Source organism: Mitsuaria sp. PDC51 (genome assembly GCF_900113225.1).
Taxonomy (GTDB): Bacteria; Pseudomonadota; Gammaproteobacteria; order Burkholderiales; family Burkholderiaceae_C; genus Roseateles.
Genome location: NZ_FOZE01000003.1, coordinates 456,521 through 571,863, shown reverse-complemented (window position 1 = coordinate 571,863; position 115,343 = coordinate 456,521). Strand labels below are relative to the sequence as shown.

The window sequence follows — 115,343 nt, the reverse complement described above, 5'->3', positions numbered from 1 at the left end:
GGCTTGCCGCTGGGCAGCAAGGCACCGCTCGGGGCGCAGCTCGCCGTGGCGTTGCCATTGAACGGATCGGGTTGCCCGTTGTAGACCTTGGTCGTGATGCGGCCCGGCTCGGCGACCTTGGTCTCCAGGCGCCAGTCCGGGTGCCATCGGGTGCTGATCCGGCGGGCACCCGCCGGCGGCGTGAAGAACGGGTACGGATAGCACGACGAGCCGGGCGGGACGCCCTCCTGGCGAAGCGTCTCCAGATAGATGCGGGTGGAGTCGTATCCATAGCAGGCCTGATTGCCTAGCCTGTCCGTCTTGCCATCGAGGAAGCCGTATCCCGAATAGGTCTGGGTGTACGTGAGGTTGTCGACAGAGTTCTTCTTCGTGCGAAGCACGAGTTCGCTGAAATAGGTTGCGTATGTCAGGGTCCACACGGTGCCAAGCGGATCCGTGACTGCGGTCGTGTAGCTGGACGGTGTGTAGGAGAAGGTGTGAACGTCCACGGGGTTGGCGCTGCCCGGGGCGCGCTTCGAAGATGCGACCCGGCCGGCGCTGTCGTAGGTCCACGCCACATAGGCGACGGCGTTCTCGTCGGTGATGCCAGTCAGGAGGGCGCCTCCGACATTGCCGTTGTTCGCAATGACTTGATAGCTGTAGAGACGAGCGCTGCCATCCGGATAGGTCACCTGGGTCAGCGCCCCATTGCTGTCGTACTGGTAGTTCGTCGAGTACCCGTGTCCGTCGGAGATCGAAGCGATCCGAGGAGAAGCGCCGACGTAGGAGATCGTCGACGTCCTTCCGAAGGGATCGGTCCACGTTGTCAGGCGATTGCTGCTGTCGTACTGATAGACGTTGCTTCGACCATTCCGGTCGACCTCGTCCAGCAGCAACCCAGCCGCGCTGTAACGCTCGACGCTGCCGTCCACCAGCGAGATGGCATAGCCCCCGTTGGCGCCATTGGCCACCTTGTAGCGCGTGACGGTGTCACCGCTCCAGACGCCACTGCTGAGCGTGAAGAGCTCACTTTCGCCGGTGCCGCGCTCGATGATCAATCGGTTATTGCCTCGGAATACGCGCCGCAGGAGCGGGCTGGACCATCCATAGCCGAAGCCGACGTCAACGTAGGCCGAATCGCTGCTGTATGTCCGGACGACTCTCTGCGCCGGTCCGGACCAATCCACCTCGGTCTGGGTCTTGTTACCCGTGAGCGCGTTGCAGGGGTTGCCGAACAGAACACTCTCGTCGCCGCTGGTAGCCGGGCAATAGCGTCGTGGATGCGCTTGACGCGCGTACAGGACGATGGGCTGCGCCGAGATGCTGTCTGGCGCGATATTGCATCCCGTGACGTTGATGAAATTGGCCGTGTAGAAGGTGTAGGCGCCTTCAGAGCTGAGGCCCACCGTACTAGGCCCGCCGGAGTGGGCCGCGTCCAAAGTATCAAGGACGTTGTAGAAGGCAGTCCCGCCGGTGGCGGGATCGCGGCCGAAAGTCTTTACATACGGCTGGACCCCGTTGGGTGGGTAGTAGTAGGTGCGGTCGATGTTATTGACCGTGCGATTGTCCGTACGGACGTAGACGCAATTGACTCCCTGATCGAGGACATACACATCGCACAGACTGCGCGCTTCCGCATGGCCGTGCAGGAGGACCGTCGTGTTGACCGGCACGACTTGTCCGCTCGTCAGCGTCTGCCCGGTCGACTGATCCACGATCCAAGCCGAGATGAGTTCCTTCGGCGTCTGGATTTGTGGCTGGTTCTGACAACTCTGCGCGTGTACTGTGATGCAACTGCTCGCAATCAACATCGCAACGGCCGATCGTCCCCATGCTCGTCGAAGGCGCGTCGCGGACGAAGAAGGCATGGATGATCTGTGCACAACTGTCCCCCTTCAAGTTGTCGTCAGCCCTTTCGGATTCTGAAAGGGACGCCCCAGCGAGAAATCATCAGTTCTGATGACGCCCCAGGCTTGCGGCAGCTTCCGCCCTTCGCCTGTATGCTGCGCGCCGACAACCACGCGACGCATGCCCTCTGGACGCCGCGCGCAAGGTGTGTCCAGAGGGCGAGCACGCCGCGGACCCCGCGTGTCAGGCCATCGCGCTTCAGGCCGTGCACTCGGACCTATGGCTGACCATGCGCGTGTACATGGCGGACTGGGCGAGCCCCGAGGACGCGCCGGACGACAGCGAGCTCCCCGGGCTCCCGAATGACGCGCGGCAGTTGCTCGACGCGCTCGATCGCCGCTCCGGCGCAGATCGCGCGCCTGGCCAAGTGCGACGGCCTGATGCAGGACTTCTGGTATCAGCTCGACCGCCTGGAGCGCGGCGACATCGGGCTGGCTCGCGAGCAGCTCGCGCGCGAAGCCCAGGAGCAGCGCAAGGCCGCCGCGAAGCGCCCGTCCGAGGCCTCAGGCACCAGCGCGCGGTCGCCCGCCGGTCGACGGCACCGCCTCGTCCCCCAGCGCCTGCAGCCCGGCCAGCACCGGCGTCAGCACGCGATCAACCGCCTCGGCCAGCGGCCCGAGCTCGGCCTCGTCCGCATCGCGCAGACACGCCTGCTCAAGCGCCTGCGCCGCGGCGTGGACCTCCTTCATGCCCAGCGCCGCCGCGGCGCTCTTGAGGTCATGCGCCATCCGCATCGCGGCCGCGTCGTGCGCGGCGCGCAGGGCCAGGAAGCGCGGCAGGAAATCGGTCTCTCGGTCCCTGAACAGGCGCAGCAGGCGCCGATACAGCGCGCGGTCGCCCATCATGCCGGCGAGCCCCACCTTCAGGTCGACGCCCGGCAGCTCCGGAAGCTCCGGCAGGTCCGGCGGACCGCTCCCCGCGGCAGCGTCATTCCCACCGGCACGCACCGCCCCGGCATCCCGACGGATCCAGCGAGCCAGCGTCGCGAACAGCTCCTCCATGTCGATCGGCTTGGCGACGTGGTCGTTCATGCCGGCCGCCAGGGCCTTCTCCCGGTCACCCACCATCGCATTGGCGGTCATCGCGATCACCGGCAGGTCGCGCCATTGCGGCTGGCGCCGCAGCGCCTGCGTCGCGGCATAGCCGTCCATCACCGGCATCTGGCAGTCCATCAGCACGCCGTCGAAGGGATGGCGGGCCAGCATCGCCAGCGCCTCCTGGCCATTGGCCGCCACCCGCGTCTCGATGCCGGCCCGCCCCAGCACGTCCAGTGCGAGCTCCTGGTTGAAGGCGTTGTCCTCGACCAGCAGGAGGCGCGCGCCCCGGAGCGCCGCCCGGTCCCCCTGCAGCGACTCCTCGCGCCGGGCGCGGCGCGTCGTCGGCGCCACCGCCAGTCCGAGCGCGGTGGCGCAGGCGTCGAACAAGGTCGACGGCGTCACCGGCTTGGTCAGCAGCGCCCCCACCGTCACGCCTTGATCGTCCAGCTGCTGCTGCACCTCGTGCCGGCTGAAGGCCGTCAGCATCAGCACCGGCGGCGTCGGATGGCGTGGACGCTCGCGCTCGGCCAGCAGCCGCGCGCACATGACGCCGTCCATGCCCGGCATCCGCCAGTCCAGCAGCAGCAGGTCGTAGGGCTCGTCGCGCGCGTCCGCGAGCGCCACCTGGCGCAGCGCCTCCATCCCGTCCGCGGCGGTGTCGACCTTCAGCCCGAGCGCGCGCGTCATCGCCGCCACGACCTCGCGCGCGCAGGCGTTGTCGTCGACGATCAGCGCGCGCGTGCCCTTCAGCCCGGTCCGGTCGGGCGCGGCACGGCCCGCCGCCGCGGCGCTCCGGTCGGCGGCCGCGTCGAGTTCCAGCCGCACGCTGAAACGGAACCGGCTGCCCTGCCCCGGCTGGCTCTCGACCTCGAGCTCGCCGCCCATCAGCCGCACCAAGTGGCGGCTGATCGCCAGGCCCAGGCCGGTGCCGCCATAACGCCGGCTGGTCGACGCGTCCGCCTGGGTGAAGGGCTCGAACAGACGGCCCTGCTGCTCCGCGCTCATGCCGATGCCGGTGTCGCTCACCTCGAAGCGCAAGCGCACCGAAGCTTCGTCGCGCGCCAGCACCGCCACGCCGATGACGACCTCGCCGCGCTCGGTGAACTTGACGGCGTTGTTGCCCAGGTTCAGCAGCACCTGCCCCAGCCGCGACGGGTCGCCGACCAGCGCCTCGGGCAACTCGGGCGGCTCGACGAACAGCAGCTCCAGCCCCTTCTCCTCCGCCTTCAGCCCGATCAGGTTGGCCAGGTTGTCCATCACGTCCGACAGGTTGAACGGGATCGCCTCCATGTCCAGCTTGCCGGCCTCGATCTTCGAGAAGTCCAGGATGTCATTGATGATCCCCAGCAGCGATTCCGCCGAGGCATGCACCTTCTGGATGTAGTTGTGCTGCTGCGGATTGAGCCCGCTCTGTAGCGCGAGGTAGGACATGCCCAGGATCGCGTTCATCGGCGTGCGGATCTCGTGGCTCATGTTGGCCAGGAACTCGCTCTTGGCGCTGCTCGCCGCCTCGGCCACGCGACGCGCATGCCGGTCGGCCTCGGCCTGGCGGCGCTCGCTGAGGTCGACGATGAAGGCCACGCCCTGCCGCGTCGAGTCGCTCAGCAGCGCGCCGCCGATCAGCACCGGCACCCGGTGCCCGTCCCGGTGGAGGTAGTGCTTCTCGTAGGACGCGCAGCGGCCGGTGGCGCGCAGCTGCTCGATCGCCCGCCGGTCGGCTTCGGCCTCCTCCGGCGGCGTGAGCGCCGTCCAGTCGATGCGCCCCGCCTCCAGGTCCTCGCGGGTGTAGCCGATGATCTCCAGGAAGGCGTCGTTGGTCTCGGTCACCGCGCCCGACACCTCCCAGAAGAAGATGCCGATCATGCTGGACTCGATCACGCGGCGCAGGCGCGCCTCGCTCGCGCTCAGGGCCTGTTGCGCCTCGTGCTGCGAGACGGTGCGTTCCTCGATGCGCCCGGCCATCGCGTTGATGCCGCGCTGCAGCTCGCCGATCTCGTCGTCGACGCCCGCCTGCGCCACCCGCGCCGTCAGGTCGCCGTGCTCGATGCGCTCGACGCAGTCCAGCGCCACGCGCACGCGCCGCATCAGCCAGCGGCCGAACAGGTGGACCACCACCCCGCCCAGGCACAAGGCGCCGAAGGTGATACCGCCGATCGCCTGCATGAACCGGACCATCGGCGCGTACATCTCCTGCTGCGACACCGCCACGCCGATCACCCATCCGACGGGCTCCAGCCCATGGAACACCGCCATGCGGCGGTCGCCCAGGTAGTCGTACTCCAGCGAGCCGGTCCCCTGCCGCACCATCTCCGCGACGAAGGCGTGCCGGGCGCGTTGTCCGATCGGCCCCTGCGGGTGATAGACGACGCGCAGGTCGTTGCGCTCGACGATGAAGAGCGTGGCCGAGGCGAAGCCCTCCTTCTGGCGCAGCTGACGCAGTTGCTCCTCGGCCTCGCGGGCGGCCGCGCGCACGCCGGAGCGGTACAGCTGCTGCCGGATCGCCTGGGTCGCGCCCTGCAGTTCCAGCTGCATCAGGCGCTCGCGTGACTGCCGCAGGTCGGACTGCAGGAACACCACCGCCGCGCCCAGCACCAGGGCCGTCATCGCCAGCACGATGAGCAGCGACAGCAGGTTGAGTCGCGTCGAGACCTTCACGGCCGGTCCTCGCCTCAGAACCTGAACTGGTCCACGTTGTCTTTCGTGAACACCATGACGGGCAACGCCACCTGCAGGCTGATCGCGTCCTTGCGCGGCGTGAAGCGGCCGAGCCGGCCGGCGTCGAAGGCCTGCCCCGCCTTCAGGCCGCCGGCGAGCAGCTGGCGCGCGCAGTAGACGGTGAGGTAGCCATGGTCCGGCGCGTTCCAGAGCAGCACCGTCCGGACCGTGCCGTCCTTGAGGAAGCTGCGCATCAGGTTGGGCGTCGAGTTGCCGATGACGGCCACCTGGCCGACGCGCCCCGCATCCCGGACCGCGCGCGCGACGCCGGGCAGGTTGGGCGCGCCCAGCGCGACGATGGCCTTCAGGCCGGGCATCGACTTCAGGTAGTCCTGCGCGATCCGGTAGGCCTCCTCGGTGCTCTCGCCCGCGGGGCGGATGTCGACGATGCGCAGCTCCGGATGCTTGCGGTAGATCGTCCGCTTCATCGCGTCGATCCAGCTGGTCTGGTTCGGCGCGGTGAAGCTGGTGGTGACGAGGGCGATGTCCCCCTTGGGGCCGATCTCGCGCACCACGGACTCGACCAGCCGCGCGCCGAATTCCTCGAAGTCCACCAGGTTGACGAAGAACTCGCGCTGCTGGCTGTCGCCGTCCCAGCTCATCACGCGGATGCCGGCGCGCTGCGCCTTGGCCAGCACCGGCGCGATCGCGACCGGGTCGTTCGACGCGACCGCGATCAGGTCCGGTTTCGTGGGGATGAGCCGCTCGATCATCTCGATCTGCTTCTCGACCTGGTCCTGCGTCGGCCCGGTCCAGGTCACCGACACATCGGGCAGTTCGCGGGCGGCGGCGTCGATGCCGGTCTTCACCGCGTCGTAGTACGCGATGCCCACCAGCTTGGGCATGATCACGATCCGGTGACGGGGCGGCGGCTCAGGCTGCGCGGACGCCGGCGCCGGGACCGACAGCAGCGCGGCGCCACAGGCCAATCCACACAGCACACGCAACGCACGCGGCGCACGCAGCACGCGGAGCAACGGGACCATGGTTCGCTCCTTGGTGAACGGCGCGACCGCCCGACAGGGGCGGCGCTCCCGCCGCAATGCTGCGCCGTTCCGCCGGGGGAGCGGGCCACCTGTTCAGGGGGCCCGGTGGGGTCTCAGCGCTTCCTGACGATCACGCTGCCCACCGAATACCCCGCGCCGAACGAGCAGATCACGCCCAGGTCGCCCTGCTTCAGGTTGGCGCGGTGCTCGTGGAAGGCGATCACCGAGCCGGCCGAGGCGGTGTTGGCATAGGTGTCCAGGATCAGCGGCGCGATCTCCGCGCCGGCCTCGCCGCCGACCAGCTTCTTGATCACCAGCTGGTTCATGCCCAGGTTGGCCTGGTGCAGCCAGTAGCGGCTGACGTCGGTGGGCTGGATGTGCAGCGCGGCGAGATGGTGCTCGATGTGCGCGGCGGCGATGGGCACCACTTCCTTGAACACCTTGCGGCCTTCCTGGCGGAAGGTCTTGTCGCGCGCGTCGGGATCGCTGTCCTCGGCCTTGTTCATGAAGCCGAAGTTGTTGCGGATGTTGTTGGAGAACTGCGTCGCCAGCTTGGTGCCCAGGATCTCCCACTGCTCCGGGGCGACCGCCAGGTCGGCGCGCTCGACAAGGATGGCCGTGCAGACGTCGCCGAAGATGAAGTGGCAGTCGCGGTCCTTCCACTCCAGGTGGGCCGAGGTGATCTCCGGATTCACGATCAGCACGCACTTGGATGCGCCCGAGCGCACCGCGTTGTAGGCCTGCTCCAGCGCGAAGGTCGCCGACGAGCAGGCCACGTTCATGTCGAAGCCGTAGCCGCCCGCGCCGAGCGCCTGCTGGATCTCCACCGCCATCGCCGGATAGGCGCGCTGCATGTTGGCGGCCGAGCAGAACACCGCGTCGACGTCTTCCGGCTGGCGCCCCGCCGCGGCCAGCGCCTTGCGGGCGGCGTCGACGGCGATCTCGGCCATCAGCGACAGCTGGTCGTCGGCGCGTTCCTGGAAGCGCGGGTACATGCGCGTCGGGTCCAGCACGCCTTCCTTCTCGATCACGTAGCGCTGCTTGATGCCAGAGGCCTTCTCGATGAACTCGACGCTCGAATGCACCAGCGGCTCGCGCGTGCCGGCAGCGATGGCCTGGGCGTGCTCGGCGTTCTGCAGGTCGACGTAGCGGTTGAAGGCCTCCACCAGCTCGGTGTTGGTGATGACGTGCGGCGGTTGGTACAGGCCGGTGCCGCTGATGACGACGGAGTGCATGGGGCTGGTCTTTTGAGGTCGCCCGGTGAGGGGCCAAGGGGGCGAAGTTTAGCGAACTGCGCTCAAAAGCCCCCGATCCGTGCATGCTGCACCGCAAGGTGGCGAGGCCCTCGCCGGGGCATGCGTAGAATGAGCCACCGGGCCCAAATTTTGGGACCCGGTTTTTTTTGGCCGGGTCCCAAGTCAAGCGCTCGCAGCCCAGGGCATGCACTGCATCAACGCAGCCCGACTTTGCGACTTTGGACCATGGAAATCTTTGACTACGACAACATCCTGCTGCTGCCGCGCAAGTGCCGCGTGACCAGCCGCAGCGAGTGCGACACCTCGATCGACTTCGGCCCCCGCCGCTTCAAGCTGCCGGTGGTGCCGGCCAACATGAAGACGGTCGTCGACGAGTCCATCACCGAATGGCTGGCCGCCAACGGCTACTTCTACGTGATGCACCGCTTCGACCTGGACGCGGTCGCCTTCGCCCGCACGATGCGGGACAAGGGCCTGCTGGTCTCCCTCAGCGCCGGCGTCAAGGAAGCCGACTACGCGCTCATCGACCGCCTCGCGGCCGAGGGCCTGGGCGCCGACTACATCACCATCGACATCGCCCACGGCCACGCCGACGCGGTGCAGCGGATGATCGCCCACATCAAGCAGAAGCTGCCGCAGACCTTCGTGATCGCGGGGAACGTCGGCACGCCGGAGGGCGTCATCGACCTGGAGAACTGGGGCGCGGACGCGACCAAGGTCGGCATCGGCCCGGGCAAGGTCTGCATCACGCGGCTCAAGACCGGCTTCGGCACGGGGGGCTGGCAGTTGTCGGCGCTCAAGTGGTGCGCGCGCGTGGCGACCAAACCGATCATTGCCGACGGCGGCATCCGCCATCACGGCGACATCGCCAAGAGCGTGCGCTTCGGCGCGGCGATGGTGATGATCGGCTCGCTGTTCGCGGGCCACGAGGAGTCGCCGGGCAACACCGTCGAGGTCGACGGCAAGCGCTACAAGGAGTACTACGGCTCGGCGTCCGACTTCAACAAGGGTGAATACAAACACGTCGAGGGCAAGCGCATCCTCGAGCCGGTGAAGGGGAAACTGGCCGACACCTTCCGTGAAATGGAAGAGGACCTGCAGAGCTCGATTTCCTACGCTGGCGGTCGCAGCTTGGCGGATCTGCGCAAGGTGAATTACGTGGTGCTAGGCGGTGAGAACGCCGGAGAACATTTGTTCATGTAACACATCGCTGCCCGCTGGTTGACGAGGAACCTGAAACGAGAAACCCGGCTCAAGCCGGGTTTTTCTTCAGCCGAAATCAATGACGACAGTGGAAATATTGGTGATGCCATCGTCCGGACGCGCCCCCGTGTCGAACTTCAAGGAAAGCCTCCGGAGCGCAGTTCTTCAACACGTCCGGCGTGCCCTGAAATGAGCGCCCGTCGCCCTTCCAGCCCCTCATCGAGGTGGGCCACCCCCACTGCGAAGTGGTCGTCCCCCGCGTCGTCGCTCAGCGGCCGAGCCCTTCGCCGCGCAGCGCCTTCGCCGCCTCCACCATGTGCCGCAGCGCCGCCTCGGTTTCCGGCCATCCCCGCGTCTTCAGGCCGCAGTCCGGATTGACCCACAGCTGATCCGCGGGAATCACCTCCGCCGCCTTGCGCAGCAGCCGCAGCATCTCGTCGCTGCCGGGCACCCGCGGCGAATGGATGTCGTAGACGCCGGGGCCGATTTCGTTGGGATAGCGGAAGCCGCCCCCCTCCCCGCCGAAGCCGCGCAGCAGCTCCATGTCGGAGCGGCTGGTCTCGATGGTGATGACGTCGGCATCCATCGCGGCGATGTCCGGGAGGATGTCGTTGAACTCCGAGTAGCACATGTGCGTGTGGATCTGCGTCGCGTCCCCGACCGGTGACGCGGCGACACGGAAGGCGCGCGTCGCCCAGGCGAGGTAGCTGGCCCGCTCCGCCTGGCGCAGCGGCAGTCCCTCGCGGATCGCCGGCTCGTCGATCTGGATGACGGCGATGCCGGCGGCCTCCAGGTCGGCGACCTCGTCCCGGATGGCCAGCGCGATCTGCAGCGCCGTGTCGGCGCGCGGCTGGTCGTCGCGCACGAAGGACCATTGCAGGATCGTGATCGGCCCGGTGAGCATGCCCTTCATCGGCCGCTCGGTGAGGCCTTGCGCGAAGCGCGTCCACTCGACCGTCATCGGCGCTGGCCGCGCGACGTCGCCGAACAGCACCGGCGGCTTCACGCAGCGCGAGCCGTAGGACTGCACCCAGCCGTTGGCGGTGAACGCGAAACCGTCCAGTTGCTCGCCGAAGTACTCGACCATGTCGTTGCGCTCGGCTTCGCCATGGACGAGCACATCCAGGCCGAGCGCCTCCTGGCGCCGCACCGCGTCCTCGATCTCGCCGCGCATCGCGGCACGGTAGGCCTGGGCATCGAGCTCGCCGCGCTTGAAGGCCGCGCGCGCCGCGCGGATCGCCGGCGTCTGCGGGAACGAGCCGATCGTCGTCGTCGGGAAGGCGGGCAGGCGCAGCCGCTCACGCTGCGCGGCCTGGCGCCGCGGGAACGGGGACGCGCGCCGGTCCGCATCCGCCGGCAGCGCCGCGACGCGCCGGGCGATGTCGAGCCGGCGCACGCGCGGACTCGCCAAGCGCGAGGCGCGCGCCTGACGCGCCTCGATCAGCGCATCGGCCACCGCCGCCTCGTCGCCCCACAACGCGCGCTTGAGCACTCGCAGCTCCTCCAGTTTCTCGACCGCGCCGGCCAGCCACGGCCGCACGTCGGCATCGACCACCGGGTCGTCGCGCAGGCTCATCGGCACATGCAGCAGCGAGCACGACGCCGCCAGCCACAGCCGCCCGCCGCGCAGCTCGCGCACCTCGCGCACGGTCTCGAGCGCCGCGTCCAGGTCGGCGCGCCAGACGTTTCGGCCATCGACGATGCCCACCGACAACTCCCGGTCCAGCGGCAGCGTCCGCGCGATGTCCCGCAGCTCACCGGCGGCGCGCACCGCGTCCACATGCAGCCCGGCCACCGGCAGCCCGCAGGCGAGCGCCAGGTTGCCCGCCAGCGGCGAGAAGTAGCTCGCCAGCAGCACCTGCTGGTCGACCTGGCCGAGCCGCTCGTAGGCGCGGCGCAGCGCGTCCTGCCAGGCCGGCGCCAGATCCAGGCCGAGGATGGGCTCGTCCAGCTGCACCCAGGTCACGCCGCGCGCCGCGAGCTTCACCAGCAGCTGCTCGTACACCGGCAGCAGGCGGTCCAGCAGCGCGAGGCGGTCGAAGCCCGCCTCCTTGCTCTTGCCCAGGAACAGGAAGCTCACCGGCCCGAGCAGTGCGGCCTTGGGACTCGCCGGGAGCGCGATCGCCTCGTCGACCTCGGCCAGCAGTCGGTCGGCATGGAGCGTGAAGGCGGTAGCGGCGTCGAACTCGGGGACGAGGTAGTGGTAGTTCGTGTCGAACCACTTGGTCATCTCCAGCGCCGCAGCGCCCTCGCCCGCCGAAGCGCCGCAACCGCAAGCCTCGCCGTGCTCATGCGCCGCCACGCCCCGCGCCATGGCGAAGTAGCGCCGCAGCGGCGACTCCTCGCCGGTGAAGCCGAAGCGTGCCGGCTCGCAGCCGAACAGCTGGATCAAGTCGGCCACCTGGTCGTAGAGCGCGAAGTCGCCCACGGTGACGTGGTCCAGCCCGGCGCCCGCTTGCAGACGCCAGTGCCGGGCCCGCAACTCGGCGGCGACGCCCTGGAGCGCCGCCTCGTCGATCTCGCCGCGCCAGTGGCGCTCCAGGGCGAACTTCAGCTCGCGGTTGGCACCAATGCGGGGGAAGCCCAGCACATGAGTCCGAATCATGTTGTTCTCGTCGAAATTGAATGGGATTCGGAATGTTCGCTGCCAGCGAACTATGATTCAAACGAAAGTTTTTTGCCTTCGTCATTAGGATCGCTCATGCAGACACCTCTGGAGCTGCGCCACCTGCGCACGCTGCTGGCCCTGCGCGAGGCCGGCAACCTGTCCCGCGCCGCCCAACTGCTGAACCTCACGCAGTCGGCGCTGTCGCACCAGCTCAAGGGGCTGGAGGACCATTACGGCACCGAGCTCTTCGAGCGCAAGTCCTCCCCGCTGAGCTTCGGCGTGGCGGGCCAGCGGCTGCTCAAGCTCGCCGAGCTGGTGCTGCCGCAGATCGACGAGGCGGACCGCGACATGCGCAAGCTGGTCGAGGGATCGGCCGGACAGCTGCGGATCGCCGTCGAGTGCCACACCTGCTTCGACTGGCTGATGCCGGCGATGGATGCCTTCCGCGAGCGCTGGCCGGAGGTCGAGCTCGACATCGTGTCGGGCTTCCAGGCCGATCCGGTGGGGCTGCTGCACCAGGACCGCGCCGAGTTGGCGATCGTCTCGGACGTGGACGCGGAGGAAGCGGGCGTCGCGGTGCATCCGCTGTTCAGCTTCGAGATCGTCGCGCTCCTGCCCAAGGGGCACCCGCTGCTGGCCAAGCCCTGGCTGGAGGCCGAGGACTTCGCCGCGCAGGCCTACATCCATTACCCGGTGCCCGACGAGATGCTGGACCTGGTGCGCAGCGTGCTCAAACCCGCCGGCGTGACGCCGCCACGCCGCACCAGCGAGCTCACGGTGGCGATGCTGCAGCTGGTCGCGAGCGGGCGCGGCTTCGCGGCGCTGCCGCTGTGGGCGGTCGAGGGCTACCTGGCGCGGGGCTACGTGGCGCGCCAGCGCATCGGGCCGTCGGGCCTGACCGGCCGGCTCTACGCGGTGAGCACCGGGCGGCTGGCGGCCAAGCCCTTCCTGGCCGATTTCGTGCGGATCATGCGCGAGACCTCGCTGGTGAACCTGGGCGGCGTGAGCCTGTTGTGAGCGCGCGCCGAACCGGTGAGGCCGGTGAGGCCGGCGGCGTGCCGAGCGCCCCGCCCCGTGGTCAGGCCCGGATGCGACATCGGCGCCACGGGGCCGCCGCTATGATGCCGCCCGTTGGTGCTCGCGCCCGGCCCTCCGCCGGCGCAGTTCAACGGGAATCAGGAAGGGTCGCCCGCCCGCGGCCACGGCCCCAACCTGAGCTGCCCCCGCAACGGTAAGCGGAAGGCGCGCCCGGCCGACGCCGTCGACCCTCGATGGCATCGGCCCCAGCGGCGCGCGACTCGTGGCTGGATCCACTGGACGGTCGTCCGGGAAGGCACCACGGGTTCGTTCTTCCGACAGCCCGGATACCGGCCAACAGGCGGACCCTTCGCCCCGCGATGGGTCCATTCCGCATGCGGCCGCGGGGAAGCGGCCGTCTGCCGCCGCTTTGTGATTCCGACATGCAAGCCTCCCGTCCCCGCGCCGCGCTGCGCGCCGTTGCCCGTGCCGCGCTGATCGCCGCCCCGGTCCTGTCCACCGTCCCCTCCGTCGCCGTCGCGCAGTCCTCGCTCGACCCGGTCATCGTCATCGGCACCCGTGAGGCGCAGCCGCTGAGCCGCAGCGTCGCGGACGTCGTGCTCATCGACGCCGACACCCTGCGCGACAGCGGCGCCGGCAGCGTCGCCGACGTGCTGCGCCGCTACGCCGGCCTGCAGCTGGCGGCCAACGGCGGTCCCGGCCAGACGGCGGGCTACTTTCTGCGCGGCGCCAACACCAGCGCCACGGTCGTGATGATCGACGGCGTGCGGGTCGGCTCGGCGACGCTGGGCCAGGTGTCCTTCGAGGCCATGAGCCTGGCCAACATCGAGCGCATCGAGGTCCTGCGCGGTCCTGCCTCCGGCCTGTACGGCGCCGATGCGGTCGGCGGCGTGATCCAGATCGTCACCCGGCAGGGCCAGGGCCCGCTGGACCTGCGTGCCGGTGCGGCCGTGGGCGAATACGGCTCGCGCCAGGGCGACGTCTCGGTCAGCGGCGCGCGGGCCGGTTTCGACTACGCAGCCAGCCTCAGCCGCGACACCAGTGACGGCACGACCGCGATCCGCGGCGACCGCGGCAACAGCTCCTACAACCCGGACAAGGACGGCTTCACCCGCACGGTGGCGTCGGCCCGGCTGGGCTTCACGCCGGCCGAGGGCCACCACATCGGCGTCAGCGCGACGCAGAGCCGCCTGAACGCGCAATACGACAGCGCCACCTTCGACGACCAGTTCGTCGCGCATCCGGAAGGCGACTTCCGCAACCGGCTCAAGACGCGCCAGGCGGCGCTCGACTACCGCGGCACGCTCTCGCCGATCTGGACGACGACGCTGCAGTTCGCGCGCGGCACCGACGACTCGGTCAGCGGCCTGACCGACGCGACGCGCTTCAAAACCACCCGCGACCAGGCGACCTGGCAGAACGCGCTGCGCCTGGCGCCGGACCAGCAACTGGTGCTGGCCTACGAGCGCCTCGAGGAAAAGGCGGACGGCGTCACCAGCGACACGCTCAAGCGCACCAACAACGCCTACATCGCGGGCTACAGCGGCCTGTTCGGCCCGGCCGCCCTGGAGGCCAACCTGCGCCGCGACGAGAACTCGGTCTACGGCGACAACACCACCGGCAGCCTGGGCGGCAGCATCGCGCTGAGTCCGACGCTGAAGCTGCGGGCGCTGGCGGGCAAGACCTTCCGCGCGCCGACCTTCAACGACACCGACTTCCCCTTCTACGGCCACCGCGACATCCGTCCCGAGCAGGGCCGCAGCGCGGAGATCGGCCTGAACTGGCGCTCCGGCGCGAGCAGCGCGTCGGCGACGGTCTATCGCAACAAGGTCAAGGACCTGATCATCTACAACCCCGATCCGGCCCTGTGCCCGCCGGCACCGGACTTCGCCTTCGGCTGCGCGGCCAACGTCGGCCGGGCCAAGCTCACCGGCGCGACGCTGACCGGCGCGCACCGCATCGGCAACTGGAACCTGGCCGCGAACGTGGACTTCCTCGATGCGAAGGACACCGACACCGGCGCGCGGCTGATCCGTCGCGCGGCGCACCAGGAAAGTGTCTCCGTCGATTACGACACCGGCGCCTGGAGCGCGGGGGCGACGCTGACCGACATCGGCAAGCGGCCGGACACCGGCGCCACGCTGGGCGGCTACGCGCTGCTCGACCTGCGCGCCAGCTGGCGCTTCCTGCCGCAATGGCGCCTGGAGGCCAAGGTCCTCAACGCGGCGGACCGCGATGTCGAGCCGGTCTACGCCTACCAGGGCCTCGGCCGCCAGGCCTGGGTCGGCGTGCGCTATGACATAAAGGGCTTCTGAGCCGGGCCCTCCATGCGGCATGGGCGCCAGCGGTGAGCTGGCTGTCCATGCGCGCTTCGGAGGCCCGACTGGCGGCGACACGTCGCCAAGTCTCACCGTCCTTGTTCATCAAGGCGCGGGACACGTACAGGAAGTCTTCGGCGCTCACGCTCATGGCAACGCTCCGGGACTGGATGCGGCCTGGCCGTTCAGGCCGCCGAGCGGCCGCAGAAGCTGACCATGAAGAAGCCCTTCAGCAGGTCCTGGTCGGCGAGGCGGGAGAGAAATCGCTCGTCCCAGGCCAGCGACCGCTTGGGACTCATGTCGAGGGGCACGACATACATCGCCCCGGCGGCGACATCCTCCACGCAGGTGATGTCCAACCAGGGGGGCCCGGCCAGGCGCAGCGAATGGCGCCGGACGAAGCGCGCGGCGCGCTTCAGTATCAGCCGCATGTAATCCACCGAAGCGCCGTGATGCGCCAGCACGCGCCTGAGTTCATTCGGCACCTCGTGCCAGTCCGCATCCTCGCATCGCGCTTCGAGGCCGTCGTCGGCCATCGCCCCGAAGATCGTGCTGGGGAACCGCAGCGCCCTCGACAGGTCCTCGATGCCCGTCCCCTCGTCGCTTGTCGTCCTCGTCATGAAACTGCTCCTTCTTGCCCAAGTCCTGATGGATGGCCTGCAGTCTCCACGTGGAGCCGGCGAACGTCATTCCTCCGAAATGTGGTCTTGAGGGGGGAAGTGATCGACGGTGGTCATTCCCCCCATCGATACTGACCAGAGCCATTGGCGACCAGCGCCCTCAGCTGTACCTCTTCTCCAATTCATCCCAGCCGGGCTTGCCCACCAGTCGCTGGCGCTCCGCGAAGGGGGCGACCAGCGCCGGGTCCTCATCGATCCGGCGCTGCGCCTTCAGCACGCCGAGCGCCTTCTGCATGCCCGCCACCGCGCCCTGCAGCGCCGCGTTGGCGTAGAGCACGACGCCGTAGCCGAGCGACTCCAACTCCTGCGCATCGGTGATCGGCGTCCTGCCGCCGATCACCATGTTCATCAGCTGCGGCACCGGCAGGCGCCCCGGCAGCGCGCGGATCTGATCCGGCGTCGTCACCGCCTCGACGAACAGCAGGTCCGCGCCGGCCTCGGCGAAGCGCAGCGCGCGTTCCACCGCGGCCTCGAAACCCAAGGTCGCGCAGGCGTCGGTGCGGGCCATGATCATCAGGTCCGGGTCGCGTCGCGCGTCGACCGCCGCCTTGATCTTGCCCACCGCCTCCTCGGTCGGGATCACCTCCTTGCCGCTGAAGTGACCGCAGCGCTTGGGCGCGACCTGGTCCTCGAGCTGGATGCAGTCGGCACCGGCCCGCTCCAGCGTGCGCACGGCATGCCGCACGTTGAGCGCGTTGCCGAAGCCGGTGTCGGCATCGACGATCAGCGGCAGCGCCACCGCGTCGCGGATGCGGGCCGTGTGGTCGGCGATCTCGGCCAGGCCCATGAAGCCCTGGTCCGGCAGCCCGAACCACATGTTGGTCACGCCGGCACCGGTGATGTAGAGAGCCTCGAAGCCGAGGTCCTCGATCACCTTCGCCGACAAGGCATTGAAGGCGCCGGGCACCAGCACGCCGCGGCGCGCCTCCACCAGCGCGCGCAGCGTCTTGCGGGTCGATGTCATGGGAGTTCTTTCGTGTCGATCAGGGACTCGGCGGGCACGCGCACGGCGCCCTCCATCAGGATGCGGGCGCTGCGGCTCATCACCGCGCGCGTGACGCGCCATTGGCCGCCGTCGAGCACGGCCTCCGCGCCCACGCGCAGCGTGCCGGACGGATGACCGAAACGCAGCGCCGCGCGCGGCGCGCCGCCAGCGGCTTCGCAGACCAGCGTGCCGGGAATGGCCGCCGCGGTGCCGATCGCCACGGCCGCGGTGCCCATCATCGCGTGGTGCAGTTTGCCCATCGAGAGCGCCCGCACCAGCAGGTCGATGTCGCCGGCCGCGACGGCCTTGCCGCTCGACGCGCGATAAGCCGCCGGCGGTGCGACGAAGGCCAGCTTCGGCGTGTGCTGGCGAGTCTTCGCCTCCTCGAGCGTCCGGATCAGGCCCATGCGCAGTGCCGCATGCGCGCGTATCGCCTCCAGCCGCGCAAGCGCCGCCGCATCGCCATTGATCGCGTCCTGGAGCTCGGTGCCCTCATAGCCCAGCGCCCTGGCTTCGACGAAGGCGGTCGGGATGCCCGCGTTGATCAGCGTCGCGCGCAGCCGGCCGCCCGGCACGAGCGCCTCGGGCAGCGTCAGATCGTCGGCCACCTGGCCGGTCGGGAACAGCGCTCCGCCCTCGCCCGTGTCGCCCGCGTCATCGCCCGGATTGAGAAAGGCCAGCTCGATCTCCGCCGCCGCGAAGGTCACGCCATCGAGCTCGAAGTCGCCGCTCTCCTGCACCTGTCCGTCGCGCATCGGCACCTGGGCCACGATGGTCTTGCCGATGTTGGCCTGCCAGATCCGGATCGTCGCGCGTCCGTCGCGCGGCAGCGCGGCGGCGTCGATCAGCCCCGAGTGAATCGCGAACGGCCCCACCGCGGCGGACAGGTTGCCGCAGTTGCCGGACCAGTCCACCAGCGCCCGGTCGATCGCGACCTGGCCGAAGAGATAGTCGACGTCATGCCCCTGGCGCTTGCTGCGCGACACGATCACGACCTTGCTGGTGCTGGACGTGGCGCCGCCCATGCCGTCGATCTGCTTGCCGTAGGGATCGGGGCTGCCGACCACGCGCAGCAGCAGCCGGTCGCGCGCGGCGCCCAGGCGCCGGCAATCGGCGGGCAGGTCCTCCAGCCGGAAGAACACGCCCTTGGAGGTGCCGCCCCGCAGGTAGACGGCGGGGATCTTCAAGGCAGGTGGAAAGCTCATGTCTTTGCGTGGCGCATTGGCGGCGTCGCGGCCGCGAGGAAATCCTGGGCGAAGCGCTGCAGCACCCCGCCCGCCTGGTGGATCGACAACTCCTCCGCGGTGTCGATCCGGCAGCGTACCGGCACTTCGGTGCGAACGCCGTCACGGCGATGCAGCACCAGCGTGATCACCGCGCGCGGCGCCGGCACGCCCAGCACGTCGAAGCGCTCCGAACCGTCGATCCCCAGCGTGCGCCGCGTCGTCCCGGGCAGGAACTCCAGCGGCAGCACGCCCATGCCGATGAGGTTGGTGCGGTGAATGCGCTCGAAGCCCTCGGCCACGATCGCCTCCACGCCGGCCAGCCGCACGCCCTTCGCGGCCCAGTCCCGCGACGAGCCCTGGCCGTAGTCCGCGCCGGCGATCACGATCAGCGGCTGGCGGCGCGCCAGGTAGGTCTCGATCGCCTCCCACATCCGCATCACGGTGCCGTCGGGCTCCAGCCGCGCCAGCGAGCCCGGGATGACCTCGCCCGACGCGTCGCGGACCATCTCGTTGCACAGCGTCGGGTTGGCGAAGGTGGCCCGCTGCGCCGTCAGGTGATCGCCGCGGTGGGTCGCGTAGGCATTGAAGTCCTCCACTGGCACGCCCATGCGCGCGAGGTATTCGCCAGCCGCCGAGTCGACCTCGATCGCATTGGACGGCGACAGGTGGTCGGTGGTGATGTTGTCGGGCAGCACCGCCAGCGCGCGCAGGCCGCGCAGCGTGCGCGCGCCCGCCAGCGCGCCCTCCCAGTACGGCGGCCGCCGGATGTAGGTCGAGCGCGGGCGCCAGTCGTAGAGCGGCGCTGTCGCCCCGGCCGCCCCGGCCACCTTGTTGGCTTCGGTCGCGACCGGCGCGATCGGGAACATCGGGTCGTAGACGCGCCGGAACTGCGCCGGCTTCACGCAGCGGCGCACCAGCGCGTCGATCTCCTCGTCGTCCGGCCACAGGTCCTGCAGGCGGATCTCGCGCCCGTCGACGACGCCGAGCACGTCGCGCTCGATGTCGAAGCGGATCGTGCCCGCCAGCGCGTAGGCCACCACCAGCGGCGGCGAGGCCAGGAAGGCCTGCCGCGCGCGCGGATGGATGCGGCCGTCGAAGTTGCGATTGCCGGACAGCACCGCGGTCGCATAGAGGTCGCGCTCGACGATCTCGCGCTCGATCGCCGGGTCCAGCGCGCCCGACATGCCGTTGCACGAGGTGCAGGCATAGGCGACGACGCCGAAGCCCAGCGCTTCGAGGTCCGCCAGCAGGCCCGCCTCCTCCAGGTAGAGCGTCACCGCGCGGGAGCCGGGCGCCAGCGAGGTCTTGACCCAGGGCTTGCGGACCAGCCCCAGCCGCCGCGCGTTGCGCGCGAGCAGGCCGGCGGCGATGACGTTGCGCGGATTGCTGGTGTTGGTGCAGCTGGTGATGGCCGCGATGATCACCGCCCCGTCGGGCAGTCGACCGGGCTCGTCCACCCAGGGCGCCGCGATGCCGCGCTCGCGCAGCATCGCGGTCGGCAGGCGGCGATGCGGGTTCGACGGGCCGGCCAGTGCGCGCTCGACCGCGCCGATGTCGAAGCGCAGCACGCGCCGGTAGGCCACGTCGTCCAGCGTGCCGCCCACGCCGGACCACAGGCCCGCCGCCTTGGCATAGGTCTCGACCAGGCGCACCTGGTCCTCGGCGCGGCCGGTCAGGCGCAGGTAGGCCAGCGTCTGCTCGTCGATCGCGAACAGCGCGGCGGTCGCGCCGTATTCGGGCGCCATGTTGGCGATCGTCGCGCGGTCGCCCAGCGTCAGCCCGGCGACGCCGTCGCCGAAGCATTCGAGGTAGGCGCCGACGACCTTCTCGCGACGCAGGAACTCGGTCAGTGCGAGCACCAGGTCGGTGGCGGTGATGCCGGGCCGGCGCCGCCCGGTGAGCTCGACGCCGATGATCTCCGGCAGGCGCATCCACGAGGCGCGGCCCAGCATCACGCTCTCCGCCTCGAGTCCGCCGACGCCGACGGCGATCACACCCAGCGCGTCGACATGCGGCGTGTGGCTGTCGGTGCCGACGCAGGTGTCGGGATAGGCGATGCCGCCGCGCGCGTCGCGCTCCACCTGCACGACCGGCGACATCCGCTCCAGGTTGATCTGATGCATGATCCCGTTCCCCGGCGGGATCACCTCGACATTGCGGAACGCGCGCCGGCACCAGTCGATGAAGTGGAAGCGGTCCTCGTTGCGGCGGTCCTCGATGGCGCGGTTCTTGTCGAAGGCGCCGGGATCGTCGCCCCCGCACTCGACGGCCAGCGAGTGGTCGACGACCAGCTGCACCGGCACCACCGGATTGACCCGCGACGGATCGCCGCCGCGCGCCGCGATCGCGTCGCGCAGGCCGGCCAGGTCCACCAGCGCGGTCTGCCCCAGGATGTCGTGGCAGACGACGCGCGCGGGATACCAGGGGAAGTCGCGCTCGCCCAGGCCGTCGGCCAGCTGCAGCAGACAGGCGTCGAGCAGCGCCGGATCGCATCGGCGCACCAGGTTCTCGGCATGCACGCGCGCCGTGTAGGGCATGCGGGTCCAGGCGCCGGGGCGCAGCGCCTCGATGGCCGCGCGGGCATCGAACCAGTCCAGGTCGGTGCCGGGCAGCGGTCGACGCCAGGCGGCATTGACGGGCGCGGCGGCGGTGATCGTGGCAGCGGGTGCGAGGCTCATTGACGCGCCGCCAGCGGCACGAAGGCCTGGTCCTCGGGGCCGGTGTAGACGGCGCTGGGGCGGATGATCTTGTTGTCCTGCCGCTGCTCGATCACATGGGCGGCCCAACCGCTGGTGCGCGCGATCACGAACAGCGGCGTGAACATCGCCGTCGGCACGCCCATCAGGTGATAGCTCACCGCGCTGAACCAGTCGAGGTTGGGGAACATGCGCTTGACCTCCCACATCACGCGCTCGAGGCGCTCGGCGATGTCGAACATCTTGGTCGTGCCGGCCTCGACCGAGAGTCGTCGCGCCACCTGCTTGATGATCTCGTTGCGCGGATCGCTGATCGTGTAGACCGGATGGCCGAAGCCGATGACGACCTCGCGCGCCTGGACACGGCGACGGATGTCGGCCTCGGCCTCATCCGGCGAGTCGTAGCGCTTCTGCACCTCGAAGGCCACCTCGTTGGCGCCGCCATGCTTGGGTCCGCGCAGCGCGCCGATCGCGCCCGCCACGGCCGAGTACAGGTCGCTGCCCGTGCCGGCGATGACGCGCGCGGCGAAGGTCGAGGCGTTGAACTCATGCTCCGCGTACAGGATCAGCGAGGTGTGCATCGCGCGTTCCCAGCCGGCATCGGGCCGGCGGCCGTGCAGCAGGTGCAGGAAATGCGCGCCGATGGACTCGTCGTCGGTCTCGACCTCGATGCGGCGTCCCTGCGTCGCCCAGTGGAACCAGTACAGCAGCATCGAGCCCAGCGAGGCCATCAGCCGGTCGGCGATGTCGCGCGCGCCGGGCAGCGGGTGGTCGTCCTTCTCCGGCAGCACGCAGCCCAGCGCGGACACGCCGGTGCGCATCACATCCATCGGATGGGCGCCGGCGGGCAGGCGCTCCAGCGCCTCCTTGACGCTGGCCGGCAGGCCGCGCAGCGCCTTGAGCTTGGCCTTGTAGGCGCGCAGCTCGGCGGCGTTGGGCAGCTTGCCATGCACCAGCAGGTGAGCGACCTCCTCGAACTCGCAGGCCTGGGCCAGGTCGACGATGTCGTAGCCGCGGTAGTGCAGGTCGTTGCCGCTGCGGCCGACGGTGCACAGCGCGGTGGTGCCGGCCGCGACGCCGGACAGCGCGACGGATTTCTTGGGCTTGAAGGCGGGGGCGAGGGTCTCGCTCATGGGGTCTCCTCCTGGGGATCTGGGAAATGCGGGCGGGCGTGGCGGCGAGCCATCGACCGGCGTGACGGTCCAGGCCTTGATCCCGTCGACGGGTGCATGGGATAGTCGCGTCATTCGCAATCTTTGCAGCCACTTCGCTGGGCCTCAATGGCTGAATTGGCAATGAAATGCGAAGGTGATTCGCGCATTCTGCAAACTTTGCGAATCACAGATCAGCAGTCGCCCTCGCCGGCCGCGCTCACCAGCCGCCGTCTTCGTCCTTCCATCTCCCGACGCGAAACCGATGCGCAAGACCTTCCTCGGCGTGAAGCTCAAGACCCTGCGCGAGCAGCGCGGCCTGACCCAGGCGGCGCTGGCGCAGGCGCTCAAGCTGTCGCCCAGCTATGTGAACCAGCTCGAGAACAACGAGCGTCCGCTGAGCGTCGCGGTGCTGCTGCGCTTGCAGTCGGCGCTGGGCGTGGACCTGCAGTTCTTCTCGGAGGACGACGAGGCGCGGCTCTTCGCGCAGTTGCACGAGATCGTCGCGGAGACGCCGGTGCCCGGCGGCGTGCCGGAGTCGGAGCTGCGCACGCTGGTGCAGCAGATGCCGGGCATGGCGCAGCTGATGCTGCGGCTGCACGGCCGGGCGCGCGGCGCGGAGCAGCGCGTGAGCAACCTCGGCGGCCACGAGCGCGGCACCGGCGTGATCGCGGGCCCCGGGCCACACGAGGAGGTGCGGGACTTCTTCTACGCGCACCACAACCACATCGACGCACTCGACCGCGCCGCGGAGGCGCTGGCGATGGTGCTCGCAAGCGAGACGGCCACCGCCGCGGGTGCGGGCACGGGCACGACCACCGCGCTCACCGCAGCCACTGCGCTTGCTGCGGCAACGCCGGCGCTGCCCCTCTCGCAGCAGGACCTGGCGCAGCGGCTGCAGACCCACCTGATGACTGCCCATCGGATCCAGGTGCAGGTCGTGCCCGACGAGCGCCTGCGGCGCTACGAACCCGCGCAGCGATTGCTGCTGCTGTCGGACTCGCTCTCGCCGGGCCAGCGGGCCTTCCAGCTGGCCACGCAGCTGGCCTACCTCGAATGCGGCGCGGAGATGGACCGGCTCATCGCCTCCGCCAGCTTCAGCCCCGAGGCCGCGGCGCTGGCGCGCATCGGTCTCGCGAGCTACTTCGCCGGCGCGGTGGTGCTGCCGTACCGCGCCTTCCTGTCGGCGGCGCAGGCGCTGCGGCACGACATCGCATTGCTGGCCAAGCGCTTCGGCGTCAGCTTCGAGACCGTGTGCCATCGCCTGTCGACGCTGCAGCGCCGCGAGGCGCGCGGCGTGCCCTTCTTCTTCGTGCGGGTGGACCGGGCGGGGAACATCTCGAAGCGGCAGTCGGCGACGGACTTCCACTTCTCGCGCAGCGGCGGCACCTGCCCGCTGTGGAACGTCTACGAGGCCTTCGGCCAGCCGGGCCGCGTGCTCACGCAGGTGGCGCGGATGCCCGATGGGCGCAGCTATCTCTGGATCGCCCACTGCGAGCTACGCGCCACCGGCGGCTACGGCTCACCGGCGCGCGAGTTCGCGATCGGCCTGGGCTGCGACCTGCGGCACGCGGAGCAGCTGGTCTATGCGAAGGGGCTGGACCTGGGCGATCCGGACAGCGCCACGCCGATCGGTCCCGGCTGCAAGCTGTGCGAGCGCGAAGGCTGCGCGCAGCGGGCGTTCCCGGCGCTCGGGAAGCACCTGCGCATCGATGAGAACGAGCGCACGGCGGAGCCGTATGGGACCCGGTGAGCGCGCGCGATCTCACCCCAGCGGCCCGCCATCCCCCGCCACGAGCTGCTGCACGCTCGAGAAATCCAGCCTGCCCCGCCCTGCCCGGCTGTTGAGCGCATAGAGGTTGCGCGCCAGCTCGCCGAGCGGCACTGCGGCGCCGACCTGCAGCGCCGCCTCCACCGCCAGGCCGAGGTCCTTGAGCATCAAGTCATTCCCGAAACCGCCCGCGTAGCCGCGTGAGGCGGGCGCTTCCGGCTTCACGCCCGGCCACGGATTGCAGACCTCCGTCGCCCAACTGCGACCGGTGCTGACAGCCATCATCGCGGACAGCGCCTGCGGATCGAGTCCATGCGACACGCCCAGCGCCAGCGCCTCGCCGGTGACCGCCATGATCACGCCCAGCGCCATGTTGTTGCACAGCTTGGCCACCTGCCCGGCGCCCGCGCCGCCCATGTGGAAGACGTTCTTCCCCATCGCGCCCAGCACCGGCCGTGCGCGCTCAAGCGCCTGCGCCTCGCCGCCGACGATGAAGGTCAGCGTGCCGGCCGCCGCGCCCGCCGTGCCGCCCGACACCGGCGCATCGAGCATCGCGATGCCGCGCGTCTCCGCGGCCAGCGAGACGCGCTGCGCGCTCGCCGGCGCGATGGTGCTGCAGTCGATGACCAGCGTGCCGGCGGCCAGATGCGACAGCAGGCCGCCCTCGCCGAGGTAGAGCGCCTCGACATGCCGGCTCGCCGGCAGCATCGAGATCACCACTGTCGCGCCCTCCACCGCCGCCGCGGCCGATGGCGCCGCCATCACGCCCGCCTGGCTCGCGCGCTCCAGCGCGGCTGCGCTCACGTCGAATGCGGTGACGGCGTATCCCGCCTTCGCGAGATTCATCGCCATCGGCCCGCCCATGTGGCCCAGGCCGATGAAGGCGATGCGTTCCTCCACCGGGTTCGTGTCGTTCATCGGGCTGTTCATCGGGCTGTTTGTCGCGCTGTTCGTCGCGCTGCTTGTTGCGCTGCTTGTTGCGCTGTTCCTCGGGCTATTCATCGTGTTGCTCATTTGTGTGGGTCCTCGAAGTCGTTGAAGGATCAGCGCAGATCGGCGAGCGGGTGTGCGCCCTCGAAGCGCGGCGCGAGCAGCGCATCCACGCGCGCCTCGCCGGTCCCGTCGATCGCCGCCGGCTGCCAGCGCGGCGACCTGTCCTTGTCGATCAGCAGCGCCCGCACGCCCTCCGCGAAGTCCGGATGCACGCAGCAGCCCACCGACGCCTGGTACTCGAGGCGCAGCACGTCCGCCAGCGAGGCGTGCCGCAAGCGCCGCTGCAGCGCCAGCGCCAGCGCGGCCGAGGTCGGCGAGCCCTTCAGGAAGGCCGCGCCAGCCGCGGCCAGCCAGGGATCGGCGTCGCCCGCGAGCGAGCGCAGGCGCGGCGCGATCGTTGCCAGCCCGTCGTGAGGACCGATCAACGCGTCGATGCGAGCGCGATGCGCGGCCAGCGCCGAGGGCGCCAGCTCGGCAGCGGGCAAGGCGCGCAGCAGGTCGTCGAGCGCCTCGGCGTCGCTGGCGCGCTCGCCGGTCCAGCGCGTGCGGGCGATGGCTTCGAGCAGCGCGCCGCGATCCTCCGCGCGGGCCGCCCGATCCGCGAGTCCGGCCCACAGCGCATCGGCCGCGTTCAGCGGCGCGCCGGTCAGCGCGAGGAACAGACCCACGCGGCCTGGAAGGCGCGACAGGAACCAGCTCCCGCCCACGTCGGGATACAGCCCCAGCGTGATCTCCGGCATCGCGAGCCGGCTGCGCGGCGTCACCACGCGGTGCGACGCGCCCGCCATCAGACCGATGCCGCCGCCCATCACGATGCCGTGGCCCCACACGAGCAGCGGCTTCGGATAGCGATGGATCGCGTGATCGAGGCGGTACTCGCGCTCGAAGAAGTCCGCCGCGTCCTTCGGCACGCGGCCGGCGCCGGCTTCGCGCATCGCGCGGTACAGGCCGACGACGTCGCCGCCAGCGCAGAACGCCTTCTCGCCGCTGCCATCGATCAGCACGCCGGCGATGGCGGGATCCTCCGCCCATTGGTCCAGCTGCGACTGCAGCGCGTCGACCATCGTCAGCGTCAGCGCATGGAGGCTGTCCGGCGCGTTCAGCGTCGCGTGGCCGAAGCGGTGTCCGGACACCGTCACCAGCGTGCCGAAGCGCACCGGCGTGTCGTCCACCCTTTTCATCGAAGAAGTCATCGTGCCCCCTCCTCACGCGTTGCGCCATTGCGGCTTGCGCTTGTCGAGGAAGGCCTGCACGCCTTCGCGCTGGTCTTCCGAATCGAACAACGCGACAAAGGCTTCCCGCTCCGCCGCCAACTGCGATCGCGGCGGCGCCGAGCGCGCGCCCTGGATCAGCTGCTTGCACGCGGCGACGCTGGTCGGGCTCTGGCCCTGCGCGCGGTCGGCCCATTGCAGCGCTAGCGCCAGCGCGCCGCCTTTGGGCGCCAGCTCATCCACCAGTCCGATGCGCAGCGCCGTCTCGGCGTCGACGCGCTCGCCCAGCAGCACCAGGCGCTTGGCCCAGGCCTCGCCGACCGTCCAGCTCAGCCACTGCGTGCCGCCCGCGCAGGGCAACAGGCCGACGGTCGCCTCGGGCAGCGCCATCAGCGCATGCGGCTCGGCGATGCGAAGGTCGCAGGCGAGTGCGCATTCGAGGCCGCCGCCCATCGCGTAACCATTGATGGCCGCGATGCTCACACCGCGGAAGCCCGCCAGCGCCTCGAAGGCTTCGCCGAAGCGGCGCGCCATCGTCGCGGCGACGCCTTTGTCGACGTCGGCGAAGAGCTTCAGGTCGGCGCCGGCGCTGAAAAACTTCTCGCCCTCGCCCGTGATGACGAGCGCGCGGATCTCAGGATCGGCGTTGAGATCGGCCACCAGGCGCGTCAACGCCGCGAGGCTGTCCGCCGTCCAGGTGTGGGCGGGCGGGTTCGTCAAGGTGACGACGGCGGTGTGGCCGCGTCGCTCCCGGCGCAGCCCGGCGTAATGGATGTCGCTTTCGGTTGAGAGGGGCATGGTGACGAATGGAAGAAGAAGTGTGGTTGGCGACGGCCGCTCTCTCGCAAGCGGGAGAGCAAGAGGCGCAGGGAGCGAGAGCGCCGTGATCACCGGATCGCTTCAGGCGCGTGGTCTTGCAGCATCCGGCGCGCAACGATGACCCGCATGATTTCGTTCGTGCCTTCGAGGATCTGGTGCACGCGCGCGTCGCGCAGGTAGCGCTCCAGCGGGTACTCGCGGATGTAGCCGTAGCCGCCGTGGATCTGCAGCGCCTCGTTGCACACGCCGAAGCCGATGTCCGTTGCCAGCCGCTTGGCCATCGCGCAGTACACCTGCGCGTCGGGCGACTTCGCATCCAGCTTGGATGCGGCGAGCCGCACCATCTGCCGCGCGGCGACCAGCTCGGTGGCCATGTCGGCGAGCTTGAACTGCAGCGCCTGCATGTCCGCCAACGCCCGCCCGAACTGGCGCCTCTCATGCATGTAGCGCTGCGCCGCGGTCAACGCGCCCTGCGCAGCGCCCACCGAGCAGGTCGCGATATTGATGCGGCCGCCGTCCAGCCCCTGCATCGCGATGCGAAAGCCCTGCCCTTCCTCGCCGAGCAACTGCGCCGCCGGCACGCGCACCCCATCGAAGGCGATCGCGCGCGTGGGCTGGCTGTTCCAGCCCATCTTGTCCTCCTTGCGGCCGTACTCGATGCCCGGCGCCCGCGCGTCGACCAGGAAGGCGGAGATGCCCTCCGCACCCGGTCCGCCGGTGCGCGCCATCACGACCAGCACGTCGGTCGCGCCCGCGCCGGAGATGAAGGCCTTGCCGCCATCGAGCACGTACGCATCGCCGTCGCGCCGCGCCGCCGTGCGCAGCGACGCCGCATCCGACCCCGCGCCCGGCTCGGTGAGGCAGTAGGACGCGAGCTTGCTCCCCGCGCACAGCGCCGGCCCCCATTGCGCCGCGACCTCGGGCCGCGCGAACGCCGTCACCATCCACGTCGCCATGTTGTGGATGCTCAGGAACGCCGTTGTCGACGGGCAGGCCGCGGCCAGCTCCTCGAAGACCAGCGTCGCGTCCAGCCGCGGCAGGCCGAGACCGCCCGCCGCCTCGTCCGCGTAGAGCCCGCAAAAGCCCAGCTCGCCCGCATGCCGCAGCGTGTCGCGCGGGAAGATCCCGCCCGCGTCCCACGCCGCCGCATGCGGCGCCATCTCGTCGCGCGCGAAGTCCCGCGCCGCCTGCTGGAAGGCGCGCTGCTGCTCGTTCAGCTCGAAGTCCATGGGCGGCTCCGCCTCACTTCAGGCTGATCGTCGTGTTGACGCCGCCGGTGGACGCATTGTCGAACCAGCGCGCCGTCACCGTCTTCGTCTGCGTGTAGAAGAGCACCACCTGCTTGCCGTAGGGCCCCAGGTCGCCCAGCTTGGAGGCGCGCGATCCCGTGAACGAGAACAGCGGCACCGGCACCGGAATCGGCACGTTGATGCCGACCTGGCCGACGTCGATCTCGTCCTCGAAGCGCCGCGCCGCCGCGCCGGACTGCGTGAACAGCGCCGTGCCGTTGCCGTTCGGGTTGGCGTTGATCATCGCGATCGCCTCGTCGAGCGTGGCCACCTCCGCGACGCACAACACCGGGCCGAAGACCTCCTGCTCATAGATGCTCATGCCGGGCTTCACGCCGCTGAACACCGTCGGGCCGACGAAGTTGCCTTCCTTCAATTGACCGCTCAGCGGCGGCAGCCGGCCATCGAGCGCCAGCGTCGCGCCATCCTCGATGCCGCGCGCGATGAGCCGCTCGACCCGGTCGCGCGCCGCGCACGAGATCAGCGGCCCCACGTCCGTCGTGGCCGAATCGCCGGCGCCGACACTCAGGCCCTTGGCCTTCTCGATCAGCGCGGGCAGCCAGTCGCGCGCCGCGCCGACCAGCACCGCCACCGACACCGCCATGCAGCGCTGCCCCGCCGCGCCGAAGGCGGCGCCCACCAGCGCGTTGAGCGTCTGTTCCTTGTGCGCATCGGGCAGCACGACGGCGTGGTTCTTCGCGCCCATCATGCATTGCACGCGCTTGCCGGCTTTCGTGGCGCGGTCGTGCACCAGCGTGCCCACGCGCGTCGAGCCGACGAAGGACACCGCGCGGATGTCGGTGTGATCGCACAGCGCGTTGACCACGTCCTCGCCGCCATGCACGACGTTGAGCACGCCCTTGGGGATGCCGGCCTCCAGCGCCAGCTCGACCAGCCGCATCGTCACCATCGGATCCTGCTCCGAGGGCTTGAGCACGAAGGTGTTGCCGCAGGCGATCGCCATCGGGAACATCCACAGCGGGATCATCGCGGGGAAGTTGAACGGCGTGATGCCGGCGCACACGCCCAGCGGCTGCAGCAGCGTGTAGGTGTCGACGCCGCTGGCGACGTTGTGCGCGCGCTCGCCCATCTGCAGCGAGCCGATGTTGGCCGCGTGCTCCACCACCTCCAGGCCGCGGAACACGTCGCCCTCGGCATCGGCCAGCGTCTTGCCCTGCTCCGCCGTCAGCGTCGCGGCCAGCGACTTGAGGTGGTCGCGGATCAGTTGCTGGTACTTGAGGAAGATGCGGGCCCGCGCGCCGATCGGCGTCTTGCGCCAGGTCTTGAAGGCCTCGCGCGCGGCGGCGATGGCGGCCTCCACTTCCTCGGGCGTGGCCATCGGCACGCGCGCCAGGCGCTGCTGCGTCGCGGGATTGATCACGTCGCGCCATTCGGCGCTGCGGGATTGAACGAACTCGCCGTTGATCAACAGCGGAATGCGCGGCACATCGTCGCGGGTCATCGTGTCTCCTGGTACTCCCCTCGGTCAGGGGCTCCAGAAGAATCTATCGGCGAACGGCCCGCGCGGCGCGCCCGCGCCCCGCTGTGAAAAGGAAAAGTGGCGAAGCGCTTCGCAGCCCGGCGACCTGTCCCGCGAAGTTTGCGAATCAGGCGGACCGCGCAGCGGGTCGCGCCACGCATGACGCTCAATCGGCCAGACGCCTCAGCTCGTCGAGGAATCGCGCCGCCGCCACGTCCGATGGCCATGGCTCCCACGGCGTGCCGCCGTACAGCGCCTGCAAGGGATCGGTGGCGAGCACAGGGTGCGTGATGCCGAGCACCTCGCGCACTTCGCGCTCGGACCAGCCGGTGCAGTGCACGGCCTCGGTCGCGGCGGCGATGCTGTCGGCGCGCTTGTGCAACGCATGGGTGTCCGGCGTCCAGTCGGGCATCCGGTAGCGCGTGGCGATGGCCTGCATCAGCCGGTCGCCGACGATGCGGAAGGGCTCGCCCAGCACGCGCTTGAGCGGCGAGATGCAATCGAAGCCGAGGAAGCCTTCCTCGGCGTCATGCAGCAGTTCAGCGCGTTGCAGCGCGAGGGAGAGCGGCGCGTCGGCCTCCCGCGCCCATTGGCGCCGCAGCGCCAGCACCAGCAGCGAGTGCTGCGCCACGGACAGCGGCCAGGGCCAGATGGATTCGCCGCCCCAGCGGTAGGTGCGCGCCAGGCGCAGCGCGAGGTCCTGGTCGGTCCAGGCCTGCGGCGAGGGATTGATCAGGTCGAGCGCCGCCCCGGAGGGCAGGCGGATCCAGGCGCGGGGATGGTCGGTCATGCGGCCGACTGTAGCGAGCCGCCCCGGCCAGGATTGGCAGCAGCGGCTCTGGCCCACGTCGCCCCGCCCGGCGGGCGTCCCTCGCGCCCGCGACGCGACCGCGCGTTTCCCCTCGATGCCGGAACCGGCATCGACGGCCCTGCCGATTTCATTGGTGCGGCCAGCGCCCGCTTCCTAGCATCCTCCGCGGGTTCCAAGACCGCCGCGGCACGACCCGCGGCGGCGCGAACCCGGTCACGACAACCACAAGACCGGAGACAAGACATGACCCTCACCCCTTCGCGCCGCGCGAGTGTGTCGCGCTGGCTGCGCCACGCGCGCGCCGTCCTCGCCCTGGGTGCCGCCGTCGTCGGCGGCAGCGTCGCCGCCGCGCCCTGGACGCTCACCGGCTCCCTGGGCACGCACGATCCCAACATCTACAAGACCAGCACGACCTGGTGGATCTTCGAGACCACCGACAACAACGGCATCGGCGTGAAGTACTCCAGCGACGGCCACGCGTGGACGCAGGGCGTGCCGATCTTCGGCAGTGGGCTGTCCTGGTGGCAGCAGTACGTGGCCGCCGGCAAGCCGGCCCAGGTCTGGGCGCCGGGCTGCGGCGAATGGGGATCGATGGGCTACTGCTACTACGCGGTGTCGAGCTTCGGCTCGCAGAAGTCGGCGATCGGGCTGACCACCTCGGCGGGCGGCATCGCCGCCGGCAAATGGGTCGATCAGGGCGCCGTCGTGACCTCGGCGCCCGGGGACACCTTCAACGCGATCGATCCCGCACTGGCCAGGACCACCGGCGGCAGTCCCTACCTGGTCTACGGCTCGTTCTGGAACGGCATCTTCATCCGCCCGGTCAGCAGCACCACGCTGAAACCCTCGGGCACGCCGGTCAACATCGCGCGCGACAACGTCAACGGCATCGAGAACGGCTTCGTGATCTCGCACGCGACAAACGGGACGACCTGGTACTACCTCTTCGCGTCCAAGAACGCCTGCTGCAAGGGCGCGGACAGCACCTACCGCATCGTCGTCGGGCGCTCGAGCTCGATCACCGGGCCCTACGTCGACAAGGCCGGCGTGGCGATGATGTCGGGCGGCGGCACGGTGCTGGCGTCCAGCGGCTCGCGCTTCAAGGGACCGGGCGGGCAGTCGCTGCTGGCCGACGGGTCGGTCATCGCCTGGCATGCCTACGACGCGCAGAACAACGGCGCGCCGGTGCTGTTCATCAACAACGTGACCTGGGGCTCGGACGGGTGGCCGCAGCCCGTGTGGTGAGCGTCCGCCGCGTCGCGGTCCTCGCGGCGGTGCTGGGGGCGCTGGCCGGGCTCGCGGTCGGCTCGCTCGTCGGCCCTGGCCGCGAGCCCGTCACGCTGGCCCGGCTTCTCGCTCCAACGGCGACGGCGCGGCCAGAGCGCGCGGATCCCGCCTTCGCGGCGGGCGCCGTCTCGGCGCCCCGGCTCGCGCCGCTGCCGGCCGGCGCCGACGGCCGCGTCGACCTCGGCGCGCTGCTGCGCGCCCCGCTGTCGGAACTCCGCACCAGCGTGTTGACCGCGCTGCGGCACCGATCAGAAGGCGGTTGGCTGTACGCGCGCGCGCTGGCGCGGCAGTGCTCGGCGCTGGAGATGGTCGAGATGCGCGAGCACCTGGCGCCCGCCGCCTTCCAGCCGGCGATCGACCTGAACCAGCCGGGCGCGCAGCGCGCGCTCACGCTGCGCGACCAGCTCATGGCCGGTTGCTCGCAGTTGCAGCCGGACGAACTGCTCGAGGCGATGAACGTGCCACCGGGCGCGGCCGATCCGCTGATCGCGGTGATGGACCAGCCCGCCCGCCCCGGCAGCGCCGAGGCGCGCGAGCGCCTGGCAGCCATCCTGGCGCGACCGGACCCGCTGATGCTCGCCGAGCTCGGCCCCAGCCTGCTGGCGCGCGACGGCGAGGCCATCGTCTTCGACGGCAAGCGCATCGACGGCGATGAACGCCAGTTGCTGGAGGGCGCGGCGGTCCTGCTGCCCTGCTCGCTCGGGCTGATCTGCGACGGGCAGGACGTCAACGTCTGGGGGCCCTGCCTCATCGACGGCATGTGCAAGGTGTCGTCGCGCGAGGACTTCGTGATGAACAACGTCCAGGCCAGCGAGCATCCGGAGCGCCGCGCGGCGGTGCTCGCCTGGGTGGAGCGGCTGCGCGCCGCGGTCGTCGCGCGCGACGTGGATCGCTTCCTCAAGCCGCCGACATGAGCGCCGGCCCGTTCGCCGCTTGAGCGCCGGCCCGGGCGGCGGTGTACGAGTGCTCAGGCGGCGGCGGTCCCGGCCGCCGAGGCCCCGACCAGCTCGCAGAAGCGCGCCAGGTCGACATTGCCGCCGCTGATGACGATGCCGATGCGCTGGCCCTGGAGCTGGTCCTTCATCGCCTGCACCGCGGCGAAGCCCAGGCAGCCGGTCGGCTCGACCATCATCTTCATGCGCGTCGCGAAGAAGCCCATCGCCTCGACCAGCGCGGCATCCGGGACGGTGACGACGTCATCGACCAGGCGCCGGATCAGCGCGAAAGTCAGGTCGCCGAGCTGCTGCGTCTGGACGCCGTCGGCGATGGTGCGCGGCGTGTCGATGTGGACCAGCTTGCCGCTGCGGAAGGACTGCTGGCCGTCGTTGCCCGCATCGGGCTCGACGCCATAGACCTTCGCAGCCGGCGACAGCGCCCGCACCGCCAGCGCGGTGCCCGACAGCAGCCCGCCGCCGCCCAGCGGCGTGAACACGGCGTCCAGCGGGCCGACCTCCTCGATCAGCTCCTTCGCCGCGGTGCCCTGGCCGCTGATCACGTCGGCATGGTCGTAGGGCGGGATCAGCGTCAGGCCATGCTTCTCCGCCAGGTCGCGGCCGATCTGCTGGCGGTCCTCGGTGTAGCGGTCGTAGAGGACGACCTCGCCGCCGTAGCCGCGTGTCGCGGCGATCTTCGCGGCGGGTGCGTCCTCGGGCATCACGATGGTGGACGGCATGCCCAGCAGACGCGCCGACAGCGCGATCGCCTGCGCATGGTTGCCCGAGGAGAAGGCCACCACGCCGCGCCGGCGCTGCTCGGGCGTGAAGCGCGACAGCGCGTTGAACGCGCCGCGGAATTTGAAGGCGCCCATGCGCTGGAAGTTCTCGCACTTGAAGAAAACGCGGGCGCCCAGCCGCTCATCGACGGTGCGGGACGTGAGCACCGGCGTGCGGTGCGCCTGGCCCTCGATGCGGCGGGCGGCGGCCTCGACGTCGTCGAAGCTGGGGAGATCCAGCGACGCGTCGGCGGCTGCGGGGGCGGATACGGAGGCTGAGGGTATGGCGGGCGTGGCGGTCAATCTCGGCTCCTGGTCGATGGGACGCGCCATCATGCCTGCGCGCTGTACCGCAACAGGCTCAGGCCTGCCATACACCGTAGCCGGCCTCGCGCAGGCCGATGGCCAGTTCCACCTCCATCTCGCGCGCGGCCTCGTAGGGCATCGGGTTGTAGACCTCATAGAGCCGCGGCAGCAGGCGCAGGCCGTAATCGAAGACGAAGCGGTTGGCCTGGATGCCGGCCTTGTGCTTGTCGAAGCGCAGGTCGGGATCGAGGCCCGTCATGCCGACGTAGACGAAGGGCATGCCCAGCCGGTAGTCCGGGTTGGCCTTGCGAAAGCGCGGCTCGTTCCAGACCTGGTCCGCGAGCTCGACGACGTAGACGTGGTGGTGATGGCGCTTCTCGCGCGGCGCCTTGGGTGCAGCGGCCGTCTTCACCTTCCTGGCGGGCGCGGGCGCAGCCTCGCCGCCTGCCGCCACAATCGCCTTCTTCTTCCGTTTCCCGACGCCATCCGCCATGCCCTTGTCCTCTTACCTCTCCACCTCGCCGGACGTTGCCGAGCGCGTGTTCATCCACGACTCCGCGCAGGTGATCGGCGACGTGACGATCGGCCCCGACAGCTCCGTCTGGTGCAACACCGTGCTGCGCGGCGACGTGAACCGGATTGTCATCGGCACCGGCAGCAACATCCAGGACTTCACGATGGGGCATGTCTCGCACAAGTCGGCGAAGAAGCCGGAGGGCTCGCCGCTGATCATCGGCGACCACGTGACGGTGGGCCATTCGGTCATCCTGCATGGCTGCCGCATCGGCAACGAGTGCCTGATCGGCATGGGCTCGATCGTGATGGACGACGTGGTCGTCGAGGACCGCGTGATGATCGGCGCCGGCAGCCTGGTGTCGCCGGGCAAGGTGCTCAAGAGCGGCCACCTCTACATCGGCCGGCCGGCGGTCGCGGTGCGCGAGCTGACGGCCGAGGAGATCGCCTACCTGAAGTACTCCGCCGAGCATTACATCCGGGTCAAGGACAACTACCTGGGCGGCTGATTGGCGCTGCCGCCGACTCCGCAATGCTGAAGCGGAAACTCCGCCTGCCACCGATGGCCGCGCAGGCGTAGCGTCCGCATCCTTTGGTGATGCAAGCCAAGGTTGCGGCGTCGATCGCCCGAGATACCGAACGTGCCGAACGCGCGGCGAGCCGAAGCCCGCCAAGCGCCACGCCAGCTCGCCCCCCGGGCGCACTGCCTCGGCAGAACGCCCTTCAGCGCCAAGTCGACGCCAGCCCGCGCATCCGGGCGCAACAGCAGCAGATCGATCGGCTGCTCAGTCCGCCGCTGCGCGTGCCCCAACGCGCCGAGCGTGCCCTGCCAGTCGCTTCAACGGGAACGGTGGGGGCCGTCGTGCAGCGGGCTCAGTTCACGCTGAGCTTCCCCCAGGTCGGGCAACTGCAACTCGCAGGGCCGCGTCAGCACCTCTTCATCGACTTCCTGGCAGGCGCTGGCTACACCTACGACAGCCGCAGTCGCGCCGTCAACACCGGCGCGAACGGCGCCGCCGACTTCGCCACCTTCAAGCAGCAGTTCGACGCCTACGTCCTGCAGCACCAGGTGGTCGAGCTCGGGCCCGAGGAACGACTGGCGCGGATCCGGTCGGCGGGGGAACGACGGGTGCGAGAGAAGTATCCGGGCGCCGAGATCGAGACGCTGGCCAAGGAGGGCAAGAACAACTGCGGGATCTATCGCGTTCAAGCGAAGGACGCGGCGGCCATCGTCATCAAGGTGCTCTCGAAGGGCCTGCCCGCAGCGGCAGGCGCGGCGACGCGCGTCCCCGCGCTTCGCGAGCGCTTCATTGACCCGGATGAAGGCGCCCCGATCGACATCGGCATTCCCCTCGCTTTCGAGGAGATCCAGGAAGGACCGCTCTCCTTCGGTCTCGCGACCTACCAGGCGCATGGGGTCATGTCGCTGAATGCGGCGTTGGAAGTGCAGGACCTCCCCGTCGAGCGGCTACGAGGGGCCGCCCGCGGGCTGGGTTGGCGCATCGCGGCATTCCATGTCGCGCCGATCGAGCGCAACGACGTGAAGGACGGTTCGTACCTGGTGCACGGCGACCTCAATGCCTCCAACCTGATGCTGTCCATGGATGGCGTGGTCGGGCTGGTCGACGTGGACGACCTGAAGCTGGGCGACATCGGCCACGTGAAGTGGGATCTGGACAGTCTCCTGGGCAGCCTGCGCACGGTGCTGGTGGCGCGATACGGAGCGCCCGCGGCGGAGAAGGTCGCGGCGCAGATGAAGCAGGGTTTCGTCGAGGGCTATACGGCGCGCCTGGCGAGCGTGCGTGGCAGCGACGACATACTGCGGCAGTTGTCCGGCACCCTGTCCGGCTGACCCCACGCACGCTGCACGGCGTCAACAGCGTCAACGGCGAAGCCTCACCCGGCGGCCCATCGCGAGGACCGGATGGTTGCTGTCTTCGCGCTGCTTCCGAGACGGTGCGGAAGTCTTCCTGCAATACTCGGCCGCATGTCTCCCAGCGCCGATCAGCCCTCCCTCTTCGACGACTTCGATCCGCCGGCCGATGCCCTGCCCGGCGGCATGCGTTATCAGTCCGCCTTCCTGTCGCCCGACGAGGAGCACGCGCTGATCGCGCTCATCGGCACGCTGCCGCTTGAAGCGGCGCAGTACAAGCAATACACCGCGCGCCGCCGTGTCGTCAGCTATGGCGGCAGCTTCGACTACGACGCCAACCGCCTGCGCCCCGCGCAGCCGCTGATCGAAGCGCTGCATCCCCTGCGCGAGCGCGTCGCGCAATGGGCGGGAATCGCACCGGATGCCCTCGTTCACACGCTGGTCGCCGAATACGCGCCCGGCACGCCGCTCGGCTGGCATCGCGACGTGCCGGACTTCGAGGACGTGTTCGGCGTGTCGCTCGGCGCTCCGGCGACGCTGCGATTCCGCCCCTACCCGCCCGATGCGCCCAAGCGGACGGACGTCCTCAAGCTCACCGTCGAGCCGCGGTCGATCTACGCGCTGCGCGGTCCTTCGCGCTGGGCGTGGCAGCACAGCGTCGCGCCGGTCGAGCGGCTGCGGTGGTCGATCACATTCCGGACCGCGCGAGCGAAGTGATCGATGAACACGGAGCCTGCGTCGATGGCCCCACGCGACGCCGGTCCTTTGCACCAAGCCGCTTGACCGTCCTCGCGGCTCGCCCCTACGATCGCGCCCGCTTCGCAGTCATCGCCATGACCTGCACCGAGCCGTAAGCGTTTACGTCAGCCAACGCGCAACCCCGCCGGTTCCCCGACGCAGCAGCGTCGCGCCGGCTTGCGCATAGGCATTGCAATGACCACGCACTCCACCACGGTTCGTTCCACTTTCAACCACCTCAGCTTCCCCTCCCCCGACGCTCCCGCGACGGCCGCGTTCTTCGAGCATTTCCTCGGCTTCTCCGTGGCCGTCTTCGGCCACAGCCGCATCGTCAAGAAGGACCAGCTCGACATCGTCATCGAGGACGGCCGCGACCGCGATTGCACCTGGCCGCGCAACTTCCATGTCGGCGTCGAAGTGGCGACGCGCGCGGACCTCGAGCGCATCCATGCCGACATGCTCGCGGCGGGCATCCGCATGGAGACCGCGCTGATCACGCACGTGCGCGGCTCGCGCTTCTTCTGCTGGATGCCGGGAGGCGTGATGCTGGAGGTCAATACCCGAGAGGACGCGGCAGTGGAGTTCCGCGGGACGTTCGCGAGTCAGCGAGGTTGACGGGCGATTGCTGATCGGGCGGATCAGGATTTCGTACGGTTGAGACACCATGATCGATCCGTCAATGTCGACCTCGCGAAGCACCGCCTCGAAGTTCTGATCCGGAGATCGAATCGTCAGGAGGTCCCCTCGGCCCTGAGCCCACCCAGCGGCATTCAACGCTGCGTCACGAAGAGTCAGTTGCGCCAATCGCCTGTCCATTGCTTGAGGACTTTGAAATCTTGCGGTGAGCCTGGCCAAAGGGCGATCTTGTAAGAGTCCTTACCTGCCAGGCCGTGCGCTCCTATTCGCTCGAGACCACTGAACAGCACAACGACTTGGTAGTCTCCGGCGGATACCGAAAGGAAAAGCCGCTCTGGGCCGGTGCATTCGTGGAGTTGCAGATGCCCTGTCTCAAGGCGCAGTGAGCATGAGAAGGCGTGATCGAACGACCCAAGGTCAATGGTCTGCTCCTCTGTGAAAACTTCAACTTCGACGGGGACGTCCATGTTGCTGACCGGCGCTATAGCCACGACCGACTCTGTCACCTTGCCACCATTGCGTAGGTCGTCGTCCGACCAGTCCTCAGGAGCCGACCAGTTCGCTCCAACGCTGGCAATGTAGAACTGAAAGTAGTCGGCAAAGACGACAAGGGAGGCACGATGAAGGAGCGGCATACGTTCTTGCGGCCTGCGATCTGCAACTCGCTGACTATGCCAGCCCGCGACTCCGAAAGCTGCCATACATTGACTTCAGTGTCTGGCTGGGCATCGTCCTTCGCGATGGTCGCGATCAGATGTCCGATTCCGCTGCGAAGCCCAGTCTTCACTCCGAGAGCCATGCACAACGACGTACCCACTTCAAGACCGCTCACAGGGCTTTCGAATGACGGCCGTGGCCTTCCCCATCTCTGCGGTGGATGGCACGACAAAGCACGCGACTACCTTCTGGCGGCGCTGCTGAGCATTGCGTCCGGCACGTCAGCTTGCGCTTCCGGGACGGTGGAGACTCCGAGGACTTCCGGCGGCGCGTCTGGAGGCACATCCGGCTCGACCGCTTCAGCCGCAGGGAACGCCCAGTCCAGCGGCACGCTGTGCCAGGCCGACGAGGTGGTCGCCTTCTCCTGCCCGACAGCGACCAAGATCGTCTCGCTGTGTGCCAAGCCCGAAGCCGGCCCGGCCGCGAAGCAACTGGCCTACCGCTACGGCACGGCGAAGAAGGTGGAACTGGAATATGTCGCCACGGCCGACAACGGCAAGCGTTTTGGCGCCACCGTATCGCCAGCGGCACCGGGCGCGTCGGTGCATCAACTCTGGTTCAACCGAGGCGACATTCGCTACCTGCTCACCGAGTGCGTCGGTGGCAGCTGTCCACACGGCGCCGGCGTGGCAGTGCTCAATCCGGAGAAAGTGCTGATGAGCGCGCGCTGCGTGGCCGGCGATACGCCGAGCCAAGCCTTCTTCTCCCGCTCGCTGATCGAGTTCGGCAACGGCGCGGACGACACGCGCTCGCGCACCGAGCTGATCAAGACCGAGGACTCGGACAACAGCCTGGACCAGATCTACAAGACGGGGCGTCAAACTCGGTGAGCGTTAGACGCGGATGAAAGCATTCAGGACGACGAACGGCCCCGTCGTCTGCGATCCCCTCGCCGCGAGCTCGATCCGAGTTGCTGTTTAATCGACGATGGTCTTGTCGGGCCAAGAGAGGTGGAGGCGTTCTCTCGCGTGTTGCTTGATGACGTGAAGGGGCTCATTTCTGGCATGTGACCCAAGCGGTGCGACTGTGCGTCGCTAATGTCCACTTCCGCTGCGGAGCTGCCACTCGGCGGCTGACTGCTGCTTTAGGCTGATGTGAGACGTTCGCCGCGGGGCGCAGCGACTACTCCGGCCAAAAGCGGACGGCTGCGCGCGGGCGGTTTGGCTGTTGGCTTGGACTTCTAGACCGGCCATTTAGTGACGTCGACTGCATACATGCGAGGGGCCGATGCGTAGGCTCGCAACCGAGGCATATCGACCGCCGGAGTCAGTCTAGGTTGGAAACGAGCAGCCCAAGACCTGATGATCGGCGCTAGGTCGTGCAGTCGATAGGTCCCGCTGCGAACCCGAAGCTCAGCTCTAGACCGGTCAGAGGCATTGGATCAAAGGCGGCCAATGTTGGCGGCCGCAACAACTGGTCCGAGGGACATACCGGCGACAAGCGACGGGTGTGGACGCGAAACCTGCCGATGCACGCGGCCACTGCGGCGCCACTCTTCAACCCGACGCTTGATATCGATGATCGCAGCCAACGGCCACGATATTGTGTAACTCGACCGCCTGCGATTCTCGAAAGGTGATGCTTGACTGCCCATAGTGGCATCTGGCCAGCCCACCTGGTTTTTGAATACTTGCACTTAATCACCATCGACCAGTCCCGGCTACGATTTGCGAGGCTCCCATGATTCGTCCGTGAAATCGGCCAAACTGTCAAATTCATTACACAGAAATGCCGCAGACGCAGGAGTGACAATTGACAATTCTGCCAACTGTTGTTGAAACTTCTTGTAGCGCACCTTTGCAAGCTCAAATACCTCCTCAAGCGTAGCGGCGCGATACTCACCACACGAAAGCTTCATAACGGCAAACAACATCTGATCAAGGTAGTCATGCGCATTTTCAACCAATGTGTGTATGTAGGTTGGACGCATGCCGGAGTGGACTAGCAGATTTCGAGTTCTATAAATTCTCCTAATTTGCCACTGTACCTTGGCTTCATGCAATGCCATTTGGGAACGAATTTTTTCGGGTGAACAAAGTGTTTCTGAAAGCTGAAAGGCACGATATCGAAGGAGATGGAAATCTCTTAGCTCGGCATAAAGCCTTTTGCGCAGTTCCAGATTACTTTGGACCGATAGCAAAGCTAAGGCGCGATGTACGGTACTAGGCCCCGCAACATCGGGCACCTTATCCAGGATTCGCTTAGCCGCCCACCGATTCCACGAAATTAAATCGTGAGTGAAGCGTTGGACAAGCCTTCGGATATAGGATTCCATCAAAAACGGCGTCGTTGCATCAAGGATGTTGACGATCTTTGAGCCGCCCGTTGTAGACGGAATGAGCGTTTCCAGCGAGGTCCATAGGGTCACAAGCTGATTGTCAATTACATCGCTTGCAACGCAAATGCCATGAAGATCAGCAACTCGATTGAAGCGATCTCGGCTTGAGCCCCTGATGGATAAATTGCGCAAAAGGCGATTCAATTCCTTTGACGCCTTTTCGGGCCTCAAATCAAACGGCTTTCGCATTGGCCCTTTGCTTAGCTTTGTGGCGACTGGGGAGTCAGTGCAGCATTGCTCGACCAGTGCGACCTCTTTCCAAGTAATTTTCTTCTGATGATAAAACACCGTAAATAAATCACTCAGCATGTCGAGCCTGTTAGCGCCCTCCTCCTGAGCGGAGTACGGGTCATGCGCCTTAAGTGGTCCGACAGAGACGTAGCATTCGCCTGAGCCGGCGACAAAGTCAGGAGTCTGCTGTTGCAATGAAAGAATTCCCGCAGGCAGCTCGTCGACAATTTCAATGCGAAATGCTGTTAACGATTCCTCCACGGTCTTAATAAGATCATTGACCACAAAGTAGACCGTGCATTGATGTAAGAACGGGTATAGGAGCTTTAGAAAGTCATCAACTTGCTCTGCTCGTTCCAGTGAATTGCCAGTCGAGCCAAAGAAGAAATCGCTTGTTCGGGCCAAGAGGCTCTGTTTACTTACTCCGATATTTATGAGAGTGGTCACCATTGTCCTTGCGGCGTGATCAATTCTCTTTTTCTCGCATTCCTTGACGCTGCTAGATAGTTCATCAAAGCAGCTATGCAAATATCTGTGAGGGTCAAGCGTTCGCCTAAGTGCACTAAGCTTTGTCTTCCTTTCTGCCAGTTTGCTGTCGTCTGACATGTCAATGTACTTTTCGATTGGCAGATCTAGAAGTTTTTTGGCAATTGAGTCGCGCTGAACACTCCAAATCAACTCTTCAAGAACAGGCTTTAAGTTCGCTGGCTCGATAAGGTTCTTTTCAATATTTGATACTATTTCCAGCGCCTCTTCACATAAGAATGGCGCATTCAGAGACATTGGCTTGTGAGTGTCCAATGTAAAATCCCAAAGAAGCTCGTCTAGCCTTTGCGCAAAAAATAGGAGGCCATGGACTTCATCTGTGATCTTCCATCGTGAGATATTTTTGAATCTCATATTTACCCCTGTTGCAAGTTGTTTTTCTGATGCTAAGGGGTGGCGATCGTGCTTAACCTTGGTGAAAACCTGAAGCTAGCGTTGAAGGGGGCTTCACAATGCAAATTGCCTACCAAGTGGTTCGCCTTCCTAATCGGCGTGCCGGATCGCCACCGCCGGATCGAGTTGTCGTCCTGCTCGCAGCGCAACTGGGGACCTCCGGCGAGGTCCAACGAGATATGCGGAGGCTAGACTGCCTGAGCGACTGCTTGACCTTCAACAGCGGCTTTCATTCATGCCACGTCAACCGGTGAACCGATGGCGGCTTCCGGTCATGGAGCGTGAGCGCGCCGTCATGACCGGACGACGGCACCCGCTGCACAGCCGACATCGCCCGCAAGGTGGAGGGCAGCCATTTCCATCCAAGGCATCCAGCTGAACTGGAAGCACGCTGCGGCTTGATCACCCGCTCGTTTCACTCCGTCATTCCGTCTTTCGAGCCCCTACACCCCCGCCAACACAAACCTCGACTTCCCCGACTGCTTCGCCTGATACATCGCCGCGTCCGCCTGTTCCAGCAGGGCGTCGCAATCGGCCGGCTCCTCCGCCGGCGACGACGGCGCCGACGCGCCGCCGATGCTTGCCGACACCGATACCCGCAGCCCGCCGAGCTCGAAGGGCTCCGAGAGCGCCTGCACCAGCTTGGCCGCGACCTTGGCCGCACCCCGCTGTCCGGGGTGCACCAGCGCGACCGCGAATTCATCGCCCCCCAGCCGCGCCACCAGGTCCCCTGCCCTCACCGCCGCGCGCAAGCGCTGCGCGGCCTCTTTCAACAGCAGGTCGCCGACGCCATGTCCGTGCGTGTCGTTGACCTCCTTGAAGCCGTCCAGATCGACATAGAGCACCGCCACGCTGGTCCCGTTGCGGCGCGCGAGCGCCAGCTGCTGCTGCACCATCTGCCGGAACAGCGAGCGATTCGCCAGCCCCGTCAGCGCGTCGTGATTCGCCTCGTGCTGCGCGGCGTCCAGCAGCCGCGCCGCGTGCGTCAACGCGCGCCCCACCCGATCGACTTCCACCACGCCCAGTGGCGGCACCTCCACCGCCACGCCCGTGCCCAAGGCCAGCGCCGGCTGCGTCAAGGCCTGGACCGCGCCGGCGATCCGGCCGCCGATCCGCCACGCGAGCAGCAGGCTGCCCGCGATCGTCAGCATGAAGCCGCCCACCAGCCACGCCAACGCCCGCGTCAATGGCAGCCGCAGGCTCGCGCTCGGCACGCTGATGCCCACCGCCCACCCCGACGATTCCGTCCGCACGAACGCCGTCTGCACCGCGACCCCATCGAGGCTGGTCGTGTCCATCAGCCCCTCCCACTGCCCACGTAGCTTGAGCAGCAGGTCCCGCGGCGCCTCGACGCCGAAGTAGCGCTCCGCCCCCCGCGTGCGCGCCACGACGCGCCCCTCGCGGTCATACACCGTCGCGAGCCAGTCCGGGTCCATCTGCTGCAACGCCAGCAGGTCTCTCAAGCGGTCCGGCGCGAGCCGCGCGCGCAGCGCCGTCGCGCCTTGAAGCTGCGCCGCCTTGTCCGCCGGCAAGGGCACCGAGACCTCGATCAACTGCTCTGGCGAAGGCTCTCCGGAAAGCGACGCCATCGCCTCGGTGGGCGCCGACACCGGCCTCGGCGCCACCGCGGGCGACGACGCGCCGGACGCGCCCGCGACCACCGTCGAGCCATGCCGGGGCTGGCGGATGTCCATCACCAGGTTGCCGGCGGAATCCTCCAGCCGCAGCCCGGAGGCGTGCAGCAGCGGCATCGCCTCCCGCGCCTCGAGCGAGAACGCCGCGAGCCCGTCGCCCGGCGGTAGCTGCGAGGCCGCCAGGACGCGCAGGCCGGATTCGACCCCGCTCAGGTCCCGGTCCACCGCGGCGGCGATGGCGCGCGCGGTGTTCAGGCGGTCGCCGGCCTTCGCGTCCCGCACGCGCTGGAAGTCCAACAGCACCAGTGCAAGCGTCATCACGGCCACCGGCATGACGGCGGCGATGACCAGGAACACCAACCGCGACCGGATGGTCGGCGGCGTCGCCTCGTAAACGGAGCTGAGCAGCGTGGTCAGCAGGAACAGCGTCGCCAGGCCCGCGATCACGAAACCCAGCCAGGCGCCGCCCATGCCGTCGGCCAGCGCGCCGCAGATGCCGCCCTCCGGAAAATTAGCCGCCGCCATGCCGGTGTAATGCATGCCCACGATCGCCGCGCCCATGACGACGGCGCTCGCCGACTTCTTCCAGGGCCCGGTGACGATGGTCTCGTGCCGCAGCCGGAAGCAGATCAGCAGCGCCGCCGTCGAGGCCGCCACCGCCAGCACCACGGACAGCGCGAACAGCGCCGGGTCGTAGCGGATGCCGGGCTGCATCCGCATCGCCTCCATGCCGAGGTAATGCATGCAGGCGATGCCCAGCCCCATCAGCGTGCCGGCGATCAGCAGCCGCCGCCGTCCCAGGCTGGGGCGCGCGATCGTGTGCAGCGCCAGCGCCGAGGACAACGCCGCCACCGCGAGCGACGCCAACGTGACCGGCACGTCATAGGCCAGCGCGATGGGCAGCGAGAACGCCAGCATGCCCACGAAGTGCATGGCCCAGATGCCGGTGCCCATCGCCAGCGCGCCGCAAGCGAGCCACAGCGCCGTGCGCACCGGCGACCCGGTGGCCGCGACCACCCGCGTCGCCATGTCCAGTGCAACGAACGAGGCGATCACCGCCGTCACGATGGACAGCGCCACCAGCAGCGGGTCGTAGACGCCCGTCACGATGTCAGGGCGCCGGAAGCCCGGGACGCCCGTGGAATCGATGCATGACTGGTTCCTCCCCCCTGGCATGCCGCCCGTCGCCGGGCCCTCGAAGGTTGATCGGGGCCCAGGCCGGCGTCACGCCGCGCGCGTCGCCTTTTTCGGCTTCGCCGCCGCGTCGTTCAGCGCGGCGGCGGCCTTGAACAGCGCCTTGAGCGCCTGCTCGTCCACCGGGTCGCCCTGGCGGATGTCGATGGCGCGGCGCACGTTGCCATCGAGGCTGGAATTGAAGAGCCGGGTCGGATCGGCCAGCTTCGCGCCCTTCGCGAAGGTCATCTTCACGACCTCCTTGTAGGTCTCGCCGGTGCAGATCTGGCCGTTGCGTTCCCAGACCGGCGTGCCCCGCCACTTCCAGGTCTCCTCGACGCCGGGCACCGCCTCCTTCATCAGCCGGCGCAGCCGCGCCAGCATCTCGCCGCGCCAGTCGCCGAGCTCGGCGATGCGGGCATCGATCATCGCGGCGGCATCGACGGCGCCGGCCGCTTCGGTCGTCGTGCTCGGGGTCGTGGTGGGCATGTCGTCCTCCGCTCAGTTCTTCAGCTGCTGGATACGGATCATGTTGCCGGCCGGGTCGCGCACGCCGAAGTCGCGCACGCCGTAGGGCTGGTCGGTGGGCTCCTGCACGATCTCCGCGTCCTGCGACTGCAGGCGCTGGAAGGTCGCGTCCAGGTCCTTCGCGCCGAGCAGCAACATCGCGAAGGTGCCCTTGGCCATCATCTCGGCGATGGTGCGCTTCTCGTCGTCGGTGACGCCGGGCGTCGCGTTCGGCGGGAACAGCACGATGGAGGTGTCGGGTTTGCCCTTGGGGCCGATGGTGATCCAGCGATTGCCGCCGAAGGCGACGTCCTTGCGGATCTCGAAGTCCAGGCCGTCGCGGTAGAAGGCCAGCGAGGCCTCGGCGTCGGTGTGCGGCAGGAAGGTCGAGTGGATGGTGATGTCCATGTGAATCTCCAGATCGGTTGCGGTCAGCGTGGTCGGCGGCCGTCGCCGCCGGGGTTCCGGACCCATGCGACGCAGTCTAGGTGGGCTGTTTCTCCGGCGCTTCTCGATTCCTGATCGGACGCGTCACCTGCTTGGCCACGCAGGACGGCAGGCCCTCGCCCTCGCGCGCGGCGTCGCGGCGGTAGGCGCTCGGCGGGACGCCGACGAGCTCGGTGAAGCGCGTGCTGAAGGTGCCCAGCGAGGCGCACCCGACCTCGAAGCAGACCTCGGTGACGCTGAGGTCGCCGCGGCGCAGCAGCGCCATGGCGCGCTCGATGCGGCGGGTCATCAGGTAGGCGTAGACGGACTCGCCGTAAGCCAGGCGGAACTGCCGGCTCAGGTGACCGGAGGACATGTGCACGCCCGCGGCCAGCGCCTCGACGTCCAGCGGCTGGGCGTACTCGCGATCGATCCGGTCGCGCACGCGGCGCAGGCGGGCGAGGTCGCGCAGGCGGGTGTCGGGCGAAGGGTCGGCGGCGGCAGGCATCCGGGCATCCTACCCAGCGCCACGCGAGGAACTCAAGCCGGGAGCTCGGGACCATCCCGGAGGCGCCCGAGCCGGAAGTCAGACGGTCCCGTCAGAACAGCGCCCGCCGCATCGACTGCGCATAGTCCGCCTGGAATCCGCAGGCAGCGGCACGCCCGGGCGGCGCGATGTCCAGCACCGGCACTCGCGGCGGCGCGTCCGCCGGCGCCTCGGCCGACGGCGCGGCGGGCTCAGCGGTCGCGGTCATGTCGCAGCGCAGCTCCAGCCCCGGCGAGCGGCGGTGTGCGCTCAGCCGCCAGCCGTGGGCCGCGGCGATCTCGGTGCAGATCGCCAGGCCCAGGCCTGCGCCCTGCTCGCGCCGGTCGACGCCGCGCCAGAAGCGCTCGAACAGCCGCGGCAGATCTTCCTCGGCCACGCCCTTGCCGTAGTCCAGCACCGAGAACCCGTCGGGGCTCACGGCCAGGGTCACCACGCCGCCCGGCGGACTGTGCTGGATCGCGTTCTCGAGCAGGTTCTTCAGCAGCGTGAACAGCGCGCCCCGATCGACGTGCCAGAAGCGCAGCGCGGGACTGAGCTGCAAGCCCAGCGTGACACCGTGCCGCGAGGCCACCCGCTCCATGAAGTCGAAAACCTCGCGCACGGCGGGCTTGGGATCGATCGCCTCGACCCGGTAGTTGCGCTGCTCGCTGGCTTCGGCCAGCAGCAACAGCTGCTGCACCTGGCGCGCGACACGGTCGACGTCCTCCAGGATCTGCTCGCGCCACACGCCCGGCTCCGCCAGTTCCACCTGCGCGCGGATCAGCGCCAGCGGCGTCTTCAACTCATGCGCCGCGTTGGAGAGGAACTCCTGCTGCGTCTTGAAGCCCCCCTGCAGCCGGTCCAGCGCCGCGTTGAAGGCCTCGACCAGCGGCCGCAGTTCGCGCGGCTGGCCGGCGGCCGGCAATCGCTGATCGAGCGTGCGCGGCGCGATGCGGCGCGCCGCGCTGGAAGCCTCGCGCACCGGCTGCAGCGCCTGCCGCAGCGCCAGGTGAATCGTCACGAAGAAGACCAGCACGAAGGTCGCCGCCAAGGCCATGAGGCCCTGGCGCAGGACGTCCAGCCCGATCGACTCGCGCATCTGCAGCACCATGCGGTCGCTGACCGCGAACTGGACGAACAGCCGCTTGCCGGCGTGCTCGCGCGGAATCGTCACGCCATGCATGGCCACGCCGCGGTGCGTGAAGGTGAAGGACTGGCGCCAGGGCTCGAAGCCCTTGCCGTTCCGGGTGAGCACCGCCGTCTCGCCGTCGGTGGCATAGATGGCGCGGCCGTTGGCGTCGATGACCCGCAACAGGACCTCCGCCCGGAAGCTCTCGAAGAGCCAGGGCTCGATCTTGGCCTCGTCGAAACCGCTCGGACGCCCCGCGGCATCGAAGCGCATGTGCCGGGCCAGCGCGGCGCCGTTGTCCTCGATCTGATCGCGCAGCACCCAGCGCGTGAACGGCTCCCACAGCACGGTGGACGCCAGGCCCACCAGCAGCGCGCTGAGCACCATGCTGGCCGCCAGCACCGCCAGCACCCGGTTGCGCAGGCTATTCGGCCAACGCATCTTGAAGCGCATATCCATGGTTCCGGAGATTGACGATGCGCAGGCTCGATCCGAGCGACGCCAGCTTCTTGCGCAGACGATGCAGCGCGACGTCGAGCGCATTCGGCGTCACCGCGTCGGACAGCCCCCAGGCCGCCGCCTCCAGCGCCGCGCGCCGGACCGTGCGCCCCTGCTGCTGCACCAGCGTGATCGCGATCTGCAGCTCCGCCGGCGCCAGCGCCACCGAGGCGCCCCCGCGCAGCAGCAGCGCCTCGCCGACGTCGACCTCGATGTCGCCGAACAGGGCGCGCGGCGGGCGCACCGCCGCCGGGCGGCGCATCAGCGCCCGCACCCGCGCCACCAGTTCCTCCATCGGAAAGGGCTTGGCGAGGTAATCGTCGGCGCCGGACTCCAGGCCCTCGACCCGGTCGTGGAGTGCGTCCCGCGCGGTCAGCATCAGGCAGGGCGTGCCCTGCCGCTCGGCCCGCAGGCGCTTGACCAGCGCCAGGCCGTCGCCGTCGGGCAGGCCCCGATCGATGACCAGCGCCGCATAGCCGACCTCGCGATGCGCGACCCAGGCCGCCTCCATCGCATGGAAGACGTCCGTCGGAATGCCGGCGGCCTGCAGGGCCTGACGGATCAGTCCGGCAAGCCGGACGTGATCCTCCACCAGGGCGATTCGATTCATGGGGAGAGGGGGCCGAAGCGGCACATGGTAAGGGAGGCAGGGAGGCAAGGGATGGCCATCGTCCGCTCCAGCGCCTTACCCGTTTCTTACCGGAGCGACACGGCGGCCGCTCCCCTCTCCCCGGTCGTCGCTCAAGCGACCTCGGCCGGCACCCGCTGGTGGTACTGGACGACGGCCACCCCGTCGCGGATGGCCTGCTCGTAGACGCCGAGCATGCCCAGCGCCTCGCGCAGGTCGTCGCGGATCGCGGCGGAGGCGATGACGGCCTCGTCGTCGTTGCACAGCGCGCCGTCCTCGTCATCGTCGCGCTTGAGGCGGTAGACGAGTTCGGCCACGACCGCCGCATGCTCGATGCGCTCGCGCAGCGTCTTCATCGCCAGGCCGACAGTGATGTCGCTGCGCGGGACGAAATACTCGACGCAGGCGGGCTCGAAGCGGCTCAGCGAGGGATACATCCGCGAGCTGTAGAGGAAGGCCTCGAACTCCTCGCGCGTCATGCCCTCCAGGGGGCGGATCTGCTCGAGGACCTCCTGCATGAACAGCAGCTTCGGGGGACGCGGGGGCGGCGCCGGCGGAGGCGCGCTGGCGCCGCGGGCCGCCTTGGGCAGGTCGCGCTCGTCGAGCCCGTCGGACTCGTTGCGCTCGTCAGGCTCGTCGGCCTCGTCGAGCAGTGCCGCGGCGGCGGTGACGGGACAGCCGGACGGCGTCATCGGGACGGCCGGAATGGCCGGGGCGGAGGGAGAGAGGGACATCGTGGACATGGACAGCTCCAGTTCGGATCGGATCAATGCATAGGCATCACCTTCGTGGGGATGACAGGGACCGCATCAGCGACGCGGGGGATGCATCTTCAGCGTGGCCGGCGCAAGACCTGGCACGAAAAGATCAATGAAATCGATTCGATGAAACCGTCGGCATGAGCGCCACACCAGTCCTCGTGGGGCGACCGACTTGTCTCGGTGACACCCGCGACGAGAGCCACTCGCTTGAGGCGGCTCAGCGGAATCGCACGACCGCCTCGAACCCCGGTTCGGCATTGCGCAACTCGAGCCGGCTGCCGTGCGCCTCGGCCACGAGCCGGCACAGCGACAGTCCCAGGCCCACGCCGCCTTCGCTGCGCGCGCGCGCCTCGTCGGGGCGGAAGAAGGGCTGGCCGAGCTGTGGGAGCGCCTCGGGCGGCACGCCGGGGCCGTGGTCGCGCACGGTGAGCCGCACGCCGTCGCCATCGCGCTCGACGCTGACCCGCACCGGGCCGCTCGCCGCGTCGTTGTGACGCAGCGCGTTGTGCACCAGGTTGCGCAGCAGCAGTTGCACCCGCATCCGGTCCAGCTGCAGCACGGGCAGGTCGGGATCGATGCTGAGCGTGACGCCGGGCTGGTCCTGCTCGCGCGCCAGCGCGCCGAGGTCGCAATCGCCGACCTGCAGCGCGCGATGCCCGCTGCCCAGCCGCTCGCTCTCCAGCAGGGCCGAGATCAACTCCCGCATCTGCGCCAGCTCGTCCAGCAGCGCCGCCTTCGAGGCCCCCTCGTCGACCAGTTCCGCATGCAGCCGCGCGCGCGTCAGCGGGCTGCGCAGCTCATGGCTGATCGCCAGCAGCAGGGCGCGCTTGCCGTCGAGCATCGCCTGGATGTCCTGGGCCATCTGGTTGAAGCGGTGCGCCAGGTCGCCGATCTCGTCGCGGTGGCGGATGGGCACGCGATGCGCGAGGTCGCCGCGCCCGAAGGCCTCCGCGCCCGCCGCCAGCTCGCGCAGCGGCGCCACCAGGCGGCGGATGCCGCCGTAGGCCAGGCCGGTCACCAGCAACAGCAGCGGCACGGCCCAGAGCCACCCGTACTCGACCTTCATCGAGCCCCACAGGATCGCGCTACCCGCGCAGGCCAGCACGACGAAGATCGCGATCAGCCGCGCGCCCAGCGAATGCTTGAAGTGCGCATGGTGGCGATGCCACCGCTGGTGCCAGCGGTTGCGCGCCCGCATATGCCAGCGCCAGCCGCGGCCCCGCGGGAACGGGCCGCCCATGGCCTCCATCTCCGCCCAGCGCCGCATCTTGTCCAGGCGCTTGCGGTGGTGCCTGAGCCGTTCCTCGTGCAGGCGCAACCACCAGGCGTCGCGCGGCGCATGCCAGCGCGGATCGCCGCAGCGGGGGTCGCTCCACTCGCCGGGACCGCCGGGACCGTCCGGGCCGGCCGATCCGGCCGCGCCGCGCGCGCGCCGTTCCCACGGCGCATGGCGGTCGTTGCCGTCATTACCGTCATTGCCGTCATTGCGGTCGCCGCCGTCGCCGCGGTCGCCGCGCCGGTCCCGCCGGTCGAGCCGGTCGCGCCAATGGTCGTAGGGGTGACGCGGTCCCTTCATGACCCGCCCTCCCCGCCGCCGGACGCCGCACCGCCCGCTACCGGCAACGCGAAGCAGTAGCCCGCGTTGCGCAGCGTCTTGAGCGCCTCCAGCGGCTCGAGCTTGCGACGCATACGGCTCACCAGGATGTCCACCGCCCGGGTGAACAGATCGGCCTCCTGCCCGCGCAGCCGGTTCAGGATCTCGTCGCGGGAGAACACCCGCCCGGGCTCGCGGGCGAGCATCACCAGCAGCTCGTATTCGGTACTGGTCAGCTCGACGGGGCCGGTGCCGGCCGTGACCAGGCGGCGCGCGGTGTCGATCTCCAGCCCCTCGAAGCGCAGCAGCGTCGCCGGCGCGACCGCCGCCGGCGCCAGGCGCGTGCGGCGCAGGATGGTCTGCAGGCGCGCGGCCAGCTCGCGGGGCTCGAAGGGTTTGGCCAGGTAATCGTCCGCGCCCAGCTCCAGGCCCACCACCCGGTCGGTCAGGTCGCCCCGCGCGGTCAGCATCAGGATCGGGATCTCGCGCCACGGCTCGCTGCCGCCGCGCACGCGCTTGCAGAAGGCGAAGCCGTCCATCTCCGGCAGCATGCCGTCCAGGATCAGCGCGTCGAAGCGCTCCTCGGCCAGCCGCGCCAGCGCGGCGCTCGGCCGCGTCACGGCGCTCAGCGCGAAGTCGAAACGCGCCAGGTAGCTCGCCAGCGGCGCGGCCAGCGCCTCGTCGTCGTCAATCAGCAGCAGTCGGTGCATCGTGCCGTCCATTGTGCCCAGCCGCCTGGCCCGGGGAGCCGTCGGCGCCCGCGGCGCGCGTGTGCCGGACCAGCGTGATGGCGCGCTCCGGGCAGGCCTTCACGCAGTGGCCGCAGGCCCGGCAGGCGTCGGCATTCGGCGTGAAGGCCTGCTGCCAGCCGTGCGCATAACCGCGCAGCTTGCCGAAGAGGCTCAGGTCCTTGCGGCGCTCCGCCGGCAAGGTGCCGACCGAGAACACGCCATAGGGGCAGACCTCGACGCAATCGCCCTTGCCTTCGCAGCGGTTGCGGTCGATGACCGGCCGCAGCAGCCCCGGAGGCTGCCGGCAGTCGCGGCCGTCCATCAAAGGCCCCGGTCGTTGGCAGCGCCGTGACCGTCGCGACGGTCGCGGCCACCCCGGCCGCCGTCGCGTCCGTCGCGTCCGTCGCGTCCGGCGCGGCGACGCAGCCGGCGCAACAGGAAACGCAGCATCTGCTGCTGGTCGAAGTCGAGCGCGTCGAAGAAGTCGCCGACGGCCGCCAACAGCGCGGGACCGGTCGCCCGCAGCGCCTCGACCTGGCCGTCGAAGAGTTCCTGCGCCTCCTCGCGGCGGAAGTTGTCGCTCTCGATCAGCCGGGCGACCTCCGGACCACGGGCCAGCGCCTTGACCGCGCGCCGCGCCGTGCCGAGCTGGTCGACCAGGCGCTCCAGCAGCTCGGCCTGGCTGTCGCTCAGGTCCAGAAAGGCGCGGGCCCGGGCTTGCAGCCGCCCGCCGCGGCGACCGTGGGCATCGGGTCCCAGGCCCCCGCCGAAGCCGCCCCACCCATCACCGCCGTGGTGACCAGGGCCACCGTGGTGGCGGTGGCGGCCGTGTCGGAATTGCTCGCGTCCGAGCCCGCCCCAGCCCCACGGGAAACCGCCGAAACCGGCGAACCGGTGCCAGGGGCCGTGGACGGGCAGCGGGCCGTAGAAGCCATCGTCACACACAGGGCCGAAAGGACCGAAGCGACCATCGTGGCCGAAGTGAGCGTGCTGACGTTCATGGTGGTGGCTCCAGCGTCGAAACAGGTGCATGGTGCAGTTCCTCGGTAAAGCCCGGTTGTCCGGGCGGTGAATCCATGTCGCCATGATTCCCATGCCGCCTCGTCGGGGCATCTCACCGCGGTATCGCTGCTTTTCGTTTTGTATCGCCCCCTGCCCACCCGACGGAATGCCTCCAAGGGGGGAGGCAGCGCCTCTGCTGACACGACGCGTCAGGGGTCTGGTTTTCGACATCCCCCGCCCGGGCGACTGTTCTCCCCCCTCGGCTGTCCCCCGTTCCGCGCGCCCGGAACGGGGCTCGCCGGAGCCATGGCCCTCTACAATCGCCGGCTCCGTGTCCCTCGCCTAGATGACACCGCCTCGCGGCGGAGCGCCCCCATGACCGAACTCGCCAAGTCCTTCGAACCCGCCTCTCTCGAAGCCCATTGGGGCCCGCTGTGGGAGTCCAAGGGCCTCTACGAGCCGACGCTCGATCCGGCCAGGCCGTCGTTCAGCATCCAGCTGCCGCCGCCCAACGTCACCGGCACGCTGCACATGGGGCATGCGTTCAACCAGACCATCATGGACTCGCTGACGCGCTACCACCGGATGCGCGGCCACAACACGCTGTGGGTCCCCGGCACCGACCACGCCGGCATCGCCACGCAGATCGTCGTCGAGCGCCAGCTGCAGGGCCAGGGCCAGAGCCGCCACGACCTGGGCCGCAAGAACTTCGTCGCCCGCGTCTGGGAATGGAAGCAGCAGTCCGGCTCCACCATCACGCAGCAGATGCGCCGCATGGGCGACTCGGTGTCCTGGGGCCACGAGTACTTCACGATGGACGAGAAGCTGTCGACCGTCGTCGTCGACACCTTCGTCAAGCTCTTCGACGAAGGCCTGATCTACCGCGGCAAGCGCCTGGTCAGCTGGGACCCGATCCTGAAGTCCGCCGTCTCCGACCTCGAGGTCGAGAGCGAGGAGGAGGAAGGTTCGCTGTGGCACATCCGCTATCCGCTGGCCGAGGGCGGCGAGTCGCTGGTCGTGGCGACCACGCGGCCCGAGACCATGCTGGGCGACACCGCGGTGATGGTCCATCCCGAGGACGAGCGCTACAAGCACCTGATCGGCCAGCAGGTGAAGCTGCCCATCACCGGTCGCCTGGTGCCGGTGATCGCCGACGAGTACGTCGACAAGGCATTCGGCACCGGCGTCGTCAAGGTCACGCCGGCCCACGACACCAACGACTACCAGGTCGGCCAGCGCCACCAGCTGCCGATGCTGACCATCTTCACGCTGGACGCGACCGTCGTCGACACGATGGACGAGATCCCGGCCGAGTACCGCGGCCTGGACCGCTTCGCGGCGCGCAAGGCGATCGTCAAGGCGCTGGAGGAGCAAGGCCTGCTGGTCGAGGTCAAGAAGCACAAGCTGATGGTCCCGCGCTGCACGCGCACCGGGCAGATCGTCGAGCCGATGCTGACGGACCAGTGGTTCGTCGCCACCAGCAAGCCGGGCAAGGACGGCAAGTCCATCGCGCAGAAGGCCATCGACGTGGTCGCCAGCGGCGAGGTCAGGTTCGTGCCCGAGAACTGGGTCAACACCTACAACCAGTGGATGGGCAACATCCAGGACTGGTGCATCTCGCGCCAGCTCTGGTGGGGCCACCAGATCCCGGCCTGGTTCGGCACGGGCGGCGAGATCTTCGTCGCCCATGACGAGGCCGAGGCGCAGGCCAAGGCCACCGCCGCCGGCTACACCGGCCCGCTCAAGCGCGACGAGGACGTGCTGGACACCTGGTACTCGTCGGCGCTGGTGCCGTTCTCGACGCTGGGCTGGCCCGCCAAGACGCTCGAGCAGGACCTGTTCCTGCCGTCGTCGGTGCTGGTCACCGGCTACGACATCATCTTCTTCTGGGTCGCCCGGATGATCATGATGACGACGCACTTCACCGGCAAGGTGCCCTTCAAGCATGTGTACATCCACGGCCTGGTGCTGGACGCGCAGGGCAAGAAGATGAGCAAGTCCGAGGGCAACGTGCTGGACCCGGTCGACCTGATCGACGGCATCGAGCTGGCCCCGCTGCTGGACAAGCGCACCCAGGGCCTGCGCAAGCCCGAGACCGCGCCCAAGGTCCGCAAGGCCACCGAGAAGGAATTCCCCGAAGGCATCCCCGGCTACGGCGCCGACGCGCTGCGTTTCACCTTCGCGGCGATGGCGACGCTGGGCCGCAGCGTCAACTTCGACAGCAAGCGCTGCGAGGGCTACCGGAACTTCTGCAACAAGCTGTGGAACGCCACCCGCTTCGTGCTGATGAACACGCAAGGCCAGGACTGCGGCCTGGTCGAGCACTCGAAGGAGCAATGCGCGCCAGGCGGCAGCGCGCACGGTTACCTGCAGTTCTCGCAGGCCGACCGCTGGATCGTCAGCGAGCTGCAGCAGGTCGAGCAGGCCGTCGCGCAGGGCTTCGCCGACTACCGCCTGGACCAGGTCGCCAACGCGATCTATTCCTTCGTGTGGGACGAGTACTGCGACTGGTATCTGGAGCTGGCCAAGGTGCAGCTGCAGACCGCGCAGGCCGAGGGCAACGAGGCCGCGCAGCGCGGCACGCGCCGCACGCTGATCCGCGTGCTCGAGACCATCCTGCGTCTGCTGCACCCGATCGCGCCCTTCATCACCGAGGAACTCTGGCAGACCGTCGCGCCGATCGCCGGCCGCAAGTCCACCGACTACCTGGTGACCGCGCCCTACCCGGTCGCGCAGCCCGAGCGCATCGACCCGCAGGCCATCGCCTGGGTCGAGCAGCTCAAGGCCGTGGTCGGCACCTGCCGCAGCCTGCGCGGCGAGATGGGCCTGAGCCCGTCCGACCGCGTGCCGCTGCTGGCCGGCGGCGACCTGTCCTTCCTGCGCGAGGCCGCGCCGGCGCTGAAGGTGCTGGCCAAGCTGCAGAGCGTCGAGCTGATCGAGGACGAGGCCGCCTTCAACCAGCAGAGCGCGATGTCGCCGGTGCTGGTGCACGGCGCGGCGCGCCTGGCGCTGAAAGTGGAGATCGACGTCGAGGCCGAGCGCGCCCGCATCGCCAAGGAGATTGCCCGCCTGGAAGGCGAGGTCGCCAAGGCCAATGCCAAGCTGGGTAATGAGAGCTTCGTGGCGCGCGCCCCGGCGGCCGTCGTGGAGCAGGAACGTCAGCGCATCGCCGACTTCAGCGCCACCGTGGTTCGGCTAAAAGATCAGGCAGCGCGCCTGGGTGGGTCGGCCTGAATTCGGCCTGCGTCGCGGGCGTGGACAGGATCTCCGAGATCCGCCGCGCCACGCTCCACGCGGCGCGCATCCGTGACTCCCGGGTCGTCGCCGCCACGCGCGGCGTGACCTGCAGACCGGGCGCCCCATGCAAGGGGCGCCCGGCTTCCATCAGGCCGGGCTCCATCAGGTCCAGCCACGCGGCCAGCAATCGGCCGCCATGCAGCGCGTCCGCCAGCGCCTGTTCGTCGAACAGGGCCGAGTGCGAGGTCGACACCAGCACCTGAGACGGCTTGCAGAAGTTCAGCACCCGCTCGCCGATCAGGCCGCGGTAGCGCGGGAAATACGCGAGCTGCACGCTGACGCCGTCGGCGGCCTGCATCAGTTCGCGCAGTCCATAGGGTTCGATGCCCCACTGCGCCCAGAGCGGATCGGCATGGTGCAGGCTGGGGTCATAACCGATCACGCGCGCACCAAACACCGGCAGCAGCGTGGCGAGCTGGCGCGCCGAGGGCGTCAGGCCCACCAGGCCGATGGTGGCGCAACCGAGCTCGCGCCCCACCCACTGGCCGTCCGCGCCCTGCACCGGCACGCGGCGCAGCAGCGCGAGCAAGGCGCCGATGACGAACTCCGCTTCGGCCGAGGCCGCCGCCGTCGGCGCGCGCACCACTTCGATGTTGGCGGCGCGGCAGGCTTCCAGATCGATGTTCTCCGCGCCGGCGCCGATGCGCCCGACGGCACGCAGTCGCGGCGCGCGGCGGACGGTGTCCGCGTCCAGCGCGACGGAGGCGGGCAGGAAAATTGCCTGGGCCTGCGCAACATGCTCTCTCAGCGTCAGCGGCGCGTCCGCCGGCTCGGGGGCGACCTGCACGGCATGGCGCTCCGCCAGCCATTCCAGGACGTCTGCCTCCAGCGGTTCCAGGACTAGCACTGACATGAGGGGTTTGGAGAGGATTGTTTGATTTTCTTTCAGTAGCGCCATGCAAGAATGCCGGCGCAATTACCGTTGGAGTGTACGTAAATGGCCCTCATCAACAAGGCAATCTTCCCGGTTGCTGGACTTGGCACTCGCTTCCTGCCCGCCACCAAGGCGCAGCCCAAGGAGATGCTGCCGGTGGTCGACAAGCCGCTGATCCAGTACGCAGTGGAGGAGGCCTACGCGGCCGGCATCCGCCAGATGATCTTCGTGAATGGACGTAACAAGCGCGCCATTCCCGATCACTTCGACACCGCATTCGAACTCGAGACCGAACTCGAGGCCGCCGGCAAGAAGGAACTGCTCGCGCTGGTCCATTCGATCAAGCCCGACGACATGGAGTGCATCTACATCCGCCAGCCCAAGGCCCTGGGCCTGGGCCACGCGGTGCTGTGCGCGCAATGCGTGGTCGTCAACGAGCCCTTCGCGGTGCTGCTGGCCGACGACCTGATGGTGGGCAAGCCACCGGTGCTCAAGCAGATGGTGGACCAGTTCTCCGAATGGCAGGCCTCCATCCTGGCCGTCCAGGAAGTGCCCGCCGAGCACACCAAGCGCTACGGCATCGTGGCAGGCTCTGCCATCAGCGACCGCCTGATGGACCTGACCCACATGGTCGAGAAGCCCAATCCCGAGGACGCGCCGTCGCGCCTGGGCGTGGCCGGCCGCTACATCCTCACGCCGGGCGTGTTCCGCGAGATCGCCACGCAGCCGCGCGGCGTCGGCGGCGAGATCCAGCTGACGGACGGCATCGCCGCGCTGATGCGCCGCGAGAAGGTCTTCGCCTTCCGCTACGACGGCAAGCGCTACGACTGCGGCAGCAAGGAAGGTTTCCTGCAGGCCAACGTCGAGCTCGCGCTGGACCATCCGCAACTGGGCGCCAGCTTCCGCGAGTACCTGAAGTCGCTGGAAATCTGACCGCCCTGAACTTCTGACGGCAGGACTTCCCGTCACTGTCCCGTCATGAAGCACGAAGGCCACGCAACGCGTGGCCTTCTTCGTTTCCGGATCCGCGCTCAGCGGCGCTTGAGCACGTGGATGAACTCGTCGCCGGCGCTGGTCTGCTCGACCAGCTCATTGCCGGTCTGGCGCGAGAAGGCCTGGAAGTCGCGCATCGATCCCGGGTCGGTCGCGACCACCTTGAGCAGCTGGCCGCTTTCCATTTCCGCCAGCGCCTTCTTGGCCTTGAGGATGGGCAGCGGGCAGTTCAGTCCGCGGGTGTCGAGTTCCTTGTGGATGTCCATGTTTGTGTCCTGACCGGCGCGCGCACCGGCGATGTGGCGGATTCTAGTCAGCCCGGCTCAGCTGCGCGGCGCCATCCACTTCGGCTCGAGGCCGCGACCGCGCAGCCAGTCCGCCAGCGCCTGGCCGGTCCCGGCGGGCCAGCATTCGAGCTGCTCCGGCGGCGTCAGCGAGTACTCGACCAGCTCCGGCGACAGCGTGACCTCGCCGCGCGCCGGCACGTGGTACGCGATGATGACCTGGTTCTTCTTCTGGAAGTCGTAGACGCCGATCAGCGTCGCGCCCAGGGCCTCGAGCGAGGTCTCCTCCAGCACCTCGCGCCGGATGCCCTCCTCCGGCGACTCGCCGGCCTCCATGAAGCCGGTGATCAATCCGAAGAAGCGCCCCGGCCAGGCGGCGTTGCGGGCGAGCAAGACCTGGCCCTCGCGGTCGACGCACTCGACCACCGCCGCCAGCACCGGTGTCGGGTTGTTCCAGTGGGTGAAGTCGCAGCGGGGGCAGCGCAGCCGGGTCTTGGGGCCGCCGTCCTCCGGCAGTTCGATCCACGCCAGTTCGCTGGCGCATTGCGGGCAGAAGCGGAAGGTCATGGGCAAAGGCGCGCGGCGCCGTCGGATCACGATCCGGCGATCATCCCCGATCGCCGGCCGCCCGTCAGGCAGTCAGGCCCTCAGCCCTCCGACCATCAAGCCGGGAACACGCCGGTCGACAGGTAGCGGTCGCCGCGGTCGCAGACGACGAACACGATCGTCGCGTTGCTCACCTGGCGCGCGATCTGCATCGCGACCCAGCAGGCGCCCGCGGCCGAGATGCCGCCGAACAGGCCTTCCTCGCGGGCCAGCCGGCGGGCCATGTCCTCGGCATCGGACTGGCCGACCAGCACCAGCTCGTCCACCGTTTCCGGGCGGTAGATCTTGGGCAGGTAGGCCGGCGGCCACTTGCGGATGCCGGGGATGCGCGAGCCTTCCGCCGGCTGCGCGCCGACGATGCGCACGTCCGGGTTCTGCTCCTTCAGGAAGCGCGACACGCCGGTGATGGTGCCGGTCGTGCCCATCGCGCTGACGAAGTGGGTGACGCGGCCGCCGGTGTCGCGCCAGATCTCGGGACCGGTGGTCTCGTAATGGATGCGGGGGTTGTCGCCATTGGCGAATTGATCGAGCACGCGGCCCTTGCCGTCACGCTGCATCTGCTCGGCCAGGTCGCGGGCGTATTCCATGCCGCCGGAGCGCGGCGTCAGGATCAGCTCGGCGCCGAAGGCCTTCATCGTCTGGGCGCGCTCGACCGACAGGTCCTCCGGCATGATCAGCACCATCCGGTAGCCGCGGATCGCCGCGGCCATCGCCAGCGCGATGCCGGTGTTGCCGGAGGTCGCCTCGATGAGCGTGTCGCCGGGCTTGATCTCGCCGCGCTCCTCGGCGCGCCGGATCATGCTGATGGCCGGACGATCCTTGACCGAGCCCGCCGGGTTGTTGCCCTCCAGCTTGGCCAGCAGCACATTGCCGCGCGCGGCCAGCGCCGGGCCCAGCACGCGTTGCAACCGCACCAGCGGCGTGTGGCCGATGACGTCTTCCAGGGTCGGATAGCTCGTGGGATCGAAGGCGCTTGCATCACTCATAGCCGCGCATTCTCTCAGTCGGCGTATGGCTGTGGTGGCATAATGCCTTTTCTTTCGCGGCCCCTCTGGCTCTGTCCACGACGAAGCTTCAGTTGATGGCCCGCACAGCGGCCCCAGCGTCGATCCGACCGGGGCCGCGTTGCTGATGACGCCCGGATGGCGAAATCGGTAGACGCAGGGGACTCAAAATCCCCCGCCGCAAGGCGTGTCGGTTCGAGTCCGACTCCGGGCACCACTCTGGAAAGTGGTCAGCTCTCGTCTCAGCAACGCCCCATCGTTCCGCATTCGTTCCGCATTCGCGGCTCGGCGTCGCCGCGCCCGCGCGATCCGCCGCGCCCCCGCGACATCGGCGCGGCCGTCGCTCGCACTGCGGTCGCGCCGATGGGGGCCAGTGCTTGCCCTCATCAAGCTTGGATACACTCGCCCGATCGTCCTGCCCCCAACGACGGGGGTCAGGATTCGCCGGTGGCGCCGCAGGGCGCCTTTCCTTTGTCTCCCCCGAAGACGCGCCGCGATGCCATTCATTCCACCGGTCACCAAGGCCTTCATGCTGATCTGCGTGGGCCTGTTCTGCCTGCCCATCGTCGTGCCCTCGCTGGCGATGCTGAACTTCCAGATGGCGCTGTGGCCGCTGAACACCGGCCGCTTCGAGCCCTGGCAGCCGCTGACCTACGCCTTCCTGCACGGCGACGCCTGGCACCTGTTCTTCAACATGCTGGGCCTGTGGATGTTCGGCTCGGAGCTGGAAGCGCTGTGGGGCGGCAAGCGCTACGCGCAGCTGCTGGTGGCCAGCGCGCTGACGGCCGCCGCCGCGCAGCTCGTGTTCACGCTGCTGATCGGCTCGGGCGCGCCGACGGTGGGCGCCTCGGGCGCGCTCTTCGGCCTGCTGCTGTCCTACGGCTTGATGTTCCCGGACCGGATCATCATGCCGCTCTTCCCCCCGATCCCGATGAAGGCCAAGGTCTTCGTCGCCATCTTCGGCGCGATCGAGCTGGTGCTCGGCATCACGAGCTCCAGCGGCATCGCCCACTTCGCCCACCTGGGCGGCATGCTGGGCGCCTGGCTGATGGTGAACTACTGGCGCGGCGGACGGCGGCGCTGAAGCCGGCCGGGACGCTCAGCCCTCGGCGACTCCCCCGCGGCGGTCAGCGTTCGACCGCCAGCAGGCCCTCGCGCGGCGTCGGATAACGCAGCCGCAGGCGCAGTTCGCGCTTGAGCCGACCGTTGTCCATCCGGCGCGATTCATTCATGAAGCTCATCTGCATCGGCGAGAACACCGCCGACGCCTGCGCGCGCGCGACCCGCGCCGGCGGCGCCAAACCGCACAACGCGGCGGCCAGGTCGAAGTAGTCGCCCATCAGCAGCTCGCTGTCGTCGCTCGCGTGGATCACCCGCTGCGCCGGCCCGCGCATCAGCGCCAGCAGGCAGGCGCGCGCCAGGTCATCGGCCTGGATGTGGTTGGTGTAGACGTCGTCCTCGCGCGCCAGCACCGGCAGGCCCTTGCCCAGCCGCTCGCGCGGATGCCCGCCGGCGCGGTCGAACGCATAGATGCCGGGCACCCGCAGGATCGTCACCGGGCAGCCGGTCGCCCGCCCCCACTGGCGCAGCTGCGACTCGGCATCGACGCGGCGCCAGGCGCGCTCGTTGGACGGATTCGGACGGCGCGTCTCATCGATGCGCGCGCCGCCGCAGTCGCCGTAGACGCCGCTGGTGCTGGCATAGACCAGGTGCCGCGGCGCCCCCGAGCGCGACAGCGCCTGCAGCAGGTGCCGCGTGCGTTCGTCGGTGCGCCCCTGCGCGGCCGGCGGCGCCAGATGCAGCACCCGGTCCGCCAGGCCGGCGAGCCGACCGAGCGTCGCCGCGTCGTCCAGGTCGCCGATCAGCGGGATCGCGCCCGCGGCGCGCAGCGCGTCGACGCGCGCGGCGCTGCTGGTCAGCGCGAAGACCGTCCAGCGCCCGGCCAGCAGCCGCAGCACGCGCAGGCCGACGTCGCCACAGCCGACGATCAACAGGCGGCCGCGGCGGGCGCGATGGGAAGCGGCGGGCGAAGCGGACGGGGAACCAGGCATGACGAGGGGCGCTGCGGGGCTGGGGCAAAATGGCGGGCCAGTTTACGGCTGGCACGGCTCGCGCCCCGGTCTCCGGACCGCGCGGGCCGTGTCGCTTCCGCCGCCTTCCTTTCCCTCTCGACATGACGCGGGTCCGTCCGCGCCGCCCCGCACCATGAGCTTCCAGGTCACCGTCCTGCCCGCCGGCCGCAACTTCACCGTCGACGACGACGAAACCGTGCTGGCCGCCGCCATCCGCCAGGGCATCGGCCTGCCCTACGGCTGCAAGGACGGCGCCTGCGGTTCCTGCAAGAGCAAGCTGGTCGAGGGCCAGGTCGTGCACGGCGAGCACCAGTCCAAGGCGCTGCCGCCGGCCGAGGAAGCCGCCGGCATGATCCTCACCTGCTGCGCCAGGCCGCAGACCGATTGCGTCGTCGAGGCCCGCACGGTGCCCGGCGCCGGCGAGTTCCCGGTGCTCAAGCTGCCCAGCCGCGTGATCACTATCGAGAAGCCGGCCGGCGACGTCGCCGTCGTCCGGCTGCAGCTGCCGGCCAACCAGAACCTGCAATACCGCGCCGGCCAGTACGTCGAGTTCATCCTGCGCGACGGCGCCCGCCGCAGCTACTCGATGGCCAATGCACCGAGCCGCCTGGGCACCCCGCCGGCCATCGAGCTGCACATCCGCCACATGCCCGGCGGCAAGTTCACCGACCACGTCTTCGGCGCGCTCAAGGAAAAGGACATCCTTCGCATGGAAGGCCCCTTCGGCAGCTTCTTCCTGCGCGAGGACAGCGACAAGCCGATCGTGCTGCTGGCCTCGGGCACCGGCTTCGCGCCGATCAAGGCGATCCTGGAGCGCATCCAGGACCAGGGCATCACCCGCCCGGTGACGCTGTACTGGGGCGCGCGCGGCCAGGCCGACCTCTACCTGCACGACTGGGCGGTCCAGGCCGCCGCGGCGATGCCCACGCTGAGCTACGTGCCGGTGCTGTCCGAGCCCAGGGCCGAGGACGGCTGGACCGGTCGCACCGGATTCGTCCACCAGGCCGTGATGGCCGACCTGCCGGACCTCTCGCGCCACCAGGTCTACGCCTGCGGCGCGCCCGTCATGGTGGAGTCGGCGCAGCGCGACTTCGTCGCCCGCTGCGGCCTGCCGGCGGAGGAGTTCTACGCCGACGCGTTCACCTCCGAGGCTGACAAGCACGCCGGCTGAGCCGGCGGCAGCGCTTTGCGCACCGCGAATCCCGTGTTGCCGGCGTGACATGCGCCAGGGCGGGTGAGGCGTCCGATACTCGCGGGCATGAAGCATTTCCCGCCGCCCTACTCCAGCGCCGCGCAGTTCGAGCAGCAACTGCAGGACCTCGGTCACACCGTCATCGCGCCGGAGAGCCTGACGCATTGGTTGCACTGCCAGGCGAGTGACCTGCGCGGGCTGCAACCCTTCTGGAACGACCTGCCGCCCGACGCCTACCTGCGCGACGGCGGTCGCTACCGCTTCCGGCGGCACGCGAGCTTCGTCGTCGACGCGCAGGCCGACCCGTCGGTGCGCCTGGCGCCGCACCGCGCGCACTGGCAGCCGGTGGACTACAACGCGCTGCACGGCGGCATCGAGCGCTGGTTCGAGCCCATGGAGCCCGCCGCCGTGGAGCTGCCCATCTGGCCGCGCCTGCTGCTGGGCCTGGCGGGCGTGGCCGACCGGCTCAAGGGCGCGCGCCCGTGGTTCGTCGAGGCGCACCAGTTCCGCATCGACACCGCCGGCGGCATCGGCCGCCCGACGCCCGAAGGCGCGCACCGCGACGGCGTGGACCTGGTGGCCGTCTTCATGCTGGCCCGCCATGGCATCAAGGGGGGCGAGTCGCGCGTCTTCGAGGCCGACGGTCCGCGCGGCCAGCGCTTCACGATGATGGAGCCCTGGACGCTGCTGCTGCTCGACGACGAGCGCGTGATCCACGAGACCACCCCCATCCAGCCGATGGAGCCCACCCATCCGGGCCACCGCGACACCCTGGTGGTGACCCTGCGCGCCGACGCCTTCATGGGCCGCTGAGCCACTCACTCCCTTCTTTTTGCTAGTCCGCCGGCGCCCGATGCCCTGCATCGCGCGCCGGCTTTCGTTCGTCCGCGAAAGGGCGCGCATCGCCGATGGCGCCTGGCTTCGCGGAGGGTGGGCGCGCGCGACGCCAAACCAATTGACGCCGCGATTTGCTGGAATACCTACTCAAATTAACTAGCAAACATTAGTAGTTTCTCAACGCGTCAATAACATATTCAGGCACCCCACCCATTCGGGTGATTGGCCTCAACAAAATCAGCAGAATCAAGGCAGCAGAATCCCTTGAATTGATCAATCGATGATCGGTTCAGCCGCCGCCGAAAGACATTGACGGAATCGACATCCGGAGCCTTCTTTCGCTTCCTAAACTGACCTGGCGAATTGAGATTTTCGCCGTGACCCAGCAGTCCGCCGGGCCAGTTTCCAGGGAGTTTCCATGCGGTCGATCAATCACCTCTGGCTGCGGCCAATACTGGCCTTTGGCATCGGCGGCGCCATTCAAATTGGCGCCTTGGCGGAAACCCCACCGGATTGCACGACCACCCTCGATGCCCAAACCCTGGTTACGCTCAGCGCCGCCGTCGACAGTGCCCTGTGCCGGGATACCCGCACAGCCACGGCCTGGGTTTCCATCAAGGCGCAGAAAATCCAACTGGCCGCGGCCAAGGCGGCTTATCTCCCGACGGTCAATGCCTCGCTGACGGCGCAAAGCAATACCAGCCAGAGCACCCAGTCGCCGGGCGGCAACCAGCGCGTCACCGGCTACAGCAGTTATCTCGGCCTGAGCTGGCGACTCTTCGACTTCGGCGAGCGCGCCGCCCGCGAGGAAATGGCCGAACGCCTGCTGACCGCGGCCACCAGCACCTACGACGACGCCGTGCGCCGGACCGTCTCCGACACCATCCAGGCCTATTTCTCCGCCCTGCAGGCGAGCGCCACGCTGGGCGCGCGCCAGCAGTCGGTGGCGCTGGCGCAGCGCACCCGTGACGCCGCCCGCGACCGGGAGCAGAAGGGCGCCGCCAGTCGCGCCGACACCCTGCAGGCCGAGGCCTCGCTGGCCCGCGCACGCTTGAACCTGCAGCGCGCCAAGGCGGAGCTGGACAAGGCCACCGCGGTGCTGGTCCAGACCATGGGCGTGCCGGCCGGCACGGCGCTGCGCCTCCCGGACAAGAGCCCGACCCCGTCGCGCGCCGATTTGCCCGACCTGGGCCAGCTGCTGGATGAGGCCAGGGCCCACCACCCGGCCATCCTCGCCGCCCGCTATCAGCGCGACGCGAGCCAGGCCGGCGTCGCCGCCGCCCGGGCGGCCGGGCGCCCCACCATCGACTTCACCGCGGCCAACTACCGCAATGGTTATCCGAACCAGAGCGTCCAGGCCTCGCGCTCGAGCACCTTCACCGTCGGCGCCACGATCACGATTCCGCTGTTCGATGGTGATTCCCGTCGCAACAAGATCCAGGAAGCCCAGGCGCAGGCGGAGAAATCCGAACTGCAGGTGACGGACACCGAAAACCGCGTCCTGCTGGAGCTGGTCAAGACCCACGCGGAATTGGCGGCCTCGCTGGACAACATCGACGCCGCGAATCAATTGCTCCAGGCCGCGCAATCGGCCATGGATTCCGCGACGAATCGATATGAACGCGGCGTCTCGGACATCCTGGAACTGATTTCCGCCCAAGGCACCCTGGTCGACGCGCTCGATGCACGAGCCCAGTGCGAATACCAGTGGAACGCGGCCCGGCTGAAATTGATGTCGGACCTCGGCGAAATGAATAGAGACGGCATCGCCGCGCTCGACGGCCCGCTGCCCACCCCCTGATTCCCCCCAAGCCCGCGCGACTCCCGGAAGGACCGAGGAGAAGCGCCCGCTGTTGTCCCGCGGCCGACCTTTTCCGGCCATTCCCTCCCTCGAAAGAGCCACCAGCTCACCACACCATGACCACCCTGAATACCCTGACCAAAGCCCAGTTCACCGCCCTGACGGCCGCCCAGATCGCGGCGCTGGCGCCCGCCGACCTCGCCGGCCTGGACATCCCCCACTGCCAATGGCTGACCGGCACCCAGGTCGCCGCCTTCACCGGCGCCATGGTGTCCGCGATGAGCGCGGCCCAGTTGAGCGCCATCGCGCCCCTGAACTATCTGAAGGGCGCGGCGGTCCAGGGCATGACGGCCGACCAGGTGCGGGGCCTGAGCCCCGCCCAGGTCGGCAAGCTGATCAACATCCACTGGCTGGGCGACAGGGCCGCCGCGGCGCTGTCGCCGGAGCAGGTCGCCGCGATCGGCATCGACGGCAAGTACCTGTCGGCGCGCTGGCTCAACGCGCTGTCGCCGCAGGCCTTCGCCGCCATCACGCCGGCCAAGGTCGCGCAATTCACCAGCGCCGCGCTGGCCGGGCTGAGCGCCTTCCGCGTCTCGGAGCTGAGCGCCGACGCGGTGGCCGCCCTGAGCGTCGAGCAACTCCTCTCGATCACGTCGCTGGGCAGCCTGGACGCCGGCGTCGCCGGCTTGTCCGCCAGCGCCGTCCGGGCGCTGAGCCCGGAACTCATCAGCGGCATGGGCCTGGATGCCCTGCGTCCCGACGCGGTTGCCGCGCTGTCCGTCGCGCAGGTGGCGGCCATCGACGAGGGCCGCTGGAGCGACTTCTCCGCCGACTGGATCAACGCGCTGTCGACGGACGCCTTCGCCGCCGTGCCGGCCGCCGGCCTCGCGCAGCTGGACACCTCGGCCCTGAGCGGCCTGAGCGCCACCCGCGTCGCGCAGCTGAGCGCCGACGCCATCGCCGCGATGAGCGTCCAGCAGATCGTCGCCATCACCGCCCTGGGCGCGCTGGACGCGGGCGCGGCCGGCCTGTCCGCCGACGCCATCCGGGCACTGGCCCCGGACGTCATCGGCGGCCTGGCCGGGATCACCGAGCTGCGCCCGGGCGCGATCGGCGCGTTGTCGATCGCGCAGGTCGCTGCGCTGGACAACGAGCGATGGGGCGAGCTCCCCGCTGAATGGATCAACGCCTTGTCGCGCGAGGTCGTGGGCGGCCTGACGACGGCGCAGATCGCCTCGATCCCGGCCGACGTCGTGCCGGGCCTGAGCACCGCGGTCGTGTCCGCGATGAGCGCGGCCCAGCTGGCCGCCATTCCGTCGCCGTCGCTGCTGTCGCCCGAGGCGGCGGCCATCCGCACTGCGGCGCTGGCGCCCACGGACTGGAGCAAGGTGAACTCGGACTGGCTCAACGCGCTGGCGCCCTCCGATCTCGCGCGCATCGCGCCGGTCGACTTCGGCAAGCTGAGCTCGACGGCCGTCCTGGGACTCCAGCCGGCCTCGATCGCGGCCCTGACCGCCGACCAGGTCCGCACCATCAACTTCAGTTGGGGGGCGATGTCCGTCGCCTGGATGCAGGCGCTGTCGCCGAGCGCCCTGGCGGTGCTCCCGCCGGACAACATCAAGCAGTTCAACAAGGCGGTGGCGCCGGCGCTGTCGCTGGAGGCCCTGCGGGCGCTCGCGCCCCAGCAGCTTGCCGTTCTGCCAGGCCTCTACACGCTGCCCGCCGCGTCCGTCGCCGTCCTGAGCGCGACCCAGGTCGCCGGCATCACGACCCTGAGCGGCGTCACCAAGGCCTGGCTGGACGCGCTGTCGCCCGGCGTGATCGGCGCCCTGCAACCCGGCGCGCTGGCCACACTGCCCACCGCCGTCGTTCCGACGCTGACCGCCGCGACGCTGTCCGGCTTCTCCAGCGATCAACTGGCGGCGATCAACCGTCCCGATCTGCTGAACGCGACGGCCGCCGAGGTGCGCAACGCCGCCCTGGGCAACTTCGCTTCGACCAACTGGGCCCAGGCCACCGCCGCCTGGCTCAATGGCCTGTCGCCCGCCGAGCTCGCGCAGCTCCCCGCCGGCGGCCTGGCGCTGATGCCGAGCGCCCAGATGGCCGCGCTGCTGCCCGAGACGATCGCCGCCATGTCGCCCGCCCAGGTCGCGGCGCTCACCCGTCCGGACCTGCTGTCCGCCGAAGCCGCCGCCGCGCTGGCACCGGCGCAGGTCGCCGCCCTGCGCAACGGCTGGGCCACCGCGAGCGCCGCCTGGATCAACGCCCTGTCGCCGGCCGCCATCGCGGCAATCGCGCCGGGCGCGGTCACCCAGTGGTCCAACTCGGCCCAGCTCGGCCTGAGCGCGACCACCGTGGGCGCGATGACGCCGGCGCAACTGGCCGCGATCTCCAACTACGGCGCGCTCTCGGCCAGTGCCATCGCCGCCATCACGCCCGAGGCGCTGAAAGCCCTCAGTCCGATGGCCATCTCCCGCCTGACCCGCGCCGACTGCCTGAGCATCGAGGCGGTCCGGGAGCTGTCCGCCGAGCAGGCTCGCAACCTGTCCGGCGGGCTGTCCACCGTGAGCGCCGACTGGGTGAACGCGCTGCGTCCTGACGCCCTCGCGGCGATGCCGGCGCCGTTGCTGGCCTCGATCTCGCGCCGGGCCGTCGCCGGTCTGAGCCCAGCCACCATCGCCTGCCTGAGGCCGGACCAGATCGTCGGCATTCCCTCACTGGCGCTGCTGAGCGCCGACGCCGTCGCCGCCCTGAGCGCCGCCCAGGTCGCCGCGCTGTGCCCGCGCCTGGGCGAGGTCTACGCCGACTGGCTGGACAACCTGTCCCATGACGCGCTGCCGGGTCTGGATGCGGCCGCCATCTCGCGCCTGTCGGCCCGGGTGCTGAACGGGCTGGACGCCGACACGCTGCAGTCGCTGTCGACGCGCCAGCTCGCCGCGATCAGCCAGCCCTCCGCCCTCGCGCCGAGCGCGCTTGCCAACCTGTCGAGCGCGCAGATCGCCGCCCTGCCGCTGGACGCCGCCCGCATCGATGCCGCCTGGCTGAACGCCTGCCCGGCCTCGGTCGTCGCGCTGCTGCCGGCGACGCTGGTCGGCCAGCTCCCGGACGCCACGCTGCGCGGCCTGAGCGCCACCACGCTGGCGTCGATGACGCCCGCCCAGCTGGCCGCGCTGCCGCATCCGGAACTGCTGGCCGCAACCGTCGTCGCCAGCCTGACCTCGACTCAGCTGAGCAGCCTGCGCATCGACTGGACCCGTGTCGACGCGGCCTGGATCAATGCGCTGTCCGGCGAGGCGAAAGCCGCGCTGCCCGCCGCGGCGATCGGCGCGCTGAACGCGACCACGGTGGCCGGCCTGTCGGTCGCCACCATCCTCGCGATGAGCCCGCAGCAGTTGGCATCGCTCGCGACGCCCGACGCGCTGAGCGCCGACGCCGCCTCGGTGCGTGGCCTGCTGCTGGCGACGCCGGACTGGTCGACGGTCAGCGCCGCGACCTTCAACGCGCTGGGCCAGGCGGCGATCGCGATCCTGCCGGCCTCGGCCATCGCGCAACTGCCGAGCGCCACGGTCCAGGGACTGAACGCCGCGACCCTCGCCGCGATGAGCGCCACGCAGCTCTCCGTGCTGCCCACGCCCGAGCAACTGGCGCCGAGCGCGCTCGCCGGCCTGAGCGCCGCGCAAGTCGCCGCGCTGCCCATCGCCTGGAACAACGTGACGGCCGACTGGCTCAACGCGCTGCCCGCGAGCGCCATCGCGGCGATCCCCACCGCCTCGATCGGCAAGCTGTCCACCACCATCGCGCCCGCGCTGGGCGCCGACGCGGTCCGCGCGATGACCCCGGCTCAGGTCGCGACCCTGCCCGCGCTCAACAGCCTGTCGCTCACCGCCGTCGCCGCGCTGACTCCGGCGCAGACGGCCGGCCTGACGGTCCGGATGAACGCCTACAGCGCCGACTGGATCAACGCCCTGTCGCCCACCGCGATCTCGGCACTGCCGCCATCCATCATCGAGCCGCTGTCGCCCACCGAGGTCGCCCGGCTGTCGCCCGCGTCCGCCGCCGCGCTCACGCCCGGACAGATCAAGGTGATGGACGACGTCTCCCGCTTGTCGCAGGCCGCGGTCGCCGCGCTGACGCCGATCCAGACGCCGTGGTTCATGCCTTCGGAATGGAGCACGCTGAAATTCGACGCGCTGTCGCCGGCCGCGCTGGCCGCGATTCCGCCGAGCATCATCGCGGGCCTGTCCACCTCCATGGCCCCGCGGCTGACCGCGGCGGTGGTGGGCCGCATGACGCTGGCCCAGATCGCGTCCCTGCCGGCCATCGGCACGCTGCCCGCCGCCGCCACCGCGGCGCTGACGCCGGCCCAGGCGGGCGCGCTGCTCAACCTGGCCAGCGTCACGCCGGCCTGGTTGACGGCCCTGTCGCCCACAGCCTTCGTGGCGCTGTCCCCGGTGGCCCTGGCCACGCTGCCCGCGACGGCCGTCGCGGGTCTGAGCCCGGCACTGGTCTCGGCGATGAATGCTGATCAGCTGATGAGCCTGCCCTTCACCGAGCGGCTGTCGTCCGACGCCTCGGCCGCGCGCACCGCGCTGCTGGGCCAGGCGGCCACGATCAACGGCGCCGCGTTCACCGCGGACCAGCTCAACGCGATGTCGGCCGAGTCGCTGGCCGCGTTGCCGGCCGGCGCCTTCGCGCTCGTACCGCCGACGGTGATCCAGGCGCTGCTGCCGGCCACGGTGGCGGCGATGACGCCGGCCCAGGTCGCGGCGCTGCGCAACCCCGAGATGCTCTCGACGGCCGCCGTCGCCGTGCTGAGCGCCGACCAGGTCAGCGGCATCCGCGCCGGCTGGAACGCCGTCGGCGCGGCCTGGCTGAACGCCTTGTCGCCAGCCGCCGCGGCTGCGCTGCCCGCGATGGGTCTGGCCCGGCTGTCGACCGGCGCCGTGGCGGGCCTGAGCGCCGCCACCGTCAGCGCGCTGAACGCCGACCAGATCGCCGCCATCGCGAACCTGCCGTCGCTGGCGGCCGGCACGACCGGCCTGACCGCGGACACCATCCGCGGCCTGGCGCCCGCGCAGATCGCACGCATCGCCAACCTGCAGGTCCTGACCGACGCGGCGGTCCACGCCCTCTCGCCCGACCAGGTGCGCGCGATCAGCTCCAGCTTCTCCTACATGTGGGGCGCCTGGTTCAACGCGCTGACGCCGGAAGCCCTGGCGGCGGTGCCGGCGGCCGGCATCAAGGCGATGTACACCGGCTCCGTTCCGCAGCTGTCGGCCGCCTGCATCGGTGCGCTGACGCTGGAGCAGTTCGCCGCGCTCGACACCAACCGTCTGTCGGCCGCCGGCGCCAGCGGCCTGCGTCCGGACATGATCCGCACGCTGTCGCCGGCCCGCATCGCGACACTGCCGGGGCTGGAGGCGCTGTCCCCGGCCGCGGTGGCGGCCCTGTCGGCCGACCAGGTCGGCGCCATCCAGGCCGGCGCGTGGAACAAGCTCAATCCGGGCTGGCTGGGCGCCTTGTCCACCGACGCCTGGGGCTCGGTGCCCACCACCGCCTTCGGTCGGTTCACCGCCGCGACGATGCGCAGCCTGACCGCCGCGTCGGTCTCGGGCTGGACCGCCGAGCAGTTCGCCGCCGTGGCCAACGTCGGCTGGATTCCCGAAGCCGCCGCCAGCGCCATCCGGCCCGAGCAGCTGAGCCGCGTCACCGACTTCGACACGGTCAGCGCCCGCTGGCTCAACGCGCTGTCGGTGGAGGCCTTCGCCGCCATCCCGGCCGACGGCGTCAACCAGATGTCGCTGGCCGCGCTGCAAGGCCTGGACGCGACCCGTCGCGGGATCGCGATGGGCAAAGCCGACAAGACCCACGCCGGCTACCTCGCCGCCGCCTCGCGCGACGCGGGCATCAGCTACGACTCGGTGCTGGCGATGCTCACCGGCATGCAGTCGGGCATCGGCGCGGACGGCCTCTCGGTCGACCAGTTCGCCGCCATCAACGGCATGCTGTCCGGCGCCAAGGCGGTCAACGGCGGCCAGACCTACGTCTCGTCGCTGCTGACCAGCATGATCGGCAAGGACGGCCTGGCGGCCGGCATGAGCGCGGACGCGTTCACCGCCTCGGTCAACAAGTGGTTCCTGGGCACCAACAACCCGAAGGCGGCTTCCTACGTGGATCTGTCGGATTCGGTGTTGTTCAAGGGCGCCACCGGCCAGGCGGCGCTCAGCGTGGCCCAGGGGGGATACGGCAACTGCTGGCTGATCTCCTCCGTCGAAGAGCTGGCCGCGGTGGCTCCTGACCGCCTGTCCGGCCTGATCAGCGCGAACGGCAACGGCACCTTCGCCGTCAAGTTCTACAGCGGCGGCGCCGACAACCCCTTCTTCATCACGGTGGATGGCGTCGCCTCGTCCCAGGGCGCCAGCGTCGCCGGGGGAAGCTGGGTGCGCTTGCTGGAGGACGCGTATGTGGAGGCCATGGCCAGCGGCTACTTCGTCGCCAACGGCCACGCCCAGATCGAGAACGACTACAGCATCGGCATGGGTGGGAACTACGGCCGGATCGCCCAGCGCTCGCTCACCGGCGGCGTGAACAAGATCTACGGCTCCGGCATCGATGCCCGTGAGGCGGTCGTTGCGGCCCTGGAGGACGGCTCCGGCCTGGTCACCCACGGCTCATGGCGCAGCGCCACGGACGAGAACGGCAAGACGACGCTGGTCGGCGGGCACGCCTTCTCGATCATTGGCGTGAACGAGACCAACGGGAAATACATCTTCCGCAATCCGTGGAGCTCCAGCATGGTGTTCGAGATGTCGGCCCAGGAGCTGGACGCCCTGCCGGGCAGCTGCAACTTCTCGGTCACCGAGATGGGCGACGAGTACGGCAGCCAGGCGCTGCGCGACATGACCGCCGCCGGCGCGACGGCGATGGCACAGGCGCTCACCGACACGGCCGCGCTGGTGCAGGCGATGGCCGGGTTCGCGCAGGCCTCGGGGGCGATGACGACCGCCTCGCCGGAAGACCGACCCCAGACCGCCGCACCGCTGCTGGCGACGTCTCGATGACCGGTTGCCGCTGAGGCCTCGCTGAGGTCATCGCACGACCACCGGGCGGCTCCGGCCGCCCGGCCCCCCTTTCACCAGGACTCTCATCATGGACACCCTCCTCGACGCTGCCGTCGTCGCCCCGCCATCGACCCGGCGCATGCCCGGGTCGCCCCAGGCGTCCGACACCGTATCCAGCCCCCCCTGCGCGGCGCCATCCGCCGCCGCGTCGGTCGCCGGCGCCTCGTCCGGCGCCGCCCCGGACCCCGCCCTCGCCTGCCTGCTCTCCATCGCCGCCCTGCACGGCCTGCCCGCCGACGAGGCGCAGCTGCGCCACCAGTTCGGCGGCGAGGCCTTCGACGACCAGACGCTGCAGTTGGCCGCCGGCCACCTCGGCCTGAAGGCCAAGCTGCTGCGCCAGCCCGCGGAGCGGCTGGACAAGGCGCCGCTGCCGGCCATCGGCCGCGACCGCGAGGGCCGCTGTTTCCTCCTGGCCCAATGCCGCCAGTCCCCCGACGGCGGCCGCCAGGTGCTGATCCAGTACCCCGGCCAGGCGCCGCGCGTGCTGGGCATCGACGAGTTCGTCGCGCTGTGGACCGGCACCCTGATGCTGTTCACCAGCAAGGCCAGCTTCGCCGGCGAGATGGCCAAGTTCGACTTCACCTGGTTCATCCCCGCCATCGTCCGCTACCGCCGCATCCTGGGCGAGGTGCTGCTCATCTCGCTCTTCATCCAGCTGATCGGCCTGGTGACGCCGATGTTCTTCCAGGTCGTGATGGACAAGGTGCTCGTCAACCATGTGATGAGCACCCTCAACGTCGTGGCCGTCGGCCTGATCTGCGCCACCGTCTTCGAAGTGGTGCTCACCGGCATCCGCTCCTGGGTCTTCTCGCACACCAGCAACAAGCTGGACGTCGAGCTCGGAGCGCGCCTGTTCCGCCACCTCGTGGCGCTGCCGCTGTCCTACTTCCACGCGCGCCGCGTCGGCGACTCGGTCGCCCGCATCCGTCAGCTGGAGAACATCCGCTCCTTCCTCACCGGCAATGCGCTGACGCTGGTGCTGGACCTGCTGTTCTCGGTCGTCTTCTTCGGCGTGATGCTCTGGTACAGCCCGGCGCTGACGCTGATCGTGGCGCTCTCCATCCCGCTCTACCTCATCGTGTCGGTGGTCCTGACGCCGGTGCTGCGCGCGCGGCTGGACACCAAGTTCAACAAGGGCGCGGAGAACCAGTCCTTCCTGGTCGAGACCATCAGCGGCATCGACACGGTCAAGGCCATGGCGGTCGAGCCGCGCTGGATCCAGAAGTGGGAGAAGCAGCTCGCCGGCTACGTCACCGCCGGCCAGTCGGTCACCAACATCGCCACCGTCGCCAACGCCGGCATCACGCTGATCAGCAAGCTGGTCACCGCCGCCATCATGTGGCTGGGCGCGCTGCTGGTGATCGACCAGAAGCTGAGCGTGGGCGAGCTGGTCGCCTTCAACATGCTGGCCGGCCAGGTCTCCAGTCCCATCCTGCGCCTGGCGCAGCTGTGGAACGACTTCCAGCAGGTCGGCATCTCGGTGGCGCGGCTGGGCGACGTGCTCAACGCCCGCCCCGAGGTCGCCGGCCAGAAGACCCGCCTGCCGCGCCTGTCCGGCGCGATCGAGTTCGACAACGTCGCCTTCCGCTACCGCCCCGACGCCTCCGACGTGCTGCGCGGCGTGAAGCTGCGCATCGAGCCGGGCCAGGTCATCGGCATCGTGGGCCGCTCCGGTTCCGGCAAGAGCACGCTGACGCGGCTGGTCCAGCGCCTGTACGTGCCCAACCGCGGCCGCGTGCTGATCGACGGCCAGGACATCGCCGTCATCGACACCGCCTCGCTGCGCCAGCAGGTCGGCGTGGTGCTGCAGGACAACGTGCTGTTCAACCGCTCCATCCGCGACAACATCGCGCTGGCCGATCCCACCCTGTCCATCGAGGCCGTCATCCAGGCCGCGAAGCTGGCCGGCGCGCACGACTTCATCTGCGAGCTCGCCGACGGCTACGACACCATCGTCGGCGAGAGCGGCACGGGCCTGTCCGGCGGCCAGCGCCAGCGCATCGCGATCGCGCGCGCGCTGGTCGGCGATCCGCGCATCCTGATCTTCGACGAGGCCACCAGCGCGCTGGACTACGAGTCCGAGAAGGTCATCCAGGACAACATGCGCTCGATCTGCCAGGGGCGGACGGTGCTGATCATCGCCCACCGCCTCTCGGCGGTCCGCGACGCGCATCGCATCGTGGTCATGGAGCGCGGCGAGGTGGCCGAGTCCGGCACCCACGACGAACTGCTCGCCAACCCCGACGGCATCTACACCCACCTGAACTCGCTGCAGCAGACGCTGCGGGACACCTCCCGGGAGACGCAATCATGAGCCTGCGACACCGATTCCAAGCCGCGGCCGAGCTGCTCGGCCGCTACGCCCAGGTCACCGGGCACGCCTGGCGGCTGCAGTCCGCCCAGGGCACGCCCGACCTGAAGGCCCACGAGGCCGAGTTCCTGCCCGCCGCGCTGGCGCTGCAGGCCAGCCCGGTCTCGCCGGCCGGCCGCTGGGTCGCGCGCGGCCTGGTGCTGATGATCCTGGTCACGCTGGCCTGGGCCACCTTCAGCCATGTCGATGTGGTCTCGGTCGGCCAGGGCAAGATCGCCGTCACCGGCGAGACCAAGACCATCTCCTCCACCCAGGTCGCCTCAGTGCGCGCCATCCACGTGGTCGAGAACCAGCGCGTGCGCGCCGGCCAGCTGCTCATCGAGCTCGACGGACGCGAGGCCGGCAGCGAGTTCGACAAGGCCGACGGCGAGCGCCAGACCGCCACCGTGCAGGTGGCCGTCCAGCGCGCGCTGATCGATGCGCTGGGCACCGGGCGCGCGCCGCGGCTCCCGCCGCTGGAGGACATCACGCCCGAGCGACGCCGCGACGGCGAGCTCTTCCTGGCCGACGCCTGGAGCGAGTACACCGCCCGGAGCGACCGCCTGGCCCGTGAGATCGCGCGCTACGCCGCCTCGCTGCCGCTGGCCCAGGACCGCGAGCGGGACTACGAGGCGCTGGCCGCCACGCGCGACGTCTCGCGCGACGCGTGGATGCAGCGCAAGACCGCGCGGCTGGAGCTGGAGGGCCAGATCGCCCTGGCCCGCGCCCAGCAGGCCGAGCTGCGCGCCAGCCTGCGCAAGACGGCCCAGGACCATCTGGCCGAATCGCAGCGCATCGCGCAGGCAGCGGCGCAGGACGTGACCCGCGCCAGCGCCCATCGCGCGCTGCTGCAGCTGCGCTCGCCGGTGGACGGGACGGTGCACCAGCTGACGGTGCACACCGAGGGCGCGGCGGTGCCTGCCGCGCAGGCGCTGATGCAGATCGTGCCCGCCAGCGACCGCATGCAGTTCGAGGCCTTCATCGAAAACCGCGACGCCGGCTTCGTCCATGCGGGCGACACGGTCGCGGTGAAGATCGACGCCTTCGACTACACCCGCTACGGCACCGTGCCGGGCCGCGTGCTGCACGTCTCTCGCGACGCCGTCCATGACGACAAGCGCGGACTGCTCTTCGCGGTCACCGTGGAGCTGGCCCGCAACCAGGTCATGGTGGAAGGCAAGCCGGTCCCGATCAGCGCCGGCATGTCGGGCTCGGTGGACATCCGCACCGGCCGCCGCCGCGTCATCGAGTACGTGCTGTCCCCGCTGGTCCAGCACCGCGAGGAGAGCCTGCGAGAGCGCTGAGCGCTGAGCGCCGGGCACCGACCCGCGTCGCGCTGGTCAACGCGCTTCGGCGGGCCCGGCCGGCGGCGACGCCTCGCCGGGCGTCTCGGGGTCGGGCAGCTCCGCGAAGAAGGTGGAGCCCCGCCCGACCTCGCTGTTCGCGCCGACGCGGCCGCCCTGGGCCTCGACGATGCGCTTGGTCAGCGCCAGGCCCAGCCCCGTGCCGGGGTACTGGCGGCGGGCCGTCGAGGGCAGCTGCGTGAACTCGGTGAACAGCCGGGCCAGGTCCTCCTCGGCGATGCCCGGCCCGGTGTCCTCCACCTCGACCCGGAAGCGCTGGTCGCCGCAAGGCGCCGCCCGCACCGTCAGGTGTCCGCCCTCGGGCGTGAACTTCCAGGCGTTGGACAGGTAGTTGTAGAGCACCTGCCGCAGCCGCAGCGTGTCGGTCCAGACCAGGCCCAGCTGATCGTCGATCTCGATGTCCACCGCCAGCGGCTTGTCGGCGAAGCTGCCGGTCACCACGTCCACCACCTCGCGCGCCACCTCGGCGACGTTGGTCCGGTCGGGATGCAGCTCCAGGCCGACCGCCTCCAGCCGCGCCAGGTCCAGGATGTCGTTGATCAGGTCCAGCAGATGCCGGCCGCTGGACAGGATGTGGCCCGCGTAGTTGCGCACCCGCTCCGCCGGCAACGTCGACGCACCGTCCGCCATCAGCTGCGAGAAGCCGATCACCGCGTTCAGCGGCGTGCGCAGCTCGTGCGACATGTTGGCCAGCAGCCGTCCCTTGTGGCGGCTGATCTCCAGGATGCGCTTGTTCTCCAGTTCCAGCTCCGCGCTGCGCAGGCGCAGGGCCTGGGCCCGCATGCGCACGCGCGCCTCGCGGCTGCGGGCCTCGGCATAGTCGATCGCGCGCACCAGCGTGCGCGACCGCACGTCCTGCTTGGACAGGTAGTCCTGCGCGCCGGCCGTCATGCAGGACATCGCCAGCGCGTCGTCCTCCATGCCGGTGAGCACGACGATCGGCGTGTCGCGCGCCTGCGCGCGCACCGCGCTGACGCACTCGATGCCGGCGGCATCGGGCAGGTGCAGGTCCAGCAGCACGGCCGCGACGCGGTGCCGCTCCAGCAGCGCCACCGCCTCGGACAGCCGCGTCGCCCGCATCACCGGGCGCGGCGCCGCGGGCGTGGCCTCGGCCAGCAGGTCGGTGATCAGGTCGGCGTCGCCGTCGTTGTCCTCCACCAGCAGGATGGGCAGCGGCGCGCGGCGCGGCTCCCGGCCCAGGTCGTCGGGCAGCGCGCTCATGGCAGCTTCACCACGGTGAACCAGAAGCCCTCGATCGCCTGCACGATGGACTGGAAGGCCACCAGCCCCACCGGCTTGGTGACGTAGCAGTTGGCGCCCAGCTGGTAGCTCTTGACGATGTCGTGCTCGGCGTCGGAGGAGGTCAGCACCACCACGGGAATCTCCTTGAGCTCGGGCTCGGCCTTGATCCGCGCCAGCACCTCGCGCCCGCTCAGCTTGGGCAGGTTGAGGTCCAGCAGGATGAGGTCGGGCCGCTCGGCCGCTTCATACGGCGGCTCGCGCAGCAGCCGCGACAGCGCCTGCGCGCCGTCCACCGCGACCGCGATGTCCAGGCGCAGCCGGCTGTGCTCCAGCGTCTCGGCCACCAGGTCGGCGTCGCCGGGGTTGTCCTCGATGAGCAGGATGTTCAGCGGTTGGCTCATGGGGCTCAGGCTCCTTCGGCGCGCGCCGCCAGCAGGGTGAAGGACACGGTACTGCCCTGGCCCGGCGCGGAGTCGATCCAGATCGTGCCGCCGTGGCGCTCGACGATGCGCTTGGCGATGGCCAGGCCGATGCCGCTGCCCTCGTAGCGCCCCAGCTCGTGCAGCCGCTGGAACATCTGGAACACGCGCTGCGCGTACTGCATGTCGATGCCGATGCCGTTGTCGCTGACCTGGAACAGCCAGCGCTGCCCCTGCGGCCGCGCCGTGATCCGCACCCGCGGGGGCGCCTCCGACCGGAACTTGATCGCGTTGCTGATGAGGTTCTGCAGCAGCTGATGCAACTGGCCCTCGTCGGCCGACACGCGCGGCAGCGGGTCGCTCTCGACGAGGCCGCCCGATTCGCGCAGCAGGCGCTGCAGCGCATGCGTCACCGCCTGCAGCACCTGGTCCGCCTCCACCGGCACCAGCGGCTTGCCCTGCGAGCCCACCCGCGAGTACGCCAGCAGGTCCGCCACCAGGCGCTGCATGCGGCGCGCGCCGTCGGAGGCATAACGGATGTACTTGTCGGCGCGGTCGTCGATCTGCCCGGCATAGCGCTGCGCCAGCAGCTCGGTGTAGTTGGCCACCATGCGCAGCGGCTCCTGCAGGTCGTGCGAGGCCACGTAGGCGAACTGCTCCAGCTCGGCATTGCTGCGCCGCAGCTCGTCCTCGCTGCGGCGGCGCTCGGTGATGTCGATGATGGAGGCGACGACGTAATGCCCATCGGGCGCGTCGATCGGCGTCAGGCCGATCTCCACCGGCATCTCCGACCCGTCCTTGCGCAGCCCGAAGAGCTCGCGGCCCGCGCCCATGGGCCGCGCCTCGGGCCGGCTGGAGAAGGACGCCACGTGGCCCGGATGCCCGGCCCGGTAGCGCTCGGGGACCAGCATCTCGATCGGCTGCCCGAGGAATTCCGCCCGCGCGTAGCCGAACATCTCCTCGGCCCGCCGGTTGACCAGCCGGATGCGGCGCGCCGCGTCGATCATGATCATCGCGCTGGGCGAGGCCTCCACCACCAGCTCGAAGCGCTCCTGGGCGCGCTTGCGCTCGGTGATGTCGATGATGGCGGCCAGCGTGCACAGGCCCTCGGCGGTGTCGATGGGGCTCAGGCCGATCTCGATCGGCACTTCCTCGCCGTTCTTGCGCCGGCCGAAGAGGTCGCGGCCCGCGCCCATGGCGCGCGTCTCGGGCCGCGTGAAGAAATCGTCCACCTGGCGGGGATGGCCCTCACGGAAACGCGTCGGTATCAGCGTCTCGACCGTCGCGCCCAGCAGGTCCTCGCGCGCGTAGCCGAAGAGTTCCTCGGCCTTGCGGTTGACCAGCCGGATCCGGCGCTCCCGGTCCACCAGGACGATGGCGTTCGGGATCGCCTCGACGATCGACCGGAACCGGTCGTCGGCGGGGTTGTCTGACACGGTGCCCTCCCTGGGCGTGCGTCTTGCGCACAAGTTGTGCGCGCAGGTGTATCACGGGCCCGGGGGACCCGCCAAGGGGGTGCCCGTCCCCAGGAGGGGGCGATGGGGCGCGACGTCGGTCCCGGCGGGGGCACCGCTTACACTGGCGACCCCCCATGCGCCACAAGCGCCTGCGGGCCGCACGGCGCCCTCCGCGGCGCCGGTTTCCTTCAAGCATCACAAGTGCAGGTTCACCCATGAACGCCCTGACCGACATCGCCCGCGCGCTGGCCGCCGGCTCGTCCGATTCCCTCCCCTCCTCGCTCTTCGGCCTGCCCGACCAGGCCCCGCACGAACGCGTGCTGCTGGCCGCCGACCCGGTGACCGGCCTGAAGGCGATCCTGGCGGTGCACAGCACCGCGCGCGGCCCGGCCTTCGGCGGCTGCCGCTTCTGGAGCTACGACAACGAGCTGGCCGCGCTGAACGACGCGCTGCGTCTGTCGCAGGGCATGAGCCTGAAGAACGCACTGGCCAACCTGCCCTTCGGCGGCGGCAAGGCGGTGATCCTGAAGCCGCAAGGCGACTTCGACCGCGCGGCGCTGTTCGCGGCCTTCGGCCGTGCGGTGCAGTCGCTGCAAGGCGCCTACATCACGGCCGAGGACGTCGGCACGACGACGGCCGACATGAAGGGCATGATGGCCCACACCTCGTATGTGTCGGGCATCCCGCGTGACGGCGCCTTCGGTGGCGACCCCAGCCCGAAGACCGCCTACGGCGTGTTCGTCTCCATCGACGAAGGCGTCAAGCGCGTGCTGGGCCGCGACTCGCTCGAGGGCGTGCGCGTGGCGCTGCAGGGCCTGGGCGCGGTGGGCTGGCACCTGGCCGAGTACCTGCACCGGGCCGGCGCGAAGCTGGTCGTCGCCGACGTCAATGCCGAGAAGGTCGCGCGCGCGCAGGCCGAGCTGGGCGCCACGGCCGTCAGCGTGACCGAGATCCTGGCGGCGGACGTCGACGTGGTCGCGCCCTGCGCGCTGGGTGCGACGCTGAACGCGCAGTCGATCCCGGCGCTGAAGGCCCAGCTGATCGCCGGCGCCGCCAACAACCAGCTGGCCACCGCCGCCGACGGCGATGCGCTGCAGGCCCGCGGCATCACCTACCTGCCGGACTACCTGGTGAATGCCGGCGGCATCATCAGCGTCGCGCGCGAGTTCCGCAACGAAGGCGAGGAATCGGCGGTGATGGCCGAGGTCGGCCAGATCCGCGGTCGCGTCGCCGAGCTGCTGGACCGCGTCAAGACGAGCGGTCAGACGCCGGCCCGCGAGGCGGACGCCTGGGCGCGCTCGCTGCTGGTCAAGCCGGCTTGAGCGGACGGCTCATTCGACGCAGCGGCGCCCCGAGGGGCGCCGTTTTTCATGGTGCAGCCGTCACTCGCCGCCGCATTTCAGCCGGGTACTCGACGAAGCCGAGCGATCGATAAAGGCCCTTGCCTTCCGGCGTCGCGCCGAGGTTGAACTCACGAACGCCGAGCGCCTCGCAGGCGGCCATCGCGCGCGCGACGAGATCGGTCGCGATGCCGCGGCCGCGGAGCGCTGCGTCGGTGAGGACGTTGGCGACTCGCCCCATCTGCCCAGCGGGATTCGCCCGCGTCGGGCCCCAGTCCAGCAGCACGACGCCCGCGCCGCCGATCACCCGGCCCTCATGCATGGCGAAAAAGCCGATGTAGCGGCGGCTGCCAATGCGAGGCCGTACCCATTCCGCATAGCCAGCGCGCCGCGCGGCGTCCTCTTCCCGATAACACGCATGCGCGGCGATCTGCTCGGCATCCGAGGGCAGCGCGCGGCGCACCGTCCAAACCGGTCCCTGCCCTGCTGCGGCTATCGGAATCACCATCTCCACTCCCCGCATCCGCCCCTCCATTGAAGAATGGACGGAGTTTAATGGATGCTTCCCGTCAATATGTAAACCCTTACAGTAGATTGAACGAGATACCAGAACGGGCGCTTAACACCCAACTCCGACCGCTCCACTAATATCGCGGCCAAACGGCTCGTCCGCAAACCATCAAAACGACGATTCCAGGGATGGGAACACACCTCTTCAGGTCGGATTACCACGATCGACTGAACCACGAGATTCCGGGTGACGTCCGGATCGCGGCAATGCCCAGCCTGGGTCTGATGACCCTTTTCGCGGTACTCGTCATCATCTCGGCAGTGACATTCCTGATCACGGCAACCTACGACAGGAAAGTGAGCCTTCCAGGGGTTCTCGTGCCGCTTGGCGGCATTATAAATATCTATTCTCCGGAATCAGCCACCGTCGTCGAGACCTTTGTCTCGGAAGGTTCGGACGTGGAGGCCGGAACTCCGCTCGTGCGCCTTCAAGTTGACAAATCCACGGAAAGCGGTCGGTTGAGTCAACTGCAAGCCCAATCCATCGCTAAACGCAAGCGAGCATTGATCGACGACATTGAGGCTACCCGCTCCCAGTATTTACAGCGGCAGGAAAGCCTGTCTCGCCAATTGCGGAGTCTTTCACTTGAAGTCGCCACCTTCGAGGCCGATCTTGACAACAGCAAGGAGCGAGTAAAACTCGCTCGGGTGACGGTCAAGCGATACCGAGAGCTCTCCGAACAGGGCTTCATGCCACTGATCAACCTGCAACAAAAAGAAGAAGAACTGCTTGATCTGGAACTGAGGGAACGTTCGATTCTCCATCAGATCGAGAACGCACATCGATTGATCGATGGAGCCAAGGCGGACCTCGCCGCAAACCAGGGTGCATTTTCAACCGCCGCAGCGAAGAACTCAGGTGACCAAGCACTGCTGGATCAGGAGGAGAAGGAGACCGCAGCGCGCAACGGCTGGCTCATCGAAGCGCCTCATGCCGGCCGGGTGGTCAATATCAATGTGCTGGTGGGCCAATATGCGGCGGCTGGCGTCGCCGTGGTGACCCTACTCCCCTCCGAAGCCGAACATCGACCTCTTGAAGCAAGCCTCTACGCCAACAGCCAGACGATCGGATTCATCGAAGCTGGCCAAACTGTTGCCATGCAGTATGCAGCCTTCCCCTATCAGAAATTCGGCCTGATAGAAGGAAAGGTCCTTTCCGTGGGAACAAGCCCCATCAATCCGCAGGACATTCCCCCTGGTCAAGCGGAAAGCATTTTCTCGAGCAATCCAAACCGAGAACCGCTCTACCGCATCCAGGTCGAACTGCCGTCACAGCGCATGAAGGCGGGAGGCCAGGATATCGCGCTCAAGGCGGGGATGAGCCTGATCGGCCAGGTTCACCTAGAACAGCGATACCTTTGGGAGTGGTTGTTCGAGCCCCTCCTCGCGCTTCGGCGTAGCACCTGAAGAGAGATCGTGCAGTGCCCGCCGGAGGCTTTCCGGAACAATCGCCGATTGGCGCGTCAAATATAGCAAAACGCTGAGGATCAGAAAATGAGAGAGTTGACAATCGAAGAACAGGATCAGGTCGGTGGCGGCATCTTGCCCGCATTGATCGCCGCCGCAACCATTATCGGTGGCGTAGCGGCTTTGGTCTCGATATGGCAGTTCTTCAAGGGGAACAACGGAACGGTGGAGGTCGGCCCCTTGAAGACGCTAGAGGATCTCGGCGGGAAATGCATTGACAAAGGCAGCGAGCTCGAGATCACGATCGACGGCAACAAATACAACTACAAGTGCACCCCTGACCAAAACGGCCACCCTACGGTGGAAACGGATGGCAAGACCGTCGAAACAGACGAAAACGGCGATCCGGTCCTGGATGAAACCGGCAATCCGGTGGTCCACGATTCCAGCGACCCGGATTCCGGCTCCTCCGGCGACAACACAGGTACGAGCGGCAGCGGGGACACGGATGGCGGCGGCGAAGGGGGCGGCAGTGAAGGCGGCGGCGGGGATGGCGGTGGCGGCGGGGATGGCGGTGGCGGTGGCGGTGGCGGTGGCGGTGGCGGTGGCGGTGGCGGTGGCGGTGGCGGCGACGGTCACGACATCAATGAAGAAGAGTAAGACGTAGGGAAGCCGAGCCAAGATTCGGAGATACTCTTCCGAATCTGGCTTCTTTCAAAGGAAAAATGAAATCGTTCCAGTCGATCCCACTCCTCGCCGCCCTGACGATATTTCCTCTGGGAGCCGCCGCGGTGCCCGATGATTCAACCAGGATCCAGGTCGGACTCTGTGGACAAACCCCGCCGACGGACCTTGAGGTCGCCAAGAGAATTCACTCGTTCCAACAGTTGGCAGGTGGAGCGGCGGCCACGCGCGAGTATTTCCAGGCGATTCGTTCAGTCGCGCGCTTGAGCACCGGCACCTCGACTGGCAACGACACCATCCGGCTCGAGGGCCGAATCGATGCCAGCACCCCGGACGCACTGGCCAGGAGAATTCACGAAACGAGTGGAATCAGGACGCTCGAGATCAACAGTTTCGGTGGCGACGCGGTCGCCGCAATGCGGATTGCGCGGCTCCTGGAGACCTCCGGCTTATCGCTGCGCGTCGCCGGATTCTGCATGTCCGCCTGCGCCAATTATCTGTTGCCGGCCGCCAAGGAGGTCCGACTCGTCAATGCGACCATTGGATTCCACGGCAGCCCCTCGGCCTGCTTTCAGCAATCGTCGCTCCTCGACGGCCTGACGCAATGGGGACTGTCCAACTATCTGACTCTCTGGCGAGTCGCGCGTGAAGACCAGGAATACATGGCCAAATACCCGCGCCTCAAGGAACTCATCACCCTTTCCCAGAGAACCGATCGAGGCGCCAAGGATGGCAAAGCTCGCGATTGGTTACTTGTCAGGCCGCTCGATCTTTCCAGATATGGGATTCGAATCCAATCGTCGACAGCGCCTGAAACGTTTGAACGACTCGCGGCGGATCCTTCCGACGGTCTGCTCGGGCCAATCTTTATTCTCTAGGAACCACTGCTTTGCGGGCTTATCTTCAATCGGAAGCCGGTGAATGCGGCTTGGCTTGCCTGGCCACCGTCTTGAATCGGATGGGCGCATCCTTTGAACTTTCCGAACTTCGCCACCGTTTCCCCCAAAGCATCAAGGGCCTGACCGTCCTGGGCCTTTCCCGGATCGCTTCCGAGCTCGGTTTGTCCGCGCGTGCCATCAGACTGGAGATGGACGAGCTTTCCAACCTGGAACTCCCATGCGTGCTGCACTGGAACATGAATCACTTCGTGGTGCTCGAGAAAGTCGGCCGACGCAGTTGCAGCATCATGGACCCCGCGGTCGGCCATGTCCGCGTCAACCGTTCCGAATTTGAAAAGAGCTTCACTGGCGTCGCGGTCGAATTTCAAAAGAACAGCGAGTTCAAGCAAAAGAAGCCGTCCCCCGCAGTGCCGCTGCGCCATTTGACCGGTCGGGTCAGGAATCTCAAACGCACGCTCGCTCAAATACTTATCCTCTCCGTCTTCCTGGAGCTGATCAATCTTGCGTCGCCGTTGATGAGCCAATTGATCGTCGACGACGTCCTGGTGTCGGGCGACAAGAATCTCCTCAGTGTGATCGTCCTGGGTTATGCCCTGCTACTGGCCGTACAAACCGGCGTTTCATACTTTCGCTCGTGGGCGTTGCTGGTGATGAGCCAGACTTTCAGCCTGCAATGGACGAACAACGTCTTCGGCCATCTGCTCAGACTTTCCACGTCTTTTTATGAGAAGCGCCATATCGGCGACATCCTCTCCCGCTTTAGCACGCTGGGCTCGATCCAGAAAATGCTCACGACTTCGGCCGTCGAAGGCGCGATGGACGGCGTCATGGCGCTGGCCGCATTGGTGATGATGTTCATGCTGTCGCCCCAACTGGCTGCGGTGGTCTGCATTGCCGTCGCCGCCTACAGCGTTTCGCGTTTGCTTACCTTGAATTGGATGCGGGCCACGGAAGCCGGACGATTGACCTTGGCTGCCCGAGAGAGCAGCTACTTTGTCGAAACCCTTCGCGCCGTCATACCGCTTCGCCTGTTCGATCGTCTGGACGAACGAAGAATGAAGTGGCAGAACCTGCTGGTTGATGTTCAGAACTTCGACACACGTTCTGCATTCATCACTGTTGTCACCGGAGCAGCCAATAAAGCAATCTTCGGCATAGAGAATCTGGTGATCTTTTGGCTGGGCGCCAAGATGGTTCTGGACAAGAGCAGCTCCGGGGGGAGCTTCACGATCGGCCTGTTGCTGGCGTTCATTGGCTACAAGCTGCAGTTCACGTCCCGGATGTCGGCGCTGATCGACTTCGTGATGGATCTTCGTCTGCTGCCTCTGTATCTCGGACGCTTGGGCGACATCGTTCTCGAACCCAAGGAGAAGGACATCTCCGAGAGCATGGACCTCGCCCACCTGGAGGCCTCCATCGAGTTCCGCAACGTCCACTTCAAGCACTCCGCGTCTGCCCCTTCGGTGTTGAAAGGCGTCAGCTTCAAGATTTGCGCAGGGGAATCTGTCGCGATCTGCGGACCGAGCGGATCTGGAAAGACGACCATCCTGAAGATCATGCTAGGTCTGCTGGAGCCCACGTCCGGCGATGTGCTTTATGGAGGCATCCCTGTCCGTCAGCTAGGCCTAAGAAACTACCGGCGGCAGTTGGGGGCGGTCATGCAGGAAGATGTGCTGCTATCCGGCTCCATCGCCGAAAACATCTCGTTCTACGACCCGGCCGTTCAACGTCCCCTGATTGAGGAGTCCGCCCGGAGGGCAAGCATCCATGACGACATCGTGCGGATGCCCATGGGTTATCACACTCTGCTAGGGGAAGGCGGCGTGGGACTTTCTGGCGGACAGAAGCAGCGTCTCCTGCTGGCGAGGGCCCTTTACAAGCTTCCGCGGGTGCTTGTGCTCGACGAGGCGACCAGCCACCTCGATATTCGCAATGAGCGCGCCATCTCCGGAAATATTCGAGACATGAGGATGACCCGGATCCTGGTGGCGCATCGACCAGAAACGATTGGCAGCACCCAGCGCACGCTGACGCTTCAAGACGGACGGATCTCCGAGACCAGTTCGGCCGAGATGGAGGACTGCGTGCCATCGCTGCGCTTCAGCGCCTGAACCCCACCACCAGCCCCGCCCTCGCCAGCCGCGAGAGCCCGCTCTTCAGCGGATCGTCCGCGCGCTCAGCGCGCCGCGGCGTCGGTGCAGTCCGCGGCGGGCAGGCCGGGCCGTTCCAGACGGAACTCCCGGCCCTTGTTCCACAAGAGGTAGTCGCCGTCCGCGAGCCGGCCGCCGTAGCGCGCCCCAGAGGCGCTGACCTGGTGGTCGAGCACCACGCTGCCCTGCGCGGTCTTGAGCACCGCGGCGCCCGGATCGCTGTTGACGAAGGTGACGGTCACCTCGCCGTCGACAGTGGGGCAGCGCAGCGGCAAGGGCCCGACCGCGAGGCCGCGCCGGTCCTCGCGCCGCGCGTCCGGCAGCGCGCGCAGCTCGGCGATGCGCAGCGCGTATTCATCGCGGACGCAGCGCCGCGGGTCATCGCGCTTCCAGCAGTCATCGCGGCCATTGAGCCAGCCGCGCTGCATCGCCTTCAACTCCGGATGCCGCCGGGCCTCGGGGCCGGTGCTCGCCAGGCCGTACAGCCGCGCGACCTCCCGGTCGAGCTGGGCGAGTTCGGCGTCCTCACACACCATGCGCTCGGCCTGGCCGGCCGGCTTGGCGCACGAGAAGCTCGGGCCGGCGGCCCTGGCCGCCGGCGCCGCGGCCAGCGCCAGCGCCATCAGCGTCAATCGGAAAGGCGTCATCAGGGTCTCCTGTTCCACGGAACTTGGTCCGGAGGCCCATTCTCCGCCCCGCCTCAGAGCGAATTGAGGAAGGCCAGCAGGGCTTCCCGGTCCGCGGTGCTGAGCTTGACGAAACGCTGGCGGCTGGCCGCGGCCTCGCCGCCGTGCCAGACGATGGCCTCGGTCAGCGTGCGGGCGCGGCCGTCGTGCAGGTAACCCACCTTCACGGCGGGACCGGCCACCGCCTCGGTATAGCCGATGCCCCACAGCGGCGAGGTGCGCCACTGGCTGCCGCTGGCCTGGTCTTCCGACAGGTTGTCGGCCAGATCGCTGCCCATGTCGTGCAGCAGCAGGTCGGTATAGGGCTTGATCGTCTGGTTGCGCATCTCCGCGAGCTCGCTGGCCAGGCCGGTCTTCATCTCGGCGACGTGGCAGGCGGTGCAGCGGATGCTCGCGAACACCTGCGCGCCCGCCGCGACCTTGACCGGATCCACCGCCAGGTAGGACAGCGGCGTCACGCCCTTCGGGAAGCCACTGACCAGGCTGCGCTGCGCCGGTACGCCCAGCTGGGCGACGTAGCGCGAGATCAGCTGCAGCTCATCCTCGCTCAGGCCCTTCTCCACCTTCTTCTTGTCGCACTGCGCCGGGCCGGCCAGGCAGTCGCGGTTCGGATAGATCGGCGAGGTCACCGACATGTCGAGCAGCGCCGCATTGGCCGTCTGGTGGCGCAGGCTGACCTTGGTCGCCTTCCAGCCATAGCGGCCCACCCGCACCTGGCCGGTCTCCGGGTCGTAGACCAGGTTGGCTTGGCCCTTCACGCCGTCCTCGTCCGGCGTGCTGCGCACGCGCGCCAGGATGTCGGCGTCGGGGACCGCCTCCAGCAGCCCGAGGCCGATCACCGGCTGCGCGCTGCGCAGCGAATAGGCCGCCGGCGTCGGGCCGTCGAAGCGGATCCGCGGCTTGCTCAGCGTCACCACCGTGCCGTCGGCCAGCGTGACGGTCCGGGTGTCGAAGCCGGCCACGCGCACCGCGTTGCCCCAGTCCTGCGCCGCGCCCGTGGTGAGGGAGCGCGCATTCATCTGGACCGCCAGCCCGTAGACCGGATGCGCCTGCTGCTTGCCGTCCGCGCCGATCGCGGCGGTGCGCACCGCCATCGTGTCCAGGCGCTGGTTGATCACCTGCGGCGCCAGGCTGCGGCCGTTGTTGATGTGGCAGCCGAAGCAGTTGGTCTGGTTGAAGCGCGGCCCCTGCAGCTTCACCGCGGCGGTGTTGCGGTCGTTGCCCGCCTCGTTGTGGTCGCCGGTCCACATGTTGGTGTGGAACCAGCGCCGGCCCTCGACGAAGCGCTGCATGTTCTGCATCCCGATCTGCGTGTTGGGCTGCTGGAACATGAAGGTCGCGTTGTCGGCGTAGTCGTAGGAGATCGAGCCGGTGCCGCCGAGCAGTGTCTCGGCCGGCAGCGGCGCGTTCAGCAGCCGCGGCTGCACGCCGTACCAGGGGCGCAGGCCGGTGCCCACGACATAGGTCACTTCGTTGGTGTAGTAGCGGAAGTTGCCGTTGTCCCCGATCGCGTCCATCGACGCGCGGCTCGCGAAGAAGGAGCCGGTGAACTCGATCGCGTCGCCGATCTTCAGGTCGCGCGAGGGCACGTTGACGCCGTTGGGCACCAGCACGCCATTGGCGTTGGCGGCCACGTCCTGGTGGCCCGGCACGTTGTCCAGCACCACCGAGCAGCCGTCATTCGCGCCGATGACGCCGGCGAAGCCGGAGGTCGGCTTGAGCAGCGCGCCCTCGGGCGGCTTGGGCACCACCGGGCAGGAGGTCAGGTCCTTGAAGCCGTCGGTGTAGGTGGTGTTGTCCAGCAGCCGGCCCGGCGACATCCAGCCATAGCCGGTGACGCCAGCGTCGTCGAAGCGGCGGAAGAAGGAATGGCCGCCGCCGCGCTGCGCCTGCTGGTAGTACTGGTTGACGATGATGCGGGGCTTGGTGACGCCGGCCACGCGGCTGTTGTCGATGAACTCGACGCCCCAGGTGCGGTTCTTGAAGTAGTTGGAGATGAAGTTCAGGTAGGCGCCCGGGCCCTTGTCCTGCGGCTTGCCGTTGGCGTCCACGGTGTCGTTGGGACCGAAGCCGACCTCGTTCCAGTCCTCGCCGCGCTCGCGCGCATGGCGCGAGCGGCCGACGAAGCCGAAGCGGGTCACCAGCGTGCCGTCCGGCAGCGTGAATTGCACCTGCTCCAGCAGCGCCGGCGCGGCGGGCGTCACCGGCGTCGCGCCCGCGGGCGGCACCGGGAAGGCCGAGGTGCTCAGCGTCGGCAGCGTGTTGTCGCTGCCGGGCGCGGCGAAGCTGACCTCGAACAGCGAGTAGCCGTACTGCGTGGCCCGCGCGACGCCCTGCAGCCGCAGGTAGCGCGCGTTGGCGTTCAGGTTGAAGAATTCCTCGGTGCCCCCCTTGCCGCCGGCCACGTAGCGCAGCTGGTACCAGGTCTCGCCGTCGTCGGACACCTGCAGCGCGTACTCCTTGCCATAGGCGTTCTCCCACACCAGCTTCAGATAGCCGAGCGGCTTCTTGGCGCCGAAGTCGAACTGGATCCAGGCCTTGTCGTCGGGCTTGCTGGACCAGCGGCTGGCCAGGTTGCCGTCGATCGCCTTGTCCGGGCCGTTGGCGTCGTTCTCGGTGGCGCTGGAGCTCGCCTTGACGACCGCGACCGCGGCGCCGGGCTGGCTCAGGTCCAGGCCGGCGGGCAGCTGCAGCGCCGGCGGCAGCGCGGGCGCGGCGTTGTCGGTGCCGGTGGGCAAGGTCGGCGGGGCGGGCGCGGCGGGCGGCAGCTCGGGTTCATCGCTGCCGACGGGCGCGGAGGCCGGCGGCGCGGGCGCGGCGGGTGGCGGTGCGGCGGGCGTGCCCGAGACCGGTGGGGTGCCGGTCGAATCCCCGGAGGAGCCGCCTCCGCCGCCGCAGCCCGCCAGCGTGCCGGCGGCGCTGAGCGCGACCACGGCGGTGAATACGAGGCCCCACGGGCGCGGTGGGGGCGGGCAAGCCAACTTCGGGTCAGCCTCTGAAACGGGGTGGCGCATGACGCTCCTGCAGATCCGGAAAACGAAATACCGGAGCGCGGAACTCCGGTGGACTTTCGCCTCGTTCATGCAGAGAACGTGCCGGTTGCAGACGGTCACAACCGACGTCGAAAAACACATTCATCACCATCCGACAACGAAAACGTTAATTCGAAAGAGGTAGCCGCCGGCGCTTGCCGCCGAAATGAGGGTCAGGTTTTGTCAGATGGAGGGGACAAATAATGTCACCCCGTGCGAGACCCGCCCCGCCGCACCTTCCTCCGCACGGCGCCCGGGAGGCCGCCGCGGGCGCGCGCGGCGTCGGTCCAGCCTCTCCCCCTTTCGCGACTGCGACGGTACGGCGCCCCACCCGCCCGCTGATGTACGGGGCACGGAAGTTGCCCCAGCGACCGTTATGCTGCGGACCGCGTCGCCGCCCGAGGCGGGAGGCCTCGCCCGTGCCGGCCGTCGCCGGAGGTTCCAGCCCGGAGTCGGTTCCATGGTCATCGAGAGGCACTGGTTGCGCTGGCCCGCCGCCGCGCTCGTCTTCGTCGCGGCGACGTGGCTCAACCTGCAGTTGCAGCCCTATCTCAACGGCCGCGGACCGCTGCTGCCCTATTTCCCTTCCCTGGTCCTGGTGGGCCTGGCCTGCGGCCTCGGGCCGGCGCTGGCCTTCCTCGCCGCCTCGGCGCTGGCCGTCCTCTATTTCTGGATCGAGCCCATCGGCCAGATCTTCCCGGTCAACTCGCCGCCCGACGCCACGCTGGTCGTGCTGTACCTGGCCGCCGGCGCGCTGATCGCCTCGGTTTCCGCCTGGGCCGGGCGGCTGATGCAGAAGGAGCGCAACAGCCGGCGCCGCCTCAACCTCGCGCTGGCCGCCGGCCGCATGGTCACCTGGGACTGGGACATGGTCACCGGCTTCGCCAACACCGCGGGCGGCGCGAAGCAGCTCTTCGGCCGCCATTGGTCGACGATGGAGGACATGCTGGCCGACATGTCGGCCGAGGACGCCGGGCGCTTCCGCGAGCGCTACCGCTACGCGACCGAAAGCGGCGGCCGCTTCAGCCTGGCCTGCCCGATCACGCGGCCGGACAACGCCGAGGTGGTCTGGACGCAGTTCGACGGCTACGTCAGCCTCGACGCCAAGGGCCGCGCGGCGCATGCCTACGGCGTCGCGGTCGACGTGACGGCCCAGCAGGAAGCGCTGCGCGCCAGCCAGGCGGCCGAGGAGCGTTTCCACCTGGCGCTGCACAGCGGCAAGGTGATGGCCTGGGAATGCGACCTGCAGGGGCGTTACACCTGGGCCTTCAACACGCCGATGGGCTTCTCGCGCGAGGCGCTGATCGGGGCCGAGGTCGGCAGCCTGGTCGGCGAGCCGCAGTTCGCCGAGATCGTCCGCGAGGCGGTAGCGACGGCCCGGCCGATGAACCTGGCGCAGCAGGTGTCGCATGGCGGCCGGACCTACCAGCTGCTGACCTCGCTGCGCCCCGTCCAGGCCCACGACGGCCAGGTGCAGCGCGTGATCGGCGCGACGGTCGATGTCTCCGAGCTGTCCGCCGCGCAGGAGGAACTGCGCCGCGAGAGCCAGCGCAAGGACGCCTTCCTGGCCACGCTCGCGCACGAGCTGCGCAATCCGATGGCGCCGATCCGCTACGCGGTGGCGATGCTGCGGCAGTCCGGCACCGAGGCCACCCGCGCCCACGCGACCGACATCATCGCGCGCCAGTCCGCCCACATGGCCCGGCTGCTGGACGACCTGCTCGACATGAGCCGCATCACCCGCAACGTTGTCGAGCTCAAGCGCCAGCTCATCGACCTGCGCACCGTGGTGCGCCAGGCGCTGGAAGCGGTGGAGCCGCTGTACAGCGAGATGAAGCACCGGGTCTCGCTCTCGCTGCCGCCTCGGCCGGTGCTGGTGGACGGCGATCCGACGCGGCTGCAGCAGGTGCTGGGCAACCTGCTGGACAACGCCGCCAAGTACAGCCCCGAGCCCGGCGAGGTGATGGTGCACGTGGCCGCCGAGGCCGACCGGGCCCGCATCACCGTGACGGACCGCGGCATCGGCATCGCGATGGAGATGCAGCCGCGCGTCTTCGAGCTGTTCACGCGGATCGATGCGCGCGGCGCCGCGCCCTCGGGACTGGGCATCGGGCTGGCCGTGTCGAAGCAGCTGGTGCAGCTGCACGACGGCAGCATCGCCGTGGAGAGTGAAGGCGTCGGCCACGGCAGCCGCTTCATCGTCGAGCTGCCCCTCGCGCCGGGCGGGACGGTGCGCGCCGAGGACCCGGCGGCGCCCACGGCGGTCGCGGAGACGGCGGTGGGCGCGGAGACCGCGGCCGCCGAGGCGCCCTGCGTGATGGTGGTCGATGACAACGTGGACGGCGCCAACACGCTGGCCGAGGTGCTGCGCGGCGCGCACTACCGCGCCTCGGTGGCCTACAGCGGCGAGGACGCGCTGCGGCACTTCGAGCGCCTGCGCCCGCGGGTGATGCTGCTGGACATCGGCCTGCCGGGCATCTCCGGCACCGAGGTCGCGCGGCGCCTGCGCGCGATGGCGTCCAGGGACGAACTGGCGCTGATCGCCATCACCGGCTGGGGCCAGCGCTCCGACCGCGAGGCGACGGCGGCCGCGGGCTTCGACGCCCACCTGGTCAAGCCGGTGGAGTTCAACGAACTCGAGCGGGTGATGCAGCAGTTGCTGGGCGCGCCGCGCGCCGTCTCCTGAGGCGCGAGGCGTCGGCGCGCCGGCCTCAGGTCGACGCCGGATCGCCGGCGCTCAGGGCTGCCCCGGCGCTCCGTGCGCCGACACGCACGAGCGCGCTCGGGACTGGGGACCAGTGACTCAGCCGCGCAGCGCCAGCAAGGCGTTGCGCACGCCCTCGCCATAGGCCGGGTCGGCCAGGGTGCAGTGGTCGATGTGGCGCTGCTGCACGTCCGGGCTGGCGCCGTTCATGGCACGGGCGGTGTTGTCGAACAGCGCCTGCCGCTGCGCCGGGTCCATCAGGCGGAACAGCAGACCCGGCTGGGTGAAGTAGTCGTCGTCCAGCCGGTGGTCCCAGTGCGCGGCGGCCCCGTCGATGGCCAGCGGCGGCTCCTGCAGCTGCGGATGGTCGGCCCAGTCGCCGCGGCTGTTGGGCACGATGGCCGGCGCCGCGCCGGCGTTGCCGTCCACCCGCATCGCGCCGTCGCGGTGGTACAGGTGGTAGGGGCACTTCGGCGCGTTGACCGGGATCTGATGGTGATTCACCCCCAGCCGGTAGCGATGCGCGTCGCCGTAGCTGAACAGCCGCGCCTGCAGCATCTTGTCGGGCGAGAAGCCGATGCCCGGCACCACGTTGGCCGGCGAGAAGGCCGCCTGCTCCACCTCGGCGAAGTAGTTCTCGGGGTTGCGGTTGAGCTCGAGCTCGCCCACCTCGATCAGCGGCGCGTCCGCATGCAGCCAGACCTTGGTCAGGTCGAACGGGTTGTAGGGCAGCGCGCGCGCGGCGGCCTCGCTCAGCACCTGCACGTAGAGCGTCCAGCGCGGGAACTCGCCGCGCTCGATGGCCTCGAAGAGATCGCGCTGCGCGCTCTCGCGGTCGCCGGCGATGAGCCGGCCGGCCGCCTCGTCGGTCAGATTGCGGATGCCCTGCCGCGACTTGAAGGTGAACTTGACCCAGTGGCGCTCGTTGTCGGCGTTGATGAAGCTGAAGGTGTGGCTGCCGAAGCCGTGCATGTGGCGATAGCCGTCGGGCAGGCCACGGTCGCTCATCACGATGGTGACCTGATGCAGCGCCTCGGGCAGCAGCGTCCAGAAGTCCCAGTTGTTCTGCGCGCTGCGCAGGTTGCTGCGGGGATCGCGCTTGACGGCGTGGTTGAGGTCGGGGAAGCGCAGCGGGTCGCGCATGAAGAACACCGGCGTGTTGTTGCCCACCAGGTCCCAGTTGCCTTCCTCGGTATAGAACTTGACGGCGAAGCCGCGGATGTCGCGCTCGGCATCGGCGGCGCCGCGCTCGCCGGCGACGGTGGAGAAGCGCAGAAAGACGTCGGTCGTCTTGCCGATGCGCGAGAACAGCTTGGCGCGCGTGTAGCGGCTGATGTCGTGGGTGACGGTGAAGCGGCCATAGGCGCCGGAGCCCTTGGCGTGCATGCGGCGCTCGGGGATGACCTCGCGGTCGAAGTGGGCGAGCTTCTCCAGCAGCCAGACGTCCTGCAGCAGCGCGGGGCCGCGCGGGCCGGCGGTCTGGATGTTGAGGTTGTCGACCACGGGCGCGCCGTGGGCATGGCTGATCGGTCGGTTCATGAGCGGGGACTCCCTGGCGTGACGGTCCGCGGGCGCGGACGAAGTCGCCACGATGCGGGTGCCGCCTCCCCCTGTCATCCCCCAGGTGGCCGAGTCCGGATCCCTCCGCTGGGCCTACCCGCGCGCCGCGCTCACTCCGCCATCCAGGCACTGTTGGCCAGCGTGCCGAGCTCGTCCACGAGACGGTCGAAGTCGCTGGCCTTGTCGTAGAAGCCGTCGGCGCCGCAGGACAGCACCCGCGGCTCGTAGGCGGCCCGGTCCTGGGCGCTCAGCACCAGGATGCGGCCGCGGAAGCGCGCCGCGCGCAGGCGCTCGATCACGCCCAGGCCCGAGCCGCCGTCGATGCCCAGGTCCACCAGCACCACATCGGGGGCGCACAGCGCGATGGTGCTGAGCGCGGCGTTCTCGCTGCAGGCCTGGCCCACCACGGTGATGGACGCCTCCGCCTGCAGGCGGGTCACCATCAGCCGGCGCAGCAGCGCGTTGTCTTCGATCAGTGCGACTTTCATGGTGATCTCCCTGTTTGAACGAATCATGGGAGATCGATCACGGCCTGGCGAGGCCGGCGTGACGCCAGTGCGGGTGAGCCCGCGCGCCGACCGGCCGTCGGGCGAAGGACTACAGGCGTGGGCGGCGCGCCGCGGGGGCCTCAGGGATCGCCGGGCGCGGCGTCCTCAAGATGAATGAGGAAACCATCCGGCGGGCCGTGCTCGTCGAGACGCGGCGTGACGCGGACCGTCATGGCGCGGTGCCGGCCGCCCAGGCGCAGGTCCACCTCGAAGCTCACCGGCTCGCCACCGATCGCGCGCTCGATCGAGGCCTCGGCCGCGCGCCGGACGCTGACATCGCGCACGAAGGCCGTCGCGCCGGTGCCGCCGGCCATGCGCAGCGGCGCGACGAACAGCTCGATCGGCACCCGGTGGCCGCGCTTGTGGATCGCATCGACCTCGAATCGCCGCCCCAGCACCGGACCGTCGCCGGTGCGCTGCAGCCGCGACATGCCACGCAGGTGCGCGCTGCGCATCTCCGGCGGAATGATCAGCTCATGCAGCGGGCGGCGGATGGCCTCGGCATAGCTCCAGCCCAGCGTCGCCGTCGCCTGTGGATTCCACTCGGTGATGAGGCCGTCGGGATCGATGCTGATGAAGGCGTCCGGACTGCTGGCCAGCGCGCTCTGGAAAGCCGCGTCGGCCTCGGCCCGCGAGCGCCCGGTCGGTGCGTCGCCGGGCGCCGGTTCCGCGGCCCGCGAGGGAGCGTCGGCCTCGTGCTGCGCCAGCGTATGCCGCGCATCCCACAGCGGCCGCTCGTTCACGAAGGCGCTGTGGGTGCTCTTGACCAGCTTCTGGTCGTCCAGCGTGCCGGCGGCGACCTTGATCTCCGGCGGCGCATCGTCCTCGAGACAGAACAGCTGCGTCGCGCAATGCGGGCAGAACTGGCGCAAGGCATGGTCCGAGGACCGCCAGGTCTGCAGCGCGCCGTTGACCCGCAAGGTGGCGCGGTCGGCGGTCAGCCAGGCCATCCCGGCGCCCCCCGAGGATCGTCGGCAGGTGGCGCAGTAGCAGACCGCGGCGTCGAGCTGGGCGGCATGCACGGCGTACTCGGCTCGCCCGCAGGCGCAACGACCGCGAAGGACCAGGGGGCTCATCATCGGGCCATCCTATCGGAGGCAAATCCGGCGCGTCGAGCCCTGTGCCCCCGGGGGAAGCCCTCACCGCATCCGGACCTGCCCCGTCTCGCCCAGGTCCTTCGGCGGCTGGCCGGTCACCGCCGACTTCGCCATCGCATACAGCTGCATCAGCTTCGAGGCCTTCACGTCCCAGTAGCTGGCGTGGTTGATGCGCACCCGCAGCAGCGCGAGGTCGGGGTCGTCCACGCCCTTGGGGAACCAGGCCTCGGCGGCCGGATTCCAGAGGGCCTGCTTGCGCGCCCTGTCCTCGTCGAGTTCGGCGGTGCCGGACACCGAGACATAGGTGTCGTCATCGGCGTCGGCGAAGGCCACGTTCACCTGCGCGGCGCCGACGATGTCCTCGTAAGCTTCGCCGCCCCGGGACATGAAGAACCACAGCGAATCGCCCTCGTCGACGCCGCGGTTCTGCAGCGTCATCGGACGCGCGTGCAGGTGACCGTTGGGATGCTGCGTCGTCAGCATGCCGAAGCGCATGTCCTTGATGAGGTGCCAGAGTTTTTCGCGTCGTTCGGTGTCGCTCAGCGCTTGATCGCTCATGTCGTGCTCCTTGGCCATGTGCCTCCTCACAGCAAGCCTCGCTCCCGGGCCCGCGCTCGAGCGGTGCGCTCGCCTGTCGCGTCGTCGGGAGCGCGGGTGGCGGAGCGATCGACGCCATCGTCGGCCTGCCGGTTCTTCCGCACGCCGCGCAGGTTGAGCAGGAACAGCCCGACCTGCAGCACGATGAGCGCGTAGGCCTGGGTGTGCAGGCCCCAGGCGCTCCACAGCAGGTTGCTGGCGACGAAGACGCCGAAGCCCCAGCGGCGGCGCGCGGCGCTTCGCGCGGCCACCAGCCAGGCGGCCAGCAGGGTCACGGCCATCGCGGGCCATTGCAGGGCATCGAGGAAGGTGTCCATCGGTCGGGAGCGCGGTGTCGGCGACGCGGGCGTCGATCCTCGACCAGGGCAAGCCGCTTGCCGGCAGGCGTCCATGTCGCGATCAACGCCCTTGCACATCGGCACCGCGGGCTGGAGCGTGCCCCGCGCCGTCGCCGCCGCCTTCCCGCCGGAGGGCAGCCAGCTCAGCCGCTACGCCGCCGTGCTGAACGCGACCGAGATCAACACCACCTTCAGCCGCACGCACCGGGCGGACACCTTCGCGCGCTGGGCCGAGCAGACGCCGGCGCGCTTCCGCTTCTCGGTCAAGCTGCCGCGGGCGATGACGCACGACGCGCGACTGAAGGTGCCGCGGGCCGAGGTTCGCGCCTTCGTCAACTCGCTGGCCGGGCTGGGCGAACGGCTGGCCGTGCTGCTGGTGCAGTTGCCGCCGTCCCTGCCGCTGGAGACACGCACCGCGCGCGCCTTCTTCCGCTCGCTGCACGCGAGCTTCGACGGCGCGATCGTCTGCGAGCCGCGGCATGCCTCGTGGTTCAGCGCGGCGGCGGATCGCCTGCTGGTGGACGAGCGCGTCGGCCGCGTGGCCGCCGATCCCGCTCGCCCCGCCGGCGCGGACGAACCGGGCGGCTGGCTCGGCGAGCGCGGCGACGGCCGCGGCGCCGTCGTCTACTACCGCTGGCATGGCTCGCCGCGCATGTACTGGTCGCGCTACGAGGACGCCTTCCTCCAGGCGCGGGCCCAGGCGCTCGCGCGCTGGCCGGCCGGCACCTCGATCTGGTGCGTCTTCGACAACACCGCGTCGGGCGCGGCGGCCGATGATGCGCTGCGGTTCAGCGCGCTGATGGGATGACGTCCGCGGCCGGTCAGGCGTCGGTGTCGAAGCCCTCGGGGTCCAGCGCGAAGCGCCAGGCCGTCGACCGCTGCAGCGCGTCCTTGAGCGCGCGCGAGCGCGGCGGCAACAAGGCCGCCAGTTCCGCGCTGAAGAACTCGCAGCCGAGCGCATGGGCCACGTCGCAGACGACGTCGATGAAGTGGTCGGTCTCGGTGGCGCAGGCGTCGAGCCGCGCATGCAGCTCGTAGTGGCCGTCGGGGTCGGACACCATGTCGATGCAGTTGTGTGCCTCGTCGCCGAAGTAGCGCCAGCCCTCCAGCATCGGCGTGCTCGGGCCGACGCGCGACGCGAGGTAATGCATGACGTCGCTGCGCGAGGAGGGATGCCAGGAGGCCTTGGCGCTGCCATGCGCGAAGGCCAGATCGAACTGCCAGACGGCCATGACGGGGACCTGGAGCCGGGGTGAAGCGATGCTACGCCCGCGACTCCCGGCGCGCCACGCGATGTGGCTATCGATGGGATAGCGCCCGTCCACTGGAAACGCGGGCCGCCGCGCGTGCTGCAGTGCACCAACGAAGCCTCGCCTGCGCTTGCGCCGACGTCGGCTCGTATGATCCGCCGCGTTGAGCCGCGGGAGGTGGTGATTGAGCGCTTCGAAGGGACAGCTGGAACAGCCACGCGGCCCCGCCACGCTGGCACGCGCCCATGCCCTCGCCGACCGCGGCGACTGGATCGCCGCCGAGGCCGAGTACCGCGCGCTCGCGCAGGCGGCCGGCGCTGGCGCCGCGCTGCTCTACAACTGGGGCATCGCGCTGCGCGAGACCGGCCGGCTCGAGGACGCGATCGCGGCGTTCGAGCAGGCCGCCTCGCGGGACCCCGCCTACGCCCGTGCCTTCCATGGCCTGAGCCTGAGCTACCGGGACCTGGGCGCCCGCGACGCGGCGCTGATGGCGATCGAGCTGGCCATCGACGCCGATCCCGCCTGCGACGACTTCCGCTTCGAGCGCGCGGAGCAGCTGATCGACGCGGGCCGCTGGCGCGACGCGCTGCCGACGCTGGCGGCCATCGGTCCCGAGGCGCCGGGCCACGCGATCGCGCGCAACCTGATGGGCATGGCGCTGCGCCAAGGCGGCCGGGAGGCCGAGGCGCTCGACGCCCTCAGCACCGCGATCCGCCACGACCCGGCCTTCGCCGCGCCGCTGCAGAACCGGGCCAATCTCCATCTGCGCGCGCGCCGGTTCACGCTGGCGGTGGACGATTTCGACGCAGCCCTGCGGCTCACGCCGCATGCCCCTTGGCTCGCCGGACTGAGGCTCTACGCGGCGATGCATGTCTACGACTGGCGCGACTTCGACGCGCGGCGCGATGCGCTGCTCAACCAGGTGGCTCGGGGCGAGGCGGTCGCGCAGCCGCTGGTCGTCCAGAACCTGACGGACGACCCGGCGCTGCAGCAGGCGGCGGCAAGGACCTGGACCCGGCACGCGTCGCCCCGTGCCGCGACGCCGCCGATGCGGCCGGGCTTCCCGGCCGGACGCAAGATCCGCATCGCCTACATCTCCCGCGACTTCCATGCCCATCCGGTGGCCTTCCTGCTGGCGGAAACGCTGGAGCTGCACGACCGCGAGGTCTTCGACGTCGCGCTGATCAACCATGGCGAGGCGAAGGACGACCCGATGCAGCAGCGGCTGCGCGCGGCCGCCGATGCTTTCCTCGACGTCGGCGGCTGGAGCGATGAACGGGTGGCGGCGCTGTGCCGCGAGCTGTCCATCGACATCGCGGTCGACCTCACCGGCCACACCGAGGGTGGCCGCGTCGCGCTGTTCGCCGGCCGCGTCGCACCGGTGCAGATGCTCTACCTGGGCTATCTCGGCACTTCGGGCTCAGGCGCCTACGACTACCTCGTCGCGGACCCGCGCCTCATCGACGCCGACACCCGCGCCTGCTTCGACGAACGCCTGCTGGTGCTGCCGTCCTACCAGACCAACGATCGCCAGCGACCGCGGCCCGCCGCGGCCGACCGGCGCGCGCTCGGCCTGCCGCCGGACGCGGTCGTGCTGTGCTGCTTCAACAACCCGGCCAAGCTGACCCCGGCCATGTTCCGCACCTGGGGCCGGATCCTGTCGCGCGTGCCGCACGCCGTGCTGTGGCTGCTGGCCGAGGAAGACGAGGCCACCGACCGCCTGCGCCGCGAAGCGGCGGCGATCGGCCTCGCACCGGAGCGGCTGGTCTTCGCGCGGCGCTGCGCGCGCGAGGACTACCTCGCCCGGCTCGCCGCGGCCGACCTGTTCCTGGACACCCTGCCCTACAACGCCGGCACGACGGCCAGCGATGCGCTCTGGATGGGACTGCCGGTGCTCACGCAGCGGGGGCGCGCCTTCGCCGGCCGCATGGCGGCCAGCCTGCTGCACGCGGTCGGCCTGCCGGAGCTGATCGTCGAGACCACCGAGGACTACGTCGAGCGGGCGGTCGCGCTCGCGGCGGCGCCGGAGCCACTCGCGGCGCTGCGCGACCGGCTGCGCGCCCAACGCGACACCGCGCCGCTGTTCGACACGCCGGCCTTCACGCGCAGCCTGGAGCTGGGCTACCTCGCCGCGCTGTCGGGCACGGTCGACGGCGACATCGTGATCGACTAGCGATGGATACGCAGGTGCGCTCATGGTGCCGGGCGCTGCGCGCGCTGGCCGTGCTGAACCTGGGCCTGTGGCTCGCCGTCGCGCTCGCTGGACCGGTCGCCGGCGTTCATGGGCGAGTGCAGCTGGGGCTGTCCGGCGTCTACGTGCTGGTGTGTGCCTATCGCTCCTTGCTGCCGCGGGTGGATCTGGAGCGGCTCGTGGTGGTGGACAGCCACCTGTCCAGCATCTTCCTGGGCCGCACCGCGGCCACGGTTGCCGAGATCTGCTTCGCGTTGCAGTTGGGCCTGTTCGTCCATCAGCTGGCCGCCCATGCGGGCCTGCCGGCCGTGCAGGCGGCCGCCTGGGCCGTTCCGATGTTCATGGTGGTGGCGCAGGCCTTCTGCTGGCACAGCGTGCTCACGCTCAACCACATCACGCAGGCCGTGGAATCGGCGCTGTGGGCCGGCGGTTTCACCTGGATGGCCGTGCTGCTGGGCGTGATCGCCCTCGGCAGCGGAGGCTGGGTGCAGGCGCTGTCGGTCGCCGGCATCGTGGGCGCGATGTCCTTCGTCGCTTATGTCGTGACCGTCGACATGCCGATGTACTGGCGCCGCTACCGGCACGGGCGCGCCAGCGGGCAGGTCTACCTGCGCCTGGACGCGGGCGCCCGCGATGCCTGGCATCGGCGCGTGCCCAGCGGCTCCTGGGAGGCCTGGAAGGCCGATGCGCTGTGGTTGACGCCGTATTTCAGCGTGGGCGTGTGGGTCAGCATCGCGATGGCGTGCGTGCCGGCGGCCTGACAGGCGTCCCGAGGACCCGAAGCCCCCTGCTGGGGGATTCGGCCGCTCATCCGAGCGAGGTCACTGCGGCGTGAACGTCAGGTTCGCCAGGACATAGCTGATCGGCATGAACACGCCGCCGCCGACGTACTGCAGTTGCAGCGTGTCGCCCTGCCCCCCGGACAGCGAGCCGCTCACCCCCGAGGTGGTGGATGTCCGCCGCGTGCCGGCGTACAGCGCCGCGCCGGACTTGCCGCCCAGCAGGGTCAGGCCGTTCGCGCTGCTGGCCACCGTCGTCCAGGCGCCCGCATCGGCCGTGGACCGCCAGGTCTGGCCACCGTCCGACGACTCGTAGAGCGCGCCGCCATTCGTGGCGGCCACCACATGACGCCCATCCGCCGAAGTGGCGATGTCGCGCCAGTCCCGGCTCATCGTCACGGCTTCCCACGAGGTGCCGAAATCATCGGAGCGCCAGATCGCGCCCGTGTCGACCGTGGCGTACAGGCGCCGTCCATCGGCCGATGCCGCCGACCCCCACCAGAACTGGGCGGACGCCCGCGCGGTCCAGCTGACGCCGTAGTCCGTCGACACATACAGCTGCGAGCCGTTGGTGCCCGCGACCTGCACGCGGCCGTCCGCCGAGGCGCTCACGGTACGCCAGGCGCGATTGCTGTCGCGCGCCGTCCAACTGCCGCCGCTGTCGGCCGAGGTCCAGATCTGTCCGAGGTAGGCCGTGGCCACCAGGCGCGTGCCGTCGGCCGAACTGGCGACGGCGGTCCACGCCCTGCTGCTGCCGTCGTTGGACCAGTTGTTCCCTCCGTCCGTCGACAGGTAGAGCGCCCCGCCGTTGACCGCCGCCAGGATCGTCTGTCCATCGGAGGACATCGCGACGCTGGACCACGGCTGCCCGGTGAGACGCACCGTCCAGTGCGCACCGGCGTCCTCGGAGGTGTAGAGCTCGCCGGATGCCGACGCGGCGACCTGGCGTGCGCCGTCAGCCGACATCGCCACCGCGACCCAGGTGCCGGTCGGTGCCTGGGCCGTCCAGGTCACGGTGTTGCCGCCGGGTAATCCGGTCGTCGTGATCCGCTGGCCGGCGTTCTGCGCGATCGTCCAACCGCCGGCGCCCACTCCGGTGACCTTGATCCAGTCGCCCACGGCCGGTGAGGCGGGCAGCGTGAGGACCACGGGCCCGCTCGCATTGGCGAGATAGCCGGTGTTCGAGTCGGCCTGCGCGGTGGCGGACGTCACATTCACCCAGCGCGTGTCCGCCGGCGCGGCACTGCAGGCATAGGCCGTGGACGTCACCTCGCCGGCATCCAGCACGCCGTTGCGGTTGGCGTCCTGGCCGGATTGCACGCGCTGGCCGCCATAGGCGCAATTCGCACCGGCCGACTCCGCGGTGACCGCGACGAGGGCGTCGAGGCCCGATGCGCCTGTGGGGCCTGTGGGTCCTGTGGGTCCTGTGGGGCCGGCGGAGCCTGGCGTGCCGTTTGAGCCGTTGGAGCCGTTCGCGCCATTGCAGACATAGGCCACGCTACTGACCTCACCCGAATCCAGCGCGCCGTTGCCGTCGGCATCCAGCCCCGCCATCACCGCCGAGCCGCCTTGCGCGCAGTTGGCGCCGACGGCTTCGGCTCGGACTCGAACCAGCATCGACCGGCCCTCGGCACCCGCGCCGCCGTTCAGACCGTTGCAGACGTACTGCGTGCTGGACACCTCGCCGTCGGCGAGCTGTCCGTTGCCGTCGGCATCCGCGCCGGACTCCACGCGCGTGCCGCCCGCGGCGCAGTGGCTTCCCGCCGCCTCCGCAGCGACGCGCACCAGGGTCGCCGCGGTCCGGGGCGTGGCCTCGGGCGCGGGGTCGTCGTCCGACGAGCCGCCGCCGCAGGCCGTCAGCGCCGCGGCGGCGACGGCGATGGCCACGAGGTGCCAGGGCCCGGAGGAACGCAGCGGCGAAGCGCCACGGCGGCGATGGTCAATGACGGATGCAAGCATGGTGGACGCACTGTGGCCTCGCTCCACCGCACCATGCGGCAGCTCCCTCGAGGCGCGACGCGCGGAAGTATCGTCAACCGCCGCGCGGTCCGGTACACCCCTGCGCGAGCAGGTCGCGAAAAATCCAGGAACTGTCCGTCGGCCGCGACGGATGGGGTCAGGGTGCGCGACGCCATGCAGGAATTCGGGCACCGAGCCCAAAAACAAAAAGCGCCTAAGTGCTTGGTTCACTTAGGCGCTTGGGAGGTCATGAGCGGTCATGACACTCGAATATGGTGGAGCCGGCGGGAATTGAACCCGCGTCCGCAAGCCTTCATCGGGCAGTTCTACATGCTTAGCTCTCTGATTTGGTTCTCGCCAACCCCGTCGCGCAGGAGCACGCTGCGGGATCAGCCAGCACCCTAAATCTCGCCGTCACCCAAGGTGCACGAATGACAGCCAGCCAATGTGAATAACCTCTCTGTGTCAGGACTTGCGTCCCTTCACCCGGCCCATCGGCCAACCGGTGAGAGGTCCGCGGGGTTTAAGCCGCGAGAGCGTACGTGTTATCGTTCGCAGTTGGTTTTTTCCAGATGGATTTACGAGGTGCCTGGCCCTCGGCATGCCCTACTCCGAATCCGTACCCACGTCGAAACCAGGTCGGCCCCAGAGAGAGAGAAGTCGCAGATTATGCCAGTCGCGCGGACTTCAAGCCCCGGGCGGCGGTAATCTTTCTGAAGTTCGATTCGCAGCGGCCCTGAACGCTTGAGCCACAGGCTCAGCGCGCGGCTCTCAGCCACTCGACGAGCTGCGATGGGGTGTCGAGAACCACGTCCGCACCCCAGGCCTCGATCGGCTCACCATCCCCCAGATAGCCCCAGCGCACGGCGATCGTCGGCATGCCAGCCGCTCGTCCCGCCAGCACGTCGCGCGCGTCATCGCCGACATACACGCACTCACCCGGCGCGACGCCGGCCCGACGGGCCGCCTCCAGGAGCGGCTCCGGGTGCGGCTTGCTGTGCGGCGTCGTGTCGCCTCCAACCACCGCCGCCGCGCGTTCGGACCAACCGAGCCCCCGCGCCAACGGCAGCGCGAAGCGCTCCGACTTGTTGGTCACGATGCCCCAGCTCAAGCCGTCGTCGGACAGCGCCTGCAGCATCGCAGCGACACCGTCGAACGGGCGTGTCGCGCGAAGCAGGCGACGCTCGTAGCGGTCGAAGAACTCGTCGCGGAGCGCTGGGAACGTCATCTCCTTCGGCGACACGCCAAAGGCCACGCCCATCATTCCGCGCGCGCCCGCGCCCACCATCGGACGCAGGCGCTCGAACGGCACTTCGGGCAGGCCGCGCGCGATGAGCATTTCGTTGGTCGCGCCGGCCAGATCCGGGGCGCTGTCCACCAGCGTGCCATCCAGATCGAACAGCACGGTTCTGATCGCAGCGCGCGTGGCCACGCCGGGAGGCGAATTCAGCATCGCCGCGCTCATGCGGGACGGCGGCAAGCCAGCAGGTAGTTGACGTCGGTATCCGCGTTCAAGGCATAGCGCTGGGTGAGCGGGTTGAAGGTCAGGCCCTTCGCGCCTTGCACTTCCAAGCCGGCGTCTCGGCACATCTGCGCCAGCTCCGACGGGCGGATGAAGCGCGCGTATTCGTGGGTGCCGGCGGGCAGCATGCGCAGGACGTACTCCGCTCCGACGATCGCGAAAAGAAAGGACTTGGCGTTGCGATTCAGCGTCGACAGGAACACCCACCCGCCGGGCTTCACGAGTTGACCCAGCGCGGTGACCACCGACGCAGGGTCCGGCACGTGCTCAAGCATCTCCATGCAGGTCACCACCTCGAAGGAGGCGGGGCGCTCCCGCGCCAGGTCCTCAACGGCGATCTCTTGGTAGGCGACGTTCTCGGTACCCGCCTCCATCGCATGCAATTCGGCCACGCGCAGCGATTTCGTCGCCAGGTCGATACCCAGCACGTTCGCTCCCTTGCGCGCCATCGCATCGGCCAGGATGCCGCCGCCGCAACCGACGTCCAGCGTCGTCTTGCCTTGCAAGCCGCAGAGGCCGTCGATCCAGTTCAATCGCAAGGGATTGATCTGGTGAAGCGGCTTGAATTCACTTTCGGTATCCCACCAGCGGTGGGCCAGCTCGCTGAACTTCTCGAGCTCTTTTGCATCGACATTCGCCATGGGGCGCAATGGTAGCCGAGCCCACCGGCGGGAGGCTCGATTCCGCGCGCGCCGCGCCAATGACGCATCAATGAAAAAACCCCGCGAGCCTGATGGCTGGCGGGGTTTGCGGGATGGCGACCGAAGTCGCCACCGTACCGTTTACTTGACGGCGCGGGTACCGACCACTTCGATTTCGACGCGGCGGTTCTTGGCGCGGCCTTCCGCGGTCTTGTTGTCGGCGATGGGCTGCTTCTTGCCCTTGCCTTCGGTGTAGACGCGGTTCTTTTCCAGACCCTTCGACACCAGATAGGCCTTCACGGCTTCAGCGCGGCGAACCGACAGCTTCTGGTTGTAGGCATCCGTGCCGACGCTGTCGGTGTGGCCGACGGCGATGATCACTTCCAGGTTGATGCCGCCGGTCTTGGAGACCAGGTCATCCAGCTTGGCCTTGGCTTCCGGCTTCAGGACCGACTTGTCGAAGTCGAAGAAGGCGTCAGCGGCGTAGGTGACCTTTTCGCTGGTCGGAGCCACCACCGGCTTGGGCGCCGGGGCCGGGGTCACCGCCGGGGCGGGAGCCGGAGCGGCCGGAGCGGCTACAGGAGCAGCCACCGGCTTCAGGGCGCCGTCGCAGTCCTTGGCGGCCGTGGCCGGGGTCCAGAATGCATCGCGCCAGCACAGCTCGTTGGTGCCGTTCTTCCAAACGGTGCCATCCGTTGCGCGCCAGTTGTCCACGGTTTGGGCCATGACGCCCGAGGTGGCCACAGCGGCGACAGCAAAGAGCGCTGCCACGCGGTTCAGTTTCTTCATGATTCTCCTCTCAAGGAAAGCCGCAGTTGCCCTGCGAAACGTCCAATGTCGGAACTAAAACCTCAGGAGTTCCCTGACCAAGGGTTTCTCCTAGGGACGAACCGATTGTGCCATAGGGCAACAGGACGCCTCCATTCTCGCGGCACGCGCTGCAACTGTTCATGAACGTGTTGCGCAAGCACGACAAGCGCGCGCAATTAGAATCACCGACTTCCGATCTCTCCAGAGGCTGCGCACGCGTGCGCGCGGCCCCCAGCGCATGACCCAGTTCGCCAAGGAAACCCTGCCGATCAGCCTCGAAGAGGAGATGCGCCGCTCCTACTTGGATTACGCGATGAGCGTGATCGTCGGCCGTGCGCTGCCCGACGCCCGCGACGGCCTCAAGCCGGTGCACCGGCGCGTGCTCTTCGCGATGCACGAACTGAACAACGACTGGAACCGGCCCTACAAGAAGTCGGCCCGTATCGTCGGCGACGTCATCGGTAAATACCACCCGCACGGCGACAGCGCCGTGTACGACACCATCGTCCGGATGGCGCAGGACTTCTCGCTGCGCCACATGCTGGTGGACGGCCAGGGGAATTTCGGCTCGGTCGACGGCGACAACGCCGCGGCCATGCGATACACCGAAATCCGCTTGTCGAAAATCGCCCACGAAATGCTGGCCGATATCGACAAGGAAACCGTCGACTACGGCCCGAACTACGACGGCAGCGAAAAGGAACCGCTGGTTTTGCCGGCGCGCCTTCCGAATCTGCTGATCAACGGCGCGGCCGGTATCGCGGTCGGCATGGCCACGAATATCCCGCCGCACAACCTCAACGAGGTCGTCGACGCCTGCCTGCACGCGCTGAAGAATCCCGACTGCTCGATCGACGAGCTGATGGAGATCATCCCCGCGCCGGACTTCCCCACCTCCGGGATCATCTACGGCCTGTCGGGCGTGCGCGAGGGCTACCGCACCGGCCGCGGCAAGGTCGTGATGCGCGCCAAGGTCCATTTCGAGGACATCGATCGCGGCCAGCGCCAGGCGATCATCGTCGACGAGATCCCCTATCAGGTGAACAAGAAGACCCTGCTCGAGCGCATCGCCGAGCTGGTCCAGGAAAAGAAGATCGAGGGCATCAGCCACATCCAGGACGAATCCGACAAGTCCGGGATGCGCGTGGTGATCGAGCTCAAGCGCGGCGAGGTCCCGGAAGTCGTCCTGAACAACCTGTACAAGCAGACCCAGCTGCAGGACAGCTTCGGCATGAACATGGTGGCGCTGGTCGACGGCCAGCCCAAGCTGTGCAACCTGAAGGACCTGATCACGGTCTTCCTGGAGCACCGCCGCGAGGTCGTCACCCGCCGCACCGTGTTCGAACTGCGCAAGGCGCGCGAGCGTGGCCATGTGCTGGAAGGCCTGGCGGTGGCGCTGGCCAACATCGACGACTTCATCGAGATCATCAAGCGCAGCCCGACCCCGCCGGTGGCCAAGGCCGAACTGATGGCGCGGGCCTGGGATTCGTCGCTGGTGCGCGAGATGCTGTCGCGCGCCGAGGGCGAGACCGCCGGCGGCCGCAACGCCTACCGCCCCGAAGGCCTGCCGGCGCAATACGGCATGCAGGAGGACGGGCTCTACAAGCTGTCCGACGACCAGGCCGGCGAAATCCTGCAGATGCGCCTGCAGCGCCTGACCGGGCTGGAGCAGGACAAGATCGTCGGCGAATACCGCGACGTGATGGCGCAGATCGCCGACCTGCTGGACATCCTTGCCACGCCCGCGCGCGTGACGACGATCATCGGCGACGAACTGGCGTCGGTGCGCCAGGAGTTCGGCCAGACCAAGCTGGGCGCGCGCCGCAGCGTGATCGAGCACAACGCCCAGGAACTCGGCACCGAGGACTTGATCACGCCGACCGACATGGTCGTGACGCTGTCCCACACCGGCTACATCAAGAGCCAGGCGCTGAGCGAGTACCGCGCCCAGCGCCGCGGCGGCCGCGGCAAGCAGGCCACCGCCACCAAGGACGACGACTGGATCGACCAACTCTTCATCGCCAACACGCATGACTGGATGCTGTGCTTCAGCAACCGCGGTCGCGTCTACTGGCTGAAGGTCTGGGAAGTGCCGCAGGGCTCGCGCAACGCGCGCGGCAAGCCGATCGTCAACATGTTCCCGCTGCAGCCGGAAGAGAAGATCAACGTCGTGCTGCCGCTGACGGGCGAGTTCCGCTCGTTCCCGGAAGACCACTTCATCTTCTTCGCCACCGCGCTGGGCACCGTCAAGAAGACCTCGCTGAAGGACTTCAGCAACCCGCGCAAGGCCGGCATCATCGCCGTCGACCTGGACGAGGGCGACTACCTGATCGGCGCCGCGCTGACCGACGGCCAGCATGACGTCATGCTGTTCTCCGACGGCGGCAAGGCCGTGCGCTTCGACGAGGACGACGTCCGCCCGATGGGCCGCCAGGCCCGCGGCGTGCGCGGCATGATGCTCGAACCCGACCAGCGCCTGATCGCGATGCTGGTGGCCGAGGACGAGACGCAGAGCGTGCTGACCGCCACCGAGAACGGCTACGGCAAGCGCACCAGCATCGTGGAATACACGCGCCACGGCCGCGGCACGAAGGGCATGATCGCGATCCAGCAGAGCGAGCGCAACGGCAAGGTCGTCGCGGCGACGCTGGTCCGCCCCGAGGATGAGATCATGCTGATCACCGACACCGGCGTGCTGGTACGCACACGGGTGGCCGAGATCCGCGAACTGGGTCGCGCCACGCAGGGCGTGACGCTGATTTCGCTGGACGAGGGCGCCAAGCTCTCGGGCCTGCAGCGCATCGTCGAGAACGATGCGAACGAGACGACAGAATCGACCGACGACGCCGCGGGCGGCGCCGGTTCCGATGCCGGCGACGCCACGAGCGCCGCGGGCGACTCCACCCCCGACGTGAAGGAATGACCTTGTTGCTGAAGTCCATCCAAGCCGGCGCCATCGCCGCCTCGCTGCTGGCGAGCCCCGTCGTCTTCGCGCAGAAGGCTGACAGCCCGCAGTCCAAGAAGGACGTCATCGCGAAGATCCTGAAGATCCAGCAGCCCGCGATCGAGGCCCTGACCATGGGCGTGCTGAGCCGCCCGGTCAACGAGTTGGCCGCCAAGGCCGCGCCGGCCCTGCGCAACGTGCCCGAAGCCAAGCGCGAAGCCACCGCCAAGCAGATCGATGCCGACCTGCGCAAGTTCCTGGAAGACAACGCCAAGCCGCTGGTCGACAAGGGCATGAAGCTGGCCCCGTCGACCATGGGCGTGGCGCTGGACGAGAAGTTCACCGAGGACGAGCTCAAGCAGCTGCTGGCCTGGCTGGAATCGCCGGTGAGCAAGAAGTTCGCCGAGTCCTCGCAGGAGCTGCAGAGCCTCTACACGAAGAAGCTGATCGACGACAACGGCAAGCAGTTGGACGAGAAGTTCACCGCGCTGCAGCAGAACGTCGCCAAGCAGCTCGGCCTGGAAGCGGGTCCGGCGCCGGCCGCCTCGGCCCCGAAGCCGGCCGCCAAGCCCGCGCCGACGCCGAAGAAGTAAGTCCGCCACCGCGGCCCGGTGCCGGCCCCAGGCCGGCATCGCTCCGCCCGGGGCGCCCCGCCGCGTCGATCCGGTCGACCGGCGTCGGCGCCCCGGCTGTCGTCCCGTTCTCACCGCGCCCTCCCCATGCCAGCCGTCCGCCCCTTCAACTTCTCCGCCGGTCCCGCCGCCCTCCCCCCCGAGGTCCTGAGCCAGGTGGCAGAGGAGATGCTGGACTGGCACGGCTCCGGCATGAGCGTGATGGAGATGAGCCATCGCGGCCGCGAGTTCATCTCGATCTACGAAGCCGCCGAGGCCGACCTGCGCGAACTGCTGCAGGTGCCCGAGCATTTCCGCATCCTGTTCATGCAGGGGGGCGGGCTCGGCGAGAACGCGATCCTGCCTCTGAACCTGTCGCGCGGCGGCGCGGTCGACGTCGTCGTCACCGGCTCCTGGTCGAAGAAGAGCGCCGCCGAAGCCAGGCGCTATGCCGACGTCCGCATCGCCGCCAATGCCGCCGAGCTCCCCGGCGCCGACGGCCGCTACCTCGACATTCCCCCGCCCTCGACCTGGCAGCTGCGCCAGGACGCCTCGTACGTGCACGTCTGCACCAACGAGACCATCGACGGCATCGAATTCCAGGCCCTGCCCGACCTCCAGGCGCTGGGCCATGACGCGCCGCTGGCGATCGACTTCTCCTCCCACGTGGCGTCGCGCCCGGTGGACTGGTCCAAGGTCGGCCTCGCCTTCGCCGGCGCGCAGAAGAACATCGGTCCGGCCGGCCTGACGCTGGTGATCGTCCGCGACGACCTGCTGGGCCACGCGCTGCCGATCTGCCCCTCCGCCTTCGACTACAAGATCGTGGCCGAGGCGCAGTCGATGTACAACACGCCGCCGACCTTCGGCATCTACGTCGCCGGCCTGGTGTTCCAGTGGCTCAAGCGCTTCGCGTACGGCGGCAAGACCGGCCTGGCCGCGATCGAGCAGCGCAACATCGACAAGGCCGCCCTGCTCTACGCGGCGCTGGACGGCTCCTCCCTGTATGAAAACCGCGTGGCGGCGTCGTGCCGCTCGCGGATGAACGTCCCATTCTTCCTCCGCGACGAGCGTCTGAACGACGCCTTTCTGGCTGGCGCCAAGGAGCGGGGGCTGCTGCAACTCAAAGGCCACAAGTCGGTGGGCGGCATGCGGGCATCGATCTACAACGCGATGCCGCTGGAGGGCGTCCAGGCCCTGGTGAGCTACCTGAAAGACTTCGAAACCCGACATGGCTGACACGCCGAACACCCCCCTGCCCGAGGCGCCCGGCGACGCCCCGATGCCGCCGGCCCCGGTGGCCGACCCCGAGCTGCTCGCGCTGCGCGACCAGATCGACGCGCTCGACTCGCAACTGCTGACGCTGCTGAACCAGCGCGCCCATGTCGCCGAGCAGGTCGGCGAGATCAAGCGCCGCGACGGCACGCCCTTCTTCCGCCCCGACCGGGTCGCCCAGGTCATCGCCAAGATCAAGGCGGCCAACCAGGGCCCGCTCAAGGGCGAACACGTCGCCGCCATCTGGCGCGAGATCATGTCCGCCTGCCTCGCGCTCGAGTCGCCGCAGCGGGTGGCCGTGCTGGGCCCCTTCGGCACCTTCTGCGAGCAGGCCGCGATCGAATACTTCGGCGGCGCCGCCGACCTGATCTACTGCAACAGCTTCGACGAGGTCTTCCACGCGACCGCCTCCGGCAGCGCGCAGTACGGCGTGGTCGGCGTCGAGAACATGACCGAGGGCGTGGTGACGCGCTCGCTCGACCTGTTCCTGCACACGCCCACGCATGTGGTCGGCGAGGTCAGCCTGCTGATCCGCCACAACCTGCTGCGCAAGGAGAACTCGCTGGAAGGCGTGGAGGCGGTGCTGGCGCACCCCCAGGCGCTCGCGCAGTGCCAGAACTGGCTGTCCAAGCACCTGCCGAACGCCGAGCGCCGCGCCGTGTCCAGCAACGCCGAAGGCGCGCGGCTGGCGGCCGAGAACCCGGTCTACGCCGCGATCGCCAGCGAGCGCGCGGCGACGCTGTTCGGCCTGCACATCACCGCGCACGCGGTGCAGGACGAGGCCTACAACCGCACCCGTTTCGCCGTGATCTGCCTGCCGCAGACCATGGCCACCCCCCCGGCCACGGGGCGCGACTGCACCAGCCTCATCGTCTCCGTGGCGAACCGCCCGGGCGCGATGCATGATCTGCTGGTGCCGTTGAAGAAGCACGGCGTGTCCATGACCCGCCTGGAGTCGCGCCCGGCCCGCACCGGTCAGTGGGAGTACTACTTCTACATCGACCTGGATGGCCACCCGTCGCAGCCGCACGTCGCCTCGGCGCTGGCGGAGCTACGGGAGCTGTGCGCGTTCTACAAGGTCATCGGCGCCTACCCGCTGAAGTCCTGACGCTGAAGTCTTGAGCGAAAGAGGTTCCTTGCGATGTACAACCAACTCGGCGTGATCGGTTGCGGCCTGATGGGCGGCTCGTTCGCGCTGGCCATGAAGAAAGCCGGCCTGGTGCGCCGGGTGGTGGGCTACAGCAAGAGCCCGTCGACGACCGACACCGCCCGCCGCATGGGCGTGATCGACATCGCCGCCGAATCGGCGCTGCTGGCCGTGTCCGGTTCGGACATCGTGCTGGTGGCGGTGCCGGTCGCCGCGACCGAGTCCACGCTCAAGGCCATCCGCCACCTGGTGCGGGCCGACGTGCTGCTGATGGACGTGGGCTCGACCAAGAGCGATGTCGTCGACGCGGCCAAGCGCGCGCTCGGCAAGCAGTTCCCGAGCTTCGTGCCCGCGCATCCGATCGCCGGCAAGGAAAGCGCCGGTGTGCAGCATGCCGATGCCGCGCTCTACCAGGGCCGCCAGGTCATCCTGACGCCGCTGGAGCAGACCCGGCCGGAGATGGTGCAGAAGGCGACCGACGTCTGGTCGGCGCTGGGGTCGCAGGTGCTCAAGATGGCGCCGCACCACCATGACGAAGCCTTCGCCGCGGTCAGCCACCTGCCGCACCTGCTGGCCTACGCCTACTTCAGCTCGGTCGCCAGACAGCCCTCGGGCCGCGACTTCCTGAGCCTGGCCGGTTCCGGTTTCCGCGACTTCACCCGGATCGCCGCCAGCGATCCGACGGTCTGGCGCGACATCCTGATGGCCAACCGGCAGGACCTGCTGACGCAGTCGCAGCGCTTCCGCGAGGTGCTGGACCAGATGGAGCAGGCGATCCGCCAGGGCGACGCGCACGCGCTCGAGACGATGATCCGGCAGGCCTCCGAAGGCCGCGCGCAATGGCAGCTCGGCGCCCCGGCCGCGCCGCCGTCGAAGTCCAAGTAACCCTCCCTTCCGTGTGCGCGGCGCGCCGCGCGCCCACCGCGCCATGTACAAGATTCCCTTCCTGGACCTGCCCCCGCTGCGCGGCGCCGCGGGCACCGTGTCCCTGCCCGGCTCCAAGAGCATCTCCAACCGGGTGCTGCTGCTGGCCGGCCTGTCCGAGGGCGTGACCCGGGTGCACGACCTGCTGGCCTCGGACGACACCAAGGTCATGCTGGCCGCGCTGCGCGAGCTGGGCTGCCAGCTCGAGACCGGCGCGGACGGCGTGCTGTCGGTGACCGGCATCGACGGCCGGTTGACTACCCGGCAGGCCAAGCTCTTCCTGGGCAACGCCGGCACGGCGATGCGCCCCCTGACCGCCGCGCTCGCGCTGCTGGCGGCCACGCAGGGCGGCCAGTTCGAACTCTCCGGCGTGCCCCGCATGCATGAGCGCCCGATCGGCGACCTGGTCGACGCGCTGCGCGCGCTGGGCTGCCCGATCGACTGCCTCGGCCAGGAGGGTTATCCGCCGCTGCGGCTCAACGGGCCGGCGGCGCTGACGCTGGACGCGCCGGTGCGCGTGCGCGGCGACGTCTCCAGCCAGTTCCTCACCGCCCTGCTGCTCGCCCTGCCCCTGGTCGCGCAGCGGGACCTCGTCATCGAGGTCACCGGCGAGCTGATCTCCAAGCCCTACGTCCACATCACGCTGGAGTTGCTGGCGCGCTTCGGCGTCCAGGTCCAGCGCGACGACGACTGGCAGCGTTTCGTGATTCCCGCCGGCAGCCGCTACCGCTCGCCCGGCGAGGTGCACGTCGAGGGCGATGCGTCGTCGGCGTCCTACTTCGTCGCGCTCGGCGCGATCGCCGCCACCGACGCGCCGGTGCGCATCGAGGGCGTGGGCTCGAGCTCGGTGCAGGGCGACGTCCGTTTCGTCGAGGCCGCGCAGGCGATGGGCGCCCAGGTCGACATCGGCCCCAACTGGCTGGAGGTGCGCCGCGGCGCCTGGCCGCTGAAGGCGCTGGACCTGGACTGCAACCACATCCCGGACGCCGCGATGACGCTGGCCGTGATGGCGCTGTACGCCGACGGCCCGACGACGCTGCGCAACATCGCCTCCTGGCGCGTGAAGGAGACCGACCGCATCGCCGCGATGGCGACCGAGCTGCGCAAGCTCGGCGCGCGGGTCGAGGAAGGCCCGGACTGGCTGCGCGTGCATCCGCTCAAGGCCTGGAAGCCGGCGGCCATCCACACCTACGACGACCACCGCGTCGCGATGTGTTTCTCGCTGGCGGCCCTCAACGGCCTGCAGGACGACCGCCAGGGGCCCGCCGTGCCGGTGCGCATCCTGGATCCGCAATGCGTCGCCAAGACCTTCCCCGACTACTTCGAGACGCTGTTCGGCGTCGTCCGCGCCAACGTGGAGGACATTCCCGTCATCACGATCGACGGCCCCACCGCCTCGGGCAAGGGCACCTTGACCGACGAGGTCGCGCAGGCACTGGGCTACGACGTGCTGGATTCCGGCGCGCTGTACCGGGTGACCGGGCTGGCCGCCTCGCGCCACCATGTCGACCTGGCCGATGGCGAGGCGGTCGCGGCGCTGGTGCCGACGCTGGACTTGAAGTTCGAATCGGGCCGGGTGCTGCTGGACGAAGAAGACGTCTCGGCCGAGCTGCGCCAGGAAGCGACCGGGCTGATGGCCTCGCAGGTCGGCGCCCATCCGGCGGTGCGTCGCGCGCTGCATCAGCTGCAGCTGAATTTCCGCCGCCTGCCCGGTCTGGTGGCCGACGGGCGCGACATGGGCACGGCGATCTTCCCCGATGCGGCGCTCAAGGTCTTCCTGACCGCCAGTGCCGCGACGCGAGCCGAGCGGCGTCACAAGCAATTGATTTCCAAGGGAATTCCGGCTAATATCGACAGCTTGCGCGCTGATCTGGAAGCGCGGGACGCTCGCGACAAGGGTCGCAGCGCGTCTCCGCTGCAGGCCGCCGCGGACGCGATCGAGCTGGACAACTCGCAGCAGACCATCGGGGAATCCCGTGATCTGGTGTTGAGCTGGTGGCAGGAACGCGGTCCGTTCAAGGCCTGAGGCGTTTTCAGGTCGACACGCAAACAGGAGCGTCACCCCTCCCTCCGGACGCCAGTCCACTGGGGGTGACGTATTCGACAACCTAACCCGCAAGTCCGCTTGCAACACAAGCCTTCGCACCTCTCGGATCAGGCCGCTTGACGCATCAAGCCGCCGGACGCTCTGTGCCGGGCAAGGAAATCTCACATGTCCCAAATGGAATCTTTCGCCGCCCTCTTCGAGGAATCGCTGCAGAAGTCGAACATGCGCGCCGGCGAGGTCATCTCGGCTGAAGTCGTCCGCATCGAGCACAACTTCGTGGTCGTCAACGCCGGCCTGAAGTCCGAAGCCTACGTGCCCGTCGACGAATTCAAGAACGACCAGGGCGAAGTCGAAGTCCAAGTCGGTGATTTCATCTCGGTCGCCATCGACGCGATCGAAAACGGCTACGGCGACACCATCCTGTCGCGCGACAAGGCCAAGCGCCTGGCCTCGTGGCTGTCGCTGGAAACCGCCCTGGAATCGGGCGATTTCGTGACCGGCACCGTCTCCGGCAAGGTCAAGGGCGGCCTGACCGTCCTGGTCAACGGCATCCGCGCCTTCCTGCCCGGTTCGCTGCTGGACACCCGCCCGGTGAAGGACATGAGCCCGTTCGAGGGCAAGACCATGGAGTTCAAGGTCATCAAGCTGGACCGCAAGCGCAAC

The 115,343-nt window shown here is 69.1% G+C and carries 89 protein-coding genes, 1 tRNA gene, 1 other RNA gene and 1 riboswitch (2 of these 92 running past the window's edge); of the genes, 38 read left to right on the top strand and 53 right to left on the bottom strand.

What is annotated here, in order from left to right; genetic code table 11:
* The 4 genes from BM393_RS22925 to BM393_RS22910 all read right to left on the bottom strand — a co-directional run.
* Positions 1-1,790: the 5' portion of a DUF6531 domain-containing protein gene (locus BM393_RS22925; protein ID WP_217648505.1), read on the bottom strand. The gene continues 658 nt to the left of window position 1, outside the view; 1,790 of the gene's 2,448 nt are visible here — the first part of the coding sequence; the start codon lies at positions 1,788-1,790; its stop codon lies off the left edge, out of view.
* 600 nt (positions 1,791-2,390) lie between these two features.
* Complete coding sequence (locus tag BM393_RS22920) at positions 2,391-5,579, bottom strand: response regulator (protein WP_091733386.1); 3,189 nt, start codon at positions 5,577-5,579, stop codon at positions 2,391-2,393.
* A 14-nt stretch (positions 5,580-5,593) separates the two neighbouring features.
* Entirely contained in the window at positions 5,594-6,625 is a 1,032-nt protein-coding gene (locus tag BM393_RS22915) for a substrate-binding domain-containing protein (RefSeq protein WP_091733384.1), read from the bottom strand.
* 113 nt (positions 6,626-6,738) lie between these two features.
* Complete coding sequence (locus BM393_RS22910) at positions 6,739-7,860, bottom strand: beta-ketoacyl-ACP synthase III (protein WP_091733381.1); 1,122 nt, start codon at positions 7,858-7,860, stop codon at positions 6,739-6,741.
* A gap of 246 nt (positions 7,861-8,106) precedes the next feature.
* Between BM393_RS22910 and BM393_RS22905 the strand changes: the two genes are divergently transcribed.
* Positions 8,107-9,084 (top strand): GMP reductase, encoded by a 978-nt coding sequence (locus BM393_RS22905; RefSeq protein WP_091733379.1) that lies wholly within the window; start codon positions 8,107-8,109, stop codon positions 9,082-9,084.
* 268 nt (positions 9,085-9,352) lie between these two features.
* Here BM393_RS22905 and metE read toward each other — a convergent pair whose 3' ends face one another.
* Positions 9,353-11,689 carry a 5-methyltetrahydropteroyltriglutamate--homocysteine S-methyltransferase gene (gene metE, locus BM393_RS22900; RefSeq protein ID WP_091733377.1) on the bottom strand — a complete coding sequence of 779 codons (2,337 nt, stop codon included), beginning with the start codon at positions 11,687-11,689 and terminating at the stop codon, positions 9,353-9,355.
* A gap of 96 nt (positions 11,690-11,785) precedes the next feature.
* Between metE and BM393_RS22895 the strand changes: the two genes are divergently transcribed.
* Both BM393_RS22895 and BM393_RS22890 read left to right on the top strand, forming a co-directional pair.
* Positions 11,786-12,709: a LysR family transcriptional regulator gene (locus BM393_RS22895; RefSeq protein ID WP_091733374.1), complete on the top strand. Its 924-nt coding sequence runs from the start codon at positions 11,786-11,788 to the stop codon at positions 12,707-12,709.
* Between the two features lie 98 nt (positions 12,710-12,807).
* Positions 12,808-13,083: riboswitch (cobalamin riboswitch) on the top strand.
* Between the two features lie 69 nt (positions 13,084-13,152).
* On the top strand, positions 13,153-15,045 hold the full coding sequence (locus tag BM393_RS22890) for a TonB-dependent receptor domain-containing protein (RefSeq protein WP_091733371.1): 1,893 nt from the start codon (positions 13,153-13,155) through the stop codon (positions 15,043-15,045).
* Between the two features lie 188 nt (positions 15,046-15,233).
* Here BM393_RS22890 and BM393_RS22885 read toward each other — a convergent pair whose 3' ends face one another.
* The 5 genes from BM393_RS22885 to prpC form a co-directional block, all read right to left on the bottom strand.
* Entirely contained in the window at positions 15,234-15,584 is a 351-nt protein-coding gene (locus BM393_RS22885; RefSeq protein WP_141225458.1) for a hypothetical protein, read from the bottom strand.
* Positions 15,585-15,828: 244 nt separating this feature from the next.
* The gene (locus BM393_RS22880) at positions 15,829-16,692 is read right to left on the bottom strand and encodes an oxaloacetate decarboxylase (protein WP_091733367.1); all 864 of its coding nucleotides are present in this window, start codon (positions 16,690-16,692) and stop codon (positions 15,829-15,831) included.
* Positions 16,689-17,918, bottom strand: coding sequence for a 2-methylaconitate cis-trans isomerase PrpF (gene prpF, locus BM393_RS22875; protein ID WP_091733364.1), 1,230 nt, complete (start codon positions 17,916-17,918; stop codon positions 16,689-16,691). The genes BM393_RS22880 and prpF overlap by 4 nt, the downstream gene beginning before the upstream one ends.
* Positions 17,915-20,617: a Fe/S-dependent 2-methylisocitrate dehydratase AcnD gene (gene acnD / locus BM393_RS22870; protein ID WP_091733362.1), complete on the bottom strand. Its 2,703-nt coding sequence runs from the start codon at positions 20,615-20,617 to the stop codon at positions 17,915-17,917. Before acnD ends, prpF begins: the two co-directional genes overlap by 4 nt.
* Positions 20,614-21,768, bottom strand: coding sequence for a 2-methylcitrate synthase (prpC, locus tag BM393_RS22865; RefSeq protein WP_091733360.1), 1,155 nt, complete (start codon positions 21,766-21,768; stop codon positions 20,614-20,616). The genes acnD and prpC overlap by 4 nt, the downstream gene beginning before the upstream one ends.
* Before the next feature lie 283 nt (positions 21,769-22,051).
* Between prpC and BM393_RS22860 the strand changes: the two genes are divergently transcribed.
* Complete coding sequence (locus tag BM393_RS22860; protein ID WP_091733357.1) at positions 22,052-23,539, top strand: short-chain fatty acyl-CoA regulator family protein; 1,488 nt, start codon at positions 22,052-22,054, stop codon at positions 23,537-23,539.
* Between the two features lie 12 nt (positions 23,540-23,551).
* Here the strand turns inward: BM393_RS22860 and mmsB are convergent, their stop codons facing one another.
* Positions 23,552-24,475, bottom strand: coding sequence for a 3-hydroxyisobutyrate dehydrogenase (gene mmsB, locus BM393_RS22855; protein WP_091733355.1), 924 nt, complete (start codon positions 24,473-24,475; stop codon positions 23,552-23,554).
* Here mmsB and BM393_RS25870 point away from each other — a divergent pair.
* Positions 24,444-24,596 carry a hypothetical protein gene (locus tag BM393_RS25870; protein ID WP_175538472.1) on the top strand — a complete coding sequence of 51 codons (153 nt, stop codon included), beginning with the start codon at positions 24,444-24,446 and terminating at the stop codon, positions 24,594-24,596. The two genes, mmsB and BM393_RS25870, sit on opposite strands and share 32 nt — an antisense overlap.
* A 4-nt stretch (positions 24,597-24,600) precedes the next feature.
* Here BM393_RS25870 and BM393_RS22850 read toward each other — a convergent pair whose 3' ends face one another.
* From BM393_RS22850 to BM393_RS22830, 5 genes are all read right to left on the bottom strand, one after another.
* On the bottom strand, positions 24,601-25,743 hold the full coding sequence (locus BM393_RS22850; RefSeq protein ID WP_254783576.1) for an enoyl-CoA hydratase/isomerase family protein: 1,143 nt from the start codon (positions 25,741-25,743) through the stop codon (positions 24,601-24,603).
* A 12-nt stretch (positions 25,744-25,755) separates the two neighbouring features.
* Positions 25,756-26,559: an enoyl-CoA hydratase gene (locus BM393_RS22845; protein WP_091733351.1), complete on the bottom strand. Its 804-nt coding sequence runs from the start codon at positions 26,557-26,559 to the stop codon at positions 25,756-25,758.
* Positions 26,560-26,648: 89 nt separating this feature from the next.
* Positions 26,649-27,809: an acyl-CoA dehydrogenase family protein gene (locus BM393_RS22840; protein ID WP_091733350.1), complete on the bottom strand. Its 1,161-nt coding sequence runs from the start codon at positions 27,807-27,809 to the stop codon at positions 26,649-26,651.
* 13 nt (positions 27,810-27,822) lie between these two features.
* Positions 27,823-29,331 carry a CoA-acylating methylmalonate-semialdehyde dehydrogenase gene (locus BM393_RS22835; protein WP_091733348.1) on the bottom strand — a complete coding sequence of 503 codons (1,509 nt, stop codon included), beginning with the start codon at positions 29,329-29,331 and terminating at the stop codon, positions 27,823-27,825.
* A gap of 184 nt (positions 29,332-29,515) precedes the next feature.
* Complete coding sequence (locus BM393_RS22830) at positions 29,516-30,139, bottom strand: phosphohydrolase (RefSeq protein WP_091733345.1); 624 nt, start codon at positions 30,137-30,139, stop codon at positions 29,516-29,518.
* 264 nt (positions 30,140-30,403) lie between these two features.
* On the opposite strand from BM393_RS22830, the gene BM393_RS22825 reads away from it, so the two are divergent.
* Both BM393_RS22825 and BM393_RS22820 read left to right on the top strand, forming a co-directional pair.
* Positions 30,404-31,405 (top strand): family 43 glycosylhydrolase, encoded by a 1,002-nt coding sequence (locus BM393_RS22825; RefSeq protein WP_091733342.1) that lies wholly within the window; start codon positions 30,404-30,406, stop codon positions 31,403-31,405.
* The gene (locus BM393_RS22820) at positions 31,402-32,361 is read left to right on the top strand and encodes a hypothetical protein (RefSeq protein ID WP_141225457.1); all 960 of its coding nucleotides are present in this window, start codon (positions 31,402-31,404) and stop codon (positions 32,359-32,361) included. Before BM393_RS22825 ends, BM393_RS22820 begins: the two co-directional genes overlap by 4 nt.
* A gap of 53 nt (positions 32,362-32,414) precedes the next feature.
* On the opposite strand, the gene BM393_RS22815 is transcribed toward BM393_RS22820, so the two are convergent.
* Both BM393_RS22815 and BM393_RS22810 read right to left on the bottom strand, forming a co-directional pair.
* The gene (locus tag BM393_RS22815) at positions 32,415-33,398 is read right to left on the bottom strand and encodes a threo-3-hydroxy-L-aspartate ammonia-lyase (RefSeq protein WP_254783591.1); all 984 of its coding nucleotides are present in this window, start codon (positions 33,396-33,398) and stop codon (positions 32,415-32,417) included.
* 121 nt (positions 33,399-33,519) lie between these two features.
* Positions 33,520-33,876, bottom strand: a complete 357-nt coding sequence (locus tag BM393_RS22810) for a hypothetical protein (protein ID WP_091733874.1) — start codon at positions 33,874-33,876, stop codon at positions 33,520-33,522.
* Between the two features lie 79 nt (positions 33,877-33,955).
* On the opposite strand from BM393_RS22810, the gene BM393_RS22805 reads away from it, so the two are divergent.
* The 4 genes from BM393_RS22805 to BM393_RS22790 all read left to right on the top strand — a co-directional run bounded on the left by BM393_RS22805 (position 33,956) and on the right by BM393_RS22790 (position 37,203).
* Entirely contained in the window at positions 33,956-34,486 is a 531-nt protein-coding gene (locus tag BM393_RS22805; protein ID WP_091733338.1) for a gamma carbonic anhydrase family protein, read from the top strand.
* A gap of 89 nt (positions 34,487-34,575) precedes the next feature.
* Positions 34,576-35,829 (top strand): phosphotransferase, encoded by a 1,254-nt coding sequence (locus tag BM393_RS22800; RefSeq protein WP_141225456.1) that lies wholly within the window; start codon positions 34,576-34,578, stop codon positions 35,827-35,829.
* Positions 35,830-35,964: 135 nt separating this feature from the next.
* Complete coding sequence (locus BM393_RS22795; protein ID WP_091733333.1) at positions 35,965-36,567, top strand: alpha-ketoglutarate-dependent dioxygenase AlkB; 603 nt, start codon at positions 35,965-35,967, stop codon at positions 36,565-36,567.
* 216 nt (positions 36,568-36,783) lie between these two features.
* Positions 36,784-37,203, top strand: coding sequence for a VOC family protein (locus BM393_RS22790; RefSeq protein WP_091733330.1), 420 nt, complete (start codon positions 36,784-36,786; stop codon positions 37,201-37,203).
* Positions 37,204-37,379: 176 nt separating this feature from the next.
* Here the strand turns inward: BM393_RS22790 and BM393_RS25465 are convergent, their stop codons facing one another.
* Complete coding sequence (locus BM393_RS25465) at positions 37,380-37,859, bottom strand: hypothetical protein (RefSeq protein ID WP_217648504.1); 480 nt, start codon at positions 37,857-37,859, stop codon at positions 37,380-37,382.
* Positions 37,860-38,021: 162 nt separating this feature from the next.
* On the opposite strand from BM393_RS25465, the gene BM393_RS25460 reads away from it, so the two are divergent.
* On the top strand, positions 38,022-38,771 hold the full coding sequence (locus tag BM393_RS25460) for a hypothetical protein (protein WP_141225454.1): 750 nt from the start codon (positions 38,022-38,024) through the stop codon (positions 38,769-38,771).
* Positions 38,772-39,601: 830 nt separating this feature from the next.
* Here the strand turns inward: BM393_RS25460 and BM393_RS25455 are convergent.
* From BM393_RS25455 to BM393_RS22730, 12 genes are all read right to left on the bottom strand, one after another.
* Complete coding sequence (locus tag BM393_RS25455; protein WP_141225453.1) at positions 39,602-41,311, bottom strand: hypothetical protein; 1,710 nt, start codon at positions 41,309-41,311, stop codon at positions 39,602-39,604.
* 581 nt (positions 41,312-41,892) lie between these two features.
* Positions 41,893-44,259, bottom strand: a complete 2,367-nt coding sequence (locus BM393_RS25450) for a diguanylate cyclase domain-containing protein (protein WP_141225452.1) — start codon at positions 44,257-44,259, stop codon at positions 41,893-41,895.
* 48 nt (positions 44,260-44,307) lie between these two features.
* Positions 44,308-44,745, bottom strand: a complete 438-nt coding sequence (locus BM393_RS22775) for a DUF1801 domain-containing protein (protein ID WP_091733325.1) — start codon at positions 44,743-44,745, stop codon at positions 44,308-44,310.
* Positions 44,746-44,757: 12 nt separating this feature from the next.
* Entirely contained in the window at positions 44,758-45,171 is a 414-nt protein-coding gene (locus BM393_RS22770) for a VOC family protein (protein ID WP_091733323.1), read from the bottom strand.
* A 76-nt stretch (positions 45,172-45,247) separates the two neighbouring features.
* Positions 45,248-45,697 (bottom strand): helix-turn-helix transcriptional regulator, encoded by a 450-nt coding sequence (locus BM393_RS22765; protein WP_091733320.1) that lies wholly within the window; start codon positions 45,695-45,697, stop codon positions 45,248-45,250.
* A gap of 91 nt (positions 45,698-45,788) precedes the next feature.
* Positions 45,789-47,285, bottom strand: a complete 1,497-nt coding sequence (locus BM393_RS22760; protein ID WP_175538471.1) for an ATP-binding protein — start codon at positions 47,283-47,285, stop codon at positions 45,789-45,791.
* The gene (locus tag BM393_RS22755; protein ID WP_091733315.1) at positions 47,269-47,952 is read right to left on the bottom strand and encodes a response regulator transcription factor; all 684 of its coding nucleotides are present in this window, start codon (positions 47,950-47,952) and stop codon (positions 47,269-47,271) included. Before BM393_RS22755 ends, BM393_RS22760 begins: the two co-directional genes overlap by 17 nt.
* A gap of 131 nt (positions 47,953-48,083) precedes the next feature.
* Positions 48,084-48,713: a hypothetical protein gene (locus BM393_RS22750; protein WP_141225451.1), complete on the bottom strand. Its 630-nt coding sequence runs from the start codon at positions 48,711-48,713 to the stop codon at positions 48,084-48,086.
* Between the two features lie 235 nt (positions 48,714-48,948).
* Positions 48,949-50,307, bottom strand: coding sequence for a cell wall metabolism sensor histidine kinase WalK (locus tag BM393_RS22745; RefSeq protein WP_254783574.1), 1,359 nt, complete (start codon positions 50,305-50,307; stop codon positions 48,949-48,951).
* Positions 50,304-51,035, bottom strand: a complete 732-nt coding sequence (locus tag BM393_RS22740; protein WP_091733871.1) for a response regulator transcription factor — start codon at positions 51,033-51,035, stop codon at positions 50,304-50,306. The genes BM393_RS22745 and BM393_RS22740 overlap by 4 nt, the downstream gene beginning before the upstream one ends.
* Positions 51,013-51,378 carry a ferredoxin family protein gene (locus BM393_RS22735; protein ID WP_091733869.1) on the bottom strand — a complete coding sequence of 122 codons (366 nt, stop codon included), beginning with the start codon at positions 51,376-51,378 and terminating at the stop codon, positions 51,013-51,015. The genes BM393_RS22740 and BM393_RS22735 overlap by 23 nt, the downstream gene beginning before the upstream one ends.
* Positions 51,378-52,151, bottom strand: a complete 774-nt coding sequence (locus BM393_RS22730; protein WP_141225450.1) for a hypothetical protein — start codon at positions 52,149-52,151, stop codon at positions 51,378-51,380. The genes BM393_RS22735 and BM393_RS22730 overlap by 1 nt, the downstream gene beginning before the upstream one ends.
* Before the next feature lie 282 nt (positions 52,152-52,433).
* Here BM393_RS22730 and BM393_RS22725 point away from each other — a divergent pair, with 282 nt between their 5' ends.
* On the top strand, positions 52,434-55,292 hold the full coding sequence (locus BM393_RS22725) for a valine--tRNA ligase (protein ID WP_091733308.1): 2,859 nt from the start codon (positions 52,434-52,436) through the stop codon (positions 55,290-55,292).
* Here the strand turns inward: BM393_RS22725 and BM393_RS22720 are convergent.
* The gene (locus BM393_RS22720; protein ID WP_091733303.1) at positions 55,234-56,208 is read right to left on the bottom strand and encodes a D-isomer specific 2-hydroxyacid dehydrogenase family protein; all 975 of its coding nucleotides are present in this window, start codon (positions 56,206-56,208) and stop codon (positions 55,234-55,236) included. The two genes, BM393_RS22725 and BM393_RS22720, sit on opposite strands and share 59 nt — an antisense overlap.
* 84 nt (positions 56,209-56,292) lie before the next feature.
* Between BM393_RS22720 and galU the strand changes: the two genes are divergently transcribed.
* Complete coding sequence (gene galU, locus BM393_RS22715) at positions 56,293-57,162, top strand: UTP--glucose-1-phosphate uridylyltransferase GalU (RefSeq protein ID WP_091733299.1); 870 nt, start codon at positions 56,293-56,295, stop codon at positions 57,160-57,162.
* A gap of 98 nt (positions 57,163-57,260) precedes the next feature.
* Here galU and BM393_RS22710 read toward each other — a convergent pair whose 3' ends face one another.
* The 3 genes from BM393_RS22710 to cysM all read right to left on the bottom strand — a co-directional run bounded on the left by BM393_RS22710 (position 57,261) and on the right by cysM (position 59,098).
* Complete coding sequence (locus BM393_RS22710) at positions 57,261-57,488, bottom strand: sulfurtransferase TusA family protein (protein ID WP_091733295.1); 228 nt, start codon at positions 57,486-57,488, stop codon at positions 57,261-57,263.
* Positions 57,489-57,545: 57 nt separating this feature from the next.
* Positions 57,546-58,073 carry an NUDIX domain-containing protein gene (locus BM393_RS22705; protein ID WP_091733292.1) on the bottom strand — a complete coding sequence of 176 codons (528 nt, stop codon included), beginning with the start codon at positions 58,071-58,073 and terminating at the stop codon, positions 57,546-57,548.
* 95 nt (positions 58,074-58,168) lie between these two features.
* On the bottom strand, positions 58,169-59,098 hold the full coding sequence (gene cysM / locus BM393_RS22700) for a cysteine synthase CysM (protein WP_091733289.1): 930 nt from the start codon (positions 59,096-59,098) through the stop codon (positions 58,169-58,171).
* Between the two features lie 150 nt (positions 59,099-59,248).
* Between cysM and BM393_RS22695 the strand changes: the two genes are divergently transcribed.
* Positions 59,249-59,333: transfer RNA gene (locus BM393_RS22695), tRNA-Leu, on the top strand.
* A gap of 279 nt (positions 59,334-59,612) precedes the next feature.
* A complete protein-coding gene (locus tag BM393_RS22690; protein WP_091733286.1) occupies positions 59,613-60,200 on the top strand; it encodes a rhomboid family intramembrane serine protease in 588 nt (195 codons plus the stop codon).
* A 43-nt stretch (positions 60,201-60,243) separates the two neighbouring features.
* On the opposite strand, the gene BM393_RS22685 is transcribed toward BM393_RS22690, so the two are convergent.
* Entirely contained in the window at positions 60,244-61,167 is a 924-nt protein-coding gene (locus BM393_RS22685) for an NAD-dependent epimerase/dehydratase family protein (RefSeq protein WP_091733284.1), read from the bottom strand.
* A gap of 154 nt (positions 61,168-61,321) precedes the next feature.
* On the opposite strand from BM393_RS22685, the gene BM393_RS22680 reads away from it, so the two are divergent.
* From BM393_RS22680 to BM393_RS22655, 6 genes are all read left to right on the top strand, one after another.
* The gene (locus BM393_RS22680; RefSeq protein ID WP_091733282.1) at positions 61,322-62,359 is read left to right on the top strand and encodes a CDP-6-deoxy-delta-3,4-glucoseen reductase; all 1,038 of its coding nucleotides are present in this window, start codon (positions 61,322-61,324) and stop codon (positions 62,357-62,359) included.
* An 87-nt stretch (positions 62,360-62,446) separates the two neighbouring features.
* Positions 62,447-63,193: a 2OG-Fe dioxygenase family protein gene (locus tag BM393_RS22675; RefSeq protein WP_091733280.1), complete on the top strand. Its 747-nt coding sequence runs from the start codon at positions 62,447-62,449 to the stop codon at positions 63,191-63,193.
* A gap of 442 nt (positions 63,194-63,635) precedes the next feature.
* On the top strand, positions 63,636-65,018 hold the full coding sequence (locus BM393_RS22670; RefSeq protein WP_091733278.1) for a TolC family protein: 1,383 nt from the start codon (positions 63,636-63,638) through the stop codon (positions 65,016-65,018).
* A gap of 116 nt (positions 65,019-65,134) precedes the next feature.
* Positions 65,135-72,079, top strand: a complete 6,945-nt coding sequence (locus BM393_RS22665) for a C2 family cysteine protease (RefSeq protein ID WP_091733276.1) — start codon at positions 65,135-65,137, stop codon at positions 72,077-72,079.
* A gap of 88 nt (positions 72,080-72,167) precedes the next feature.
* Positions 72,168-74,453, top strand: coding sequence for a type I secretion system permease/ATPase (locus BM393_RS22660; protein WP_254783573.1), 2,286 nt, complete (start codon positions 72,168-72,170; stop codon positions 74,451-74,453).
* Positions 74,450-75,793 (top strand): HlyD family type I secretion periplasmic adaptor subunit, encoded by a 1,344-nt coding sequence (locus BM393_RS22655; RefSeq protein WP_091733272.1) that lies wholly within the window; start codon positions 74,450-74,452, stop codon positions 75,791-75,793. The genes BM393_RS22660 and BM393_RS22655 overlap by 4 nt, the downstream gene beginning before the upstream one ends.
* A 36-nt stretch (positions 75,794-75,829) precedes the next feature.
* Here the strand turns inward: BM393_RS22655 and BM393_RS22650 are convergent, their stop codons facing one another.
* From BM393_RS22650 to BM393_RS22640, 3 genes are read right to left on the bottom strand one after another with little or no spacing between them, the layout of a single operon-like run.
* Positions 75,830-77,074 carry a hybrid sensor histidine kinase/response regulator gene (locus tag BM393_RS22650; protein ID WP_091733270.1) on the bottom strand — a complete coding sequence of 415 codons (1,245 nt, stop codon included), beginning with the start codon at positions 77,072-77,074 and terminating at the stop codon, positions 75,830-75,832.
* A complete protein-coding gene (locus BM393_RS22645) occupies positions 77,071-77,496 on the bottom strand; it encodes a response regulator (protein ID WP_091733268.1) in 426 nt (141 codons plus the stop codon). The genes BM393_RS22650 and BM393_RS22645 overlap by 4 nt, the downstream gene beginning before the upstream one ends.
* A 5-nt stretch (positions 77,497-77,501) precedes the next feature.
* Positions 77,502-78,950, bottom strand: a complete 1,449-nt coding sequence (locus BM393_RS22640) for a PAS domain S-box protein (RefSeq protein ID WP_217648503.1) — start codon at positions 78,948-78,950, stop codon at positions 77,502-77,504.
* Between the two features lie 236 nt (positions 78,951-79,186).
* Between BM393_RS22640 and BM393_RS22635 the strand changes: the two genes are divergently transcribed.
* Complete coding sequence (locus BM393_RS22635; RefSeq protein ID WP_091733266.1) at positions 79,187-80,293, top strand: Glu/Leu/Phe/Val dehydrogenase dimerization domain-containing protein; 1,107 nt, start codon at positions 79,187-79,189, stop codon at positions 80,291-80,293.
* Between the two features lie 46 nt (positions 80,294-80,339).
* Here the strand turns inward: BM393_RS22635 and BM393_RS22630 are convergent, their stop codons facing one another.
* On the bottom strand, positions 80,340-80,819 hold the full coding sequence (locus BM393_RS22630) for a GNAT family N-acetyltransferase (protein WP_175538470.1): 480 nt from the start codon (positions 80,817-80,819) through the stop codon (positions 80,340-80,342).
* Between the two features lie 191 nt (positions 80,820-81,010).
* On the opposite strand from BM393_RS22630, the gene BM393_RS22625 reads away from it, so the two are divergent.
* The 4 genes from BM393_RS22625 to BM393_RS22610 all read left to right on the top strand — a co-directional run bounded on the left by BM393_RS22625 (position 81,011) and on the right by BM393_RS22610 (position 85,982).
* Positions 81,011-82,288 (top strand): HlyD family secretion protein, encoded by a 1,278-nt coding sequence (locus tag BM393_RS22625; RefSeq protein ID WP_091733262.1) that lies wholly within the window; start codon positions 81,011-81,013, stop codon positions 82,286-82,288.
* 87 nt (positions 82,289-82,375) lie between these two features.
* Entirely contained in the window at positions 82,376-82,948 is a 573-nt protein-coding gene (locus BM393_RS25865; RefSeq protein WP_091733260.1) for a hypothetical protein, read from the top strand.
* Between the two features lie 65 nt (positions 82,949-83,013).
* On the top strand, positions 83,014-83,850 hold the full coding sequence (locus tag BM393_RS22615) for a hypothetical protein (RefSeq protein ID WP_091733258.1): 837 nt from the start codon (positions 83,014-83,016) through the stop codon (positions 83,848-83,850).
* A gap of 11 nt (positions 83,851-83,861) precedes the next feature.
* Positions 83,862-85,982: a peptidase domain-containing ABC transporter gene (locus BM393_RS22610; RefSeq protein WP_091733256.1), complete on the top strand. Its 2,121-nt coding sequence runs from the start codon at positions 83,862-83,864 to the stop codon at positions 85,980-85,982.
* Between the two features lie 65 nt (positions 85,983-86,047).
* Here BM393_RS22610 and BM393_RS22605 read toward each other — a convergent pair whose 3' ends face one another.
* Positions 86,048-86,668, bottom strand: coding sequence for an MliC family protein (locus tag BM393_RS22605; protein ID WP_091733254.1), 621 nt, complete (start codon positions 86,666-86,668; stop codon positions 86,048-86,050).
* A 53-nt stretch (positions 86,669-86,721) separates the two neighbouring features.
* Positions 86,722-89,640, bottom strand: coding sequence for a di-heme oxidoredictase family protein (locus BM393_RS22600; RefSeq protein ID WP_254783572.1), 2,919 nt, complete (start codon positions 89,638-89,640; stop codon positions 86,722-86,724).
* A gap of 559 nt (positions 89,641-90,199) precedes the next feature.
* On the opposite strand from BM393_RS22600, the gene BM393_RS22595 reads away from it, so the two are divergent.
* A complete protein-coding gene (locus BM393_RS22595) occupies positions 90,200-92,425 on the top strand; it encodes an ATP-binding protein (protein ID WP_175538468.1) in 2,226 nt (741 codons plus the stop codon).
* A gap of 117 nt (positions 92,426-92,542) precedes the next feature.
* Here BM393_RS22595 and BM393_RS22590 read toward each other — a convergent pair whose 3' ends face one another.
* From BM393_RS22590 to BM393_RS22570, 5 genes are all read right to left on the bottom strand, one after another.
* On the bottom strand, positions 92,543-93,982 hold the full coding sequence (locus tag BM393_RS22590) for a catalase (protein WP_091733248.1): 1,440 nt from the start codon (positions 93,980-93,982) through the stop codon (positions 92,543-92,545).
* 131 nt (positions 93,983-94,113) lie between these two features.
* On the bottom strand, positions 94,114-94,491 hold the full coding sequence (locus tag BM393_RS22585) for a response regulator transcription factor (protein ID WP_175538467.1): 378 nt from the start codon (positions 94,489-94,491) through the stop codon (positions 94,114-94,116).
* A 140-nt stretch (positions 94,492-94,631) separates the two neighbouring features.
* On the bottom strand, positions 94,632-95,630 hold the full coding sequence (locus BM393_RS22580; RefSeq protein WP_091733244.1) for a PAS domain S-box protein: 999 nt from the start codon (positions 95,628-95,630) through the stop codon (positions 94,632-94,634).
* Between the two features lie 60 nt (positions 95,631-95,690).
* A complete protein-coding gene (locus BM393_RS22575; protein ID WP_091733865.1) occupies positions 95,691-96,206 on the bottom strand; it encodes a pyridoxamine 5'-phosphate oxidase family protein in 516 nt (171 codons plus the stop codon).
* A gap of 26 nt (positions 96,207-96,232) precedes the next feature.
* On the bottom strand, positions 96,233-96,562 hold the full coding sequence (locus tag BM393_RS22570) for a hypothetical protein (protein ID WP_254783571.1): 330 nt from the start codon (positions 96,560-96,562) through the stop codon (positions 96,233-96,235).
* A 73-nt stretch (positions 96,563-96,635) separates the two neighbouring features.
* On the opposite strand from BM393_RS22570, the gene BM393_RS22565 reads away from it, so the two are divergent.
* Complete coding sequence (locus BM393_RS22565; protein WP_091733242.1) at positions 96,636-97,391, top strand: DUF72 domain-containing protein; 756 nt, start codon at positions 96,636-96,638, stop codon at positions 97,389-97,391.
* Positions 97,392-97,404: 13 nt separating this feature from the next.
* On the opposite strand, the gene BM393_RS22560 is transcribed toward BM393_RS22565, so the two are convergent.
* Entirely contained in the window at positions 97,405-97,815 is a 411-nt protein-coding gene (locus BM393_RS22560) for a hypothetical protein (RefSeq protein ID WP_091733240.1), read from the bottom strand.
* A gap of 202 nt (positions 97,816-98,017) precedes the next feature.
* Between BM393_RS22560 and BM393_RS22555 the strand changes: the two genes are divergently transcribed.
* Complete coding sequence (locus BM393_RS22555; protein ID WP_091733238.1) at positions 98,018-100,006, top strand: tetratricopeptide repeat protein; 1,989 nt, start codon at positions 98,018-98,020, stop codon at positions 100,004-100,006.
* A gap of 2 nt (positions 100,007-100,008) precedes the next feature.
* Positions 100,009-100,785, top strand: coding sequence for a hypothetical protein (locus BM393_RS22550; protein ID WP_091733236.1), 777 nt, complete (start codon positions 100,009-100,011; stop codon positions 100,783-100,785).
* Between the two features lie 60 nt (positions 100,786-100,845).
* Here the strand turns inward: BM393_RS22550 and BM393_RS22545 are convergent, their stop codons facing one another.
* The 5 genes from BM393_RS22545 to ompA form a co-directional block, all read right to left on the bottom strand.
* Positions 100,846-102,762 (bottom strand): sialidase family protein, encoded by a 1,917-nt coding sequence (locus BM393_RS22545; RefSeq protein WP_141225449.1) that lies wholly within the window; start codon positions 102,760-102,762, stop codon positions 100,846-100,848.
* 273 nt (positions 102,763-103,035) lie between these two features.
* Positions 103,036-103,409, bottom strand: a transfer-messenger RNA (tmRNA) gene (gene ssrA, locus BM393_RS22540).
* Positions 103,410-103,519: 110 nt separating this feature from the next.
* Complete coding sequence (gph, locus tag BM393_RS22535) at positions 103,520-104,227, bottom strand: phosphoglycolate phosphatase (RefSeq protein ID WP_254783570.1); 708 nt, start codon at positions 104,225-104,227, stop codon at positions 103,520-103,522.
* On the bottom strand, positions 104,224-104,925 hold the full coding sequence (ubiG, locus tag BM393_RS22530) for a bifunctional 2-polyprenyl-6-hydroxyphenol methylase/3-demethylubiquinol 3-O-methyltransferase UbiG (RefSeq protein WP_091733861.1): 702 nt from the start codon (positions 104,923-104,925) through the stop codon (positions 104,224-104,226). Before ubiG ends, gph begins: the two co-directional genes overlap by 4 nt.
* A gap of 141 nt (positions 104,926-105,066) precedes the next feature.
* On the bottom strand, positions 105,067-105,714 hold the full coding sequence (gene ompA, locus BM393_RS22525) for an outer membrane protein OmpA (RefSeq protein ID WP_091733232.1): 648 nt from the start codon (positions 105,712-105,714) through the stop codon (positions 105,067-105,069).
* Between the two features lie 259 nt (positions 105,715-105,973).
* Here ompA and gyrA point away from each other — a divergent pair, with 259 nt between their 5' ends.
* From gyrA to rpsA, 7 genes are all read left to right on the top strand, one after another.
* The gene (gyrA, locus tag BM393_RS22520; RefSeq protein ID WP_091733230.1) at positions 105,974-108,658 is read left to right on the top strand and encodes a DNA gyrase subunit A; all 2,685 of its coding nucleotides are present in this window, start codon (positions 105,974-105,976) and stop codon (positions 108,656-108,658) included.
* 2 nt (positions 108,659-108,660) lie between these two features.
* Entirely contained in the window at positions 108,661-109,272 is a 612-nt protein-coding gene (locus tag BM393_RS22515) for a DUF2059 domain-containing protein (RefSeq protein WP_217648501.1), read from the top strand.
* A gap of 126 nt (positions 109,273-109,398) precedes the next feature.
* On the top strand, positions 109,399-110,526 hold the full coding sequence (gene serC / locus BM393_RS22510; RefSeq protein WP_091733226.1) for a 3-phosphoserine/phosphohydroxythreonine transaminase: 1,128 nt from the start codon (positions 109,399-109,401) through the stop codon (positions 110,524-110,526).
* Between the two features lie 43 nt (positions 110,527-110,569).
* The gene (pheA, locus tag BM393_RS22505) at positions 110,570-111,670 is read left to right on the top strand and encodes a prephenate dehydratase (protein ID WP_091733859.1); all 1,101 of its coding nucleotides are present in this window, start codon (positions 110,570-110,572) and stop codon (positions 111,668-111,670) included.
* Between the two features lie 33 nt (positions 111,671-111,703).
* On the top strand, positions 111,704-112,594 hold the full coding sequence (locus tag BM393_RS22500; protein ID WP_091733223.1) for a prephenate dehydrogenase/arogenate dehydrogenase family protein: 891 nt from the start codon (positions 111,704-111,706) through the stop codon (positions 112,592-112,594).
* Between the two features lie 43 nt (positions 112,595-112,637).
* Positions 112,638-114,659: a bifunctional 3-phosphoshikimate 1-carboxyvinyltransferase/cytidylate kinase gene (locus BM393_RS22495; protein WP_091733857.1), complete on the top strand. Its 2,022-nt coding sequence runs from the start codon at positions 112,638-112,640 to the stop codon at positions 114,657-114,659.
* Positions 114,660-114,854: 195 nt separating this feature from the next.
* Positions 114,855-115,343 carry the 5' portion of a 30S ribosomal protein S1 gene (gene rpsA, locus BM393_RS22490; RefSeq protein WP_067063579.1) on the top strand. Its footprint extends 1,197 nt past the window's final position, so the window shows 489 of its 1,686 coding nt (coding positions 1-489); the start codon lies at positions 114,855-114,857; the stop codon falls past the right edge of the window.

What these genes read in the sequence shown, in the direction of transcription:
- BM393_RS22585 (WP_175538467.1), bottom strand. Translation starts at nt 94,491, where the DNA reads ATGAAAGTCGCACTGATCGAAGACAACGCGCTGCTGCGCCGGCTGATG.
- BM393_RS22500 (WP_091733223.1), top strand. Translation starts at nt 111,704, where the DNA reads ATGTACAACCAACTCGGCGTGATCGGTTGCGGCCTGATGGGCGGCTCG.
- BM393_RS22680 (WP_091733282.1), top strand. Translation starts at nt 61,322, where the DNA reads ATGAGCTTCCAGGTCACCGTCCTGCCCGCCGGCCGCAACTTCACCGTC.
- BM393_RS22845 (WP_091733351.1), bottom strand. Translation starts at nt 26,559, where the DNA reads ATGCCCCTCTCAACCGAAAGCGACATCCATTACGCCGGGCTGCGCCGG.
- BM393_RS22835 (WP_091733348.1), bottom strand. Translation starts at nt 29,331, where the DNA reads ATGACCCGCGACGATGTGCCGCGCATTCCGCTGTTGATCAACGGCGAG.
- BM393_RS22705 (WP_091733292.1), bottom strand. Translation starts at nt 58,073, where the DNA reads ATGACCTTCCGCTTCTGCCCGCAATGCGCCAGCGAACTGGCGTGGATC.
- BM393_RS22910 (WP_091733381.1), bottom strand. Translation starts at nt 7,860, where the DNA reads ATGCACTCCGTCGTCATCAGCGGCACCGGCCTGTACCAACCGCCGCAC.
- BM393_RS22570 (WP_254783571.1), bottom strand. Translation starts at nt 96,562, where the DNA reads ATGGACACCTTCCTCGATGCCCTGCAATGGCCCGCGATGGCCGTGACC.
- BM393_RS22805 (WP_091733338.1), top strand. Translation starts at nt 33,956, where the DNA reads ATGCCCTTGTCCTCTTACCTCTCCACCTCGCCGGACGTTGCCGAGCGC.
- cysM (WP_091733289.1), bottom strand. Translation starts at nt 59,098, where the DNA reads ATGAGTGATGCAAGCGCCTTCGATCCCACGAGCTATCCGACCCTGGAA.
- BM393_RS25870 (WP_175538472.1), top strand. Translation starts at nt 24,444, where the DNA reads ATGCGTTCCTCCACCGGGTTCGTGTCGTTCATCGGGCTGTTCATCGGG.
- BM393_RS22735 (WP_091733869.1), bottom strand. Translation starts at nt 51,378, where the DNA reads ATGGACGGCCGCGACTGCCGGCAGCCTCCGGGGCTGCTGCGGCCGGTC.
- BM393_RS22720 (WP_091733303.1), bottom strand. Translation starts at nt 56,208, where the DNA reads ATGTCAGTGCTAGTCCTGGAACCGCTGGAGGCAGACGTCCTGGAATGG.
- BM393_RS22895 (WP_091733374.1), top strand. Translation starts at nt 11,786, where the DNA reads ATGCAGACACCTCTGGAGCTGCGCCACCTGCGCACGCTGCTGGCCCTG.
- BM393_RS25460 (WP_141225454.1), top strand. Translation starts at nt 38,022, where the DNA reads ATGCACAACGACGTACCCACTTCAAGACCGCTCACAGGGCTTTCGAAT.
- acnD (WP_091733362.1), bottom strand. Translation starts at nt 20,617, where the DNA reads ATGAGCCTCGCACCCGCTGCCACGATCACCGCCGCCGCGCCCGTCAAT.
- BM393_RS22775 (WP_091733325.1), bottom strand. Translation starts at nt 44,745, where the DNA reads ATGCCCACCACGACCCCGAGCACGACGACCGAAGCGGCCGGCGCCGTC.
- BM393_RS22725 (WP_091733308.1), top strand. Translation starts at nt 52,434, where the DNA reads ATGACCGAACTCGCCAAGTCCTTCGAACCCGCCTCTCTCGAAGCCCAT.
- BM393_RS22495 (WP_091733857.1), top strand. Translation starts at nt 112,638, where the DNA reads ATGTACAAGATTCCCTTCCTGGACCTGCCCCCGCTGCGCGGCGCCGCG.
- BM393_RS22630 (WP_175538470.1), bottom strand. Translation starts at nt 80,819, where the DNA reads ATGGTGATTCCGATAGCCGCAGCAGGGCAGGGACCGGTTTGGACGGTG.
- BM393_RS22790 (WP_091733330.1), top strand. Translation starts at nt 36,784, where the DNA reads ATGACCACGCACTCCACCACGGTTCGTTCCACTTTCAACCACCTCAGC.
- BM393_RS22795 (WP_091733333.1), top strand. Translation starts at nt 35,965, where the DNA reads ATGTCTCCCAGCGCCGATCAGCCCTCCCTCTTCGACGACTTCGATCCG.
- BM393_RS22850 (WP_254783576.1), bottom strand. Translation starts at nt 25,743, where the DNA reads ATGACTTCTTCGATGAAAAGGGTGGACGACACGCCGGTGCGCTTCGGC.
- BM393_RS22750 (WP_141225451.1), bottom strand. Translation starts at nt 48,713, where the DNA reads ATGTCCACGATGTCCCTCTCTCCCTCCGCCCCGGCCATTCCGGCCGTC.
- BM393_RS22565 (WP_091733242.1), top strand. Translation starts at nt 96,636, where the DNA reads ATGTCGCGATCAACGCCCTTGCACATCGGCACCGCGGGCTGGAGCGTG.
- BM393_RS22645 (WP_091733268.1), bottom strand. Translation starts at nt 77,496, where the DNA reads ATGAGCCAACCGCTGAACATCCTGCTCATCGAGGACAACCCCGGCGAC.
- BM393_RS22770 (WP_091733323.1), bottom strand. Translation starts at nt 45,171, where the DNA reads ATGGACATCACCATCCACTCGACCTTCCTGCCGCACACCGACGCCGAG.
- BM393_RS22560 (WP_091733240.1), bottom strand. Translation starts at nt 97,815, where the DNA reads ATGGCCGTCTGGCAGTTCGATCTGGCCTTCGCGCATGGCAGCGCCAAG.
- BM393_RS22670 (WP_091733278.1), top strand. Translation starts at nt 63,636, where the DNA reads ATGCGGTCGATCAATCACCTCTGGCTGCGGCCAATACTGGCCTTTGGC.
- gyrA (WP_091733230.1), top strand. Translation starts at nt 105,974, where the DNA reads ATGACCCAGTTCGCCAAGGAAACCCTGCCGATCAGCCTCGAAGAGGAG.
- galU (WP_091733299.1), top strand. Translation starts at nt 56,293, where the DNA reads ATGGCCCTCATCAACAAGGCAATCTTCCCGGTTGCTGGACTTGGCACT.
- BM393_RS22615 (WP_091733258.1), top strand. Translation starts at nt 83,014, where the DNA reads ATGAAATCGTTCCAGTCGATCCCACTCCTCGCCGCCCTGACGATATTT.
- BM393_RS22765 (WP_091733320.1), bottom strand. Translation starts at nt 45,697, where the DNA reads ATGCCTGCCGCCGCCGACCCTTCGCCCGACACCCGCCTGCGCGACCTC.
- metE (WP_091733377.1), bottom strand. Translation starts at nt 11,689, where the DNA reads ATGATTCGGACTCATGTGCTGGGCTTCCCCCGCATTGGTGCCAACCGC.
- BM393_RS25865 (WP_091733260.1), top strand. Translation starts at nt 82,376, where the DNA reads ATGAGAGAGTTGACAATCGAAGAACAGGATCAGGTCGGTGGCGGCATC.
- BM393_RS22840 (WP_091733350.1), bottom strand. Translation starts at nt 27,809, where the DNA reads ATGGACTTCGAGCTGAACGAGCAGCAGCGCGCCTTCCAGCAGGCGGCG.
- BM393_RS22655 (WP_091733272.1), top strand. Translation starts at nt 74,450, where the DNA reads ATGAGCCTGCGACACCGATTCCAAGCCGCGGCCGAGCTGCTCGGCCGC.
- serC (WP_091733226.1), top strand. Translation starts at nt 109,399, where the DNA reads ATGCCAGCCGTCCGCCCCTTCAACTTCTCCGCCGGTCCCGCCGCCCTC.
- BM393_RS22545 (WP_141225449.1), bottom strand. Translation starts at nt 102,762, where the DNA reads ATGCTTGCATCCGTCATTGACCATCGCCGCCGTGGCGCTTCGCCGCTG.
- BM393_RS22760 (WP_175538471.1), bottom strand. Translation starts at nt 47,285, where the DNA reads ATGCGTTGGCCGAATAGCCTGCGCAACCGGGTGCTGGCGGTGCTGGCG.
- BM393_RS22685 (WP_091733284.1), bottom strand. Translation starts at nt 61,167, where the DNA reads ATGCCTGGTTCCCCGTCCGCTTCGCCCGCCGCTTCCCATCGCGCCCGC.
- BM393_RS22690 (WP_091733286.1), top strand. Translation starts at nt 59,613, where the DNA reads ATGCCATTCATTCCACCGGTCACCAAGGCCTTCATGCTGATCTGCGTG.
- BM393_RS22665 (WP_091733276.1), top strand. Translation starts at nt 65,135, where the DNA reads ATGACCACCCTGAATACCCTGACCAAAGCCCAGTTCACCGCCCTGACG.
- BM393_RS22590 (WP_091733248.1), bottom strand. Translation starts at nt 93,982, where the DNA reads ATGAACCGACCGATCAGCCATGCCCACGGCGCGCCCGTGGTCGACAAC.
- BM393_RS22730 (WP_141225450.1), bottom strand. Translation starts at nt 52,151, where the DNA reads ATGGGAATCATGGCGACATGGATTCACCGCCCGGACAACCGGGCTTTA.
- BM393_RS22550 (WP_091733236.1), top strand. Translation starts at nt 100,009, where the DNA reads ATGGATACGCAGGTGCGCTCATGGTGCCGGGCGCTGCGCGCGCTGGCC.
- gph (WP_254783570.1), bottom strand. Translation starts at nt 104,227, where the DNA reads ATGAGCGCGGCGATGCTGAATTCGCCTCCCGGCGTGGCCACGCGCGCT.
- BM393_RS22885 (WP_141225458.1), bottom strand. Translation starts at nt 15,584, where the DNA reads ATGGCCGACGACGGCCTCGAAGCGCGATGCGAGGATGCGGACTGGCAC.
- BM393_RS25450 (WP_141225452.1), bottom strand. Translation starts at nt 44,259, where the DNA reads ATGCCAGGGGGGAGGAACCAGTCATGCATCGATTCCACGGGCGTCCCG.
- BM393_RS22605 (WP_091733254.1), bottom strand. Translation starts at nt 86,668, where the DNA reads ATGACGCCTTTCCGATTGACGCTGATGGCGCTGGCGCTGGCCGCGGCG.
- BM393_RS22830 (WP_091733345.1), bottom strand. Translation starts at nt 30,139, where the DNA reads ATGACCGACCATCCCCGCGCCTGGATCCGCCTGCCCTCCGGGGCGGCG.
- BM393_RS22890 (WP_091733371.1), top strand. Translation starts at nt 13,153, where the DNA reads ATGCAAGCCTCCCGTCCCCGCGCCGCGCTGCGCGCCGTTGCCCGTGCC.
- BM393_RS22800 (WP_141225456.1), top strand. Translation starts at nt 34,576, where the DNA reads ATGCAAGCCAAGGTTGCGGCGTCGATCGCCCGAGATACCGAACGTGCC.
- BM393_RS22635 (WP_091733266.1), top strand. Translation starts at nt 79,187, where the DNA reads ATGAACGCCCTGACCGACATCGCCCGCGCGCTGGCCGCCGGCTCGTCC.
- BM393_RS22660 (WP_254783573.1), top strand. Translation starts at nt 72,168, where the DNA reads ATGGACACCCTCCTCGACGCTGCCGTCGTCGCCCCGCCATCGACCCGG.
- BM393_RS22755 (WP_091733315.1), bottom strand. Translation starts at nt 47,952, where the DNA reads ATGAATCGAATCGCCCTGGTGGAGGATCACGTCCGGCTTGCCGGACTG.
- BM393_RS22915 (WP_091733384.1), bottom strand. Translation starts at nt 6,625, where the DNA reads ATGGTCCCGTTGCTCCGCGTGCTGCGTGCGCCGCGTGCGTTGCGTGTG.
- prpC (WP_091733360.1), bottom strand. Translation starts at nt 21,768, where the DNA reads ATGAGCGAGACCCTCGCCCCCGCCTTCAAGCCCAAGAAATCCGTCGCG.
- BM393_RS22860 (WP_091733357.1), top strand. Translation starts at nt 22,052, where the DNA reads ATGCGCAAGACCTTCCTCGGCGTGAAGCTCAAGACCCTGCGCGAGCAG.
- BM393_RS22880 (WP_091733367.1), bottom strand. Translation starts at nt 16,692, where the DNA reads ATGACATCGACCCGCAAGACGCTGCGCGCGCTGGTGGAGGCGCGCCGC.
- BM393_RS22745 (WP_254783574.1), bottom strand. Translation starts at nt 50,307, where the DNA reads ATGAAGGGACCGCGTCACCCCTACGACCATTGGCGCGACCGGCTCGAC.
- BM393_RS22905 (WP_091733379.1), top strand. Translation starts at nt 8,107, where the DNA reads ATGGAAATCTTTGACTACGACAACATCCTGCTGCTGCCGCGCAAGTGC.
- BM393_RS25465 (WP_217648504.1), bottom strand. Translation starts at nt 37,859, where the DNA reads ATGCCGCTCCTTCATCGTGCCTCCCTTGTCGTCTTTGCCGACTACTTT.
- ubiG (WP_091733861.1), bottom strand. Translation starts at nt 104,925, where the DNA reads ATGGCGAATGTCGATGCAAAAGAGCTCGAGAAGTTCAGCGAGCTGGCC.
- BM393_RS22825 (WP_091733342.1), top strand. Translation starts at nt 30,404, where the DNA reads ATGACCCTCACCCCTTCGCGCCGCGCGAGTGTGTCGCGCTGGCTGCGC.
- BM393_RS22580 (WP_091733244.1), bottom strand. Translation starts at nt 95,630, where the DNA reads ATGATGAGCCCCCTGGTCCTTCGCGGTCGTTGCGCCTGCGGGCGAGCC.
- BM393_RS22595 (WP_175538468.1), top strand. Translation starts at nt 90,200, where the DNA reads ATGGTCATCGAGAGGCACTGGTTGCGCTGGCCCGCCGCCGCGCTCGTC.
- mmsB (WP_091733355.1), bottom strand. Translation starts at nt 24,475, where the DNA reads ATGAACGACACGAACCCGGTGGAGGAACGCATCGCCTTCATCGGCCTG.
- BM393_RS22650 (WP_091733270.1), bottom strand. Translation starts at nt 77,074, where the DNA reads ATGAGCGCGCTGCCCGACGACCTGGGCCGGGAGCCGCGCCGCGCGCCG.
- BM393_RS22625 (WP_091733262.1), top strand. Translation starts at nt 81,011, where the DNA reads ATGGGAACACACCTCTTCAGGTCGGATTACCACGATCGACTGAACCAC.
- BM393_RS22575 (WP_091733865.1), bottom strand. Translation starts at nt 96,206, where the DNA reads ATGAGCGATCAAGCGCTGAGCGACACCGAACGACGCGAAAAACTCTGG.
- BM393_RS22675 (WP_091733280.1), top strand. Translation starts at nt 62,447, where the DNA reads ATGAAGCATTTCCCGCCGCCCTACTCCAGCGCCGCGCAGTTCGAGCAG.
- ompA (WP_091733232.1), bottom strand. Translation starts at nt 105,714, where the DNA reads ATGAAGAAACTGAACCGCGTGGCAGCGCTCTTTGCTGTCGCCGCTGTG.
- pheA (WP_091733859.1), top strand. Translation starts at nt 110,570, where the DNA reads ATGCCGCCGGCCCCGGTGGCCGACCCCGAGCTGCTCGCGCTGCGCGAC.
- BM393_RS22740 (WP_091733871.1), bottom strand. Translation starts at nt 51,035, where the DNA reads ATGCACCGACTGCTGCTGATTGACGACGACGAGGCGCTGGCCGCGCCG.
- prpF (WP_091733364.1), bottom strand. Translation starts at nt 17,918, where the DNA reads ATGAGCTTTCCACCTGCCTTGAAGATCCCCGCCGTCTACCTGCGGGGC.
- BM393_RS22710 (WP_091733295.1), bottom strand. Translation starts at nt 57,488, where the DNA reads ATGGACATCCACAAGGAACTCGACACCCGCGGACTGAACTGCCCGCTG.